We start from the raw sequence: 109,791 nt of genomic DNA, 5'->3' as shown, positions 1-109,791 counted from the left end.
TTGGGCTGCCTGTACCTGATAATTAAACTTGCCACGACGAAAATACCGTTTCTGATGGGATACCTATGAGTAGCATTGCTGATTTTGAATTTAACGCCTCGCCGCTGAGCGAAGGGGTGATCCTGGTGTCGCAGTCGGTGCGGCGCGATTTCCCGGCTGCCGACGTGGAGCGCAAGCTGCAACAGCTGGTAGACGAAGCGCGCGCGGTGGTGCCGGCCGATATCACTCAGGAGCAGCAACTGGATGCGCTCATCGAGCTGTTTTACAAGACCTGGGGCTTCGGCGGCGCCAGCGGCGTGTACCGCCTGTCGGACGCCATCTGGCTGGACAAGGTGCTGGAAGGGCGGCAGGGCACGCCGGTCTCGCTGGGCACCATTTTCCTGCACATCGCCAACGCGCTGGATCTGCCGCTGCTGCCGGTGATTTTCCCCACTCAGCTGATCCTGCGCGCCGACTGGCTGGACGAGGAGCTGTGGCTGATCAACCCGCTTAACGGCGAAACCCTGAGCGAACACCAGCTGGAAGTGTGGATCAAGGGCAACCTGGGGCTGGGCGCCGAGCTGGAAGACGACGACCTCGACGAGTCGGAAAACATCATGGTGGTGCGCAAGATGCTCGATACGCTGAAGGCCGCCCTGATGGAAGAAAAACAGCTGGAAATGGCGCTGCGCACCAGCGAAACGGTGCTGTGCTTCGATCCGGAAGATCCGTACGAGATCCGCGACCGCGGGCTGATTTACGCCCAGCTGGAGTGCAACCATATCGCGATTTCCGATCTCAACTATTTTGTCGAGCAGTGTCCTGAAGACCCGGTCAGCGAAGTGATCAAAGTGCAGATCCATTCGATTGAGCCGAAACAGGTGACGCTGCATTAATTCAATGACTCCGCGCAGTGTGCAAGGCGACGGTTACAACCTTAACAAAGGCGAAAGCATGAAACAGAAAGTGGTTAGCATTGGCGATATCGACGTAGCAAACGATCTGCCGTTTGTGCTGTTTGGCGGTATGAACGTGCTGGAATCGCGCGATCTGGCGATGAGCATCTGCGAACACTACGTCACCGTGACGCAAAAACTGGGCATTCCTTACGTATTCAAGGCCTCTTTCGACAAGGCCAACCGCTCTTCCATCCACTCGTACCGCGGTCCGGGCCTGGAAGAAGGGATGAAGATCTTCGAAGAGCTGAAAAAAACCTTCGGCGTGAAAATCATCACCGACGTGCATGAAGCGGCGCAGGCGCAGCCGGTTTCCGAAGTGGTTGACGTGATCCAGCTGCCGGCCTTCCTGGCGCGCCAGACCGATCTGGTGGAAGCGATGGCGAAAACCGGCGCGGTGATCAACGTCAAGAAGCCGCAGTTCGTCAGCCCGGGGCAGATGGGCAATATCGTCGACAAGTTCAAAGAGGGCGGCAACGACCAGGTGATCCTGTGCGATCGCGGCAGCAACTTTGGCTATGACAACCTGGTGGTCGACATGCTGGGCATCAACGTGATGAAAAACGTGACCGGCGGCCATCCGGTGATCTTCGACGTGACCCACGCGCTGCAGACCCGCGATCCGTTCGGCGCCGCGTCCGGTGGCCGTCGCGCTCAGGTGGCCGAGCTGGCGCGCGCCGGCATGGCGGTCGGCCTGGCCGGTCTGTTCCTCGAAGCGCACCCGGATCCGAACAACGCCAAGTGCGACGGCCCGTCCGCGCTGCCGCTGGACAAGCTGGAGCCGTTCCTGGCGCAGATGAAAGCCATCGACGACCTGGTGAAGAGCTTCCCGGAGCTGGATACCAGCAACTAAGCGCTCGTCACCATAAAAAAAGCCCGACTCGTCGGGCTTTTTTACGTTTAGGCACCGGTGGCCGCCAGCGCTTCCGGCAGCGTCGGGTAGAACTGCAGGCGGCCCTCGATCGGTTGTACCCGTGCGCGCGCCAAGGTTTTCAGCGGCTGGAACGGCACGTCGGTGATCACCAGCTTTTTGTCCGCCGGCAGCTCGTCGATAAAGCGCCGCAGGGCGCTCAGGCCGCCGGCGTCGAGCACCGGCACTGCATCCCACTGCAGCACGATCGTGCGGTAGCCTTCGCTGCGCGCCAGCAGTTCGGTAAAGATGCGCTCGGCGGCGGCGAAGAACAGCGGGCCGTTCACCCGCAGCACCAGGCGGCCGTGGTCGGCGCTCAGCTCACTCAGCTTTGTCATACGGGCGATACGGCGCATAAACAGCAGCGACGCCAGCACGATGCCCACGGTAATGGCGATCACCATGTCGAACAGCACCGTCAGCGACATGCACAGCAGCAGCACCAGAATGTCGTCCTTCGGCGCCCGGCGCAGCAGGTAAACCACCTTGTGCGCCTCGCTCATGTTCCAGGCGACCATCAGCAGCAGCGCCGCCATCGCCGCCAGCGGCAGGTAAGAGAGCCACGGCGCCAATACCAGCAGCGCCAGCAGCACCAGCAGCGCGTGGATGATGGCGGACACCGGCGAGGTGGCGCCGGCGCGCACGTTGGCCGCCGAACGGGCAATCGCGGCGGTGGCGGTAATGCCGCCGAAGAACGGCGCGATGATGTTGCCCGCGCCCTGGCCGATCAGTTCGCTGTTCGAGTTGTGCTTCTTGCCGGTCATGCCGTCGAGCACCACCGCGCACAGCAGTGATTCGATCGCGCCGAGCATCGCCATCGAAAACGCCGCCGGCAATAGGGCGGAAACGGTTTGCCAGCTCAGGGTGAACGGCTGCCCGCCGCCGCCCGGCAGATCCCAGGGCAGCAGCAACTGCGGCAGGATCGGCGGGATGCCCAGGCCGCTGCTGCCGTCGGCCAGCAGGTAGCTGAAGCGCGAGCCGATGGTCGCCACCGGGTGATCAAACAGCGCCAGCAGCCCCATCAGCGCGGTGCCCGCCAGCAGCGCCGGCAGGTGGCCAGGCACCCGCAGGCCGAGCTTGGGCCAGAAGATCAGGATCAGGAGCGTCACCGCGCCGATCAGGGTATCGCCGAAATCCAGCGTCGGCAGGGCCTGCAGCAGGGCGTGCAGCTTGCCGACGTAATTTTCCGGCGTGTGCGCCAGCTGCAGGCCGAAGAAGTCCTTGATCTGCATGGTGGCGATGGTGATGGCGATGCCGGAGGTAAAGCCGAGCGTCACCGGCAGCGGAATGTACTCGATCAGCCGGCCCAGGCGCGCCAGCCCCATCAGCAGCAGAAATACTCCGGAGATCAGCGTGGCGACCAGCAGGCCGGCCAGGCCGAACTGCTGCGAAACCGGATACAGGATCACCACGAAGGCGGCGGTGGGGCCGGAGACGCTGTAGCGCGAACCGCCGCTGACGGCGATGACGATGCCGGCGATGGCGGCGGTATACAGGCCGTACTGCGGCGGCACGCCGCTGGCGATCGCCAGCGCCATCGCCAGCGGGATGGCGATAATGCCGACCGTCATCCCGGCGATAGCGTCTTTCAGCAACCGCGCCAGGCTATAAGGTTCCCGCCAGCAGGCGTCTATCAGCGCGCTGAAGGGGCGAATTTTGTTTATTTCATGCGTTTTCATCTACGGTGCGTACCAAATCTTCAAAAGTGAAAGGAATGGCGGGCCCGATGAGGTCCGTCTTGTCACGTGACAGATACCATACGCCTTTTGTTCAGCGGATTACCAGACCTGTGTCAATTTGGCGCAGGAAATCGGAGAGTCGCCCTTTTGTTTGGCGCTAAATGCCGATAACAGATAAGTCAGCCGCAGATTCTGCGGCTGAAAAGGAAAGGAATAATCGAGGTTTTAACGGCTAGTGGAGTTCGGGCAGGGATAAGCCGAGAAAGTTCGCTAAAGTACTCACCAGCAGCTGATGGTCTTCTTTCTGCGGCGCGCCGGAAATGCTGATGCTGCCGACGCAGCCGAGGCCGGTCAGGGTGAGCGGGAAGGCGCCGCCGTGCACCGAATAGTCGCGCACGCTCAGCCCGTAGCGCTCTTCCAGCGACGTTTGCCGCTGCTGCAGGCGCAGGCCGATGGCGTAAGAGCTTTTGTGAAAATGGTTCACCAGATTACGCTTGCGCCGCACCCAGTCGGCAATGTCCGGCGTGGCGCCCGGCATGGCGTAATAAAACAGCGTTTGCCCGGCCAGTTGGATCTCGATGGCGATGCTCAGGCCGCGCCGCTCGGCGGCGGTTTTCAGCGCCGCGCCCAGTTCCCAGGCGGTGGCGGCGTCAAAATGGGTAAAGGCCAGCGTCGCTTCCTGTTCGCTGAGCGCCTGCAGTTCATCGTCGATATTCATGCGGTTCTCCCCCAATAACACAGGGCACAGAGTAGCCTGAAGCGTCTGGGGAGGGATAGAAGGCTTGGCGATAAGATAGAACCGCCCGGCCGCAGCCGGGGATGGGAGTGTGCGCCCCGGCGAGCGGGGCGCGTGGCCTCAGGCCGCCAGCGTGTGTTCGCGGAAGGCGTCCAGCAGCTCTTCGGTGAACGTCAGGCGTTTTTGGCGATCGGCCAGATCGAGCGTGAACTTCAGCTTGCTCGGGCCGTCCAGGCGGTAAACCTGCGGATTGCCCTGCAACAGGCCAATCAGATAACCGGGATCGACGCGGTTGTTGTCGCCGAACTCGATAAAGCCGCCGCGCTCGTTGCTCTCGATGCGTTTGATGCCCAGCTTCTGCGCATGCAGGCGCAGCGCCGCGCACTGCAACAGGTTGCGTGCCGCGTCCGGCAACTGACCGAAGCGGTCGATCAGCTCGACTTTCAGCTCATCCAGCTCGCCGTCGCTCTTCGCGCTGGCGATGCGCTTGTACAGCGACAGGCGGGTATTGACGTCGGGAATGAAATCTTCCGGCAGCAGCGCCGGCATGCGCAGTTCCACCTCGGTCTGGCTGCTGGTGAGATCTTCCAGCGACGGTTCGCGGCCATTTTTCAACGCATCGACGGCGCTTTCCAGCAGCTCCATGTAGAGCGAGAAGCCGACGGTGGTCATCTGGCCGCTCTGGTCTTCGCCCAGCAGCTCGCCGGCGCCGCGGATCTCCAGATCGTGGGTCGCCAGCGCGAAACCGGCGCCGAGATCTTCCAGCGATGCGATGGCTTCGAGCCGTTTATGGGCGTCGGTGCCCATGGCTTTCGGGTTCGGCGTCAGCAGATAGGCGTAAGCCTGGTGGTGCGAGCGCCCGACGCGGCCGCGCAGCTGGTGCAGCTGCGCCAGGCCGAAGCGATCGGCGCGCTCGATGATGATGGTGTTGGCGCTGGGAATATCGATGCCGGTTTCGATGATGGTGGTACACACCAGCACGTTGAAGCGCTGGTGGTGGAAATCGTTCATCACCCGCTCCAGATCGCGCTCGCGCATCTGGCCGTGGCCGATGGCGATGCGCGCTTCCGGCACCAGCTCCGCCAGGCGCTGCGCCGCTTTCTCGATGTTTTCCACGTCGTTGTAGAGGTAGTAAACCTGGCCGCCGCGCAGCACTTCGCGCAGGATCGCCTCGCGCACCACCAGGCTGTCGTATTCGCGCACGAAGGTCTTCACCGCCAAGCGGCGCGCCGGCGGGGTGGCGATGATCGACAGATCGCGCATGCCGCTCATCGCCATGTTCAGGGTGCGCGGGATCGGCGTGGCGGTCAGCGTCAGGATATCGACGTCGGCGCGCATCGCCTTGATGCGCTCCTTATGGCGCACGCCGAAGCGGTGCTCTTCATCGACGATCAGCAGCCCCAGGTCTTTCCAGCGCAGATCGCTCTGCAACAGCTTGTGGGTGCCGATGATGATATCCACCTTGCCTTCTGCCGCGTCGTCCAGCACCTGCTGCTGCTCTTTGGCGCTGCGGAAGCGCGACATCATCTCGATGCGGATCGGCCAGGTGGCGAAGCGATCGCGGAAGTTGTCGAAGTGTTGCTGCGCCAGCAGGGTGGTCGGCACCAGCACCGCCACCTGCTTGCCGTTTTCCACCGCCAGGAAGGCGGCGCGCATCGCCACTTCGGTTTTGCCGAAGCCGACGTCGCCGCACACCAGGCGATCCATCGCCAGCGGCTGACACATGTCGCTCAATACGGCATTGATCGCCTGTTCCTGATCCGGCGTGGTTTCGAACGGGAAGCTCTGGCAGAACAGCTGATACTGTTCGCGGTTGTGTTTGAAGGCGAAACCGGCCTTGGCGGCGCGCTGGGCGTAGATATCCAGCAGCTCCGCCGCCACGTCGCGCACCCGCTCGGCCGCTTTCTGCCGCGCGCGCGTCCAGGCGTCACCGCCCAGTTTGTGCAGCGGCGCGTTTTCGTCCGCGCCGCCGGCGTAGCGGCTGATCAGATGCAGCGAAGAAACCGGCACGTACAGCTTGTCCTCACCGGCGTAGGAGAGGATCAGGTATTCGGCCTTGATGCCGCCGGCCTCCAGCGTGGTCAGGCCGACGTAGCGGCCGACGCCGTGCTCCAGGTGCACCACCGGCTGGCCGGGATGCAGCTCCGCCAGGTTGCGGATCAGGGTATCGGTGTTGATGGTGCGCCGGTTGTCCTGCCGGCGGCGGCTGACGCGCTCGCCGAGCAGATCGCTTTCGCAGATCAGCACCCGCCGGCGCAGGCCGTCGAGGAAGCCGTGTTCCGCGGCGCCGACCATCATGTAACGGCCCGCCGTTTCCGTCTGATCGAGGCGTTGAATCAGCGCCGGCGCCAGCTTGATGCGGCCGAGCAGATCCTGCAGCGTTTCACGCCGCCCCTCGCTCTCGACGGAGAAAATTACGCTGCCGTCGAAGCCTTCGATAAAGCGCCGCAGGTTATCCAGCGGGGATTTATGCTGCGCCTGCACCGCCAGATCGGGCAGGGCATGGTAGTCCAGATTGGTATTGCCGGCCTTGGCCGGCAGCTCATCGGTTTTCAGCGCGATGCGCGGCCAGGCCTTCAGCTCGCCGAACAGCGCGTCGACGCGCAGCCACAGCGTATCCGGCGCCAGCAGCGGGCGCATCGGATCGACGCGGCGGCTTTCGTAACGCTGGTTGACGTCTTGCCAGAAGCGCTCGGCGGCGCCCTCCAGATCGCCGGTATTGACGATCAGCGTGTTGGCCGGCAGGTAGCTGAACAGCGACGGCAGCGGCTGGCTGAAGAACAGCGGCTGCCAGTATTCGATGCCGGCCGGCCAGGCGCTTTTGCTGACCTGCTGATAGATGTGTTCGGCGTCGCGGCGTACCTCAAACTGCTCGCGCCACTGGCTGCGGAACAGCTCGATGGCGTTCTTGTCGGTGGGGAACTCGTGGGCCGGCAACAGATTGATGGCCTCGACTTCGCTCAGCGTGCGCTGGGTATCGACGTCGAAGATGCGCAGGCTGTCGATTTCGTCATCGAAAAAGTCGATGCGGTAAGGCTCATCGCTGCCCATCGGGTAAAGATCGAGCAGCGCGCCGCGGGTGGCGAATTCGCCGTGCTCCATCACCTGATCGACGCTGCGATAGCCGGCCTGTTCCAGCTGCGCGCGCAGCTTGTCGCGCGACAGGCGCTGGCCTTTCTTCATCACCAGCGCGTGGCCGTGCAGGAACTCGTGCGGGCAGACGCGCTGCATCAGGGTATTGACCGGCAAAATGATCACGCCGCGCGCCATGGTCGGCAGATGATACAGGCTCGACAAACGATCCGAGATGATTTCCTGATGCGGCGAGAAGCTGTCATACGGCAGGGTTTCCCAGTCGGACAGCGTGGTCACCATCTGGTCGGTGAACTGCTGGATCTCGTCGCGCAGCCGCAGGGCGTTTTGCATGTCCGGCGCGATCAGCATCACCGGGCCAGGGTGGCGTTCGACGATCTCGGCGCACTCCACGGCGCAGGCCGCGCCGGTCAGTTGCCCCAGCTGGCGCAGATCGCCTGCGCGATCGGGCAGAGAATAACGAGGGGATGAGGAACGGTTACGGCTATCGGAAGTGCTCATTCAGGTATCTTTAATCAATGTGTTAGAGGGCGTTCCGGCACGGATAACCCAGCGCCTTTATGCTGTTTATAGTAGCCCAGCGGCCGGCAAACTGACACAGCAAAAAGCGCTGCTCATCGCTTTTTTGCCGATTATTTAACCGGTTGACGCCGTCGACTTTTTGCGGCAACGGGTCGATATTGCGCTCATCTGCCGCCGCCGTTCTCCTCTGCGCCACGCAATAAAAGGCCGTCGGGTGTTCCCTAAACGAGGGAGAGCCTTTATCATCCATGATCACTTTGCTTAAGCCACGGCTATCAAACGGATTTCATGTATCAACCTGTCGCGTTATTCATTGGCCTGCGCTACATGCGCGGGCGAGCCTCAGACCGCTTCGGGCGGTTTGTTTCCTGGCTTTCCACCATCGGCATTACGCTGGGGGTGATGGCGTTGGTCACCGTGCTGTCGGTGATGAACGGATTCGAAAAGGATCTGGAGAACAACATCCTCGGCCTGATGCCGCAGGCGTTGATCACCAGCCCGCAAGGATCGGTCAACCCGCAGCAGCTGCCGGCCTCCGAGGTGCAGAAGCTGCAGGGCGTCACGCGCGTTGCGCCGCTGACCACCGGTGACGTGGTGCTGCAAAGCGCCCGCAGCGTGGCGGTCGGGGTGATGCTCGGCGTCAATCCCGACGAGGCCGATCCGCTGACCCCGTATCTGGTCAACGTCAAGCAGCTGCAGTTGCAGCCGGGCCAATACAACATCATTATCGGCGAACAGCTGGCGGGGCAACTCGGCGTCAAGCGCGGCGATTCGCTGCGCGTGATGGTGCCGAGCGCCAGCCAGTTCACGCCGATGGGCCGCATTCCCAGCCAGCGCCTGTTCACCCTTATCGGCACCTTCCACGCCAACAGCGAGGTGGACGGCTATCAGCTGCTGGTCAACCAACAGGACGCTTCGCGCCTGATGCGCTACCCGGCCGGCAACATCACCGGCTGGCGCCTGTTCCTGCAGCAGCCGCTGGCGGTCGATACCCTCAGCCAACAGCCGTTGCCGGCGGGCACGGTCTGGAAAGACTGGCGCGATCGCAAGGGCGAGCTGTTCCAGGCGGTGCGCATGGAGAAGAATATGATGGGGCTGCTGCTCAGCCTGATCGTGGCGGTGGCGGCGTTTAACATCATTACCTCGCTCGGCCTGCTGGTGATGGAGAAGCAGGGCGAGGTCGCCATTCTGCAGACCCAGGGGCTGACCCGCCGCCAGATCATGTCGGTGTTTATGGTGCAGGGCGCCAGCGCCGGCATCATCGGCTCGCTGCTCGGCACGCTGCTCGGCGTGTTGCTGGCCACCAACCTGAATAACCTGATGCCGATCCTCGGTGCCCTGATCGACGGCGCTTCGCTGCCGGTGGCGGTCGATCCGCTGCAGGTGACGATCATCGCCGTGGTGGCGATGGCGGTTTCCCTGTTGTCCACGCTTTATCCTTCATGGCGCGCTGCCGCCGTACAACCCGCTGAGGCTTTACGTTATGAGTAACCATCTTTTGCTGCAGTGTGACAACCTGTGCAAGACCTATCAGGAAGGCAATCTGCACACCGACGTGCTGCGCAACGTCAGCTTTGCCATGCAGCAGGGCGAGATGATGGCGATCGTCGGCAGCTCGGGTTCCGGCAAGAGCACCCTGTTGCACCTGCTGGGCGGGCTGGACTCGCCGACCTCCGGCGAGGTGATCTTCAAGGGCGCATCGCTGAACGCCATGTCTTCGGCGGCCAAGGCCGAGCTGCGCAACCGCCAGCTCGGCTTCATCTATCAGTTCCACCATCTGCTGCCGGACTTCACCGCGCTGGAAAACGCCGCCATGCCGCTGCTGATCGGCGGCGCCAAGCCGGCGCAGGCGCAGGAGAAGGCGCGGGAGATGCTGGCGGCGGTCGGGCTGGAAAAACGCAGCAAACACCGCCCGTCCGAGCTCTCGGGCGGCGAGCGTCAGCGCGTGGCGATCGCGCGCGCGCTGGTCAACAACCCGGCGCTGGTGCTGGCGGACGAACCGACCGGCAATCTGGACAAACGCACCGCGGACAGCATCTTCGATCTGCTGGGCGAGCTGAACGTGCGTCAGGGCACCGCTTTTCTGGTGGTGACGCACGATCTGCAGCTGGCCAAGCGCCTGAGCCGCCAGCTGGAAATGGCCGACGGCCACCTGCAGGCGCAGCTGACCCTGATGGGGGCCGAGTAATGGCGGGAGCCTCACTGTCCTTCCTGACGGCCCTGCGTTTCAGCCGCGGCCGTAAACGCGGCGGCATGGTGTCGCTGATCTCGGTCATCTCCACCATCGGCATCGCGCTGGGGGTGGCGGTGTTGATCGTCGGCCTGAGCGCGATGAACGGCTTTGAGCGCGAGCTGAAAAATCGCATTCTGGCGGTGGTGCCGCACGGCGAGCTCGAGCCGGTCAATCAGCCGTTCAGCGGCTGGCCGTCGATTCTGCAGCGGGTGGAGAAGGTGCCGGGCATTGTGGCCGCCGCGCCGTACATCAACTTTACCGGCCTGATGGAGAACGGCGCGCAGCTGCGCGCGGTGGAAGTCAAAGGCGTGGATCCGCAGCAGGAGAGCCGGCTGAGCGCGCTGCCGCAGTATGTGCAGGGTGATGCCTGGGCCAACTTCAAGGCCGGCGAACAGCAGGTGATCCTCGGCAAGGGCGTGGCCGACGCGCTGGGCGTGAAGCAAGGCGCCTATGTGACGGTGATGATCCCCAACAGCGACCCGGAAATGAAGCTGCTGCAGCCGAAGCGCATCCGTCTGCACGTGACCGGCATTTTGCAGCTCAGCGGCCAGCTCGATCACAGCCTGGCGCTGGTGCCGCTGGCCGATGCGCAGCAGTATCTCGACATGGGTGACAGCGTCACGGGTATCGCCCTCAAGATGAACGACGTGTTCGCCGCCAACAAACTGGTGCGCGACGCCGGCGAAGTGACCAACGCCTACATTTACATCAAGAGCTGGATCGGCAAATACGGCTATATGTACCGCGATATCCAGATGATCCGCGCCATCATGTATCTGGCGATGGTGCTGGTGATCGGCGTGGCCTGCTTCAACATCGTGTCCACGCTGGTGATGGCGGTGAAAGACAAAAGCGCCGACATCGCGGTGCTGCGCACCCTGGGCGCCAAAGACGGCTTTATCCGCGCCATCTTCATCTGGTATGGGCTGCTGGCCGGGCTGCTGGGCAGCCTGAGCGGCGTGGTGATCGGGGTGATCGCCTCGCTGCAGCTGACCAACATTATCCGGGGCATCGAGAAACTGGTCGGCCACTCCTTCCTGTCGGGCGATATCTACTTCATCGACTTCCTGCCTTCCGAGCTGCACTGGCTGGACGTGCTGATCGTGCTGGCGACCGCCATCGTGCTGAGCCTGTTGGCCAGTTGGTATCCGGCGAGGCGCGCCAGCCGCATCGATCCGGCGCGGGTGCTCAGCGGACAATAAAACCCACGGGGAGGCAGCGATGCCGCCCCGTTTTTTTAGCCTGGGGATGGGTTATGTACTACGGTTTCGATATGGGCGGCACCAAGATTGAGCTGGGGGTATTCGACGACAACCTGCAGCGCATTTGGCAAAAACGGGTGCCGACGCCGCGTGAAGACTACCGGCAGCTGCTGGCCACGCTGGGCGATCTGACCCTCGAGGCGGATGCGTTCTGTGGCCGGCGCGGCAGCGTCGGCATCGGCATTCCGGGCCTGCCCAACGACGATGACGGCACGCTGTTTACCGCCAACGTGCCGGCGGCGATGGGGCGGCCGTTGCCGCGCGATCTGGCGGCGCTGATCGGGCGCGAGGTGCGCGTCGACAACGACGCCAACTGCTTTGCGCTGTCGGAGGCCTGGGACGACGAGTTTCGCCGCTACCCGACGGTGCTGGGCATCATCCTCGGCACCGGCGTTGGCGGCGGCCTGATCGTCGATGGCAAGACGGTGCCTGGGCGCAACTATATCGCCGGCGAGTTCGGCCATTTGCGCCTGCCGGTGGACGCGCTCGAGGTGCTGGGGCGTGATGTGCCTCGCGTCGCCTGCGGGTGCGGCCACCAGGGTTGCATTGAAAATTACATATCGGGCCGCGGTTTCGAATGGATGTACGCCCATTTCTATGGCCGGCACTTGCCCGCCACCGAGATCATTGCGCATTATCAGGCGGGTGAGGCGCAGGCGGTGGCTCACGTCGACCGCTTTATGGACGTGCTGGCGATCTGCCTGGGCAACCTGCTGACGGTGCTGGATCCGCACCTGGTGGTGATCGGCGGCGGGCTGTCGAACTTCGACGCCATTTACCAGGCGTTGCCGCAGCGGTTGCCGGCGCACCTGCTGCGGGTGGCCCGGCTGCCGCGCATCGAGAAGGCGCGCTATGGCGACGCCGGCGGCGTGCGCGGCGCAGCGTTCCTCAATTTGGTAAACAGGGAAAAGTAAGGAGAGAGTTAATGCACACTCGCCATCGGCTGTGTCAGTTTCGCAAGAGTAAGCATGTGCTGCATCAGCGCTTTCGTTCACGCATTTTTCACCGTGACACCATGGCGGCGGCCGAGCTGAAAAAGCCGTTTGTGGTGGTGTTGACCGGGGCCGGCATTTCGGCCGAGTCGGGCATTCGCACCTTCCGCGCCGCGGATGGGCTATGGGAAGAGCACCGGGTGGAGGACGTCGCCACGCCGGAAGGTTTTCAGCGCGATCCGGCGCTGGTGCAGGCGTTTTACAACGAACGCCGCCGCCAGCTGCAGACGGAGGAGATCGCCCCGAACGCCGCGCACCGCGCGCTGGCGGATCTGGAAGAGTGGCTGGGGGAAAACTTCCTGCTGGTCACGCAAAACATCGATAACCTGCATGAGCGCGCCGGCAGCAAGCGGGTGCTGCACATGCACGGCGAACTGCTGAAGGTGCGCTGCACCCAGTCGGGGCAGGTGTTCGAATGGCCCGGCGATCTCAGCGTTGACGACCGTTGCCACTGCTGCCAGTTCCCGGCGCCGCTGCGGCCGCACGTGGTATGGTTCGGCGAGATGCCGCTGGGCATGGACGACATTTACCAGGCGCTGAGCAAGGCCGATTTCTTCGTCGCCATCGGCACCTCCGGCCACGTCTACCCGGCGGCCGGCTTCGTGCATGAGGCGCGGCTGGGCGGCGCCTACGCCATGGAGCTGAACCTGGAGCCAAGCCAGGTGGAGAGCCAGTTCGACGAGAAGCACTATGGCCTGGCCAGCGAAGTGGTGCCGCGCTTTGTGCACAAGTTCCTGGTGGGCAAGGTGGCGCGGGCCGACAGGCCCTGAGAAAGGCATCAGGGCGCACTGCGCGCCCTGATGGGATGGCGGGGCGTATTAGCGCCCGGCTTTCAGCTTTTGGAAGTAGCTTTCATACAGCGTGCTGGCGTCGCCGACGTCGTTTTGCCACTCGCCGTGCTCAATCACCGCCTTGTCCGGGTAGAGTGACTTGTCGTTGGCGATCTCCGGCGACAGCAGTTTCTTCGCCGCCAGGTTCGGCGTCGGGTAACCGATGGTTTCCGCCACCTGCACCGCGATTTCCGGCCGCAGCAGGAAGTCTATCAGCTTCAGCGCCCCCTCGACGTTGCGCGCGTTGGCCGGAATGGCCAGGCTGTCCATCCAGAAGATCCCGCCTTCCTTCGGCCAGACGATCTCCAGCGGCGTGCCGGCCTGGCGCGCCACGAAGGCTGAACCGTTCCACACCATACCGACGTTGACTTCCCCTTCCATAAACGGGTTGCCCGGGTTGTCGGAGTTGAAGGCCAGCACGTTCGGCATCAATTTCTGCAGTTCGTGATAGGCGGCTTCGATCTCTTTCGGGTCGGTGGTGTTGCCGGAATAGCCCAGCTTGAGCAGCGCCATCTGGAACACTTCGCGCGCGTCGTCGGTCAGCAGCAGGCGGCCCTTGTACTGCGGCTGCCACAGATCGGCCCAGGCGGTAACGGTAGAGGGATCCTGCTCGTCGCTGTTGACGCCGATGGCGGTAGCGCCCCAGATGTAAGGAATGGAATAGTCGTTGTTGGGATCGAACGGCTTGTTCAGCAGGGTAGGATCGAGATCCTTGAAGTGGCTGAGCTTGCTCTTGTCGATTTTTTGCAGCATGCCTTCCTTGCTCATCTTGGCGATGAAGTACGTGGAAGGCACCACCAGATCGTACGCGCCGTCTTTGTAGGTCTTCAGCTTGGCGTACATGCTTTCGTTGGATTCATAGGTGGAATAAATCACCTTGATGCCGGTTTCCTTGGTGAACTGCTCCAGCAGCCCCGGCGGGACGTATTCAGTCCAGTTATAGAAATACAGTGTTTTGCCGTCAGAGGCGTTTGCAGAGCAGATACTCAGCGCCATCATCCCGGCTGCGAGCAGATGTGACCACTTTTTCATGCAGCGTATCCTTCAGCAGTAGTGAGCCGAACCCGTATGAGCCGCCGTTTTCGGCCGCGCCATACCCCAGAAAGGGGCCATTATAGGGGGCGGGGCGGGGTGGGTAAAGGCGGTTATCCCGCAGGCAAATCAAGGGGTTTGGCGGCTTAAAGCGCATCACAATTTGATTGTCTCGCGCTGGACAGGCGGTGAAGCGCGTGCGAAACAATAATTTTGGCGAATAAACGAGGGCGGCGATGAATTTCAAACAGGTCTTCAGCCAGGCGGAGCTCAGCAAGACGGATCTGACGATTTTGCACTGCATTCTCGATAATCCGGACGCCTGCATCGACGACGGCATCCGCGCGGTGTCCGCACGCTGCTACAGTTCCCCCTCGACGCTGGTGCGGCTGGCCAAAAAGCTGGGCTTTCGCGGCTATCTCGAACTGGTCTATTTCATCAAATTCAACCTGACGATGGCGCCGGCCTATCAGGCGGAGCGCGCTACGCCGGCGGCACCGCCGGCGCAGTTTCTCGATCTGCTCGACAGCGGCAAGATCCTGATCCACGGCAGCGGATTTTCGCAATTGGTGGCGCAGTATATGTACAACAAGTTTATGACGCTGGGCGTAGACAGTTACCTGTCGCTGTGGCCGGATTTCGACATTCTTGACCGTGAGACGCGCTTTCGCTTCGATATGGTGATCGTGATTTCAAAGTCGGGCAACAGCGGCTCGGCGCTGAGCTGGAGCGAGGCGGTGAAGCGTAACCGCATCCTGTTGGCGGCCTTCTGCGGCGACGGCGACAGCCCGCTGGCGCAGCAGGCCGACATGACCTTTCTGTTTGAGGACCGGCAAAAATACGATCACGATATCTACTATCCCAATCCGTTTTTCGGCCACTGTCTGTTGGGATTCGAGAATGTGATCACCGCCTGGTTTGAACGACGCGGCCGCTGACGGCCGCGCCGCATCGCTTAGCGCCAGTGCCCGGCATACTGACGGTGGGCCTGCAGGTACTCCTCCACCAGCGTTTTCGCCAGCGAGTAGGAGTTGACCAGCGGGTGCACCATCAGCGCCTTGATGGCCAACTGGCGGTTGCCGGTCAGGATCGCTGCCACAGCCAGCCGTTCGTACTCTTTCACCTGCGAAATCAGGTTCTTCTGGGTGTCGGGAATATCGCGCATTTTGACCGGCTGAATGCCGGCGCTGCTCAATTCGCAGCTGATTTCGATCACGTCTTCCGGGTGCAGAAAGTCGAGCGTGTCGCGGTTTTGCATCGATACCACCACGCGTTTTTGCCGGCCGCTGTTGACCGCCTCCAGAATATCGATCGCCACCCCGGCATAGCCGCCGCTGTCCGGCTGTTCGATAAACTGTTGCAGCGTCAGCATCTCACGCGTTTTCACCTTGCCCTGGCTGGACTCGCGCTGCATGTAGGAATTTTCGCGCTGCAGGTAATGGCTGAAGTAGACAGAGAAGGCGTGCTCCAACTGACGGGGGATGTCCAGCTCGCCCAACGCCGACAGCATTTGGCGGTTGATCGCCGCAATTTGTTCGCCGCGGGTCTCGCCGCCCTCGACGATGGCGGCGATCGCCTGCTCACGGTAGTAGTAATAGTAGAGATACTCGTTGAGCATCAGGTTGTCCGACAGCGCCACCAGCTCCGGCGAGAAGTATTTCATGCAGGTTTCGCGATACAGGCGCGGATCCGCCAGCAACCGTTCCGTGACCGGCTCGCCGTTGACGCGCGCATTGCGGAACCAGGAAAGGTGATTGAGGCCGAAGCAGTCGACGCTCAGCTGGTCTTCGCGGCAGTCCAGCAGTTCGGCCAGTTCGCGGATAAACTCGCTGGGGGCGTCGCAGATGCCGTAGACCCGGCGCTGGAAGCCGGATTTGATGATCGCCTCGGTCACCATGCCGGAAGGATTGGTGAAGTTGAACAACACCGCGTCCGGCGAGGAAAGCTGCTCGATCAGGCGGCAATAGTCGAGGATCGCCGGAATCGAACGCATCGCCATGGCGAAGCCGCCGGCGCCGGTGGTTTCTTGCCCTAGCAACTGGTGATTGAGCGCGATGCGCTCGTCATGGATGCGGCCTTCCTCGCCGCCGATGCGCAGGGTGGTGATGATGTAGTCGGCGCCTTGCAGCGCCTGGCGCGCATCGCTGCTGAGGCTGAAAGCAATGTCGCCGCGAATGCGCTGGAATACGCCCTGCGCGAGGGCGCCGTAGATCGCCAGATGGCGCTCATCGGTATCCATAAACACCACTTCGGTAATGCCGATGCGATGGGCGTTATAGGCGATGGATTTGGCGAGGAACGGGGAACGCACGCCGCCGCCGCCGAGAACGGTTAATTTCATTCGATATCTCCCATTAATAAAGCGTTAGAGTGCCGCTAAATATTTATCTACCTGATTTTTGACCTTGCCGACCGTGACGCCGTAAATCACCTGCACTTCACGGCGATTCTTCACCACGCCTTTGGCGCCGGTGCTTTTCAACGCGGCTTCATCCACCCGCTCCATATCCTTTAATTCCACCCGCAGCCGGGTGAAGCAGTTGTCGACGGAAATAATGTTTTCCTTGCCGCCCAGCGCGCGAATAATGATGCCGCTCGGCTCGTCCAGGGTATTTTTGCGGTTCCGGTAATCCTGTTTGGAATAGAGTTTGACGTCCTGATCATCTTCGCGGCCCGGCGTCTTCAGATTGAGCTTCAGCACCAGCGTTTTGAACACCAGGTAATACACCGCAAACTGCACCAGGCCGATGACCACATACAGCGGCCAGCGGGTGAGGGAGACCGGCAGCGGCAGGTTGTAGGCCAGGAACTCGACCAGCCCGCTGGCGCCCCAGGGGCGCACCTGGAACAGGTTGCAGGCCACCTGCGACAGCGCGGTCAACACGGCGTGGATCACCCACAGCAGCGGAGAGATAAACAGGAAGGTGAACTCTATCGGCTCGGTGATGCCGACCAGGATCGAGGTGGTGATGGCCGGGATCAGAATTGCCTTGGCCAGCATTTTCTTTTCCGGTTTGGCGGTGTGATAGAAAGCCAATGCCGCGCCCGACAGGCCGAAGATGGTCACCATCCCTTGCTGCGAGAAGCGCAGCGCTTCGTTCATCAGCGGCGAGATGCTCGGGTCGCGCATATAGGCCAGGAAAATCGCCTGCGAGCCGGAGACGGTCTGGCCGTCCTGCACGATCGAACCGCCGATGCTGGTGAGCTGGAACGGCGACCAGATAAAGTGGTGCAGCCCGGTGGGGATGAGGAATTTTTCGAAGAAGCCGTAGACGAAAACCCCGAGCGAACCGGAGCTTTTCATAAAGCCGGTCAGCGCGATCAGGCCCTGTGAGATGGCCGGCCACAGGTAGCTGAAGGCGACGGCGTACAGCATGATGATCGGCGTCATGGCGATCAGCACCAGTTTGGCGCCGCCGTAGACCGAGAACACGCCGTTGAGCTCGACGTTGCACAGGCGGTTGTGCACCCAGGCGATGGTGACGCCGAGGATAAGACCGAGAAAAATGCCCATATCCACCACGGTAAAGCCCAGCAGCTCAGTCTGCCCGGTGCCGTAATATTCGCCGTTGATCTTGGCCGCGACGTGGCCGCTGAGCTGCAGATAAGACGAATTGGCGCCGAGGAACATGATAAAGCACATCACCGCAACCAGCGCCGCTTCGCTTTTTTTGTCTTTGGCCAGGCCGTAGGTGATGCCGATGCAGAAAATCAGCCCGAGATTGCCGAATAACGGCCAGAAGGTATCGCCGATCATTTTACCGATAGAGAACACGGCGGAATGTTCATTGATGAGTGTGGCATTGGTGAGAATAGAACTGAGCGCCAGAATCAGACCGATCACCGGCAGGAAAAATATCGGCCCCATCATGGCTTTGGAGAAAAGCTGCAGCTTGCTTAAGATATTATCGATAATACCTTTCATGGCAGTTCCTTTTTATATTTTAATGGATGACGACGTTGCTGAATAAACTCCCTGGAAGCGAGAAAAAAATAAGGCACCTTGCCTGGGTTCAGTTATAGGGGGAAGTTTTCGCCGCTGCAATCGGCGGGGCGGAAATAGGCACCGATGGTCAGGGAGTGACAACCGGTGCCGGTTGTGAAGGGGATCACAACCGGGCGCCGCAGCGCCCGGCGGGGAGGATTATTCGGCCTTGGGCGCGCGATCGCGCATCACCCACTGGCTGGCGATCACCAGCACCAGCGACAGCAGCAGCAAAATGGTGGCCAGCGCGTTGACCTCCGGCGAGACGCCGACTTTCACCATCGAATAGATCTTCAGCGGCAAGATCTCGTAGCTCGGCCCGGTAACGAAGGAGGAGACGACCACGTCGTCCATCGACAGGGTGAAGCTCAGCAGCCAGCCGGCCGCCACCGCCGGCATCGCCAGCGGCAGGATGATCTTGCGCAGAATGGTGAACTCGCTTGCGCCGAGATCGCGCGCGGCCTCCAGCATCTTCACGTCGAAGCCTTTCAGGCGCGCGTAGACGGTCACCACCACGAACGGCAGGCAGAAGGTGATGTGCGAGAACAGCAGCGACCAGAAGCCGAGCGAAATGCCCAGCAGCATGAACAGCACCAGCAGCGAGATGGCCATCACGATGTCCGGCGACATCATCACCACGAACAGCATGCCGCCGACGAACGGCTTGCCGCGGAAGCGGTAGCGGTACAGCGCCACCGCGGTCAGCGAGCCGATCAGCGTGGCGAAGGTAGCGGAGAGCACCGCCATGGTCAGCGAGTGGCCGGCGGCCTGCAGCAGGCTGTCGTTATTCAGCAGCGTGCTGTACCACTGGGTGGTGGCTCCTTGCCAACTGATGCCGAAGCGCGAGGCGTTGAAGGAGTTGACGATCAGGATGACGATCGGGATATACAGATAGGCGTATACCAGCGCCATAAAGCCGCCGCGCAGCAGACGTCCGATCATGCCAGATCCTCCTTCTTGTTCAGCAGGCGGGCGGCCCGGTAATAGACCAGCAGCAACAGCCCCATCACCAGCGTCAGGCAGATGCTGGTGGCCGCGCCGAACGGCCAGTCGCGGATATTGAGGAACTGGCTTTTAATCACGTTGCCGATCAGCAGATTCTTGGCGCCGCCCATCAGATCGGCGACGAAGAACAGCCCCATCGCCGGCAGCACCACCAGCAGGCAGCCGGCGATAATGCCCGGCATGGTCAGCGGCACGATGATGCGGATAAAGGTCTGCAGCTTGCCGGCGCCGAGATCGCGCGCCGCCTCCAGGCAGGACTTATCGAGCTTTTCGATGCTGGAGTAGAGCGGCATCACCATAAACGGCAGCAGGATATACACCAGGCCGAGGATCACCGCTTCCGAGGTGTACATGATGCGCAGCGGCTTGTCGATGACGCCGATCCACAGCAGCGCGTCGTTGAGATAGCCGCGGGTGCTGAGAAACAGCTTCAGGCCGTAGATGCGGATCAGCGAATTGGTCCAGAAGGGCACGATCAGCAGAAACAGCAGCAGCGGCCGCACCTTCTGCGGCAACCGCGCCAGGATAAAGGCGAACGGATAGCCGATCGCCAGGCAGCACAGGGTGGCGATCAGCGCCATGTTCAGCGAGTGCAGCAGCACCTGTGCATACAACGGATCGAACAAGCGCCGATAGTTGTCCAGCGTGAACACCATCTGCACCAGATTGGCGTCGTCGCGGGTCAGGAAGCTGGTGGCGATGATCATCAGGTTCGGCATGAACACGAACAGCAGCAGCCAGGCGACGACGCCGACGATCACCACATTCTGGAAGACTTTACGCGATTTCTTCATCGGCCAGCACCACCTCCCAGCTTTCAACCCAGGTCACCGCCATCTTCTGATTGAGCGAGTGATCGACGTCCGGATCGTCTTCGTTGAAGAACTCGCTGACCATCACCGTTTTACCGCTCTCCAGCTCGACCACCGATTCCAGCGTCATGCCTTTGTAGTTGCGCTCGCGCACGTAGCCGATCAGCCCGTCGTGCTGCGCGCTGTCGTTCACTTCTTCCACCCGCAGGTCTTCCGGGCGCAGCAGCACCTTCAGCTTTTGGCCCGGCTCCACCGGCAGATCGGCGTAGATGTCGCACTCGCGGCCTTCGACGTTGGCGCGCACCCGCCGCGGATCGAGGCGCTGCAGAACCACCGCGTCGAAGATGTTGATCTCGCCGATAAAGCTGGCGACGAACAGGTTCTTCGGCTCTTCGTAGATCTCGCGCGGCGTGCCGTCCTGCTCGATGCGGCCTTCGCGCATCACCACGATGCGATCCGACATGGTCAGCGCTTCTTCCTGATCGTGGGTGACGAACACGAAGGTGATGCCCAGCTTGCGCTGCAGCGCCTTCAGCTCGTTCTGCATCTGTTTGCGCAGCTTATAGTCCAGCGCCGACAGCGATTCGTCCAGCAGCAGCACCTTCGGCTTGTTGACCACCGCGCGGGCGATGGCCACGCGCTGCTGTTGGCCGCCGGAGAGCTGGCCCGGCCGCCGCTGGGCGAAGATATCCAGCTGCACCATGCGCAGCGCCTCTTCGACGCGCGGCGTCAGTTCCGCCGCCGGCACCTTTTGCATGCGAAGGCCGAAGGCGACGTTGTCGAACACCGACATGTGCGGAAACAGCGCATAGCTCTGAAACACGGTGTTGACGTGGCGATGCTCGGCCGGAATGGCGGTGATGTCCTGGCCGTCGAGCACGATGCGGCCCAAATCGGCGTCTTCCAGACCGGCGATCAGGCGCAGCACCGTGGTTTTGCCACAGCCGGAGGGGCCGAGAATGGTGAGGAATTCGCCGTGGTTAATCGTCAGTTCGAGATCGGCAATGATGGTTTTGCCATCGAACGCTTTGCTCAGGGCATGCAGTTCAACAAGGGGTGCTCGAGAGGATGTCTCAGTCATTTATCGTATTACTCTATCCCGTGGGCTAATGCAGATAGAACCGCAACTGGAAAAGACTGCCGGAGCTTGCGGGATGCCCGCTGATCAAATGAAGCTCAAACCAGTTGCGCCAATGGAAATTTTTCGAGCGCGCATGATAGACGCTGAATGCCGGAATTGAAAGCCGATCCGGCCCAGATGCCGCGTTTTTCATCATGATAGCGACAAATGACCCTGTGATGACAGTGTTATTTCCCTCAGAAATCATCACAAAGATTAATGATATTGGCGAATTCTGGTTAAAAATGACCTGACGCAATATTTGATCCTGATCGGTTCCGCATAATGAAACGCGATATTCTGAGGGGCCGCTACCATGGACAAATTACTTGACCGCTTTTTCAACTACGTCTCTTTCGACACCCAGTCCAAAGCGAACGTAAAGCATGTGCCGAGCACCGACGGGCAGTTGAAGCTGGCGCGTGCGTTGCAGCAGGAAATGATCGCGCTCGGCTTCGAGCGGGTGTCGCTCAGCGAACACGGCTGCGTGATGGGCACCTGGCCGGGCAACGTCGCCTGGCCGGTGCCGGCGGTCGGTTTTATCGCCCATTTGGATACCTCGCCGGATTTCAGCGGCAAACACGTCAATCCGCAGATCGTCGAGAACTATCGCGGCGGCGACATCGCGCTCGGCATCGGCGATGAAGTGCTGTCGCCGGTGATGTTCCCGATCCTGCACCAGATGCTGGGGCAAACCCTGATCACCACCGACGGCAAAACGCTGCTGGGCGCCGACGACAAGGCCGGCATCGCCGAGATCCTCACCGCCATGGTGCGCCTGCGCGCGCGCAAAATCCCGCATGGCGACATCCGCGTAGCCTTCACCCCGGACGAGGAGGTAGGCAAGGGGGCGCAGCTGTTCGACGTGGCGGCCTTCAATGCCGAATGGGCTTATACCGTGGACGGCGGCGGGGTCGGCGAGCTGGAGTGCGAGAACTTCAACGCCGCCTCGGTGACGATCAAAATCCTCGGCAACAGCGTGCACCCCGGTAGCGCCAAGGGCGTGATGGTCAACGCGCTGTCGCTGGCCACCCGCATTCATCAGGCGCTGCCGGCGGACGAAGCGCCGGAGACAACCGAAGGCTACCAGGGCTTTTATCACCTCAGCAGCATCAAGGGCAGCGTAGAGCGCGCCGAAATGCACTATATCCTGCGCGACTTCGAGCGCGAAGGGTTCGAGGCGCGCAAGCGCAAGATGGTGGACATCGCCCGCGAGGTCGGCAAAGGCCTGCCGCGCGATTGCTATATCGAAGTGAGCATCGAAGACAACTATTACAACATGCGCGAACAGGTGGCGGAGCACCCGCACGTGATTGCGCTGGCGCAGCAGGCGATGCGCGACTGCGACATCGAACCGGTGATGAAGCCGATCCGCGGCGGCACCGATGGCGCGCAGCTGTCGTTCCGCGGCCTGCCGTGCCCGAACCTGTTCACCGGCGGCTACAACTACCACGGCAAGCACGAGTTCGTGACGCTGGAAGGCATGGAGCAAGCGGTGGCGGTGATCATGCGCATCGCGGCGCTGGCCGCCGAGCGGGCGCGGTAAACGCCTTCGTTCCCCGGCCGGCTTGCGCCGGCCCGCATTCCCTTTTCTGATACGCCCGGCGTGCTCAGCGCGCCCGCCGTTCTCTTATTGTTCCCTGCCTCATGGTTGTCCCCTTCACCATACAACCCGTGGTGAGGGAATCCCGTTATCCTCAGAGATAGAGTGCTGGTTATGCACACAGGCTTGCTGTGTGCTTAACCGGTTTTACAGCTTCGGTGCGGTGAGCCCAGTGGCCAGGGAATGCTGGGGGAATGAGCGCTGTTAACCGCCATCAAACAGGACGTAAGAGGGTAATAATCATGGCAGAAGAAAAGAAAAATGCTCAGGTGATTAACGGCGTTAACGGCGATATTGCCGAACTGAAATCGCTGTCTACGCTGCGCCAGCGTGTGGTCAGCGACGGTGAAATCGTCTCCAAATCGGCCAACGGTTTTCGGCTGGCGAATGGCAATACCGGCGTGATGCTGCGCAACGATGGACGCGATTTTTATGCGCTGACGACGCCGGTAGGGCAGGCGCTTAACGGGCAGTGGAATACCTTACGCCCGTTCTCATTCAATTTGGCTTCTGGCCGGGTTGCGATGCAAAACGGCGTGGACATTTCCGGTGGGGCGGTGGTGTCACACAACGCAGGTATCTCCACCTCGACCACCGGCCCGACCCCGCTTATCAATGGACAAATCTATAACTCCGCACCTTTAAAAAGTGATTTCACTAGCGGCAATGTCACCACAACCACCATGTTGGGATCCCGCGTCATTCCGGGGAAGGATAACTTCGGGTTAATTTCTTACCGCGACTGGCAGGGGAATTGGAACGAACTTCAGGTCAGAACTAACGCGGAACTTTCCGTCGGGCAATTGACCAAACGCAATTCTGACGGCTGGTTTTTTGCCAGCCCTCCTCAGAATGCAGATAGCAATAAAGAATCCCTTACCAAGGGATTGTACTTGCAAGCTCCGAATAACAAGCATGCCAATATTTATCACCATGACCATGTGAAATACAACGAACTCGTTATCAACGTGGGCAATGGCGGTCGGAATAGTTGGTTCGTTTTCAAAGAAGATGGCTATGCCGTTACCGGAGGTGGTTGGAACAGCAGCTCCGACGCCCGCATGAAAACGGACATCACCCAAATCGAAGGCGCATTGGACAAACTAGCCCGCATCGGCGGCTACACCTACCTCAAACAGGGCGTGCCTGAAGCCGGGGTGATCGCTCAGGAAGTGGAGAGCGTATTGCCGCAGGCGGTCACCCAAACCGAATTGAAGCTCAACGACGGCAGCGTGCTGAAGGATGCGCGGGGCATCAATATCAACGGCGTGGTGGCGTTGCTGGTTGAGGCGCTTAAGGAAGAGCGAGCGGCCCGAGAAGGGTTGGAATCGCGGTTGGCGGCGTTGGAAGCCAGGATTTCAACATCTCAAAATGTTTGAGCTGCGGCCAATTGACGATGTTTTCAACGGAGTAATTATTGCGGCTGAATAATGCAGTATTTGCTCCGCCTGCCTTGAGCAAGGAGAAAGATATGGGCGGATTTAACTATGGTGGTGGAAAAGGGGATGGGACTGACTGGAGTTCTGAAAAAGGAGATACTCCCGAACCCGGTGGCGGCTCCAATGGCAATGGCGGTCGAGACAGTGGCAACGACAACTCTCAGGCGGGTGCTTTCCAACGCCAGATGACCGCAGTGCTGAATGATCCAGCGATTAAAAGCATGCTGGCGGATTTGCAAAAGCGGGCTCTGCGCATTAGTCCATCGGCGAAAGTTGAGTTAGTCAGTGTAGATGCCCGCGGTCTGCTGAGTATAAGCCTTTCGGGTATGCGTCGAGAGCAGTCTCTCGCCGTAGAGATGGCTTTCCAGTCAGTGCGACCGCGAATCAAAGGGGATTTAATATCTTCATTTACCACCAGCGAGGGCACAGTAAATGAAAATACGCATTATTTAGGAAAGGTTGAAACCGGCTACCGACTCGGTGATTACGAGCGTGGACCCAGCGGTAACAATGGTGATGCCAATACGGTGGCGGAAAACAACGTTACGTTTAGTGCCTATTCCTCTGTTTTTCAAGGGAAGATACCACCGGGCTATTGGCTGAATAACAATAAAGTCATGACTGAGGTTGTGATTGAGTATGAGATTAACGGTGGGGGGAAAGGAGACAGTCGGACGGGGTACCGAAAAACCACAGTAGAAGTTCCTTCGCTTACCCGTGCTTACCAACAGTGGCAACAGATGCTTAAGGATGTCGCTGAGGAACAGCGGAAAGCAGAAGAAGCCCGCAAGGCCGAAGAAGCTCGTAAGGCCGAAGAGGCCGGCAAAGCCGAAGAAGCTCGCAAAGCTGAAGAAGCTCGCAAGGCTGAAGAAGCCCGCAAGGCTGAAGAGGCCCGCAAGGTGGAAGCCGCAAGAAAAGCGTTGTTCGCCAAAGCGGGGATTCTGGATGCACCGGCATACTCCCCGGAAAAGCTAAAAGCGGCCAATGCGGCACTGGCTGCCGCAGGCGCCATGGTGCTTAACCGCGCGCCCGCGATGCTGCAGACGTCGATGGTCGGGCAAGGTGTGATGACGACCACGAGCGAACTGGCTGGCTGGGCAGCGAGCGCGTCGTGGCGGGCGGCCTACGAAGTTGGCAGTATACGCGCCGGCACCGCAGTCGCCGCCGGATCGGTGCTGGGGGCTTTTGCCCTCGGCTTCTACCCGACGGAGGTCGGTGCAGGGAGCGATCGGGTGCCAGGGCGGGATGTCAATCTGTTTGCCCTCCAGGCGAGCCTGGCGGCGGCGGGCAGGGCGACCATCCAGCCCGGCATGACCTCGGTCGATTTGCCGGTGCGCGGATTTATCACCACTGACGATGACGGGAGACAGAGCGTCAACTTCGTCAGAACGGGCGTCGGCGGCGTATCGCCGAGCGTGCCGGTATTCAGACCCGTTCGCGATGAGCTGACGGGGCTGGACAAAATCACGCTGCCCGCAATGGCGGGGGTGCCGGCGAGGACGATACTGATTAACCCGGTGCCGACCGGGCCGGCAGCGCCGGCGCATACCGGTAACGGCTCACCGGGGCCCAAATCGCCAGTGCATACCGGCACCGGCATCAGGCAGGCGGACAGCATCGTGGTCACCACCTTCCCGGCGGATGTGGTGCAGGATCTGCAAGACTTTATCCTGTGGCAGCCGGATGCGACGGAGATTGGTGTAGAGGCCATCTATGTGATGGTGAGCAAGCCCTATGGTGAAACCAACGCCAGGGGCAAATACAGCGGTCGTGAATACAACACCAATAAAGCTGGAGGCCCCATCCAGAATCTGGATTGGAAAGGGGCCAGCATCGACCGTGCTGGCGTGGATAAGGTGAAGTTGCATACTGGGCGTTTTACAGAGTCGGACGCTAACAAAGTGATGATCGGCCGCCTGGAAAAGATCTTGAAGGGAGAACTGCCCCCCACCGATACTGACAGGCGATTTTATACACATGAGATCAGGGAATTGGAGCGTTATCGCAATTTGGGTATTAGAGATGGCTCTGTGCCAGATAATCAAGGGGAAGTGTGGAATAATACGCATACTGCGACGTTGGAAGATTATCAATTAGGCAACAGCGAGGCTTTGCTCTATACGCAGGAGGCTTTAGACGCTGCTGAACAACAAGAGTTGAGGATGCTAAAATGATTGATTTAGAACGCTTGGCAAAAGAAGAAAAAATTTCTGACGTCATTGCCTTTTTGGTGAGAAATGAGGATGGGTTTGGTTATCCCCAAATGGATCGATTCTTTAGTCGCCATAATTTCGCAGTAATTGGGAATGGTGAATTCAGGCGGGTGTTCGAACAGTTACGTCAGAATGGTGTTATTGAATGGGGCGACAAAATGCTTGTTAAAAAAGGCCCCAACTGGAAAGAGCCGAAATTCGTAACCGAGAAAAAATACGGTATCGAATAGCCGTGGTTATGGTCTGATTCGTGCATTTTTAACCCCCAGCAAACGAAATTTTGTTGGGGGTTTCCTTTTTTGGAAGGTGGGGGGCACCATAACGCGAGTCTTGTGCCGGGTGGCAAAAGTAGCGGTCCTCGCTCTTTTTGTCGCCTGGGCTAACGTGCGGATACTGTAGTTAAAACGGGACGCTTGCGATTATCATAATCGCTTGCCGCAACAAGGCGTTGCTCATAGTGTGGAAGCACATTCCCCACGCATAAGGACCGCATGATGAGCACCGAATACCGTATCGCCAGCCCGCATTTGGCGCAGTTCGTTCAGGCGATTTGGCGCCAGGCCGGCAGTACGGCGCGCGAAGCCGAGCTGGTGGCCGATCATCTGGTGCAGGCCAATCTGGCCGGGCACGACTCGCACGGCGTCGGCATGATCCCCAGCTACATGGCGTCGTTGGCGCAGGGGCAATTGCAGCTCAATCAGCACGCCGAAGTGGTGCGCGACGCCGGCGCGGTGCTGACGCTCGACGGTGCGCGCGGTTTCGGTCAGGTGGTGGCCAGCGAAGCAATGGCGCTGGGCATTGAACGCGCCGGTAAGCTGGGGCTGGCGGCGGTGGCGCTGCACAACGCGCACCATATCGGCCGCATCGGCCATTGGGCGGAGCAGTGCGCCCGCGCCGGTTTCATCTCGATTCACTTCGTCAACGTGGTGGGCGATCCGATGGTGGCGCCGTTCGGCGGCAGCGATCGCCGCTTCGGCACTAACCCGTTCTGCGCCATTTTCCCGCGGCCGGGCCGCACGCCGCTGCTGTTGGATTTTGCCACCAGCGGCATCGCCTTCGGCAAAACCCGGGTGGCCTATAACAAAGGGCTGTCGGTGGCGCCGGGCTATCTGATCGACGAACACGGGCAGCCCACCACCGAACCGAAGGTGATGCATGAAGCGCCGTTCGGTTCACTGCTGCCGTTCGGCTTGCACAAAGGCTATGCGCTGGCGGCGATGTGCGAGATCCTCGGCGGCGCGCTCTCCGGCGGCCGCACCACCCACGACGCTACGCTGAAAGCCGACAGCGACGCCATCTTCAACTGCATGACCACCCTGATCCTCGATCCTCAGGCCTTTGACGCGCCGCAAATGCAGGCCGAGGCCGAAGCGTTTATCGGCTGGGTGAAGGCTTCGCCGCCGAGCGGCGAACAGCCGATCGCCGTCCCGGGAGAGTGGGAAGAGGCCAACCGCGCGGCGCGGCTGGAGCAGGGCATACCGATAGACGCCAATACCTGGTGGCAGATTTGCGCGGCGGCGGAGCAGGCGGGCATGACGGCGGGGGAACTGGCGGATTACCGCGCGCAGGCGCGCCAGGCATAAAAAAGCCACCCGGCAGGGTGGCTTGTTTGCGTGACGGCAATCAGTCGTTAAAGTACCAATATCCGCTGTTGATCAGCGCGGTCAGCAGCGCCAGGAACGACGGGTCGTCCACCGCGTCGCCGAGCAGGGCGGCGTCGACGCTGAAGTGCTGGCAAAGGGCGTCTGCGGCCTGCAGCTGGTCGGTGTCGATCAGCTCGCCGTTGACGAAGCAGCGATCGCCGACGCGCAGCACGCGCAACCCGCCCAGGCGCTGCAGCGCTTCACCCTGCTGCAGCAGCTCGTAGATTTCCCCGGCCTGATACGGCGGCTCCGGCGGCGCCAGATCCAGCTCGTGGCGCGACTGGGAGATAAACTCGCCGAACCAGTGCTGGAAGTGTTCCGGCTGTTGCACCAGATCCAGCATCATCTGCCGTAAGGCGTCCACTTCCTGCGGCAGGATCTCCGCCGGGTGTTCGCGCAGTTTAACGTCCGGATCGCCGTAGCGTTTGCTGCCCAGCTCGCGCGCCAGCACGTAGTCGGCGAAGCCGCTCACCAGCTCGCGGCCGTTCGGCGCGCGGAAGCCCACCGAATAGTTGAGCGCGTTTTCCAGCGCGTAGCCTTCATGCGGGAAGCCCGGCGGAATGTAGAGAATGTCGCCCGGCTCCATCTCTTCGTCGATGATGGCGTCGAACGGCTCCACCTGCAGCAGATCCGGGTGCGGGCAGTGCTGTTTCAGCGGCGTTTTTTCCCCGACGCGCCAGCGGCGGCGGCCGGTGCCCTGAATGATGAACACGTCGTACTGATCGAGGTGCGGGCCGACGCCGCCGCCCGGTACCGAGAAGGAGATCATCAGGTCATCCATCCGCCAGTCCGGCAGCTGGCGGAACGGGCGCATCAGCGCCGCGGAAGGCTCATGCCAGTGGTCCACCGCCTGCACCAGCAGCGACCAGTTGTTTTCGCTCAGGTGATCGAAGCTCTCGAAGGGGCCGTGCGCGACCTGCCAACGGCCGTCCTGGTGGCTGACCAGGCGGCTGTCCACTTCGTTTTCCATCGCCAGCCCGGCCAGCTCATCCGGGGAGATCGGATCGATAAAGTTTTTGAAGCCGCGCTTCAGAATCACCGGACGCTTTTGCCAATAACGTTGCAAAAAATCGTTCCAGTCCAGGTCTAATTGATAATCCATGTTCTATTCCAGGAGAGAGGAGTGAGCCTGTGTGCGATTATAACGGAAGTTTGGCCCCGTGGATCGGGGCCGCAGCGGCATAATTTACTCGTTGTGGTGGGTGTTGTGCTGGCGGGCGAAGGTGACCTGCATGCGCGCGCCGCCGAGCGGGCTGTCGCTGATGACGATTTCGCCGTCGTACTGCTCGATGATCTCCGCCGCCACCGACAAACCCAGGCCCTGGCCGGGGCGCAGAGTATCCACCCGCTGGCCGCGCTGGAAGATCAGCTGGCGCTTGCTTTCCGGGATCCCCGGGCCGTCGTCGTCGATAACGATGGTGAGGTTTTTCTCGGAGTGCAGCGAGGTGATCTCCACGAACTCCAGGCAGTATTTGCAGGCGTTTTCCAACACGTTGCCCATCACTTCCATAAAGTCGTTTTTCTCGCCCATAAAGGTCACTTCCGGCGAGATGTCCAGCGTGATCACCACCCCTTTGCGCTGATAAACCTTATTCAGCGCCACCACCAGGCTGTCGAGCAGCGCCGGCACCGAATGGATCTCGCGCGTCAGCACCGTCTGGCCGGAGTTGATGCTGGCTCGGTGCAGGTAGTAACCGATTTGCTGCGAGATGCGCCCGATCTGATCCAGCATGATCGGCTCGGCTTCTTCGATGGTGGTCTGCTTGCCGCTGCGCAGTGAGCGCAGGGTGCTTTGCAGCACCGCCAGCGGCGTTTTCAGGCTGTGGGTCAAATCCGACAGGGTAGTGCGGTACTTGGTGTAGCGCTGGCGTTCGTTGCGCACCAGAATGTTCAGATTGCGCACCAGCCCGCGCAGCTCGCTGGGCGGGTTCTCATCCAGCTGATCGCGTTCGCCGTTCTCCAGCTCGCCCACCTGATTGACCAGCGCCTTGATCGGCCGCAGGCTCCAGTAGGCCGCCAGCCACAGCAGCGGCACCACCAGCAGCAGGTTGGCCAACAGCACGTAGCTGAACCACTCCCACACCACGTCAGATCGCTGCAGCTCCTGCGGAATGCTGTCGACCACCACGATGGTCAGCGCCGGCAGGCGAGGCGTGGCGGCATAGGTATTGACCGCCACCGAGTGGGTCAGCGCGTTCTGATCGGTATCGTCGTAATTCTTCAGCTGATCCTGCGCTTTGGGGTTGTCCCCCAGCACTTCGCTACTGACGCGGGTGTCGGTGTCGATTTCGTAAAAGCCGGACTCCTCCAGCCATTCCTTGTTGATCAGCTTCTCCAGCTCCGGCACCTTGCGCTGGCTCCACAGCAGGTTGCCTTTATCGTCGTAGATAAATACCAGCGTCGGGAAGTTGAGATCGATATCGGGGGGAATGGCGATGGTGAGCTTGTTGTCTTTCCACTGCGCCAGGCTGAAGAACAGGTTGCTCTCGCCGCGCAGCAGGCGGAAGGCGGTTTTGTCGAAGCTGACGATATAGCCGACGACCGCCACCAAACCGTAAGAGAGCGACAGCGCCAGGATCACCCCGGCGGTCGCCATCAGGAAGCGGGCACGCAGCGAAAACGGTTTTTTATTCTTGTTGAACATTATGTTCACTTCGCGTCAAAACGATAGCCCTGGCCACGTACCGTGGTGATCACTTCATGCGGGTATTCCGCCTGCACTTTTTTACGCAAGCGGCCCATCAGCACGTCGATGGTGTGGCTTTCGCGCAGCTCGGCGTCCGGGTAGAGCTGCAGCATCAACGAATCCTTGCTCACCACCTTGCCGGCGTTGCGGATCAGGGTTTCGATGATGGTGTATTCAAAGGCGGTCAGCTTGATTTGCCGATCGTTGACGCTCAGCTCGCGGCGCGACAGATCGATCTGGAACGGCGGCAGCACGATCACCTGCGAAGCCAGGCCGCTATTGCGGCGCATCAGCGCCTGCATGCGGGCGATCACTTCTTCCAGGTGGAACGGCTTGGTGACATAGTCGTCGGCGCCGGCTTCCAGCACCGCCACTTTGTCCTGCCAGCTTTCGCGGGCGGTCAGCACCAGGATCGGCAGCTTGGCCTGGTGCGCGCGCCAGCGGCGGATCAGGCTCAGGCCGTCTTCACCCGGCAGGCCGAGATCGACGATGGCGATATCCGGCGCGTGCTCCTGCAGGAAATAATCGGCTTCCTTGGCGTCTTCGGCCGCGTCGACCTGATGGCCCATCTCGCGCATCTGAACGGAAAGGTGGTGGCGCAGCAGACCATTATCTTCAACAACCAGTACTCGCATGGCGAACTCCTGTGACTATGCGGGTGAACGTCCTGTCACCCACGCGATAAAAAGGGAACACGCTCTGCGGCGTGTCAGGGGATAACGCGGCCACCTGAACCATGTTGACAAAAAGTGCTGAGGCTATGGTAGGTATAACCCGCCCGGCTCGCAAGAGAGCCGAAGCAATGTATTAAAATAAGCGTTATCAATTTGTTCGCCGACATTATCGACAAGTTCTGATAAACGTCGGATAAACAGCGGCGGGGCGACGTTAAACGCAACTTAAACGCGCCGGGCATTGCCCGCGGAAAGAACGTGTGAGCCGGGGCGCTTGATAAGCTTTAAAGGTACTAATAAGGTATTATTGAGGCATCGGCACATTTTCTCAGGAGCGACGGATGAAGCAGTTAACCCAGGCGGAACGCATAGCGGGCGCACTTTACGGACAGATGCTGGGCGACGCACTCGGCATGCCTTCCGAGCTGTGGCCGCGCGAGCGGGTTAAGCGCCACTTCGGCTGGATAGACGGCTTTCTCGACGGGCCGGCGGAGAACACCGCCGCCTGTTATTTCAAGGCCGGGCAATATACCGACGATACCGCGATGGCATTGGCGTTGGCCGATGCGCTGGTGGAGGCGCAAGGCGAGGTGGTGCCGGAGCTGATCGCCCGCAACGTGATCCGCTGGGTGGACGGTTTTGACGCTTTCAACAAGAACATTCTCGGCCCCAGTTCCAAACTGGCGCTGAGCGAGCAGAAAGCGGGCACACCGATCGCCGAGTTGGAAAACAACGGCATCACCAACGGTGCGGCGATGCGCATTTCGCCTTTGGGCTGCGTGCTGCCTTCCGCGCCGCTGGAGGACTTCTGCCGACAGGTGTGGCTGGCCTGCAGCCCGACGCACAAATCCGACATCGCCGTCGCCGGTGCGGTGGCGATCGCCTGGGCCGTGGCGCGGGCGGTGGAAGGGGCTGACTGGGCCTCCATTCGCCTGGCGTTGCCGGGGGTGGCGGAGTATGCCCAGCGCCGGCAGGAGACGACGTTCAGCCCTTCGCTGGCGGCGCGCATCGAACTGGCGTTTCAGGTGGTGGATGAAGCCATCGGCACCGAGCAGGCCTCCGAGCGGGTGTATCAGCTGATCGGGGCCGGGGTGAGCACTATCGAGTCGGTGCCCGCAGCACTGGCGATGGTGCAGCTGGCGCAAACCGACCCTACCCGGTGCGCCGTGCTGTGCGCCAACCTGGGCGGCGATACCGACACCATCGGCGCGATGGCCACCGCGATTTGCGGCGCGCTGCACGGCGCCGAGGCGATTGAGCCGGGGCTGCTGGCGGAGTTAAAACGGGTGAATCCGCTGGATATCGGGGCTTATGTTCAGGCGTTCGCGCGTTTTCGCCGCCGCCGGCAGGGCGAGTCGTAAGCCGCCGCGTGACGCAACGGGTCAGCTTTCGCTGGTAAATTCGTACATGTCGCTGCGGCAGAAGCTTTCACTGTATTCGATCGGCTTTTTTTGGTGGTCGAACAGCGTCTGGCGCACGATCAGCAGCGGCATCGGCTCCGAGAGCCGCAGCGCCTGACGGATATCGTCGTCGGCCATCGCGGCGCTGACCTGGCTGCGCAGCGATCCCATCTCCACCTTATTGCGCCGGAAGTAATCGTACAGCGAGATGCCGATCTCGTCGACGTTGGCAATCGCCGCCGCCACCACGTAGGACACCGCCACCGACATTGGCCGCCGATCGATCAGGTGAATGCGTTTGAGTTGGTAGATCGGCGTTCCGGCCGCCAGCTGGAGCTTTTCAGCCAGCTCAGCGCCGGCGGGTATCCGTTCGCGGCTGATCCACTGTGTATCCGGCCGGCGCCCTTGCTGTATCACCTCGCGCGAGAATCCTTTGACGTCCGCCAATGAATAGAACAGCTTCGGCTCGGGCCGCTGCGGTTGGATAAAGGTGCCGTAGCCGCGCGAACGGCCGATGATGCCGTCCTGCTCGAGGCAGGCCAGCGCCTTGCGCACCGTGATGCGCGAGATGCCGAGCCGTTCGGTGAACAGGCGCTCGCTGGGCAAAAAATCCCCCGCATTCAGCAACCCCTGCTCGATGGCCTGGCGCACCGAGGCGTTGAAGCGCAAATACAGCGGCATCGCGCCCGCGCTGGCCAGATCCTGCTGCAGTTTGTCCAGCAGACGCTGGTTGGTCTCCTTGCTCATAGCCGACGGAAGTCCTGTAGCCGCAATGCGATGGCTTATTTAAGGGGATTTCGCCGGGCAGCGCAACTGCCGCCGCCGCTGGGAGGAAATGAGGTAGAGTAGTGCGTCGGCCCCTGAGCCTGGAGAAACAAATACCCCATGAGTGATACCCCACGACACGCGGACGACGCGGCGATCCTGGCCGCCTTCGCGCAGCAGCGGCGGCAAGGTCTGACCCGGCGTTCGGCGCTGCATCAGGCCCTGCTACAACTAATCGCCGCCGGAGAACTGCCCTGGCGGACGCAGCTGCCGCCGAGCCGTGCGTTGGCGGCCCGGCTGACGGTGGCGCGCGACACGGTGGAACAGACCTACGCGCGGCTGGAAGCGGAGGGGTTCATCAGCCGAACGGTGGGGCGCGGCAGCTTTGTGCGTTATCGCTGCGACACGCTGCTCGGCCGTGAACTGCTGGCGACGGCGGCGGGGCAAGAGGCGCGGCTGGCGGAGCGCGAGCTGAGCGATCGCGGCCGGGCGCTGCTGGCGGTCAGCCATACGCCGCACACCAGCCGCCAGGCTTCGCTGACGCCTTCGCTGGCGGACCTGCGGGCGTTTCCCATCGAGCAATGGCTGCAGCAGGAAAAGCAGGCGCTAAGGCGGCACGGCGAGCGGCTGTTGGGGTATGCCGATCCGCAAGGGTTGCCGGAGCTGCGCGCGGAGATCGCGCGCTATCTGCAGCGGGAGCGGGGCGTGAAGGCGACGGCGGAACAGGTGATCGTGGTGACCAGCTCTCAGCAGGCGTTGGCGCTGTGTACCCAGGTGCTGTTCGATCCCGGCGATGCGGTGTTCGTCGAAGAGCCGGGTTACCAAGGGGCGAAAAAGCTGGTGCAGTCGGCGGGGCTGCAGGCGCGGCCGATCGGTATCGACGAGCAGGGGCTGGACGTCGGGCAGTTGATGCAGGCCTCGGGCGGCGGACGGGGTGTTTACATCACGCCGTCCCATCACTACCCGCTGGGGTATTCGCTGAGCCTCGAGCGGCGGCTGGCGCTGCTGCAGTGGGCGCAGCGGCAGCGGGCCTGGATCATCGAAGACGACTACGACGCCGAGTTCAACTATGACCGGCAAACCAAGGCGGCATTGCAGGGGCTGGACAGCGGCGGGCGCACGCTGTACATCGGCACCTTCAGCAAGACGCTGTTTCCGGGGCTGCGCATCGGTTTCATGATTGCGCCGCCGCAGCTGGTGCGGCCATTGGTCGCCGCCAGGCAGTTTCAGGACGGCTACACGTCGGCGCTGGCGCAGATGACGCTGTTCCACTTCCTGCACGAGGGCGGCTACGCCGAGCATCTGCGCAATATGCGCACGTTGTACAAGGCGCGGTTGAACGTGCTGTACGACGTGGTGCATCGTCACCTGGCGGCCTGGACGCGCCCGGCGTTGCCGCAGGGCGGGCTGCAGTTGGTGTGCCCGTTGGCGGATGCGGCGACGGAGCGGCGGCTGGTGGCGGCGGCCGCCGAACGGGGGATTCGGCTGTACGGCCTGGCGGACTTCTACACCGGCACGCCGCAGCGCGGGGCGCTGGTGCTCGGCTTCTCGGCCTATACGCCGGATGAGATAGTGCGCTTTATCGCGACGCTGGCGCAGGTGTTCAACGCGCTGCCGGTGGCAAGCGACGGCTAAAATTGGTCTGCTCTGCGTTTCGTATTGGTCCGTATTGTACCGTCGCCGCGCGGTGTATTCTGCCGCTATCCGGTTATTTCCCCAATGGAAATAACATCTTACTCCGTGAGGCGCTATGAACCCATACAACCCTGAAGTGACTATCCGCAGAATCAATGGCGACGACAAAGCGCAATGGCTGGCGCTGTGGCAGGGCTATCTCGATTTTTACCGCGCCGATGTGGCGTCGCAGGTGACCGATCGCACCTTCGAACGCCTGGGGCAGGATGAACAGGTGTACGGGCTGGTGGCGCAGGATGCCGATGGCCGGCTGCTGGGGCTGATGAACCTGGTGTTCCACCCGTCCACCTGGAGCGCGGTCGGCTATTGTTATATCGAGGATCTCTATGTGTCGCCGCAGGCGCGCGGCCACAAGGTGTCGGAAAAGCTGTTCGAACAGGCGTATCGCTTGGCAGAGATGCGCGGCAGCGATCGGGTCTACTGGATGACCCAGGAGTACAACGCGCCGGCGCGTTCGCTGTACGACAAAATCGGCAGAAGAAGCTCGTTTATCGTTTATTCCCGTTAATCGCAGGAGGGCGTTTATGGCAATGAATCGTTATGGTCAGCCGGTTGGCGAACCGATGCCGGATTGGCAGCCGGCTCGCCGCCCCGGCGGCGCGACGCTCGGCGGGCGTTTCTGCTCGCTGGCGCCGCTCGAGCCGCAGCGGGATTACGCCGCGCTGTTCGAGGCGTTTCAGCTGGCGCCGGACGGCCGCGACTGGACCTATCTGTCCATCGAACGGCCCGATACGCCGGCGGCGATGTTGCAGCATCTGGAGACGCTGCAGGCCAACCCGGCGCTGGTTAATCTGACGGTGTTCGACGCCGCCAGCGATGCGCCGGTGGGCACGGTGGCGCTGATGCGCATCGACGAAGCCAACGGGGTGCTGGAGATCGGCCACGTCAGCTGGTCGCCGTTGATGAAACAGCGCTCCAGCGCCACCGAAGCCATCGCGCTGCTGCTGCGCTATGCCTTCGACACGCTGGGCTACCGCCGCTGCGAGTGGAAGTGCGACAGCCATAACGCGCCGTCCCGCCAGGCCGCGCTGCGCTTTGGCTTTCGCTACGAGGGCAACTTCCGCTTCGCGGTGATCGTCAAGGGGCGCAGCCGGGATACCGACTGGTTCGCCATCACCGCCGACCGCTGGCCGACGGTGCGGCAGGCGCTGGCGCGCTGGCTGAGTGCGGACAACTTCGATGCGCAGGGGCGGCAGATAGCCCGGCTGCAGGTGCTGCGCGGCGAATAGCAAAGAAAAAGGCGGCCCGCAGGCCGCCTTGTCGTTGTCAGGCTAAAGCGCTTATTTCAGCTCGTCGACCATGGTGGTGGCGCGGCCGATGTAGTTGGCCGGGGTCATCGCCTTCAGACGGGTTTTCTCTTCTTCCGGCAGCGCCAGGCCATCGATGAACGCCTGCATGCCGGCGGCATCCACGCGCTTGCCGCGGGTCAGCTCTTTCAGCTTCTCGTAAGGCTTCTCGATGCCGTAGCGGCGCATCACGGTCTGGATCGGCTCGGCCAGCACTTCCCAGTTGTGATCCAGTTCGTCCAGCAGGTGCGCCTGGTTCACTTCCAACTTGCTGATGCCTTTCAGGGTGGCCTGATAGGCGATCAGCGCGTAGCCCAGGCCTACGCCCAGATTACGCAGCACGGTGGAGTCGGTCAGGTCGCGCTGCCAGCGGGACACCGGCAGTTTGCCCGCCAGGTGGCCCAGCACGGCGTTGGCCAGGCCCAGGTTGCCTTCGGAGTTTTCGAAGTCGATCGGGTTGACCTTGTGCGGCATGGTGGAAGAACCGATTTCGCCGGCGATAGTCTTCTGCTTGAAGTGGTTCAGGGCGATGTAGCCCCAGATGTCGCGGTCGAAGTCGATCAGAATGGTGTTGAAACGCGCTACGCAGTCGAACAGCTCGGCGATGTAGTCATGCGGCTCGATCTGGGTGGTGTACGGGTTCCAGGTGATGCCGAGCGAGGTCACGAACGCTTCGCTGAACTGATGCCAGTCCACTTCCGGGTAAGCGACGATGTGGGCGTTGTAGTTGCCGACCGCGCCGTTGATTTTACCCATGATCTCCACGCGCTCCAGCTGGCGGTACTGGCGCTCCATGCGGTAAGCCACGTTGGCGAACTCTTTGCCGACGGTCGACGGGGTCGCCGGCTGGCCGTGGGTGCGCGACAGCAGCGGAATATCGCGGTATTCCAGCGCCAGCCCTTTCAGCGCATCAATGATCTTGCGCCAGTAAGGCAGCACCACGTCCTGACGGGCGCTTTGCAGCATCAGCGCATGCGACAGGTTGTTGATGTCTTCGGAGGTGCAGGCGAAGTGGATGAACTCGGACACCGCGTGCAGCGCAGGCACCGCCGCCACTTTTTCCTTCAGGAAATACTCGACCGCTTTCACGTCGTGGTTGGTGGTGCGCTCGATGGTTTTGATGCGCTGAGCGTCTTCTTCATTGAATTCCGCGACGATTTTGTCGAGGAAAGCGTTTGCGTCGGCGTCAAAAGCGGGAACTTCCTTGATTTCTGCGCAGGCCGCCAGTTTTTGCAGCCAACGTACTTCAACCTGTACGCGGAATTTCAGCAGACCGTATTCGCTGAAAATGGGGCGCAGTGCGCTGACTTTATCACCGTAGCGTCCATCAACGGGGGAAACGGCGGTCAGTGAGGATAATTCCATCGGTAGCAACTCCTGGGATCGATTAACAATGAGCAACGATATTTTGCGCCTGTTTGAACAGACGATTACGGGAAAACATTAACTGCAGGCGGCTGCCGCCGACCTGTTGCCACAGCACGGCGGCGCGAATGCCGGCCAGCAGCGTGGCGCGAACCTTGGCCTGCACCTGCGGGTTCTGCAAGATAGCCGGCGAGCCGGTCACCTGGATGCGCGGCCCGAGCGGGCTGACCACGTCGACGTAAATGCCGGCCAGCGCGCTGATGATGGTGTCCGACTCAAGATCGAAGTGCGCCAGCTGGCGTTCGAGCTGGCTGAGGCGTTCACCGAGCGTGTTCATCGCCTGTTTGTTGGCGTTGAGCTTGCGCTCCAGCACCATCAGGCTGATGGTGTAGCGGGTCAGTTCCGCGCCCGGCCCTTTGTTGTTGGCGTTAAGCACGCCCATCAGGGTTTCGAGGCCGACCATCAAATTGCGTTCTTCACCGCCGAACACCGCCAGCGTGGAGGGCGGGTCCATCTGCAGCAGGCTTTTCAGCGAGGTCTGAAAGGCTTCGCGGTTGCATTGCCCTTCATGGGCCAGCTGCTGAACCAAACGCGCCGACTGGCTGATACCCGCCATGGCCAGCGTGATGTCATAATAATTCTTCGCCACGATTACTCCTGTAAACGCTGTGAACGGTACATGGCTTACTGCATAAGGTTGTGTGTATCGCAGGGGTAACGGCGGCGGCCGCGAACGGTAACGAACGGGCGTGGCTGTAACAACGATGACAACGAATGCCGCGGATCATGCCACAAAATCGAGGCTAAACCCAGCGTCTAATACGCCCGAGACGAGGCGGAGGCGCCGTACGGCGCAGAACTGCGCAGACAGGCGGCGAAAATCGCCGGCGCGAGCTTATTGTTACGGCGGCAAATAAAGTGCGGCGGCTGCATCTATACTGCCAACGTGAGCCCTCAAATAAAGATCTTCATATGCACGTAAAAAACAAGCAGCCGCTGCCGGCGGTAACGCTGGCGGCCATCGGCGTGGTGTACGGCGATATCGGCACCAGCCCGCTGTATACCCTGCGCGAATGCCTGACGGCGGAGGAGGGCATCACCATGACGCCGGCCTCAATCTACGGCTTTTTGTCGCTGATTTTCTGGCTGCTGACGCTGGTGGTGTCCATTAAATACATTTGTTTCGTGATGCGCGCCGACAACGACGGCGAGGGCGGGATCCTGACACTGATGTCGCTGGCGATCCGCAGGCTGGATGCGCGCTGGGTGCCGGCGGCGGTGCTGATCGGGCTGGTGGGCGGCAGCTTCTTTTACGGCGACGGGGTGATCACCCCGGCCATTTCGGTGCTTTCGGCCATCGAGGGGCTGCAGATTATCGCCCCCGAACTGGACAGCTTTATCGTGCCGCTGTCGCTGCTGGTGCTGACCGCGTTGTTCGCGATACAAAAGCGCGGCACCGGCAGCGTCGGTAAACTGTTCGCCCCGGCGATGGTTATCTGGTTCCTGACGCTCGCGCTGCTGGGCATCGGCGGCATTCTGCAGCACCCTGGCGTGCTGCGGGCGCTGAACCCTTACTGGGCGGTGAATTTCTTCCTCGAATACAAGACGGTGTCGTTTTTTGCGCTGGGCATGGTGGTGCTGTCGGTCACCGGCGCCGAAGCGCTGTACGCCGATATGGGCCACTTCGGTAAAAAGCCGATCCGTCTGGCGTGGTTTACGCTGGTGGCGCCGGCGCTGGTGCTGAACTACTTCGGCCAGGGGGCGCTGCTGCTGACCAATCCGGCGGCGATCAACAACCCGTTCTTCCTGCTGGCGCCGACCTGGGCGCTGATCCCGCTGCTGGTGATCGCCACGCTGGCGACGGTGATCGCCTCGCAGGCGGTAATCTCCGGCGTGTTCTCGCTGACGCGTCAGGCGGTGCGGCTGGGCTACCTGCCGCCGATGCGCATCATCTATACCTCCGATCAGGAGTCCGGGCAGATCTACATTCCGGTGGTGAACTGGTTGCTGTTCGCAGCGGTGCTGATCGTGATTATCAGTTTCAAACACTCCAGCAACCTGGCCTCGGCTTACGGCATCGTGGTGACCGGCACCATGCTGCTGTCGTCGATTTTGCTGAGCATCGTGGCGGTGAAAAACTGGGGCTGGCCGCGCGCGCTGGGCGGGCTGATGCTGGTTGTCATGCTGTGCATCGACGTACCGCTGTTCGGCGCCAACCTGATCAAACTGGCGACCGGCGGCTGGCTGCCGGTGGTGCTGGGGCTGATGATTCTGCTGATCATGCTGACCTGGAAGACCGAGCGTTCACGTCTGATCCGCCGGCTGCGCGACAACCAGGAGGGGCTGAGCGCGCTGATCGAGTCGCTGGAGGAGGCGCCGCCGAAGCGGGTGCCGGGCACCGCGGTGTTTATGGAGCGCACGCCGCACGCGGTGCCGCTGGTGCTGTTGCATAACCTGAAGCACAACAAGGTGCTGCATGAGCGCGTGGTGCTGCTGACCATCGTCACCACCGACATGCCGTACGTGCATAACGTGCAGCGGGTGGCGATCGAACAGCTGTCGGCGAGTTTCTGGCGGGTGGTGGCGAGCTACGGTTGGCGCGAGACGCCCAACGTCACGGACATCCTTTACCGCTGCGGGCTGGAGGGGATGAGCTTCACCATGAACGAGACCTCGTTCTTTATGTCGCGCGATACGCTGGTGCTGGGCAAGCGGCCCTGGTATTTGCGCGTGCGCGGCAAGGTGTTCCAGCTGTTGCAGCGCAATGCGCTGCGCGCGCCGGATCTGTTCGAAATCCCGCCGAATCGGGTGATCGAACTGGGGGCGCAGGTGGAATTTTGATTAAAAAAAACGCTGCGATAAACGCAGCGTTTTTCTTGGACGGCAGGCGAATTACGCCAGGCGCTGTTCGATGATGCCGCCGCCGAGGCAGATTTCGCCCTGGTAGAACACCGCCGACTGGCCGGGGGTGACGGCGGAGACCGGCTCGTCGAAACGCACTTCGATGCGTTCGCTGTCGAGCGGGGTCACGGTGCAAGGGATATCCTGCTGGCGATAGCGGGTCTTCACCGTGCAGCGGAACGGGCCGCTCAGCGGCAGGCGATCCACCCAGTGCAGCTGCTGCGCGATAAGGCCGGTAGACATCAGGCGCGGGTGATCGTGCCCCTGCGCGACCACCAGCACGTTGTTGGCCACGTCTTTATCGACCACGTACCACGGATCTTCGCTGCTGTCTTTCAGGCCGCCGATGCCCAGCCCTTTGCGCTGGCCCAGGGTGTGATACATCAGGCCCTGGTGCTCGCCGACGGTCTGGCCGTCAACGCTGACGATCGGGCCCGGCTGCGCCGGCAGGTAGCGGCCGAGGAAGTCGCGGAACTTGCGCTCGCCGATAAAGCAGATGCCGGTAGAATCTTTCTTCTTGGCGGTGACCAGATCCAGCTGCTCGGCGATGCGGCGCACCTCCGGCTTCTCCAGCTCGCCGACCGGGAATAGGCTTTGCGCCACCTGCTCGTGGCTCAGGGTGTAGAGGAAGTAGCTCTGATCTTTGTTGCCGTCGACGCCACGCAGCAGGCGGCTCTTGCCGTCCACGTCCTGGCGGCGCACGTAGTGGCCGGTGGCGATAAAATCGGCCCCCAGATCTTCGGCGGCGAACTCCAGGAAGGCTTTGAATTTGATCTCTTTATTGCACAGGATGTCCGGGTTCGGCGTGCGGCCGGCCTTGTACTCTTCCAGGAACAGCTCAAACACGTTGTCCCAGTATTCCGCCGCAAAGTTCACCGTGTGCAGTTCGATGCCCAGCTTGTCGCAGACCGCTTGCGCGTCGGCCAGATCGGTCGCGGCGGAGCAGTACTCTTCGTCGTCGTCTTCTTCCCAGTTCTTCATAAACAGCCCAGCGACCTGATAGCCCTGTTGCTGTAACAGATAGGCGGTAACGGAAGAGTCGACGCCGCCGGACATACCGACGATTACTTTTTTCTGGCTGTTGTCTGACATGGGGATCTCACGAACTTGAACACGAACCGTGCTGATAAAAACAAGCGCAGGATTTTACCACGTTGGCCGCGCCGGCGCACTGTTCATCTTGTGCTGCCCGGCGCCCTTAAAACGGCCAGGCGAAGCTGCCGACCAGCGACAGCGGGTAGCGCTCCGGCTGCTGGTAGCTGCGAATGCTCTCCGCCACCAGCGCGGAACGCAGGTTGGGCGCCTGCAGAATCTCGTCGGCGCTCAGCCACAGGCAGCGATCGATGTCGTTGTCGTGCGGCTCGGTCGGCAGCGGCTGTTCCAGCTCGATAACGAAGCAAAAACGCAGGAACGGCGTGCGATCCGGCGCGATCCACTGGTGCATGCGCAGGAACGCCTGCGGCGCGGCGCGGATGCCGGTCTCTTCCCACAGCTCGCGCTCGGCGGCCTGCACCAGCGTCTCGTCGGCCTCCAGGTGGCCGGCCGGCTGGTTCCACAGCGCTTTGCCGTTGATGGTCTCTTCGACCACTAAAAATTTGCCGGCGGCGTGCACCACGCAGGCCACGGTGACGTGCGGTTTGAACATGCGCTCTCCTTACAGCGGTTTGTCGATGCGCCGATAGATGTCGTCCAGCTCGGCGATGCGGGTGCGATAGCTTTTGAGCAGGCAGGCGGTATCGCCGCCGCACCGCTGGCGTTTTGCCAGCCAGTCCTGCTGGCTGTCCTGCATCGCGCCGCGCGCGCCCATGGCGAACAGGCCGCGCAGGAATTGGTATTTTGTGGCCATTTGCACGTCCAGATCGTTCAGCGTGCGGTCGGCGCAGATGGCGCGTTCATCTCTGCCTGCCGCCTTGGCGCAGTCGAAGCTGGCGGCCTGGGCGGCGAGCGGGGCCGCCAGAGCGGCGAGCAGCAGCGCGATCGGCGTGTATTTCATGGCGCCTCCATCAGTTATCGGTCTACAGGGAATCGATGGTTTTCCATTCACCAGGTTGCAGTGAACCCAGCGAAAGATTACCCATACTGTAGCGAATCAGGCGCAGGGTAGGGAACCCGATATGCGCCGTCATGCGACGCACCTGGCGGTTTCGCCCTTCATACAGGGTGATTTTCAGCCAGCAAGTGGGGATGGATTTACGTTCGCGGATCGGCGGGTTGCGTGGCCACAGCCACTGCGGCTCGGCCACCAACTCTACCCCGGCGGGCAGCGTGGGGCCGTCTTTCAGCGTGACGCCGCTGCGCAGCGGCGCCAGATCGCTCTCCTGCGGCGCGCCCTCGACCTGCACATAATAGATTTTGCCGGTGCGCTTGCCCGGCTGGGTGAGCTGCGCCTGCAACTGGCCGTCGTTGGTCAGCACCAGCAGCCCTTCGCTGTCGCGATCCAGACGCCCGGCGGCGTAAACGTCGGGGAAGGGGATGTACTCTTTCAGCGTGGCGCGGCCGGCTTCGTCGGTGAACTGCGGCAGCACGTCGAAGGGCTTGTTGAATAACACAATTCGGCGCGGCCCCTTCGGCGCGGCGGGTTTAGCGGCATTCGGCTTGCTGAATCGTTTAACTTTGTGATTTCTAACAGAGAATTTTTTCATAACGGTTGAGATTACGGATGATAAGCGCATTATAACCGAATCCGTTTCGGATTGGCGCGGACCGAATATTCAAGTAGTATCTACACGCATCTTACAAAGCATTAACAAAATTGCGCTTGAAGGAGAGGTTGATGGAAAGCAAAGTAGTTGTTCCGGCAGAAGGTAAAAAAATCACGGTTGACGCCCAGGGTAAACTGGTTGTTCCTCATAACCCGATCATCCCGTTCATCGAAGGCGACGGCATCGGCGTTGACGTGACTCCTGCCATGATCCACGTGGTTGATGCGGCCGTTAAAAAGGCTTACCACGGCGAACGTAAAATCTCCTGGATGGAAATCTACACCGGCGAAAAATCTACCCACGTTTACGGTAAAGACGTGTGGCTGCCGGACGAAACTCTGGACCTGATCCGCGACTACCGCGTCGCCATCAAAGGCCCCCTGACCACCCCGGTCGGCGGCGGCATCCGTTCTCTGAACGTGGCCCTGCGCCAGCAGCTGGACCTGTATGTGTGCCTGCGCCCGGTGCGTTACTACCAGGGCACCCCAAGCCCGGTGAAACAGCCTGAGTTGACCGACATGGTGATCTTCCGTGAAAACGCCGAAGACATCTACGCCGGCATCGAGTGGAAAGCCGGCTCCGCCGAAGCGGACAAAGTGATCAAATTCCTGCGCGACGAAATGGGCGTGAAGAAAATCCGCTTCCCAGAGCAGTGCGGTATCGGCGTGAAGCCATGCTCCGAAGAAGGGACCAAGCGTCTGGTGCGTGCGGCGATCGAATACGCCATCACCAACGACCGCGACTCTGTGACCCTGGTTCACAAAGGCAACATCATGAAGTTCACCGAAGGTGCCTTCAAGGATTGGGGCTATGAGCTGGCGCGCGAAGAATTCGGCGGCGAGCTGATTGACGGCGGCCCATGGCTGAAAATCAAGAACCCGAACACCGGCAAAGAGATCGTAGTTAAAGACGTGATCGCCGACGCCTTCCTGCAGCAGATCCTGCTGCGCCCGGCGGAATACGACGTGATCGCCTGTATGAACCTGAACGGTGACTACATCTCCGACGCCCTGGCGGCCCAGGTCGGCGGCATCGGCATCGCACCGGGCGCCAACATCGGCTCCGACTGCGCGCTGTTCGAAGCGACTCACGGCACCGCGCCGAAGTACGCCGGCCAGGACAAAGTGAACCCAGGCTCCATCATCCTGTCCGCAGAGATGATGCTGCGCCACATGGGCTGGTTCGAAGCGGCTGACCTGATTGTTAAGGGCATGGAAGGCGCCATCGCCGCCAAGACCGTGACCTACGACTTCGAACGCCTGATGGAAGGCGCTAAGCTGCTGAAATGTTCAGAGTTTGGCGACGCTATCGTAGAGCACATGTAAGTGTGTTTGGCGCTTGAATGAGAGCGGGAGCCTTAGGGCTCCCGTTTTTTTATTGTTCAAATGGGCATGGGATATCAAGTATTGGCCGATTCGCGCACCACCAGCACCGGGCAATTGGCGTGGCGCACGACGGCGGTGGCATTGGAGCCGAGGAGGTAAGTGATCGCAGAAGGGCGGTTGGACCCCATCACAATAATCTCTGCGTTAAGCGCATCAGCGAGTTCCAGGATCTGATCTTTAGGATCGCCGACGGCCACATGCGTGGTCACTCTATCTTCAGGCACGCTGAATTCTTTTGCCGCTTTCGCCAACCCTTCGGTCGCTACCGCAATGATTTCGTCTTTGGTTTCTATCGCCGCGGTGGCGGCAAAGCCGAAAGCGGCGTAGGTGGCGCGTGACGGGATCACCGCCAGGAAATGGACGTGGGAGTCTTCGAGCCTGGCGAGCGCGTTGACATGTGGGATGACCTGCTGCGTTAATTCCGGCTCGGTAATATCGACTGGAACCAAGATAGTTTTATACATACTCCCTCCTTATCATTATCAAATAACTCCACTTCTTGGATTATAGCTGTTCGACGCAGGGAAAGGAGAGATCCGTATGGCAAACCCGGTAACGTTGGCGCTGAAATGTCAGGTGTTCGACGTTATCGTTAAATGCAGGCAAATACGCCGGGTTTTAGAGTAGAAAGGGAGCCATTGGCTCCCTTGGTGTTAGCTGGCTGAGATTATCGGAACCTTAATGAGGGATCTCTGAAACCTCTTTGACTTCCGTCTTGTTGATTTGCTGTTTAACGCCATTGGCGTCGGTATAACCGAGCAACCCGGCAGAAGTTTCTTTCGGCTTGCCGTCACTGATGAGCGTTCGACCGTCGTGGGTATGGATGGCGTAGCTGGTGCGTGTGCAGCCTGACAGTGCGGCGATGGCAACCAGGGCGATCGCGGGAAGAACAAGCGTTTTTTTCATTTGAAGCTCCTTTTAGTTATCCAACTCACTCATGTTTGCAATCTGGTCTCGATTGATCTGTTCCGTTTTGCCCGTTTCAGCGTTTCGATAGGAGACTAACCCGGTATCTGTATCGACCTGAGGTTTGCCGTCGGTGACAATGGTCTTGCCATCCGTTGTTTTGATCGCCTGATTGGAAGCGCAGCCCGCAATGAACATCACCGTAGTTGCAGCAAGAAGTGCGGCAAAGAGTCGTTTGCTTTTCATACCTACCATCCTGGTTACTTAAACGAATTTAATATCAGGAAAATAAGTATAGGCAGATTTTCCAGATTGCCAGGGTTGAAAGTGCTTATGGTGGGATAAAAAAGTAAGAATAACTTAATTTATTGATGGGGTGATTACCCATTCGGGAGATGTCGATAGGTCAGGTGGCTCAGGCGTACGGCCCGGTGAGGGGGTTAGGGTTTCATATCATCATCTACTCACGATTTTCCGCGTGCCAGTGCGTGATGTCATTGGTGGTTTGGCGTTAATTCTGTATAAGTATTCACCGGGGATCTTTTCGAATACAACGTTGATTCGGCTGATAATCATCCATAAGGAAAGGGATATGAAAATAACGCATTCAGGCTATAGCACCGGCGCCGCCACATTATTGGCGGCGATGCTCGCTCTGACATTAACAGGGTGTGCCAAGAGCACTGGCCCCAGCCAAAACGATCCGGCGAATAAAGGGGTCGATGATCTTTTCGCCAACCTTGGTGAACCAAAGACGCCTGTGCCGGGAAAAGAGAAAGAACAGTATTTTGCCCAGTTGCAGGCCGCGATTCAAAGCCATTTGAAAGATGCCGAAGCCTACTCAGGCAGAAGTTGTACATTGCGCATCAAGCTGGCGCCGGATGGTCTGCTGATCAGCGTTCGGGCTGAACAAGGGGAGCCGCAACTTTGCCAGGCCGCGATAAAGGCAATCGTCAATGCGCGTTTGCCTAAGCCGCCAACGGCCGCGGTTTACGAAGCGGTCAACAACGGCACGTTGGAGTTTCGGCCGATATGAAAGTAAAGGGCGGCAACTGCGATGCCAGATAATTAGACCAAAAGTCGCAGGCCGTACTTTCATGCGGCCTGTGAGTATTGGGTTGTGCAATATTTCGTATAGCGTTTCCTAATGTTGAATCCAGTCTTCACGGCATATGTTGCCAATACCTACCGATACATCATTGCGCTCACGCGCTCGCTTCGATCTTTAAAACCGTTGCTGCGCATCGTGACCACGTAATAGCGGTAGTGGTGTTTCTGCGCGTACTCGCGCACCAGCTCTTCGGCAAACAGGCCGCTGAAGGTGACGGTGGTGACGAACGTCAGCCCCTTCACTTCGTAGGTGCTGATCTCTTGCGGGGTGCCAATATACGGCGGCGGGAACACGGTTTTGTGGAACTGGCAGCCCGCCAGCAGCAGGGTAAACAACAGGGCGGCGGAGATTTGCGGGATTCTCATCGGGAAATGTTTTCCTTCCTTGGCGTGTTTTTAGTAACTCTATAATAGGATTACAAAATTTGGCGGGGATGTAAAAATTATCCCGCTTCGGTTGCCGTTTCGTTGAAGCGGCACCGCCGTCATCCATACGAATGAGGGGTTAAATATGCTTGTGCGCCTTGCTGCTGAAACCGATGCCGCAGCCCTGATCGCCCTGGACAGCGTTGCTCAGAATGCGCCGCAGCGTGCGGCGCAAATCCGCGCCTGGTGCGCACAGAGTGTCTGCTATCTTGCCGAAGAACGGGGCATGGCGATGGGCTACGGTGTGCTGCACTATCACTTCTTCGGCTGCGGCTTTGTCGAGATGCTGATGGTTGGCGAGCGCTATCGCCGCCGGGGCGTCGGGCAGGCGCTGATTGCGGCGTTGAAGTCCCACTGTCGGCACCCGAAGCTGTTCACCTCCACCAATCGCTCCAACCTGCCGATGCAGCGACTGCTGCTGAACGCCGGCTTTGTCGCCAGCGGCCAGATTGACAATCTCGATGACGGCGATCCGGAGCAGGTCTTTTTTATCCCGGCGCGCTAATACAGCCGGACATCGACCGCCTGCTGTTGCAGCCAGGTGCTGACGTAGCCATAAGCGGCATAGAAGGCCAGCAGCGCGAAGAGCAGCACGGAAAGCGAGGCCAAAAACTTGACGTCGCCGTGCTTTGACAGCTGATAAGCGCAATAGAGAAAGGCCATCAGGCACAGCAGAGTGAAGGCGATAGCCAGCGTGGCGTAAAAAATAAGCATAACGAAACCCGTTCTTCCTTGTAAGCGCGGCAAGGATACCACAGACAAAAAAGGGCCCAATTGGGCCCCTGCGTGATTCGCTGCGAGAGGATTACTCCGCCGCGTCGGGATGGTTCTTGCCTTCCTCGATGAATTCTTCGTCGATCTCTTCGATGTTCTCCTCGCTGTCGCGGCCGGACAGGATGTTCCAGCAGGCGATGAACAGCGCGGCGATCAAAGGGCCGATGACGAAGCCGTTGATGCCGTAGATCTCCATGCCGCCCAGGGTGGAGATCAGGATCAGGTAGTCCGGCATTTTGGTGTCTTTGCCCACCAGCAGCGGGCGCAGGATGTTGTCCACCAGGCCGATCACCACCACGAAGAACACCACCAGGAAAATGGCTTTCCATAGCATGCCGGTGGCGAAGAAGTAGATCACCGCCGGCACCCAGATGATGGCGGAGCCCACGGCCGGGATGATCGACAGGAACGCCATCAGCGCGCCCCACAGCAGGCTGCCGTCGATGCCGGTAAAGTAAAATGCCAGCCCGCCGAGCGCACCTTGCACCACGGCGACCACCACCGTGCCCTTGACGGTGGCGCGGGAGACGGCGGCGAACTTCACGAACAGGTGGTGCTTCACGTGCTGGGAGAGCGGCAGCGCTTCGAGCGCCAGGTTTACCAGATAGGGGCCGTCTTTCAGCAGGAAGAACAGCAGGTAGAGCATCACGCCGAAGCCGACGACGAAGTTGAAGGTGCCCTTGCCGATCAGGAAGACGCTGCCCGCCAGATATTGCCCGCCCTTGAGCGCCACCTCGGAAAGCTGCTTTTGTATCTCGGCGGCGCTGTTGAGGTTATGTTCCGCCAGGAAGCGCTGCGCCCAACCGGGCAGGTGGCGCATAAAGTCCGCCAGCATGGTCGGCAACTGGCTGTTGTTGGTCTGCAGCTTGGTGTAGATCACGTTGAATTCCATCGCCAGCGACGAGGCGATGATCGCCAACGGCGTGAACACGATCAGGCAGATCAGCGCCACCGTCAGCAGCGACACCACGCCGTTGCGTTCGCCGACGTACTGCTTCAGTTTCTTTTTTACCGGATGGAAAATCACCGCCAGAATGACCGCCCACAGCACCGAGGAGTAGTAAGGCCCCAGCACGTCGAGAAAGGCGGCGGTAACGATGAACAGGATCAGAATAAAGAATCCCTTGGAAATGCCTTTAGACATCATAGTCGTCCCTCAAAAGATGAATTTTCAGCATAGATGAACTGAATGAAAACAACACTATCATCACCTTTACTTAACCGGTAGGGGATTTTTAGTGGCGTATTCCATAGGGTTATTAAGGGCAAGGCGGGCGCCCCAGGGTGAACAGGCGGCGGCGTGAGAAAAGAAAGAGGGCTAAATAATTAACAAAATTTATCGATTGTGTTTCATTTTGTGAGCCGCGCTTGCCGCCTGCGCCAGGCTTTCCTAGTGTTGATGAGGGCGGCCGTTCGCCCGATACCACGAAGGAGTATGCAAATGACTGAACACAAACGACTCGGCGTCATCGAGAAGGCGCTACTGATCGCCTTTGCTGGCCTGCTGGTGTATTTCGCGGCCACCGGCGCCTTGTCATTGTCAGGTCTCGATCATCATTGGCCTTATCCTTCGCGATAGGCAGGCACCTGCACCAGGGAAAATTCAGCACCGCTTATAACAAACAGAACCACCTTTCTGCTTATCACCCCGCCTTATGCCGCCGGCTGAGAAAAGCCAGCGCCAACAGCGCCCCTGACACGGCCGCCGCCAGCACCAGCCAGGCCGGGGCCGCCCAACCGGCCGCGGCCACGATGGCGCTCAGCGCAACCGGGCCGATCACCTGGCCGAGATAGTTCCCCTGCATCACCAGCCCCAGGCTCAGCGGCAGCAGCGTCGGTTCCGGCGTCGCCGCCGGCGTGGCGGCCAGAATGGTGGCGGGCAGCATGCCGGCGATGGCGCAGAACAGGAAACACAGCGGGATCAGCAGGGCGTTGGGCGTTATCGGCAAGAAAATGCCGATGCCGAAGACGCCGATGATCAGGCTGGTGGCCGCGAGCAGGCTACCGGCGCGCAGACCGCGCGACAGCAAGAGCCCGGCGGCGAGGTTGCCGATGATGTTCGCCGCCACCGCCGCCGCGCTGATACCGCCGGCGGCCGCCAGCGTCAGGCCTATGCGCTGCATCAGGAAAATCGGCAGGAAGGTCATCACCGAGAAAAATTGCAGGTTGTAGGTGGCGAACATCAGCGCCAGCAACAGCGGTCGGCGCGCCCGCAGCAGGGCGCCCAGCGCTTGCCGCAGCGGCAAGGACGGCGCGTGCGCCTCGGCGGTGCGGCGGGACGTGGTCAGCGGCAGCAGCAGGGCGGCCAGCAGCGTCAGCGCCGCACCGGCCTGCCAACTCTGCTGCCAGCCGGCGAGATGGGGGCCGAAAAACAGCGAAATGGCGATGCCCGCCGGCATGAAGGTGCTCCAGATGCCGAACACCAGGCTGCGCTGCGCCGGGGCGACGATGCGGTTCAGCACCGCCGGCGAGGCGACCACCACGATCACGAAGCCGAGGCCTTCGACAAAGCGGCTGACGATCAACCCGCTGAAGTCGTGCAGTGCGGCGCCGGTAAAGCTGGCGGCGCTGATGATCAGCAGCCCGAGCGCCAGCAGCCGCCGGTCGCCCCAGCGGCGCACCAGCAGCCCGGCGGCGATGCCGCCGAACACCCCGACGAAGGGAAAGGCCGAAATAACCCAGCTCAGCGCTTCGAGCGAACGGCCGAACTCGGCCTCCAGCGCCGGCAGCGCGATGGTGGCCTTGCCCACGTGCAGCGCCGCGGCGATGCCGGCGAACAGCACGTTGATGACGGCTAGCCAGGGCGTGGCAGCGGGGAGAACGCGGTCGATGGCGTCCGGTTTAATCGCGGTCATAACACTCTCCAGTGGCGGTAACGCCATCACTATGTGCTCTTGCAACGGCTGAGGTCGTTCAAATGCTGCGCTATCACGTGGGGAAATTATTCATTTCGAGCTTTATTGAGCGCCTTCGTTGTTTGGTTCGCCAGCGTGCCGCCCGGCGTGGACGCTGATCCCCCTGCAGCGGTTTACTGTTCCGGCACGCAGCAGGCGTGTTGAATTCATTTTATAAGGAGCAGTGTATGTCAGAGATGATGAACGAGAGTGGGGCGCCGGCCATTGAATGGAGCTATGGCGGCCGGGGTGATGATATCAGCAGCAGCCTGAGCCTCGACACGGTTGAGGAGCAGCCGCAGGGTTTCTTGATGACGGTCGATCGGCCGGTGCAGATCTTTAAAGACGCGCTGTCGCCGATGATGGCCTTTGTCACGCTGCTGCGCCCGCTGTACGCCAAAACGAGCGAGGGTTTCCAGTACGTGCCGGTTTCCAACCCCTGGACCGACGTGCAGCGCCTGCCGGCCAGCGCGGGCTATCTGGGCGTGCAGGTCAACGCCGGGCTGTTCTTCCACGGCGCCAAGCCGACGCACTATAAAGATCGCGACGGCCAGATGAAACCGATCGACGGCGGCACGCTTTTGCAGCACATCACCGTGCTGCATCAGGTGGCGCAGCCGCTCGGCCCGGGTGAAGGCGCCGTCTGAGCCGGCAGCGTTATCACAGGGGCCGGACGCGGCCCCTTATCGCGCCTTGAAACCGTGCGCCGGTTGGGTAAAACTGGCTGCCTATTCAAGGAGAAGAGTATGTACAGCGACAACGAGAAAAAATTTTATATCATCCTCAACCGCAATCACGAACCGGCCACGCTGTTTAACGCTTCCTGCCATCTGACGGCGGGCATCACCGATCTGATCGAGCAGCGCGAGTTTCACCACTATCCGAGCAGCCTCGACGGCGTCAGCGCCAACATGAGCCACTATCCGATAGTGATCCTGCAAGCCAAGAACAGCAGCCAGCTCAGCAACCTGATCCTCAAATGCAAGGAAGAGGGCGTGCTGTCCAACTTCTTCACCACCACCATGCTGTCGCACTCCGCCGAACAGCAGATCGCCGACACCGCCAACACCCCTTACGAACAGCTGGATTTCGTGGCGGTGGCGCTCTACGGCGACGCCGAACAGCTTAAGCCGTTGACCAAGAAGTTCTCCGTCTACCGCTGAAAACGCGGCATCTCAGACGCTGGCGCCGTCGTAGCTGTGGATCTGCAACGCATCCAGCGCGACGTCAGGCACGCAGCGCAGGTTGACGGCGCACATCGCGGCGCCGTCCGGCGCGGTGCCGTAGGCGAAGGGCTGAGCGCCGCAGACTCGGCAGAACTGATGGCGGATCTTGTGCTGATTGAAGGTGTAGGCGCTGAGCTGGTCCTGGCCGCTGTTGAGCGTGAAAGCGCTGATGGGGAAGAACGACAGCAGCAGCCCTTTGCGGCGGCAGATCGAACAGTTGCAGCTGAGGGCCTCGGTGGGCAGTTCGGCGTCCACGGAGAAAGTGACGGCGCCGCAGTGGCAGCTTCCCTGGAATGGCATGACGATGGTCCTGTAGCAGGGGGCGTGTTTGCCCAGTATAGTGCAATTTATCGTCACTCGGCCGCGCAGGGCCTGGTTTCCTTAGAAAACGCGCGGTTTTCTGGTAGCTTAGAGGTTAACGTCATCAAAAGGAGAGCGCGATGTTAGAACATTACTATCCGGCCAATATGGGCGCCAAACCGGTCACGGACGAACAGCATAAACGGCTGGTGGCGGTGCAGGCGGCGCTGGAGCTGATCAAGGCCACGTTGTCGGATACCAACGACGGCAACGGCGTGGACTTCCAACTGAAGGCGGCGGAGAAGCACATCGGCCCGATGGCCGACGCCATTCAGGAAGCCCTGAAGTAACGGTTCGCCGTCGTCTCAACCGCCCGCCCGGGCGGTTTTTTTTGCGCCGATTACTGCGTTTTTTTTAGTGGCGTATTGCCTTTTGCCCGGCTGGTGCCGTGAGCGGCGCGATCCTACTCTAGCGATCCGAGTCCTCATCAGGATCATGCTTATGTTCCGCTTCTGCCTCTTTTCTTTCTTGTTGCCGCGGTGCCGGCGCCTCACCCAGCTTGCCGGCGCCGCGCTGTTTCTCAGCGGCGTCATGCAGGCGCAGGCCACGCAGCGCATCGACTTCTCGCCGGATGCCGCCGGCGCCTACCCTGAAGGCATCGCCTGGAATGCGCGCGCCGGCGCGTTCCTGGTGTCGTCCCTGCGTGGCGGGCAGCTCGGCCTGGTCTACCCGGATGGCCGCTATCGGCGCTTTTCCACCGGCAGTGGGCTTATCACCACCTCCGGCATGCTGGTGGACGCCGAGCGCAACCGGGTGCTGGTGTGCAACGAAGACGTGGGGGTCTCCCTCAACTCTGCGCCCGGTACGCGCAATCGCGTGGCGCAGGTGCTGGAGTTCAATCTCGATACCGGCGCGCTGCAGCAGACGTACGATCTTTCATCGTTAAGCCGTGGGCCGACGCTGGCCAACGATCTGGCGCTCGACGCGCAGGGCAATATCTACGTGACCGACAGCTTCCAGCCGCAGATTTACAAGATTGACCGGGCAACGCGCCAGGTGTCGATTCTGGTGCGCTCGGCGCGTTTGATGCCGGCCGACGCTCCCGCCGCTGCGCAGGGCACGCAGCCTTATCTCAACGGCATCGTGTATCACCCGGATGGCTATCTGATTGCGGCGGACTACACCCGCGGGCTGTTGTGGAAGGTGACGCTGGATAACGCGCCTGCAATAAGTGAAATCAGGCTGCCGCAGCGGCTGAAAGGGCCGGACGGGCTGCGGCTCAAAAACGCCCATGAATTGGTGATCGTACAGTCTTTTCCGGGGAGAAAAGGGGGCATGTCCGGCAACGTAACGCTGCTCGCCTCGAACGACGGTTGGGCCAGCGCGCATCTCGCGGCGGTCGCCACACCGCCGGGATTGGATGGGCCGACCGGCGCCGCGCTGCGCGATGGCGAAGTGTGGGTGGTCAACTCCCGTTACCCCCGTTTGTTTGCCGACGTCGCTCAGGCGGAGAGCGTCAGGACATTCAGCATCGTCAAGGTGGCGTTAAAGCGGAGGCCCGCCGATCGGCGACGGTTGCCAACATTGCCGGAATAGGATTAAATGCCGCACTGACTGTATAAATAAACAGGTGCGCTGCGATGAGTCTGATGTTGAAGGGTGAAAAGATTGACCGTAACCGCTTTACCGGCGAGAAGATTGAAAACGGCAGCTTTATGCTGTGTGATTTTTCGGGCGCCGATCTGACCGGCACCGAGTTTATCGGCTGCCAGTTTTACGATCGCGACAGCCGACAGGGCGGCAATTTCAGCCGCGCGATACTCAAAGACGCCAGCTTCAGAAGCTGCGATTTGTCGATGGCCGACTTCCGCCACGCCAGCGCCCTGGGGCTGGAGATCCGCGAATGCCGCGCGCAGGGCGCCGATTTTCGCGGCGCCAGTTTTATGAACATGATCACCAGCCGCATCGGGTTTTGCAGCGCCTATATCACCAAAAGCAACCTGAGCTACGCCAACTTCGCCAAGGTGGTGCTGGAGAAATGCGAGCTGTGGGAAAACCGCTGGCACGGCGCACAGGTGCTCGGCGCCAGCTTCAGCGGCTCCGATCTGTCCGGCGGCGAGTTCTCCGGATTCGACTGGCGCGCCGCCGACGTCACCCAGTGCGATTTGAGCAACGCGGAACTGGGCGAATTGGATTTACGCACCACCGATCTGCAGGGCGTCAAAATGGACAGCCACCAGGCCGCGCAGCTGCTGGAGCGGCTGGGGATCGCAATCGTTGGTTGAGGGGGATGGTTAAGGCGATGGTTGGGCAAATAAGCGATTGAAGGTTTTATCCGCATCTACGGGAATGCGGCGTTGCATTACCGGGATAGTGAAGCGCGGATCCTGTGAGAGGAGGCGAGCTTGTTCGTTGAGCGGCACGACGGCGATTGCCAGGTTGTCGTTGGCCTGCATGACGCCTTCCTGTTCGAGCAGGGCGAACACGGGCGCGTTGTGCGCAGTACCCAACGAGCAAGCCGAAATCCAATAGTGCCCGTCTTGGGCAAATTTGCACTGTGCCGTTTGCAGGCTAATTGCGCTGATCTGTTTGGCGATCAAGGCATTCGCGTTTTCCACATAGCTTGGCAGTGCTGGCTGGCAGCCTGCCAAACTGAGTGTCAGCGCAGCTAGCGTCAGTGTTCTTTTGCCAATCATAGCCATCCTTGAGGTCATTTCCTGCGAATATAAATAATTATCGTAGCAACGATAATGTACTCGTGTCGAGAACAGATTGATTTATTAAGTTTTTATGGCTTTTTCATGACGATTAAGCGGTTTTCTCTGTTTTTATAGCAGAGAGCGGTTTCGCGTGAAGGGAAGAACATAACGCGGAAGCGGCGGCTATTTGCGCTTTCATAGTCAGCCCCGGTGCTGTGAGCTTTGGCGATCAGCGCTGCGAGTCTAGCTGTTCGTTGTGTTTCACTCCGCCCCTAGCGACAGGCGTCAGCGGCCTTTTGCGATAATAAATTTATGAGCCATATGAATATAATTTAAAATATATCTTGCTTAAATAACTCAGCCGTGTGTAAATAGCGTCATCGGTTTGTAGTACAGACCTTATGAAAGCAGTTTTAGTAAAGCAGTTCTCAGTATTAGCGATATCCCTCAGATACCTCTTCTTCCGCGAATTTTCTTCTCTAGTGCCCCATAAGTTTCCAATAAAAACAGACCTCTATCGCCCTGTGGCGTCGCAAAAATATAAAGGAAATATCTCTATGTCTACTAAAATGACAGGTTTGGTAAAATGGTTTGATGCAGGTAAAGGCTTTGGCTTTATCACCCCGGCAGACGGCAGCAAAGACGTGTTCGTTCATTTCTCTGCTATCCAGAGCAACGATTTCAAAACGCTGGACGAAGGCCAACAGGTTGAGTTCACTATCGAAAATGGCATGAAGGGCCCTTCTGCCGGCAACGTGGTCGCGTTATAATTTTCGGCCGAGGTCCGATTTCTTACGACAGCGATGAGGGTTTAAGCCTGAGCAGTTAAGAAATAACGTCCTCAGCCTGAATAAACTCCGGGTTTGCCCGGAGTCTTTACCAATACGTCATTAGCTCAGCAGGAAGAGCGGCAACGAAATTATCCGTTGGCGGACTGGGGTTCGATTCCTCGATGACGTTCCAATAATTAATTATTATTGGCAACAGAAAAACAGATTGCCGCAGAATTAATAACGCCGCGTTTCAGTCTATTTTTCTGTTGTGAAAAAGTCGCGCTTAGGCTGCGTAATGTTGGAGTGTTGGATGGACGCTTACGCCATAACATGACAGCCGGGAAAGTCACCGGCACGCGATTAATAGCCCCGGCCTTGGCCGGGGCTTTTTATGCCCGCGATCTTAACGCTGCGAGTCCAGCAGTTCGTTGTTTTTCACCACGTCCTGCGCCTTGAGGTAGCTCTCGATCAGCAACTGATAGGCCGGGAAGATTTTGGTGTAGACCTCGGCCCACTGCTGAGCGTCGGCGCGGTTCCAACTGCCCTGCAGCTCGGAGGCCACGCCGGCAGTGTCGATCGGCACCACGCCGGCCTGCACCACGCGCGCCAGGGTGATTTCCTGCGCCATTTTCGAGTAGGTGCCGGAGGCGTCGATCACCGCGAACACTTTATAGCCTTCGGCCACCGCGCTGATGGACGGGAAGGCCATGCAGACGCTGGTGATGGTGCCGGCGATGATCAGCGTCTTGCGGCCGGTGGCTTTGACCGCCGCCACGAAGTCCGGGTTGTCCCAGGCGTTGATTTCCCCTTTGCGGGCGACGTATTGCGCGTGCGGCGCATTCTGATGGATTTCCGGGATCAGCGGGCCGTTCGGGCCCTGCGGCACTGAAGCGGTGGTGATCACCGGCAGTTTGCTGAGGGTGGCGATGCTGGCCAGGGCAGCGGCGCGGGCGCGCAGTTCGGTCATCGGCATGTCGGCGACGGTCTGGAACAGGCCGCTCTGGTGGTCGATCAGGAGCATGACCGCGTCATTGGCATCAATAACAGGACGCTGGCCGTTGAAGTTGGCTGGAGTGCTCATGGTTTTTTCCTTCTCTTGTCGTGAGGTCAATGGGTATCTGCTTTGATTGATAAGGCTGAAACTCAGCGCTTGTCTACAGTGTAGGGAGGGGAGAAAAATCCGGTAGACCGCAAAGGCGGGATGCATCGTTCCACAGATGGAACGATTGCGAGACAGGCGAGCGAACCCGCGCTGGGCTAAACTTAAGATGCATGAGAAACATGCGGCAAGGAGCGCCATCCTGTTTACGGAGTTGACGAGGAGGGCCGCCATCATGGCTTATCGGCATATCGTTGTCGCCACGGATCTCAGCGAAGACGCCGAGTTCCTGCTGGGCAAGGGCGCCAGGCTGGCCGCCGCGCTCAATGCCCAACTTTCCCTGATCTATATCGACATTCATCGCGCCGGTTATTACGTCGATCTGGGCGTGGGCGATTATAACTACACCGATCGCACCTTTTCAGAGCGGGTGAAGAATATGCTCAATGCGATCAAAGGGCAGTCGTCGTATCCGGTTGAAGAGGTGATCGTCAGCCGCGGCGCGTTGACGGAGGAACTGAACCGGGTGGCGAAGGAGAAAGGGTTCGATCTGGTGATCTTCGGCCACCATCACGATGTCTGGAGCCGACTGGTCTCTTCGGCGCGTCAGGCGATCAACGAGCTGAACGTCGATTTGCTGGTGATCCCCATCGAGAAAAAATAGTCGCGGCCGCCTGCGGGCGGCTGCCGTTTTTCATTCACATCGCTTATCTCTGAGCGGCCATAACCGCCTATCCGCAATAGTCCCGCTGGCTGATAATCCGCCAGGAAAATAGTGACAGGCCGGGATTTTATTCTATCCATCAATATGTTGGCCAAAATCCGATAAAGGTTAACCCAGCGCATTGAAATCACTGACATACCTCCTTTTGGTTAATAAACCGCACATTTTGACTGGCACTCAGGGGAGGGGCGTCTTATCCTCGGGGTAATGAGATTTGTATGACTTATATAAATACGTTCACATGGAGGAGGTCTCATGCGTTTTGACAATAAAGTCGTGGTTATCACCGGTGCGGGCAATGGCATGGGGGAAGCGGCGGCGCGGCGGTTCTCCGCCGAGGGCGCCATCGTGGTGCTGGCCGACTGGGCTAAAGAGGCGGTAGACAAGGTTGCCGCTTCGCTGCCGAAGGGCCGGGCGATGGCGGTGCATATCGACGTGTCCGATCACGTCGCGGTTGAAAAAATGATGAACGAGGTGGCGGAAAAACTGGGCCGCATCGACGTTCTGCTGAACAACGCCGGCGTACACGTGGCGGGCAGCGTGCTGGAAACCAGCGTCGATGACTGGCGGCGCATCGCCGGGGTCGATATCGACGGCGTGGTGTTCTGCTCCAAATTCGCTTTGCCGCATCTGCTGAAGACCAAGGGCTGCATCGTCAATACCGCGTCGGTGTCCGGCCTGGGCGGCGACTGGGGCGCGGCCTATTACTGCGCGGCGAAAGGCGCGGTGGTCAACCTGACGCGCGCCATGGCGCTGGATCACGGCGGTGACGGCGTGCGTATCAACTCGGTCTGCCCGAGCCTGGTGAAAACCAACATGACCAACGGTTGGCCGCAGGAAATCCGCGACAAGTTCAATGAGCGCATCGCGCTGGGGCGTGCGGCGGAGCCGGAAGAAGTGGCGGCGGTGATGGCGTTTCTGGCCAGCGACGACGCCAGCTTTATCAATGGCGCCAACATTCCGGTCGATGGCGGGGCGACCGCCTCGGACGGCCAACCGAAGATCGTTTAAGCGTTAACGCACAGGCCCGGCCAGGATGACCGGGCCTGCTGTTTTAGACGCCGATACGGTCGCGCAGCGTGTAGTAGGCCGCGCCGATGGCGGTGAACGGGATCTGCAGATTGCGCCCGCCGAAGAACGGCAGGTGCGGCAGCTTGGCGAAGGCGTCGAAGCGTTCGGCGTCGCCGCGCATCAACTCGGCGATCAGCTTGCCCGCCAGATGGGTGCAGGTCACGCCGTGGCCGCTGTAGCCCTGCATGTAGTAGACGTTATTCTCCAGCCGGCCGAACTGCGGCATGCGCGACAGCGTCAGCAGGAAGTTGCCGGTCCAGCGATAGTCGATACGCACCCCTTTCAGCTGCGGGAAGGTCTTCAGCAATTTTGGCCGTATCAGGTTGTCGATGTCGTCCGGATCGCGCGCGCCGTACACCACGCCGCCGCCGTACAGCAGGCGATGATCGGCGGTGATGCGGTAGTAATCCAGCAGGTAGTTACAGTCTTCCACGCAGTAGTTCTGCGGGATCAGCGCCTGCGCGATCTCCGGCGCCAGCGGCTCGGTGGTCACCACCTGAGTGCCGCACGGCATGCTGCGCTTGGCCAGCCGCGGCTCCAGCTTGTCGCCCAGATAGGCGTTGCCGGCAACGATGACGAAACGCGCCTTCACCTGGCCGTTGGCGGTGCTGATCAGCGCCGGTTCGCCGTGGCGGATGTTCGTCACCGCCGATTGCTCGAAGATGCGCCCGCCCTGCAGGCGGATCGCCTCGGCCTCGCCCAGCGCCAGGTTGAGCGGATGGATGTGGCCGCCGCTGTGATCGAGCAGCGCGCCGACGTAGCGATCGCTGGCGACTTCCTGACGCACCCGATCCGCATCGAGCAGCTCGAGCTGGGTATTGCCGTAGCGTTCCCAGTTGCGTTTTTGCTCGATCAGCGCATGGAACTGCTTGTTGTTCAGCGCGGCGAAGATGCCGCCGGGGCGGTAGTCGCAGTCGATGGCGTAGCGGCTGATGCGGCTGCGGATGATCTCCGCGCCTTCAAACATCATGCTGCCGAGCAGGCGGGCACTTTCCGCGCCGTAGCGCTCTTCAATCACATCGATGTCGCGGCTGTAGGAGTTGACCAACTGGCCGCCGTTGCGGCCGCTGGCGCCGAAACCGATGCGCGCCGCTTCCAGCACCACCACGTTATAGCCGGCTTCCACCAGGAACAGCGCGGAGGAGAGGCCGGTATAGCCGCCGCCAATCACGCAGACGTCGCACTCGATCGATTCGTTCAGTTGCGGATAGGGCTGATGTGCGTTGGCCGTGGCCGCATAGTAGCTTTTTACGTGTTCAGTCATGAGATAAGCCCTTATTCCAGCGAGATCCAGGTGGTTTTCAATTCGGTGAACTTGTCCAGCGCGTGCAGCGATTTGTCGCGGCCGTTGCCGCTCTGCTTGTAGCCGCCGAACGGCACGGTCATGTCGCCGTCGTTGTAGTTGTTGACGAATACCGTGCCGGCTTTCAGCTGGCGCGCCATGCGGTGCGCGCGGGCCAAATCGCGGGTCCAGACCGCGGCGCCGAGGCCGTAGTCGCTGTCGTTGGCCAGCTGCAGCGCCTGTTGCTCGTCGTCGAAGGTAGTCACCGCCAGCACCGGGCCGAAGATTTCATCGCGCGCCACGCTCATGGCGTTGTTCACCTGGGTGAGGATGGTCGGCCCCAGATAACCGGCGTGGTCGCCCTGCGGATGGTCGCGCCCGTCGAGGAACAGCGCGGCGCCCTGGCTCAGCCCTTGATCGATATAGCCGGCCACTTTCTCGCAGTGGCCGCTGTCGATCAGCGTGCCCATCACCGTGTCGGGATCGAGCGGATCGCCAGGAGCGAAGGCCGCCGCGTGTTTGCGCAGCGCCTGCAGGAATTCCTGCTGAATGCTCGCTTCGACCAGCAGGCGAGTGCCGGCGATGCACACCTGCCCCTGATTATAGAAGATGCCGGCGGCGGCGCTGCGGGCGGCCTGATCCAGATCCGGGCAGTCGGCGAAGACGATATTGGCGCTCTTGCCGCCGGCCTCCAGCCAGACGCGTTTCATGTTCGATTCGCCGGCGTAGATCATCAGCTGCTTCGCCACCGGCGTGGAGCCGGTAAAGGTGAGGGCGTCGACGTCGCGGTGCAGCGCCAGCGCCTTGCCGGCGTCGTGGCCATAGCCGGGCACCACGTTCAGCACGCCGTCCGGCAGCCCGGCCTGCTGCGCCAGTTTGCCGAGCAGGATGGCGCTGAGCGGCGATTTTTCGGAGGGTTTGAGCACCACGCTGTTGCCGGCGGCCAGCGCCGGGCCGAGCTTCCAGCAGGCCAGCAGCAGCGGGAAGTTCCAGGGCACGATGGCGCCGACCACGCCGATCGGCTCGCGCTCGATCAGCGCCAGCGCCTCGCGGCCGGTGGGGGCGATTTCGCCGTAGACCTTATCGATCGCTTCGGCGTACCAGCGGATGCAGCGAATGGCGCCCGGCACGTCGTCGCGCAGGCTGTGGCGAATCGGTTTGCCGGTGTCCAGCGTTTCCAGCAGCGCCAGCTCTTCGTGATGCTGCTCCATCAGATCGGCGAAGCGCAGCAGCGTGGCTTTGCGCTGCGCCGGGGCGGCCTGCGCCCAGTCGCCGCGTTCAAAGACGGCGCGCGCCGCGCTGACCGCCCGATCGATGTCGGCGGCTTCGCCGCGCGCAACCTGCGCCAGCTCACGGCACCCGGCGGGATCTTCCACGGCGAAAAATTTCCCCGCGGCGGCCGGCTGGTAGCGGCCGTCGATAAACAGCCGGTGCTCAATCTTCAGGGTCTGCGCCCGTTGTTGCCAATACTGCAAATGGTGAAAGTTCATGCCTGGCTCCGTTGATCAGAATGTCGTCGGCGTATGGGCGCTGATAATCCGGCAAATGCGCGCCGACGTGTTGCTGAAACTGTGGGGGATGCCGGTATTGATGGCGTAGCTCTGCCCGGCCAGCAGGTGATAGCTCTGGCCGTTGACCTGCAGCACCACTTCGCCCTCCAGCAGCGTGCCGATCTCTTCCCCCTGATGTTTGATGCGCTCGCCGGTGGTGGTGCCCGGTTCGTAGGTCTCGATCATCATCGCCAGCGTGCGGTTCGGGTCGCCGTTGTGGATCAGCTTCATCGAAACGCCCTGGCTGCCGATTTCGATCAGATCGTCACTGCCGATCACGATCTGCGGCTCCGCCGGTTTTTCCGGCTCGGCGAAAAACGCCGACAGCGACAGACCGTATACCGTCAGCAGCTTTTGCAGCGTACTGATGGCCGGGCTGACCTTATCTTGTTCGATAGTGCTGATGGCGCTGTGGGTTAACCCAGACAGTTCGGCGACCCGGCGCTGCGACAACCCTAATTGTTGACGGATCTGCGACAGACGTTTTCCCGGTGCCAAGCTGACGTCGCTCATGGGCGTTTTTCCTTTTGATAGTTCCGACAGGCGGTGATGAAACCATCAAACAACAGGCGCGACAGGGCGTACTCGTCGCTGTTCCACTCCGGGTGCCACTGCACGCCGAGCGCGAAGGGCTGATCGCGCACGCTGATCGCCTCCACCAGCCCGTCGGCGGCGTGCGCCTCGATGCGCACGCTCGCGCCCAGGGTTTTGGCACCCTGGCCGTGCAGCGAGTTCACCCAGAATCTGTTGCAATCCGGTATCAGTTGCGAAAGCAGCCCCCCTTCCTGAACGGTGACCTCGTGGGCGGGGGCGTATTGCTGTTCCAGCGACAGGTCGTGGTCTTCACGATGCTCCAGCAGCTCGGGCAATTCGTACAGGCGGCGGTGCAGGGTGCCTTGGGTGGCGACCACCATCTCCTGCATGCCGCGGCAAATGGCGAAAAGGGGAATGCGCCTGTCGAACGCCTGGCGGATCAGCGCCAGGCTCAACGCGTCTCGGCCAGGATCGGCGTCAGGCTCATCGCCGTTTTCACCATAAAGGTGCGGCTGCACATTACTGGGGCTGCCCGGCAGCAAAATGCCGTCGAGGCGCGGCAGCAGTTCCGCCAGCATTTCCGGCTCCGCCAGCGCGTGCGGCAGGGCGATCGGCAGGCCGCCGGCGGCGATAACGGCATTCAGGTACTTTTCTTGCAAGGTCTGTGTGAGGTGCCCGTTTAACCTATACCTGCACATGACGACGCCGATGACTGGTCTGTTAAATATATTGTCCATGCTATCCCCTTGGTACGTTCGAAATTATGAACGATAAGCATCTCCACCGCCGATTTCGTTCAATATTCTATAAATCTAGCAGTCGATTGGGCAATATTCAAACCAAAAGTAACACTTGCAAAACAAATTTGTTTCATCTATGTTTCATTTGTGGGCATTATATTGAACAATGCGGTCAATAAACATCGACGACAGCAAAACACAAACGGCGGGTGAACCATGCAGACCAACATCGTAGAAGTGGAAAACTTTGTTCAGCACAGTGAAGAGAGACGAAGTAGCGCGTTCCAGCGCGAAGTGAAGAAGTATCTGGAACGTTATCCGTTAACCCAACATGTCGACGTACTGTTGACCGATCTGAACGGCAGCTTCCGCGGCAAACGCATCCCGGTCGGCGGCCTGAACAAACTTGAGAAGGGCTGTTACTTCCCAGCGTCGGTTTTTGCGATGGATATTCTCGGCAACGTCGTAGAAGAGGCCGGGTTGGGGCAGGAACTGGGCGAGCCGGATCACGTGTGCGTGCCGGTGCCGGGCACGCTGACGCCGTCGGCGGCGGACCCGCAATATATCGCGCAGGTGCTGCTCACCATGCTGGATGAAGATGGCACTCCCTTTGACGTTGAACCGCGCAATGTGCTGAACCGAGTGTGGCAGCGTTTGCGTCAGCGCGGGCTTTCCCCCGTGGTAGCGGTAGAGTTGGAGTTCTATCTCATCGATCGTCAACGCGACGCGGAGGGCTATCTGCAGCCGCCGTGCGCGCCGGGCACGCAAGAGCGCAACACCCAAAGCCAGGTGTATTCCGTCGATAACCTCAACCATTTCGCCGACGTGCTGAGCGAGATCGACGAACTGGCGCGTTTGCAGGGCATTCCGGCGGACGGCGCGGTGGCGGAGGCGTCGCCGGGGCAGTTCGAGGTCAACCTGCACCATACCGACGACGTGCTGCAGGCCTGCGATCACGCGCTGGCGCTGAAGCGGCTGGTGCGCATGGTGGCCGAGAACCACAACATGCAGGCGACCTTTATGGCCAAGCCGTATGAGGAACACGCCGGCAGCGGCATGCACGTGCACATCAGCATGCTGAACGCGCAGGGCGACAATGTGTTCGCCGACGACGACGGCGAAGATTCGGCGCTGCTGAAACAGGCGCTGGCGGGCATGATCGCCTTGATGCCGTCTTCGATGGCGCTGCTGGCGCCGAACGTCAACGCCTACCGCCGCTTCCAGCCCGGCATGTATGTGCCGACCCAGGCCTCTTGGGGGCATAACAACCGCACCGTGGCGCTGCGCATTCCCTGCGGCGATCGCGACAACCACCGCGTGGAGTACCGCGTGGCGGGCGCCGACGCCAACCCTTATCTGGTGATGGCGGCCATTCTGGCCGGCATCGTCTACGGGCTGGAAACCGCGCTGCCGCTGCCTGAACCGGTGACCGGCAACGGGCTGGAGCAGGACGGGCTGCCGTTCCCGATCCGCCAGAGCGACGCGCTGTACGAGTTCGAACATCAGCCGGTGCTCAATGCATTGCTGGGCGAACGTTTCAGCCACGTCTATCTGGCCTGCAAAACCGATGAGCTGGTGCAGTTCGAGCGCCTGATCACCGAAACCGAAATCGAGTGGATGCTGAAAAACGCCTGATCCCGCTCACCCTGCGACTACCGCGCGCGTCCGGCGCATTTCATCGGCTCTCCTGTGGCCGGTGAGGCTGCGCGCTGCGGTACTGAATTTCTTCTATCACGGCGTACAGGACGCCGACGAGGAAATAACCATGACTCAGTCATTCCCATGCGCAGACGTTTGCCTGTGCCGCAGTGCCTACGGGCCGGTCGCCGGCCGCCCGACAGTGACCCCAACCCGTTTTACCCGCCGCCTGAGCAGCAGTTTCCCCGCGGCCTCTCTGAATGACGTTGCACGGTTGACAGCAGAGGACCAAGAGGGGAAATGCCATGACGATTAAAGCCACCGACGGCGGCCCGGCGGGCAAACCGCAGCTGCGCAAATCCCTCAAGCTGTGGCAGGTGGTGATGATGGGCCTGGCCTATCTGACGCCGATGACGGTGTTCGATACCTTCGGCATCGTCTCCGGCCTCACCGACGGCCATGTGCCGACCTCCTATCTGCTGGCGCTGGCCGGCGTGCTGTTCACCGCCATCAGCTACGGCAAACTGGTGCGCCAGTTTCCTACCGCCGGCTCCGCCTACACCTATGCGCAGAAGGCGATCAACCCGCACGTCGGTTTTCTGGTGGGGTGGTCATCGCTGCTCGATTATCTCTTCCTGCCGATGATCAACACGCTACTGGCGAAGATTTACCTGACCGCGCTGTTCCCGGAAGTGCCGCCCTGGGTGTGGGTGGTGGGCTTCGTTATCCTGATTACCGCCATCAACCTGAAAAGCGTCAATCTGGTGGCCAACTTCAATACCCTGTTCGTGCTGGCGCAGGTGGCGATCATTCTGGTGTTCATCTACCTGGTGGTGCGCGGCCTGCACAACGGCGAGGGGATGGGCACGGTGTGGAGCCTGCGGCCGTTCCTCAGTGAGAATGCGCACCTGCTGCCGATCATTACCGGCGCCACTATCCTGTGCTTCTCGTTCCTCGGCTTTGACGCGGTCACCACGCTGTGCGAAGAGACGCCCGACGCCGCCAAGGTGATCCCGCGCGCCATCTTCCTGACCGCGCTGTACGGCGGGGTGATCTTTATCAGCGTGTCGTTCTTCATCCAGCTGTTTTTCCCGACCATTCAGCGTTTCCACCAGCCCGATGCCGCGCTGCCGGAGATCGCACTGTACGTCGGCGGCAAGCTGTTCCAGTCGATCTTCCTGTGCGTGACCTTTATCAACACGCTGGCCTCCGGCCTGGCGTCGCACGCCAGCGTGTCGCGCCTGCTGTACGTGATGGGGCGTGACAACGTGTTCCCGGAGAAATTCTTCGGCTACATCCACCCTAAATGGCGCACGCCGGCGCTGAACGTGCTGATGGTCGGGCTGGTGGCGCTGTCGGCGCTGTCGTTCGATCTGGTGACCGCCACGGCGCTGATCAACTTTGGCGCGCTGGTGGCCTTTACCTTCGTCAACCTGTCGGTGATCAGCCACTTCTTCATTCGCGAAGGGCGCAACAAAAGCTGGAAGGATCGCTTCAACTTTCTGTTCCTGCCGCTGGTGGGGGCGCTGACGGTGGGGGTGCTGTGGCTGAACCTGGAGAAGAGCTCGCTGACCATGGGGCTGATCTGGGCGACGCTGGGCTTCGGCTATTTGGCCTGGCTGACCCGGCGTTTTCGCCAGCCGCCGCCGCAGCTCGAGCGGCAGCCGCAGCAATAAAATCACAGGCGGGAATTTCCCGCCTTTCTTTTTGGCGCGTGCGGCAGTAGAGTGAAAAACCTGATAAAAAATAACCCATTGGATCCGCATTATGCCCGCTTTGCCCTCGCGTACCCGCGCCACGCTGTTCGGTTTATTGGCCATTGTGCTGTGGAGCAGCGTCGTCGGCCTGATTCGCAGCGTCAGCGAAGGGCTGGGGCCGATCGGCGGCGCGGCGATGATCTACAGCGTCAGCGCGGTGTTTCTGCTGGTGGCGCTCGGCGTGCCGAAATGGCGCAGCTTTCCGCGGCCTTATCTCATCGTCGGCAGCCTGCTGTTCGTCAGCTACGAGATCTGCCTGTCGCTGTCGCTCGGCTACGCCAATACCCGCCTGCAGGCGATAGAAGTGGGCATGATCAACTACCTGTGGCCCTGTTTCACCGTGCTGATGGCGCTGGCGCTCAACGGCCAACAGGCGAAATGGTGGCTGCTGCCGGGGCTGCTGCTGTCGCTGTTCGGCATCGGCTGGATCATGAGCGGCGAGGGCGGCTGGTCACCGGCGCAGATGCTGGCCAACGTGCGCAGCAATCCGCTCAGCTACGGGCTGGCGTTCAGCGGCGCGGTGATCTGGGCGCTGTACTGCAACCTGACCAAGAAGATCGCCCAGGGCAGCAACGGCGTGGTGCTGTTCATTGTGCTGACCGCGCTGGCGCTGTGGCTTAAATATGCCTTCAGCGCGGAAAGCGGCATGCAGTTCAGCGCCGGCGTGACTGTGACGCTGCTGTGCGCCGGGGTGGCGATGGGGGCGGGGTATGCCGCCTGGAACGTCGGCATTCTGCACGGCAACATGACGCTGCTGGCGACCGTCTCTTATTTTACCCCGGTCCTGTCGGCAGTGTTCGCCGCGCTGGTGTTGCACACCTCGCTGACCGTCAATTTCTGGCAGGGCGTGGCGATGGTCACTCTCGGCTCGCTGATCTGTTGGCGGGCAACCCGTGGAAATTAACGGAAATTATCCGCCGTCGGCGCAATGTTGAACTAGAATTTAACTAGCCATGTTGCCTGAAGGAACGACGACGATGAGAAGCGACATTCAATTTATTCAACAACCCGAAATCGACGTGCATCACTACGAGCGCGGCGATACCGTGCGCCTGACCACGGCGAATCTGCGGCATGAATATCAGCTCGACGTTTATATTTTGCGCCGCGACGACAAGCTGATTTACGGCTCGGTCGTCGCGGCGGCGCCCAAGACCGATATCCCGGTCGCCAGCTGGGAGGTGAAAAACGGCGAAGAGGTGGCGTTCCGCCAGGAAAACATCGCCAAGGCGGTGCCGGCGGTGAACTGATTTCGCTTTGCGTATTTTTTACTGATTTTGATGAAGGCCGACGTTTATACGTCGGCTTTTTCTTTGCCGCGGCTCAATGGTGGGCAGGTGACGCCCTGATGACAGTTGGCTCAAAAACTGCGCTAAAAATCGATGTGCATGACAAAAATCACAGCGAATGTGAATTTGCATGAAACATAATTTGACAAATGTGAACGCAATCGATTACCTATTCGCGAAATGCGTAACTGGATCACAGATTCTTACAGTCAGTGGTTTCTATAATGCGCGCGTCATCCGAGTTTCTGTGTGAAGACAACGCCAGGTGTCGGCAGACTCATTGTCATCTTTTCTAAACGGGCAGGAAATGGCCCTTTAAGCATGTGGTAATAAAATGAAAAAAATAGCTCTCGCAGCAGGTGTACTGCTCGCAGCGTCTTACAGTGCATCATCAATGGCTGATAGCAAAGACAGTCAATATGTCTCCGACTGGTGGCACCAGAGCGTCAACGTGGTGGGCAGCTACCACACCCGCTTCGGGCCGCAGCTGAATAACGACGTGTATCTCGAATACGAAGCCTTCGCTAAGAAAGACTGGTTCGATTTCTACGGTTACGTTGACGTGCCGAAGTTCTTCGGCGTGGGCAATACCCCGGATCGCGGCATCTGGGACAAAGGTTCCCCGCTGTTTATGGAGATTGAACCGCGCTTCTCCATCGACAAGCTGACCGGCACCGATCTGAGCTTCGGTCCGTTCAAAGAGTGGTACTTCGCCAACAACTACATCTATGATCTGGGCCACAACGCCGACGGCCGTCAGAACACCTGGTACATGGGTCTGGGCACCGATATCGACACCGGCCTGCCGATGAGCCTGTCGATGAACATCTATGCCAAATACCAGTGGGAAAACTACCAGGCCGCCAACGAGAACAGCTGGGACGGTTACCGCTTCAAGGTGAAATACTTCGTGCCGCTGACCCAGGTGTGGGGCGGCAACCTGAGCTACATCGGCTTCACCAACTTCGACTTCGGTTCCGATCTGGGCAAGGACAGCCATTGGGTTGACGGCACCGGCAAACAGGTGCGCACCAGCAACTCGATCGCCTCCAGCCATATTTTGGCGCTGAACTACGATCACTGGCACTATTCTTTCGTGGCGCGTTACTTCCATAACGGCGGCCAGTGGCAGGATGGCGCGGATATCGGCACCCCGCAGGGCCCAATCAAGTCTACCGGCTGGGGTTATTACCTCGTGGTCGGCTATAACTTCTGATTTTCCGTGTTATCAGAAACAGAAAACCCCGCCTGGCGGGGTTTTTTTTGTCATCACTGGGCTTGTTCAACCGGGAGATGCTTCACCGGCATAAACAGCCTGCCTTTGATCACGTGACATTCATTATTTATCCAACTAATGATTTGTTCACGGCTGACGCCTTCCGACTGCGCGTAACGATGAAGATCGCCGTTAAAGTGCCGAGTGATGTATTCCATGAGGGTCATTTGCACGTCTTTTGCTCCTGAACGCCCACCCGTTGCCAGCCTGGCCACCGCGGGAGGTTGAGGTTTCTCAGACAGCGAATGTAAATTATTGGCAACCAAATCTCAACATAAAGCACCAGATTGGGGCGACAGCGGCGGGAAAAAGAATCCCGCACGGAGAGGCGGGAAGTGTTCGCTATTATCATTATGGATGATAAGAATAAGATTTGAGGTGCGACGAAAAAGAGCACGCTAACTCTTTTTTGTTACCCTCCCACGCTAGCGTAAGGCTTATTTTTCTTCAAGAAAAATCTGAGGTAAGTTTCGGAATTCTCGAGGCGTGTTGTGTTGAAACAAGCTATTGGCGCGACTGCCGTCAAACTGCACTTGTTATCTCGGAGTTTTCCTTATACTTCGTCCGGAAAAGACCCGCTATAGTCAACAGAGTCCCCCACGCAGGAATACACAACATGAACAAACGTCGTACGACCCTCACGGTGTTGGCGCTGATCGCGTCGCTGGGGTTGTCATCCGCCCCGGCCCTGGCTGACAAAGGCGGCAACGGTAATGGCCATGGCAACAGCGGCAATCACGGTAATAGCGGTAACCATGGCAACAACGGCAACAAAGGCAATAAAGATAAAGGCGGTTATAGAAACGACGATAATCTGGTTTCCGTCAGCCTCTCGCGCGACCGCGCCCGTTCGCTGGCGCGCAACTACGGCCTGACCGGCTACAGCTCGCTGCCACCGGGCATCGCCAAGAATCTGGCGCGCGGTAAACCGCTGCCGCCGGGCATCGCCAAAAAAGTGGTGCCTTACTCGATGCTGCGTGATCTGCCGCAGTACCCGGGTTATGAGTGGCGTATCGCCGGCGACGATCTGGTGCTGGTCGCACTCAGCACCGCGATTGTGGCTTCCGTCATCAACGGCGTGTTCGACTAAGGTTTGTCGAGCGTTATCGGGCCTCGCTGCGGCGGGGCCTTTTTATTTGCCAGCGCGGGGCGGACGTGGTGAACTTTGGGCCTTACGTTTCACTGCATCATAAGGGAGGCGCCATGTTCAGGGCGTTATTGATAGCCTGCTGTTTGACCAGTTTTCCCGCGTTGGCAGAGGGCGCAGCCGCTATCGGCGAGCTGGTGAACCAACGGCTGTCGTTGATGAAGGACGTCGCCGGTTACAAGGCGCAGCGGCATTTGCCGATCGAAGACCTGGCGCAGGAGGCGAAGGTGTTGGCCAGCGCGCAGGCGGAGGCGGGGCGTTTGGGGTTGGAGCCGGCGTCGGTGCGGCCTTTTATCGCCGCGCAGATGGACGCTGCCAAGGCGATTCAGTACCGCTATCGCGCCGACTGGCTGGCGAGCCCGGAACCCGGCTGGCAGCCGCGGCCGTTGGCGCAGGTGCGCCCGCAGATCGCACAGCTGAGCAGCCAGATATTGCAACGGCTGGCGGAGCGGCTGCGCGCCGGCCCGCTCGGCGAGGCGGATCGGGCGGCGTTTATGGCGTCAGTGGATCAGGTGAATCTCAGCGCCGCCGACAAACGGCGGCTGGCGGATGCGCTGCTGGCGGTCAAAACCGGCAGCGCACGCTGAGCGTCAGTCGCGGCCGACGGTGCTGCGGCGGAAGGTCAGCATCCGGCTGCGGTTGGCGATGAGATCCACGTTGTAACCGCGGAAATAGAGGCAAAAGCGTTTTAACCACGGGCCGTCCTGGCACTCCACCAGCATGCGGCCCTGGCCGAGCGGGCTGAGCGTCCCGGTCTGCGCCGCCGGGCCGACGCCGATATGCACCCGATCGCCGCGAATTTCAAAGGCGGTGCGATAGTGCGGGTGATACCACAGTCCCTGCACATGCTTCAGGCAGTCGCCGTTGGCCGTGACCGGCAGAAAACGGCGCGCCACATGCCCGACTTCACCCTCGACCGCTTCGCCGGTCCACTTCAATTTGATTGGCATATGGGCGGACAGCGACACCGCGTACCCGTCCTCGCCCTGATACAGCGGTTCACCGCTGCCCAGATAGGCCAGGTTGCCGTCTTTGACCTCCAGCCAGTGCGGTTCCGCCGGCGTGGCGTAAAGGCCGTCGGGGATCGCCATGCTGCGCTGCGGCAGTGGTTCACCCAGCAGCGCCGCCATCACCTGCAAAGCCATACCGAAACTGTCGCAGTCTTCGCGGTTGGCCACCAGCGCGACGCCGGCCTGGCGATCGGGCGCCAGCAGGAAATAGGTTTTGTAACCGGCGTGGGAGCCGCCGTGGCCGAGCAAGCGCCGGCGGCCCAGCGGGGTTTGCGCCAGCCCCAGGCCATAGGCGCTGAGCTGGCCCTGATTGAGGTGGCGCGGTGCGCCGAGTTGCGCCAGCACGCCCTGGCCGGGGCCTTCGTCGGCCAGCAGCGTCTGCAGCCAGCGGGTGAGGGCGTTGAGGCTGCCGGTCAGGCTGCCGGAAGCGGAAAGGTGCAGGCCGGCGCTGGCGTGTTGCCAGCCCTGCGGCGCTCGCCAGTAACCCGGCACCAACCCCGGCACCACGTCGAACCAGCTTTCCGGCGCCCGCATCTGCACCTGCAGCGGCCGGGCGATGTGCTGTTGCACCAGTTGGTCGAAATCATACCCTTTGCTGCGCAGCGCGGCCTCCAGCAGCCGATAGCCGGTATTGCTGTAGGCGATCTCGCTGCCGGCTTCGTAGTTCAATCTTTCCAACCCCTCGACAAACTGCATCACCGGCTGCGCCTCGCTGACGGCGTGCAGCGAGATGCCGAGCAGGCCGAGCGTTTCGCGCACGTCGGGCAGGCCGCCGGTCATGTCCAGCGCCTGGCCGACGGTGACGTCCGCCAGCGCAGGCTGCAGGGCGGGCAGCAGTTCGCCCAGGCGCTGTTCGAGCCGAATGGCGCTGCCGGTGGCGTTCAGCGCCAGCGCGGCAAAGATGTGCTTGGTCACTGAGGCGTAGCGCACCACGCTGTCGGCGGTGAAGGGGGTATTCTGCGCCAGATCGGCCAGGCCGGCGCAGGCGGTGGCGCGGAGTTGTTCGGCGTCAAACAGGGTGATGGCGCCGCCGGGTTCGCCATGCCGTTGCCAGCCGGCCAGCAATTGTTCGGCAACGGCGCCGGCAGCGCGCCAGTTTAACGGTGTTACAGACATAGGGCCTCCAGAGTGATGGTTCGAAACGGGCCAGCTCGGCCACACGCCGCCCGGCGCTGACGAGGAGCGCGGGCTTTTCGGCTGATTGTGGCGCAGTGCGTTTTTCGTCGGCCGCTGTTTTGTGCGCTGTTTAGACCAGTCGGTGGGGAATCACGCGAAACTTTGATATGGCGCGCAGAACGCGGCTGACGATGCGGTTAAAGGCAGGGGGAGAGACAGGCGCCCGGCGGCGCCTGCAAAGGGGATCAGTTGAGTCTGGCGGCGCCGTCCAACAGGCCTTCAATCATCTGCTTGAGCAGGCGCTGCAGCGAGGCAGCGCGCTGCGGTTCGAACGCGTAAGGATACTGTTCGGACATGTAGTTCACCTGCGCCAGCTCAAGCTGGATCGCATGCTGTTGCTGCTGCGGCTGGCCGTAGGCGCGGGTGATGTAACCGCCTTTGAAGCGGCCGTTCAGCACGTGGGTGTACTGCTGTTGCTGCTCGCAGCAGGCGACCAGCCGATCGCTCAGCGCCTGGGCGCAGCTTTCGCCGCCGTTGGTGCCGAGATTGAGATCCGGCAGCTTGCCCTCGAACAGCCGCGGGATCACCGAGGCGATGGAGTGCGCGTCGAACAGCAGCGCATAGCCGTGCCGCGCTTTGAGGCGCGCCAGTTCGTCTTGCAGTTGCTGATGATAAGGTTGCCAAATTTGCTGCAGATAGCCGGCGCGCTCTGCGTCCGTCGGCGCTTTGCCCGGCAGGAAGCTTGGGCGGCCGTCGAACAGCACGTCGGGATACAGACCGGTGGTGGCGGTGGTGTACAGCGGCTTGTCGTCCGCCGGGCGGTTCAGATCGATGACGAAGCGCGAATAGTTGCCGACCAGCACGCTGGCGCCCATCGCCCGGGCGAACTCGTACAGCTGTGGTATGTGCCAGTCGGTATCGGGCAGCGGGCGGGCGTCGTCGGTCAGCCCGGCTTCGACCGCCGGCGTCAGTTGCGTGCCGGCGTGCGGGATGCTGATCAGCAGCGGCAGGCTGCCGGTCTGGAAGCTAAAAGGATCGCGAATGGTCATTGACGTACTTCTCCTCGGAAAATCACCGTACAGGGCAGCTGACCGCCCAACCAATAAGCCAGTTCCGCCGGCCGCGACAGCGGCCAGTGAACGAAGTCCGCCACCTTGCCGGTTTCCAGCGTGCCGTGGCTGTGTTGCAGCCCCAGCGCTTTGGCGGCGTGGGTGGTGACGCCCGCCAACGCTTCTTCCGGCGTCAGGCGGAACAGCGTGCAGGCCATGTTGATCATCAGGCGCAGCGACAGCGCCGGCGAGGTGCCGGGGTTGGCGTCGCTGGCGATCGCCATCGCCACCTGGTGCTTGCGGAACAGCTCCACCGGCGGGCACTGGGTTTCGCGCAGCAGGTAATAGGCGCCGGGCAGCAGCACCGCCACGGTGCCGGCATCGCCCATGGCGCGGGCATCTTGTTCGGTGGCGTATTCGAGATGGTCGGCGGATAGCGCGTGATGGCGTGCCGCCAGCGTGCTGCCGCCGAGGGCGGAGAGCTGCTCGGCGTGCAGCTTGACCGGCAAACCGGCGGCTTCGGCGGCGGCGAAGACCCGCTCCACCTGCGCCGGCGAGAACGCCAGATGTTCGCAGAAGGCGTCAACCGCATCTGCCAGGCCGGCTGCCGCCGCCTGCGGGATGATGGTGTCGCAGACCAGATTGATGTAGTCGTCGGCGCGGTTGGCGTATTCCGGCGGCAGCGCATGGGCCGCCAGACAGGTGGTTTTCACCTCGACCGGCAACAGCTCGCCCAACTTGCGCGCCACCCGCAGCATCTTCAGTTCGCTTTCCGGGCTGAGGCCGTAACCGGATTTGATCTCCACGCAGGTGACGCCTTCCGCCAGCAGCGGCCGCAGGCGGAACAGCGCCTGCTCCAGCAGCAGCGCTTCGTCGGCCGCGCGGGTGGCTTTCACCGTGGAAATGATGCCGCCGCCCTGCGCGGCGATCTCGGCGTAGCTCACGCCGTTCAGCCGCTGTTCGAACTCGCCGCTGCGATTGCCGCCGAACACCAGGTGCGTGTGGCAGTCAACAAAACCGGGGGTGATGATTCCGCCGTCGAATTTCACCGTTTCGTCCGCGATCAGGCCGGACGGCAGCGCCGCATGTTCGCCAATCCAGACGATCTTGCCGTCGCGCACGGCGATCGCGCCGTCGGTCAGGGTGTGATACTTGCCGTCGCGCATGGTGACGATATCGGCGCCGTGCCACAGGCTGTCACAGTGAATCTCAGACGTCATTGCTTTCCTCCGCCGGAGCCGCAGCTCCCACATGGTTGTATATACAATTAAAAACAACCTAACGCATTCATCGGGATGTCACAAGAGGCGGGCGAAATTTTGTTATCAGGATGTGATCGATAGCGGAGATGCGGGCGCAGGGCGCGCCCGCCGGGGATCAGACTTCGCTGGTGAAGCGGCCGAACAGTTGATAACGGCTGCCGGGGTACAGCAGCCGGGCCGAGGTCACCACGGTTTTGCCGGACCAGGTGCGGCGATGGATCAGCAGGCCGGGTTCGTGGTCCTCCAGCTGCAGCAGCTCGCGCTCGCGCCGGGTGGGGATCACCGCTTCGACGATGTGTTCGCCGGCGGTCAGCGGCGCGGCCTGCGTCAGGTAGGTGTAAGGCGTAACGCGATCGAAATCCTGCTTCAGGTAGTCCGGCGCCACCAGCGGGTTGACGCAGCGGTCTTCCACCTGCACCGGCACGTCGTTTTCGTAATGCACGATCTGCGAGTAGAACAGCCGTTGGCCGGGTTGAATGCCCAGCGCCGTCGCTTCTTCCTCGCTGGCCGCACGGGCCTTCAGCTCGAGGATTTTGCTGCTGTGGCGATGACCGCGCGCGGCGATCTCATCGGCGATGTTGTGCACTTCCAGCAGCGCGGTATGCGCCTTGGCTTCGGCGACGAAGGTGCCGACGCCCTGCATGCGGATCAAAAAGCCTTCGCTGGTCAGCTCGCGCAGCGCGCGGTTGATGGTCATGCGGCTGACGCCCAGTTCCGCCACCAGTTCACTTTCGGAGGGCACGCGCTGGTGCGGTTGCCAATGCCCCGCACGGATTTGATTCACGATCGCCTGTTTGACCCGTTGGTAGATCGGGGCGGGGGCATCGCTCATTGCAGCCGCCAGTTGTAACACGGTCTGTTGTTCAGCCACGACGTTAACCTCGTCAAATAAAAAAATAATAACACCAGTTTACTGTTGATGTCGGCGTATGTATATGTATATACAACTAGTGGCCGTCGCGCCAGAAACTTGCCGGCGGCCGCCAAAAATTCCCGAAGGCGCGCCATCGCCGCGCCTCATTCGCCGTTACACCAACAGTGGAATACTGCCATGCCTGCTTATTTTGCCCCACGCGCTTTGCTCCCTGAGGGCTGGGCGCATAACGTCCGGCTGGACGTCGATGCGCAAGGTTATCTGACTCAAGTTACCGCCGACGCTGAGCCGCAAGGCTGCACCCGGCTGCACGGCGACGCGGTGCCGGGCATGCCGAACCTGCACTCCCACGCTTTCCAGCGCGCGATGGCCGGGCTGGCGGAAGTGGCGGGCAACCCGCAGGACAGCTTCTGGACCTGGCGCGATCTGATGTACCGCCTGGTGCAGCGCCTGACGCCGGAGCAGGTGGAGGTAGTCGCCCGTCAACTGTATATCGAAATGCTCAAGGGCGGATACACCCAGGTGGCCGAATTCCATTATCTGCATCACGACGCCGACGGCAAGCCTTACGCCGATCGCGGTGAGATGACCGGCCGCCTCAGCGAGGCCGCGCATCAGGCTGGCATCGGCATGACGATGCTGCCGGTGCTGTACAGCTACGCCGGTTTCGGCGCGCAGCCGGCGCAGCCGGGGCAGAAACGTTTTATCCAGGATACCGAAAGCTATCTGCACCAGCAGCAGGTGATTGCCCGCCAGCTGGTGGATCGTCCGTTGCAGAATCAGGGGTTGTGCTTCCATTCGCTGCGTGCGGTGGAGCTGGGCCAGATGCAGCAGATTTTGGCCGCGTCGGATCGCACTTTGCCGGTGCATATTCACATCGCCGAGCAGCAAAAAGAGGTGAACGACTGCCTGGCGTGGAGCGGGCAGCGCCCGGTGGCCTGGCTGTATGACCAGTTGCCGGTCGATCAGCGTTGGTGCCTGGTGCATGCCACCCATCTGGATCGCGACGAGCTGGAAGCGCTGGCGCGCAGCCGCGCGGTGGCCGGGCTGTGCCTGACCACCGAAGCCAACCTCGGCGACGGCATCTTCCCCGGCGACGCTTACCTGCAGCAGCAGGGGCGCTGGGGCATCGGTTCCGACAGCCACGTTTCGCTCAACGTGGTGGAAGAGCTGCGCTGGTTTGAATACGGCCAGCGGCTGCGCGATCAGCGCCGCAACCGTCTGACGACGCCGGAACAGTCGGCGGTGGGCGATGTGCTGTACCTGCAGGCGCTGCAGGGCGGCGCGCAGGCGTGCGGCGCGCCGATCGGCCGGTTGCAGAGCGGCTATCGCGCCGACTGGCTGGTGCTGGACGGCGACGATCCGTATCTGGCGGCGGCGCCGGACGCCTCGATCCTCAACCGCTGGCTGTTCGCCGGCGGTAAAGAGCAAATTCGCGACGTGTTCGTCGGCGGCCGGCAGGTGATCGAGCAGGGGCGACACGCGCTGCAGCAGCAGAGCGGCGCCGAGTTCCTGCAGGTGCTGAAAACCTTTCAGCAGGAGGCGTAATGAGCCTGACCCGTTTTAACTTCGCCGCGCTGCCGGTCAGCCCGTGGCGCAACGGCGGTGGGGAAACCCGTGAAATCGTCAGCTGGCCGCCGGGCGCGCAGGATTTTGACTGGCGCGCCAGCATCGCCACCATCGCACAGGACGGGCCGTTTTCCGCCTTTGCAGGCATCGACCGCTCGATCACTTTGCTGGAGGGCGACGGCGTGCGGCTGTTCAGCGCCGGGCATATCGACCATCAATTGGCGCGCGTCGGGGAGCCGTTCGCGTTCTCCGGCGACGTGGCGCTGGAAGCGACGCTGCTGGGCGGCGCCAGTCAGGATTTCAACATCATGACGCGCCGCGGCCGGCAGGCGGCCGAGGTGCGGCGCAGCACGGCGCCCGTCACCTTGCCACCCAACCGGGCGGGCGTGCTGTATGTGCTGAATGGGGTCTGGTCGCTGCCGGGGGGCGGCGACCTGCGGGCGCGCGAGGGCGTCTGGTGGACGGCGGCGGCGGGCGGTGAAGTGGCGCCGCTGACGGCCGACGGCGCTCTTCTGTGGGCGAACATCACAGCCTGCTAACGCAGAGTAGAGTCCTGCGCCCGGTTATGGGATTATTCACTTTTCCCCATTAATCATAAAGAAGGGCGCATGGCTTCGCTGAAAGACGTCGCAAAACTTGCCGGAGTCTCGTTGATGACGGTGTCCCGCGCCATCAATGAACCCGGCAAGCTGCGGCCGGAAACCTACCGCCGCGTCAAACAGGCTATCGACCAGTTGGACTACGTGCCGGATCTGTCGGCGCGGCGTATTCGCGGTGACGGAAATCGCGTGCAGACGCTCGGGGTGCTGGCGCTGGACACCGCCACGACCCCGTTCTCGGTGGAAATGATCCTGTCGATCGAGAAAACCGCGCGTGAACGCGGCTGGAACAGCTTCGTCGTCAACCTGTTTGCCGACGACAACGCCGAACAGACCGTCGATCTGCTGCTGGCGCATCGTCCGGATGGGGTGATCTTCACCACGATGGGGCTGCGCGAGGTGACATTGCCGGCCAAACTGCTGGACAAAAAGCTGGTGCTGGCCAACTGCGTCAGCCCGGCGCATTCGATCGCCAGCTACATTCCTGATGACGAGCAAGGGCAGTATGAGGCCACGCGCACGCTGCTCGCCAAAGGCTATCGCGCGCCACTGTGCATTCATTTACCGGCGGATACGCTGGCGGCGGGCCTGCGCCGCCGCGGTCTGGAACGCGCCTGGCGCGAAGCGGGGCGCGATGTTGAACAGCTGCGGCAGTATCATCTCGATCTGAGCGGCGGCGATCAAAGCTATCGCGACTGCGTCGCGCTGCTGGAGCGGCATTTCTCTGCAGGACGGCGCGATTGCGATGTCGTGGTGTGCGGAAACGATCGGATAGCCTTTCTGGTGTATCAGGTATTGCTGGCGCAAGGATGGCGGATACCGCAACAGGTGGCGGTGCTGGGTTACGACAATATGGTCGGCACCGGCGAGCTGTTCCTGCCGGCATTGACGACGGTGCAGCTGCCGCATTACGAGCTGGGCCGCCTTGCGGCGCTGCATGTGATTGAGCAGCGGGAGCAGCGTGAGACGGTGAAAGTGCCTTGCCCGCTATTGGCGCGTGGTTCGTTATAAGCGCACCGGGTGCGTCGCTGCGCGCCCGGTGCTCATTCCCATTATCCCCAGATGCTTGCCAGCCGCCATCCCGTGATGGGCTCGAACTGTGCCCGGCCGCCTTCGGCGAACAGGCTGAGGTGGCGCTCGCCCGCCGTCGGGTAGATGCGGCTGGTCAGGCAGGCCTGGCCCTGATTGACGAAGATCTCCAGCGATGAGCGGTCAATGAAGATCCGTAGTGACAGGGTGTCACCTTCCGGCAGCGGCACGCTGCGGCAGGTGCACAGGGCGGGGTTGTCATGAAAACGTTCCAGCACCAGCCGGTGCGCCTGATTGTCGACGAACAGGCGCGCCGCATTCCCGATGGCCAGCCCGTAACGCTCGGCGTCGTTGTCGGCCGGTCTCAACGTCAGGGTGAGTTCCTGCACGTCGTCCGCCAGCGGCAGATGCTGATTGGTCAGCGTCTGTGCCAAAAAGGTGTGCGATTCTCGGCGCAGCGCCGCCAGTTCACGCGCCGGGTTCATGCGGACGCTGCCGTCGGCAGCCAGCGTCAGCTCGCGCGGCAGGGTGAGGGCGCCGGCCCAACGGTGCACTTTGCTGGGCATCGGGGATTCCCACATATCCATCCAGGCAAACAGCAACCGACGGCCGTCGGCGGCGGTGAAGGTCTGCGGCGCATAGAAATCGTGGCCGGCATCCAGCTCGCAGAAGGGTTGGGTCACCCTGAAGTCGCTGTCCGGCCGCCAGTGGCCGAGCAGATAGCCGCTCTGGAAGCGATTGCGGTAGCGGTAGCCCTGTGCCGCCAGCCCCTGCGGCGAGAACAGCAACAGGTGCTGTTCCCCCAGCGGGAAGAAATCCGGGCATTCCCACATATACCCTTGATGCGCCGCCAGCGCGCCGGCCAGCACCCGATCGAAGCGCCAGGCGCGCAGGTCTGCAGAACGGTACAGGCGCACCTGGCCGAGACCGTTTTCTTTGGCGCCGACCACCAGCCACCATTCGCCGTTCTCGCGCCAGACTTTCGGATCGCGGAAATGCTGAATGCCGTCCGGCGGGGCCAGCACCGGCCCATGTTTAACGAAGCGTATGCCATCTTCGCTGGTGGCCAGACATTGCACTTCCCGCACCTGGCTGTCGTCGCCGGGCTCGCCCAGCCACACGTGGCCGGTGTAAATCAGCGTCAGCACGCCGTTGTCATCCACGGCGCAGCCGGAAAAACAACCGTCTTTGTCATAGGGCGCATCGGGCGCCAGGGCGATGGGCTGGTGCTGCCAGCGGATCAGATCGCGGCTGGTCGCGTGCCCCCAGTGCATGGGCCCCCAGTGTTCGCTGTAGGGGTGATGCTGGAAGAAGGCATGATAGACGCCGTCAATACAGATCAGGCCGTTGGGATCGTTGATCCAGCCGGCGGGCGGCGCGAGATGGAACTGCGGGTAGTATTCGTCTCGGCGCTCTGCGCGCAGGGCCTCGACCGCATGGTCGGCTTGAGCTAAGGCAGTGTTCATTGGATAGACTCGCTTGATTTAATGGCGGATTGAAAGGGGGTTGCGCCGGCGGAACGTTCGCCGCGCAGCAGGAAACAGGAAACAAGCGTCGTGGCGGCGACCGCGCACCCCATCAGCAGATAGGTGTCGGCAAAGCCGATGCGGTCATAACCGTAGCCCGCCAGCGGCGACAGGAAGCTGGCCATCACCTGGGTGATGAACTGAAAGCCCACCAGGTAAAGCGTTGAGGAGAGGCGGCTGTCGAAGCGGCTGGCGATGTATTTGAAGATAGCGATCAGCAGGATCGGCAACTCTACGGCGTGCAGCAGTTTCATGGCGGAGATCATCAATGCGCCGCTGACCAAGCCGGAGCCGAACATGCGCAGCGCCATCACGCCACCGGCCAGCAACAGCCCCTGTTTGGCGCCGATGCGGTTCACCAGCAGCGGCGCCAGGAACATACCGCCGGCTTCGAGGAAGACCTGCAGCGAGTTGAGGAAGCCGTACATCTCGTTGCCCTGTTCGCGTGAAGCGAACTGCGAAGCGAAGTAGACCGAAAATTGCTGATCGAAAACGTTGTACACGCTGATACCGAGCACAAACACCACCAGCGCCCAGAAGCCCGGCATACGCAGCAGCGCCAGCGCATCCTGCAGCCGCAGATTTTCCGGTTTGCCGAACGCCAGGCCTGCCATGGCGTTCGGCTTCAGCTCGCGCACCTGGCTGAGCAGCAACAGGAATACCACGGCGGCGGCGGAGGCCAGCCAGAAATTGATGTTCGGATCGATATTGAAGATAAAACCGGCCAAAAAGGTGGCGCTGGCCCAGCCGAGCGATCCCCACATGCGGGCGCGGCCGAATTCGAAACCGCTGATGCGGCTGACTCGCTCGGTATAAGATTCCAGCGCGCCGATGCCGGCGAAGAAGGTGGCGCCGATAAATACCCCGCCGACCAGCGCGCCGAGCGGCAGGCTGCTGGCCAGCAGCGGGGCGTAAACGTAGATAAAGAACGGGCCGGTCAGCAGCAGCATCACGCCGAGAAACTGCAGCAGGTGCTTGCGCAGCCCAAGTTTGTCCTGAATAAACCCGTACAGCGGCTGGGCGCACAGCGCCACCAACGAGATAGCGGAGAAGATCAGGCCGGTCTCGGCGCCTTTCAGGCCGATCTTCTGATTCAGCCACAGCGAGATCAGCGAAAAGCTGGCAGACCAGGTGAAGAAAAAGAAGAACAGCAGGCCGCTGAGCAGCACGTAATATTTTTTAGTTTCGCGGTTCATGGGTAGGGCCCCGGTGAGTGAAGTTAGCTCTATTGTTAACGTTAACTCGTAAAGGGATGAAGCCAGCAGATGTCACGCATGCGATGTTAATCACAAAAGTTAACGTTAACATTTATGCCTTGTGATCGAGGTCACGGGTTGATAAGGGGGCGATGCGCCCCCCGGAGGATTAACGTTCGTTCAGCGAGCGCAGATGGTCGTCGCGGCGCAGCGTCATCAGCGCAAACAGGCTGACCACCGAGGTGGCGACCACGTAGTAGGCGGGAATGTCGATATTACCGGTCTGTTTGATCAGGCCGGTGATAATCAGCCCGGCCGAACCGGAAAACACCGCATTGGACAGCGAGTAAGCCAGCCCCAAGCCGGTATAGCGCACCCGGGTCGGGAACATCTCCGCCAGCATCGCCGGGCCGGGGCCGGCCAGCAGGCCGACCACTGCGCCGGCGATCATGACCGCCAGCCCTTTGGCCCACAGTGAACTCTGCGCATCCTGCAACAGGTGCAGCAGCGGGAAGGTGAACAGGATCACCGCCGCCACCGCCGTCAGCATCACCGTTTTACGCCCCAGTTTGTCGCTGATGATGCCCGCCGGCAGAATGGTCAGGGCGAAGCCGACGTTGGCCAGCACCGTCGCCACCAGCGCCTGCTGGAAGGTGGCGTGCAATGAGGTTTGCAAATAGGAAGGCATCACCACCAGGAAGGTATAGCCGGCGGCCGACCAGCCCATCATGCGGCCGATGCCGATCAAAATGGTTTTCACCACGCCGCCCAGCTTCGCTTCCGGCGGCGCGGCGGCGTGTTCCGCATGTTGCTGCGCCTGGGTGAACGTGGGCGTTTCCTCGAGCTTTAGCCGCAGCCACAGCGCCACGGCGCCCAGCGGCAGCGCCAGCAGGAACGGAATGCGCCAGCCCCAGTCATGCAGCTGCTGCACGCTGAGCAGCGCGGCCAACAGCGCCACCAGCCCGGCCCCGGCCAGCAGGCCGAGCGCGACGGTCAGCGATTGCCAGGCGCCGAACAGCCCGCGCTTGCCCTTCGGGGCGAACTCGGTCATCAGCGACACGGCGCCGCCGAATTCACCGCCGGCGAACAGCCCCTGAAACATGCGCAGCAGCGTCAGCAGCAGCGGGGCGGCGACGCCGATCGAGGCATAGGTCGGCATGACGCCGATCAGCGCGGTGGCCAGCGTCATCAGCAGCAGAACCGCAATCAGCGTTGGGCGACGGCCGATGCGATCGCCGATGCGGCCGAATATCACCGCGCCGATCGGCCGACAGAAAAACGCCAGCGCGAAGGCGGCGTAGGTGAGGATCAGGCTGGTGATTTCATTTTCACCCTGCAGCGTGAAAAAATTGGCGGCGATAACGGTGGCCAGGAACCCGTACACCCCGAACTCATACCATTCGATAAAGTTGCCGACCGAGCCGGCCAGCAACGCCTGACGCGAGCGGCGCGCGTCGAGAGTCTGTTGATTCATCCCCGTTCCCATACTTTTGAATTATTGTTCGTCAGTTCTAAATTTATACGACAAAACAATCAATTGATTTCAGCGGGAACTGTGAGGCGCTCAGCGCATGCTGTCGATACGCCACCATTCGGGGCAAACATCGGCGAACGCAGTGGATGGCGGAAGAGTGAAAACAAAAAAGGGCCGACGAATCGGCCCTTGAGCGGGGGAATGCCGTTACCGTTTTGGCCCGGCGCTCACCAATTTTTCACCCGCCGGGGTGACGGTATATTTGGCGAAGTTATCGATAAAGCGCTGCGCCAAATCCTGCGCTTTCTCCTGCCACAGCGACTCGTCGGCGTAGGTTTTGCGCGGATCGAGGATCGACGGATCGACGCCCGGCAGCGCGGTCGGCACCTCCAGCCCGAAGATCGGCAGCGTGAACGTCTCGGCCTGCTCAATGTCGCCATTCAGAATGGCGTCGATAATGCCGCGCGTATCCTTGATCGAAATACGTTTGCCGCTGCCGTTCCAGCCGGTGTTGACCAGGTAAGCCTGGGCGCCGGCGGCCTCCATGCGTTTCACCAGCACTTCGGCGTACTGCGTCGGGTGCAGCGTCAGGAACGCGGCGCCGAAGCAGGCGGAGAAGGTTGGCGTCGGCGCGGTGATGCCGCGCTCGGTGCCGGCCAGCTTGGCGGTGAAGCCGGACAGGAAATGGTACTGGGTCTGCTCCGGCGTCAGGCGCGATACCGGCGGCAGTACGCCGAAGGCGTCAGCGGTCAGGAAGATGATCTTGCGCGCATGGCCGGCTTTGGACACCGGTTTGACGATGTTCTCGATGTGATAAATCGGATAGGAAACGCGGGTGTTCTCGGTCTTGCTGGCGTCGTCGAAGTCGATGCTGCCGTCGGCCAGCACGGTGACGTTTTCCAGCAGCGCATCGCGGCGGATCGCCTGATAGATTTCCGGCTCCGCCTGCGGCGACAGCTTGATGGTCTTGGCGTAGCAGCCGCCTTCGAAGTTGAACACGCCGTCGTCGTCCCAGCCGTGCTCGTCATCGCCGATCAGCTGGCGCTTCGGATCGGTGGAGAGGGTGGTTTTGCCTGTGCCGGATAGGCCGAAGAACACCGCCACGTCGCCTTGCTCGCCGACGTTGGCCGAGCAGTGCATCGAGGCGATGCCCTTCAGCGGCAGCAGGTAGTTCATGATCGAGAACAGGCCTTTCTTCATCTCGCCGCCGTACCAGGTGCCGCCGATCAGCTGCATGCGTTCCGTCAGGTTGAAGGCGACGAAGTTCTCCGAATGCAGCCCTTGCTGCTGCCAGTCCGGGTTGGTGCATTTGGCGCCGTTCAGCACCACGAAGTCCGGCTCGAAGTCCGCCAGTTCGGCGTCGCTCGGGCGAATAAACATGTTTTTCACGAAGTGCGCCTGCCAGGCCACCTCGGTGATGAAGCGCACTTTCAGGCGCGTGTCGGCGTTGGCGCCGCAGAACGCGTCCACCACGAACAAACGCTTGCCGGAGAGCTGGTTGCCCACCAGCGTTTTCAGATGCTGCCAGACCTCCGGAGAGAGCGGCTGGTTGTCGTTCTTGCCGGTGCCGTTGTCCGACCACCAGACGGTATCGCGCGTGGTGTCGTCGCGCACGATGTATTTGTCCTTCGGCGAACGGCCGGTGAACTCACCGGTCGCGACGTTGACCGCACCGAGTTGGGTGAGGGTGCCGCGTTCCAGCGGCGGCAGGTCGGCGCGGGTCTCTTCGGCGAACAGCAATTCATAGCTGGGGTTATAGACGATGTCGGCGGCCTGATGGATGCCGTAGCGAGCGAGGGTTTGTGGGGTAACAGCGCGTGAAGACATATTCTACTTCCTTATGAGTCATATTATGCCTCTTTCCCGTGCGGTGCCGCGCGCAGGATTAAGGTTCGGATCAAGCTGACCGGATTCAGCTAATGCGTTTCCGGTTCTTTATTAATAAAACAGGGAGATTTTTCGCCCTCCTATAGCATAGCAGCGAATTTAAGCCTGCTTACTTTAATTACAAAATGCTGACGATAATTAATTAAAATCAACCTTGGCGGAGGGTCACAATATTGAATTTCGCCGGCGTAATTTAGTTTTGCATTTTTATTTTTTATCATATCGTCAGGGCTGTCCACTGTTTTATTTCTTATTAGAAAAAGCGAAATCCACAATAGGATTTTTCGTAATCATTTGTTTTTGCTTGGCTATGGCAGGACTGTTGCGCCAGGTGAATCTAACCGTACTGTACGCTTGTCAGCAGGGTGAATAATGAAACAGATAAATGCAGAACTGGCCTGTGATAAAAATGCGGCATCGTCCGAATCCTCAGGATTAATTAATCAACTTCGTCAAATAGATATCGGTGCGGTACCGATCGCGTTGTTTATCACGATTTGCGCGATCGTGGCGATTTCCGCCTACGCCAACTTCCTGCCGAAGAATATGATCGGCGGCCTGGCGGTGATAATGACGCTGGGCTTTGCGCTGGCGCAGTTGGGAAAAAGCATTCCCGTGCTGCGCGATATCGGTGGGCCGGCCATTCTGTGTTTGATGGTGCCGTCGGTGTTGGTCTATTTCAATGTCTTCCAGCCAAACGTCATGGGCACCGTCCATTTGCTGATGAAAGACGCCAACCTGCTCTATTTCGTCATCGCCAGTCTGGTGGTCGGCAGCATTCTCGGCATGAACCGGGTGATCCTGATTCAGGGGATGATTCGCATGTTTGTGCCCTTGGTGGTCGGTACGGTGACGGCGGTGATCACCGGGCTGCTGGTGGGCAAGCTGTTCGGCTTTACCTTTTATCACACCTTCTTCTTCATCATCGTGCCGATCATCGGCGGCGGCATTGGCGAGGGGATTTTACCGCTGTCGCTGGCCTATTCGGCGATCCTGGGCTCGACGCCGGACGTCTACGTCGCGCAGCTGGCGCCGGCGGCGGTGCTGGGCAACATCTTCGCCATCGTGACCGCCGGGGTGCTGGCGCGCATCGGCATGCAGCGCAAGGCGCTGAGCGGCGACGGCATGCTGATCCGCTCGGCGCAGGAGAACGCGATGTTCGCCATCAAAGAGCAAAGCGGCAACGTCGATTTCCAACTGATGGGCGGCGGGCTGCTGGTGATCTGCGCCTTCTTTATCGTCGGCGGCCTGTTTGAACACATCGTGCATATTCCCGGCCCGGTGCTGATGATCCTGTTCGCGGTGCTGTGCAAATACTGCCGGGTGATCCCGGCCTCGATGGAGACCGGCGCGCACAGTTTCTACAAGTTCGTCTCCACCGCGCTGGTGTGGCCGCTGATGATCGGTCTGGGCATGCTGTACGTGCCGCTGGAAAGCGTGGTGGCGGTGTTCTCGGTCGGTTATGTGGTGGTCTGCGGTTCGGTGGTGCTGTCGATGGGGCTGGTCAGTTTCCTGATTGCGCCTTACCTGAAGATGTTCCCGGTGGAAGCGGCGATCGTCACCTGTTGCCACAGCGGCCTGGGCGGCACCGGTGACGTGGCGATCCTGTCGGCATCGAACCGCATGGGGCTAATGCCGTTCGCCCAAATCGCCACGCGCATCGGCGGCGCTTCCACGGTCATTGGCGCGACGCTGCTGCTCGGTTGGTTAGTCTGAGTCCAGAATTTCTTATGGATAGCCGGGGTTGGATTGCCCCGGTTTTTTATTTCGAGGACAGCCGCACCCACAGCGTGATGAGCTATTTCAGCGAAAGCAACATCGGGCAGGACTTTAAAGGCGCGTACTCATCCGGGCCATTGCTCAACGACATCACGGCGATCCCGCATTTCTACGGCGCCAACATGCACACCCGCATCGGCGATACGATCTACGGTTTCAATTCCAATACCGATCGCGACTTCCTCACCGCCACCGGCGGATTGGATCCGCGACTTCGTGCGCGGTGAAGACAAGATCGATCTGACGCTGTTCAACACCGGCAGCGATTTCCTGGTGAAAGTGGTGGGGCAGCCGCTGGATGCGGGTGATTTCGTGTTGGCGTAATGCAGGCAACAAAAATAGGGCATTTTGGGCAAAAACCCGACAATTCCTATTAATTCCGTCATATTAGCGTGACATAGTAGCGCGCAGAAGGCCGGGCTTGCATACCTCGGGCTTCTGTCGGATCGCCAACCTTTTCGGTTGGCGATTCATTTTCCGCCTTTCAGCATATTGATGGCGGCGCCGAGCAGGATGCGCCGTTCGATATCGTTGCTGTCCGCCAGCTGCCGCGCCAGATGTTTTTCCAGCGTTTCCACCGACAGCGCTTCGCCGCGATGGCGCAGCTGCATCACGCCGTCGCCGATCAGGCGTGCGACCTCATCCCATACGGGTTTAATCTCCTGTTCCGAGAACGTCATGGCCTACCTCGGTTGGTTGATTTTTGCCCAATGTAGCAGCTGAACTGCGGCTTCGCTACCGGCTGCCTAAAACAGGAAGCATAAAAAACAAGCCATCAGTATTTCTTCTGGTTTTTACGCTCAATACTTGCGGTGTCGAAAAGCAGGAGAAAACATCATGAACTGGGTCGAAACCTTAGCGGAGTACTACCGCCTGAGCCGCACGGGTGAAACGCAGCATTGGCTGTGTCGCCGCTGGTTGCCGCAGGGAGAGGCGCGCTTGGCCTATTTGCGGGAGTTGCTGGAGCCGACCGCGCCGCGGCGGCGGTGAGCAGGGCGCCGGCGTTTGGCCGGCGTCGTTTCGCGGGATTAACCGAAGGCTATCGCCGCCCAACGCAACAGCAGCAACGCCAGGCAGATCAGCAGCAGCACCACCACCATTTTACTGAGCTTGGCGCCCATGCGTTTTGTTGCCACGTTGTTTCCCCTTTAGCTGAAATACCATCCACCGGCGAGGATGATGAGGAAAAGCGTCACTAACGCGACGCCGTTGAGTAAATCGCTGAAGGTATCGTCAGCATCGATGTCATTTTGCCGCATGTTGCCGCCTGGCGGTCGCCATTGGGTGAATAATGTTCACAGTATGCGCCCGACAGCGCGACAGGCACAGCGAAGAACGGTAAAAACGCGTAAAGGCGGCGGTGGCGGAACGCGCAGTCGCGCTTGCGACGGATGCAGACGGCCGGCAATACGTTGTACTATCCTGTCTGCATTGATGCATTTTTCCTAAAGGTATAATCATGGCGACGGCAATTCCACAGAAATACGAGCACCTTGAGCGCTGGGCGTTCGGCGATACCGAGCAGCAGGCCGATGAAGTGGTGCAATTGATCCTCAATGGCACCAAAACGGCCACCTGTTCCAACCTCGACGGCGAGGGGATCCCGCAGGCCGGCGATCGGTTCCTGGTGGTGGACGGCAAGGGTGAGCCGGTCTGCGCGGTCGAGCTGACCGCGGTGGAAATGAAAACTTACGATCAGGTCGATGAAGCGCACGCCTTTGCCGAAGGCGAGGGCGATCGCTCGCTGGCGCACTGGCGCAAAGAGCTGCAGCGCTTCTTCGAAGAGTACGATCTGTTCTCGCCGGACATGACGCTGGTGCTGATGAATTTCAAAGTCGTCGACAAATTCTAATCTTATGCGCGCCGTTCCTTACGAGTGCCAGTGGGCCAGCCCGGAGCTGGCCGCCGATCTGATCGCCGGCCGCGCGACGCTGGCGCAAGACGAAAATTGGGCGCGCAGCGGCGCCCGCGATCGAGCGGAGTACGTCGAGTGGGCCAATCACGTGTGCGGCATGGCCTGTCTGAAAATGGTGCTGGGCCACCGCGACGGCGAAGCGCCGCCGCTGCTGGAGCTGGCGCGGCGCAGCCTGCCTTACGGCGCCTATGTGCGCGAAGGGGAGCGGATAAAGGGGCTGATTTACGCGCCGTTCGTCGAGTTCGTACGCGAGCAGTTCGCGCTGCAAGCGGAGGTGAAGGTGGGGCTGGAGGCCGCTGACGTGCCGGCGCTGCTTCAAGAATGCCGCTACTTTATCGCCTCGGTACACCCTTCCATTCGCCGGCCGGAGAGCATTCCGCCGCAGCGGGGCGGGCATCTGGTGCTGATCACCGCCGCCGATGCGCAAAGCGTGACCTTCCACAATCCTTCGGGCGACAGCCCGGCGACGCGCGAGCGGGTGCACCTGCCGCTCAGCCGCTTCACCCCTTTCTTTGCCGGCCGCGGCATCGCCATCACATAAAAAAACGCGCTGTTTCCGATGAAAACAGCGCGTCGTCAGCAGTGCTGATGCATTTTCATGCCAGCCGCATCACCCAGGCGTCCGCCTGCCGATCGTAGTGCTGCTTGTACAGCAGTGACTGTTTGCCGTCGAGGATCGCCGGAATGCTGGTGTGTTCATCCCAGCCGTCCAGCTGCATGCACAGATCCGGATCGGACTTGCAGGGAATGCTCAGGGTGCCGGCGCGGTCGGCGCCGGCGTGAAGATGCGCGTCATCGACCTCGAAGCTGCCAATTTTTACGACGGTTTTGCTCATGGGAACTCCTTGCTCAATGGTGTGGTAGGAGGTTAGACCAGTTCGGCCATCGGTAACAGCATAGCCAAGTGAGCAAAAAATGCCACATAAAAATTACATTTTGGAAACAATTTCCACGACGGCAAAGCACCGCGCCTAGTATTCCACCACAAAACTGAGATTGTCTTGATAGCTGCCGACCGCCACTTCCGTCTGCGCCGCATTGACCGCCGCCTTATACGGGATGCTTTGCGCCAGCCCGGTGCCGGCGCCGCTCTGTTTGTTGGTGCTATCCCAAACGGTCGTCGTATTGGGCAAGTAAATCTGATACTGCATGAAATTGCTGGTGCCGCTTTTCATACGCCGCCAACCGGAGACCGGGTTATTGCCGTTGGTGAAATAGGTGTTGTATCCCTCGGTTTTGGTGCAGGTCAGGGTGATGCTCTGATTGACAGGATTGAACTGCCCGACCAATGCCATGCTGCCGAAGTTGACGTTGGGCGCGGTGCCGATCAGGCAGTCTTTGGTGATGGCGACGCTGACGCTGACCGTGCTGGCCTTGTTGACGCCGTCCCACCAAACGCACAGGCCGAGCACGCCGAGGCCGCAGATATGGTAGTTCCAGATCAGGTTGATGGTGTCGGTATAGGTGCCCGAACGCACGTTGGCGCCGGCGGTGGTTTTGATATACAGCGGAAAGTTGACGTTGGAGGAGATCAGGATCAGCGACAATAGATTCAGTGAACTGTAGTCAATGGTCTGCCCGATGCTGTAGGGATATTGATAGTTGGCGTCGGGATAGATCAGGTAGGCGATTTTATCGCCGGAACCGTCGGTGTTGGCGACCGCCATGCCGTTGGTGGTCGACGCAACCTTGACCGTGACGGTGTTCTGCGACAGCAGCGATAGCCCGAGGCCGGTGCAGTTGAGGCCGGCGGTGCCCTGGGCGTTGATCTGCCCGTTGTAGACCACGAAAGAGCTGCTTCCCGGTAAGGTGACGGTGCCGTTGGTGGTGGCGCAATCGGCGAATGCGCGCTGACAGAACAGCAGCGAGAGGGTTAACAATAAGAAGGCTTTCAATCCCCGAAACATAGTGACTCTCCGTCGTTGAATTAGCGGCAGACAACCGGGCCGACGCGCTGGATGCCCTTAGGCTTCGCCAGGCTGAATTCCGCCTGACACGGCGGGCCGCCGTCGGCCGGGATCACGCTCAGCCGATTGTGTTGTTGCACCGGGTCGATATAGGTCATGCCATCCCAACCGACATAGCTTTGCTGATTGCCGCCAACCACCGCCACCTGGCTGCCGTTGGCCAACGGTTTGCCTTGCTCGTCAACCAGTTCGACGTCGGCGGCGGAGATGGGTTGGATGGGGAACTCAACCAGAAAACCGCTGTGATCGCGAATGGCGACGGTTTTCTCCACCGTCGGCAGCGCGACGTCGGCGGGCAGGCTGAGCGGATCAATCTGGAATTTCGCATGGTAGTAAGAGGTGACGGTCGGCACCAGTAAATAGCCCTGGGCGTCGGTCTTGCCGATCGGTTGGTTCTCATAGCTCACCGGAATGTCGGCGTATCCTTGCGTGGACACCAGCGCAAAGGCATCGTTGATGGTGTTGGTGGCGTACACGCCGCCGTTCATCGCCACCAGCGAACCGCTGATTTCTCCCCAGTGGTTGGTTTCATCGCGGGTGCCGTATACGCCCGCTCGGGCTTCGAGTCTGCGGGTGCGCCAGGTCAGATCGGCCTGGCGGTAATCGCCGCCGCTCGGGTTATTGGCGTAGGCCAGATTCCAGCCGAAACCGCCATTGGTCGGCGCGGCGCGGCTGTAGCTGACGCGTTCGCTCCAGCGGTTGTTGTTGTCGCGCGCGGCGCTGAAGCTGGCCGTGCCCCAGCTGTCGAACGGAATGGAGAGCTGCAGCTGGGCGCTGTAACCGCTGCTGCCGATTTCCCGGTTCAGCGAGGCGTACAGGCTGCTGTTGCGCCAAAGCGATACGCTGTAGGACAGGTTCACCAGGCGGGTTCGCTGAGCGATGGCGTCGCGGACGTCAAAATAACCGGCGCCGAGGCTGCCGAGCCGGCCCAGGCTGACGCTGCCGGTCAACTGATCGGTGCGACGGCTCAGGCGGTAGTCGCTTTTATACACGGAAATGTCGCCAAAATCGGCGCTGCGCAGGATGCGTTGGGCGTTGAGGCTGAAACGTTGGTTGCTGTAGGTGTAACCAAAGCTGCTCTGATCGCCGTGGTTGCCGGTGTAGCGATAGACGGGCTGGGGATCCGGCTGTTGCAACGGCCTGCCGGTCAGCGGATCGTAATAGGTGGGGGATTGTATCGCCCGTCCGCCGTTAAACGCTTCATCGCCGGCCTGGCTGACGCTGTAGGACGCGTTGAGAACCCCCCATTGCCCGACGCGAAGGTCGGCGCCGGCGCCGCCAACCGCCAACTCGGCTGCGCCTTCGGCGCGTCCCTCCAGGGTTAACCAATCAGTGACGCCGTAACGTAAGCTGGCGCTGCCGACCCATTGCCCGTAATCGGCAGAACTCAACCCGTAGTTGCGCCGCAGCAAACCGGTGGAAATGCTGAAATCGCTCATGCCGGTCTGCAGCAGGTTGCTGGCCACGTAGAACGGCACCGTGGTGCTGACCTGGCGGCCGAGGGCGTCGGTGGTGACGACGGTGGCCTGACCCGCGCCGTTAATGTAGGGCACGCTGTTGAGGGTGAACGGCCCGGGATTGATGTCGGTGGTGCTGTTTTTATAGCTGTTGATGTATAAATCGACGCTGCTGGGCAATGCCGCCTGGCCGGAAAACTGCGGCAGCGGGTAGGTGATAAGATCCGGGCGCACCGCGAAATTGCGCGCCAATTGCAAGCCGCCGATGCGCACGGCGCTGCTCCAGGGGAGCGAGCCGGTGGTAAGGTCACCGGCGATCACATTCAGCATCCGCTGGTCGTCGTTGAAACGCCAGTAGCTGTCGTATCGAATATAGCGCCCGCCATCGTCGTTCGGCCCGCCGTTAAACCCGCTGCGGTAGATGCCGGTGTTGGCGATGACGCCGAACCCGTCGAACAGCCGCTGTTCGCTCCACGCCGACAGGTAGCCCGGCCGGCCATTGCCGTTGCTTTGGTTGGCATAGATATCGTAGTTGAACAGCAAACCCAGACTGCTTTGCGCCGGCAAGCGCTGCAACGGTGAATGGGCGCCGATGGTTTGCTGCGGCAACCAGTCGTTGGGCACGTTGATCAGCAACTGCTGGCTCTCGCCGCTGTAGCTGACATCCACCTTCTCCAGCCGATCGACGGCGATCTCTTTCGCCTGCTTATCCGCTACCGGCAGCCCGGCGTCGAGCAGTTGCTGGGGCGTCATGTAGTAATGGCCGCCGCGGTAGTTGACCGGCACGACGTTGCCGGTTTGGCGCCCGTTGACGACCGGCTCCAGATACAGCGTGGTGTCCGGCATGCTGACGGCGCTGGGCGGCGGCGGCAGATCGTCGCCGAGCGCAAACGGCAGCCAGCCGCCGGCCGCCATGCTCAGCATGGCAAACGCCAGCGGCTTAAGGCTGAAACGCCGCGTCGATAGCCTCCCTGTCGGCTGCACCTGGGCCTCAATAAGACGGAATGGCTACGGGCTGTTTGTTGTCATTGACCGTGGCCATCAGTTTGCCGCTGCTGAAACCGCCGGCGGGCGGCAAGGCGAAGCGCATTTGCGAACCGGGCAGCACGTATCCCATCAGGCCGGGATTCAGGCTGCGGCCTTGCAGCGTCACTTTCGACATGCGGGCATGCACTGCGCCTTGATTTCGCACCTCCAGCCAGCGTTCGCTGCTTTGCTGCTGTAGACGATAGCTGAGCTGAGGTTGGCTGGCGGTCGCGTAATCGCGCGGTTTTTCGCTGTCCTGTTTGGTCCAAATGCCCTTGCCGCTGACGAACAGCGGCACCGAGTAGCGCATCTGGAATTTCAGCCCCATCTCCGCACCGCCGGGGGCGGCGCCCGACGATTGTTCTTTCACCGGCACTTCATCGACCAAAATGCGGTAGGCGCGCTCCTGTCCCGCCGCCGGGGCCGACTGTTTGATCAGGCGTATCAGCTGGCGTTTGCCTGGCGCGATCGACGCCACCGGCGGGCTGGCGATCACGTCGCTTTGGTTGCTGTAATCGTCTTTGCCGGCGGTTTGCCGCCAACCCAACACGCGAATTTGCATATAGACCGGTTTGCTGTCGCGATTTTCCAGCCACAGCGCGGTGGCCTGTTGTTGATCTTCAATCACCGGATCGATCGGCCAAATGAGAATGGAGGCCGCGGCCAGGGCGTGCTGCTGGCTTGCCAGGAGCAGGGCTGCCGTTAACGGCAGGCGGAAGGGTATGCGCATAACTCATCCTTATTGCAAAAAAACTTAATAAGTGACCGTCAACAAGACCGTATCGCTGTAAACGCCACTGGTGGGCAGGGTACTGGTCGAAAACAGACGGGCGTAAACCTTGATTTCTTGCGTGCTGCCGGTGGCGGCGACGGTCTGCGCCGCACCGCCGTTGGCGCCATCCCCCCAAAGGGTGGCGTAGTTGCTGTCTTGATAAAGTTGATACAGCAGCGTTTCCGACGTGGCGGCGTTTTGTAATTTTCTGCCGCCGGCGATGGATCCGGTCACATGATTGCCGACGCCGAGGGCCAGCGTAACGCTCAGCCCCGGGTTGCAGCGAAACAGCACCGAACCGGCGCCGCTGCTGGAGACGACGCTGACCGCGTTGCTCAGCGAGGACAGCTGGCCGAAGTTCAGGGTGCCGAAGGTGGTCACGTCGCTGACGCCGCTGCCTAATACGCAGCCTTTTACCACGGTTGCATTGACGGTGAACGGCTGGCTTTTGGTCAAGTCGTTGACGCCGGTATCGCTTTGAGCCGGGGAAAGCGGCAGGCAGAACAGCAAACCGCAAATGGAAGCGCGCATCGTCATTACCAATTGATCGTGACCTGTACCGTGTCGGTGTAGCTGCCTGTCGGGGGCGTGGACTGCGCCGGAATCATGCCATAGACCGGCAGCCAGTTGTCCGAACCGTTGGCGGTTTGTGACACGCCCGTCAGATTGTCCCAAATGGTGCTGTGGGCGGCGTTGGTGTACAGGTTGTAATTCACCCGTTGGCCGGCCGCGCTTTGCAGGTAGCGGGCAGCGGTATTGCCGCTTTGCCCGCCGCCAAGCAGAACGCTGTAGCTGGTGCCGTTGGTGCATTTCACCCGAATGGCGCCGGCGTTTTGCTGCCCGGCGACGCTGGTGGCGGTGCTGAGAAAATACAGCGTGCCGAAATTCAGCGTGCCGAAGCTGACGTTGCCGCCTGAGCTGCTGCCGGCTTCACAGGCGCTGAGCAAGGTCGCGCTGACGCCGAGGGTCGCCGTTTTACTGTCGGCCTGCGCCAACAGGCTGCACGCCCATAATCCTCCGCAGCAAAGTGCGAGCCGCACCGTTACCAGGTAACCGTCATCGTGACGGTGTCGTTATAGGTGTCCGCCGCTGGGGTAGAACCGGCCGCCGGCACGCGGCCATACACGATCAGCGGAACGGCGGCGCCGGTGCCGGTGCCGGTCAGCGCGTTGGCGCCGCTGCCCCAGGCGGTGGTGCGCGCGGCATCCTGGTAAAGGTTATAGCTGATGAATGCGCCTGCCGTGCTGGCCATGCGGCGTTGGGTGCCTGACGTGACGTGGAGCCCGTTGTCCAGCGCCACCGTGTAGTCTGTGCCGGTGGTGCAGGTCAATGACAGCGTACCGGCCCCCCCTGCGCCGGTGGCGCTGGCGTCGATGATGTTGGCCAGTGAAGAGTAAGTGCCGAAGCTGATGGAGCCGAAGTCGTTGACGGAACCGCTGCTGTTGCCGCCACCCACGACGCAACCGGCGCCGATGGTCAGCGTCACGCCTAGCGTGCCTTGAATGGTGCCTGCTGCGTTAGCCGCGCCGTTGGCGCACAGCAGGGTTGCTACCGAGGTCAATGCCATCAGAGTTTTTTTCATCTTATATTCCTTGCCGTATGAGAGAAAGCCCGCAAAGACGCCACCCAGAGGTGGGTTGAACGTATTCATTTAGCTGCACTTTAATTAATAGAATAAGAATCGGGAATTGTCTTGATGAAAGCGAGAAACTTTTTATTCCCATCCCCCGGCTGACGGGGCTTACAGGTGAGGTATACCGATAAATTGAAATGATTAGAATAATAACGAACGGTGATGGGAATATTATTAGCGTTATTTTATCGCCGGGGCGTTTAATTCCCCGGCGCGGTATCGTTTACAGGTGGAAATCCAGCGCGCCGTCGCGCACCAGCTCGCGCGGCAGGTTGTTCTTGATACGGCTGCCGATGCGCTTGGCGATGCCCAGCGGCTGCCCCTGGTAGGTGACGATGCATTCATCGCCCGCCGGCGGCAGTTCCGGGTAGAGATCGCGGCCGTGATACCACTCCTGCGCCAGCGCGGCGTCCAGCTCGAAATGCGCTTTGCCGCCGGTGCCGGCCAGCGCGATCGCCGCCTCGTGCTGCCAGCGGAAACCTTTAGGGAAACGCTCCGCCAGTTTGAGGCCGATGCGCGAGAAGCGAACCTTGCCGAACAGCGGTTCCAGCTCGGCCGGGAACAACCAGATCTCTTTGTCGCGCTCCCACAGCCGGCCGTCATCGCCCCAGGTTAAGCCGGATGCGGCGGCGGCTTGGGCGACCTGCGCCGCTTCTTTGCCGGACAGCGGGCTGAACGGGAATTTACCGACTTTGTAGGTCGGCTTCGGCAACGGCGCCACGGCGCGCCGTTTGCGCAGGCGGGCGACGAAAAAGCCTTCGCTGTCGTAAATCTGCGGGAAGACGTGCAGGAAACCTTCGGCGGTCAGCGCCTTGTTGGCGCCGGGGAACAGCTCGCCCAGCGGCTCGATGCTGACCGCGTCGCCGTAGGTGTCCAGCAGCCAGCGCACCACCTGCTGATTTTCCTGCGCATTGAGCGTGCAGGTGGAGTAAACCATCACGCCGCCCGGCGCCAGCGCATGAAACGCGCTGTCGATCAGTTCGCGTTGGGTGGCGGCGATCTCGGCCACGCTCTGTGGCGACCAGTTGCTCATGGCGTCCGGATCCTTGCGCACCACGCCTTCGCCGGAGCAGGGGGCGTCGAGCAGAATGGCGTCGAAGCTCTCCGGCAGCGCGGCGCCGAACACCCGGCCGTCGAAGTGGGTCAGCGCGGTGTTCTTCACGCCGCAGCGGCTGATATTGGCGTGCAGCACTTTCACCCGGCTGGCGGAGTATTCGTTGGCGACGATCCCGCCCTGATTGCCCATCAGCGCGGCGATCTGGGTGGTTTTGGATCCCGGCGCCGCCGCCACGTCCAGCACCCGAGTCGGCGCCGCGCCGCCCGCGAACAGCGCGCTGACCGGCAGCATCGAACTGGCTTCCTGAATGTAGAACAGGCCGCTCAGGTGTTCGGCGGCGCTGCCCAGGCGCAGCTCTTCATCGTCGCGCTCGATCCAGAACCCTTCCGCGCACCAGGGAATGGGCTCCAGTCGCCAGTCGTAATCCTGCACCAGCGCCAGGAAGTCGGCGACGCTGATTTTCAGCGTATTGACGCGCAGGCTGCGGCGCAGCGGGCGCTGGCAAGCGGCGATAAAATCGTCCATCGCCAGCTCGGCGGGCATGATGGCGCGGGTGGCATCAAGGAAAGCGGGGGGCAGAAAAACGGCGGTGGATTTGGCCACGGGCGAACTCTCAGGGTGCAATAAAGATAAGGGCGAGAGTTTATCACAAAGCGGAAAAAAACAGGGCCTGGCATCGCCGGGCCCTGAGGAAAATGCGAAATTTAATCGCGCGGAATGGCGGTGCCCCAGGTTTTCCAGTCCTTAGGCTCTTCCGGATTCAGCAGGAAGTGTTTGTTCGGCGTGGCTTTCGGCGCCAGCGGAATGGTCGGCGGCGTGGCGAAGGCGATACCGCCGCGGATGAACTGCTGGAAGGTGCCGCTCTTGATCACGCCGCCGGTCAGGCCGAACTGCAGGTTGTAACCCGAAGCCAGCCAGAACACGCTGTTGTTGCGCACCAGATGCTGATATTTCTTGCTGATGCGCAGCGCGACGTGCACCCGATCGGACATGGCGCCAAGGTAGAAGCCGGTGATGGTACCGACCTCTACGCCGCGGAACAGCACCGGCGTGCCGATCTGCAGCGAGCCGGTTTCGGCGGCGTCGAGCACTACGCTCAGGCCGTCGAGATAGCGTGAGTCGGTGATGCTGGCCTGCTGCAGCTCGAAGGTGCGCAGCTCGCGGCCGCGCCCCGGCTCCACGTTGATATAAGGCTGGAGCAGGGTATCGAGATTGCTGACGCCGGCGGCGGAGATCTCCGGCGAAACGATCGAGAAGCGGCTGCCCAGGCGCGCGAAAGTGTGCACATATTCCGGATACAGCACCGCTTTGGCCAACACTTCGTTGCGCTCCGGCGCCAGCTGCAGCGACTCCACCTGGCCGACGTCGATACCGAGGTAGCGCAGCGGCATGCCCGCCGACAGCTTGCTGGCGTCGTAGGTTCGCAGCATGATTTGGCTGCCCACCGCGCGGGCGGCGGTTTCGCTGGCGTACAGCACGCGGTTGGCGCCCTTGTTGAGCGTCACGCCCTGCAGGTTGTCGAAGCTGATGGCGCCTTTCAGCGCGCGGTTAAGCGGCGAAGCCTGCACCGTCAGCCCGCTGCCGTTGAGCTGCACCTTGGCGCCGCCTTCGGCCCAAAAGATGCTTTCGCGGGTCAGCAGCTTGCGGTATTCCGGGCTGATGTAGACGTCCACCTCAAACTCGTTGGCCTTCGGCCGAACGTTGACGATCTCGCCCACCTGGAATTTGCGGTACAGCACCACCGAACCGGCCTGCACATCCGGCAGGCTGGTGGCGCTGAGGGTCAGGGTGGTGGAAGGGGCGTTGCCGACGATGCCTTCCTCGGCTTTTTCGCTGTTGGCGTACAGCGGGTATTGGCCGCCCGGTTCCCCCTTGCTGCCGGGAATAATGCGCACGCCGCCGTCCACCCATTCTTGGGCGCTGGCGCCGAGCACTTCCATGCCGTCGATGCCCAGCTTGACGTCGAGCCGGCTGTTGACCACGAATTTGCTGTCTTTGTGCAGCAGGCCGCGATACTGCGCGTCGATGGCGGCGGTGAACACCACGCCGCCGGCGGTCAGGGTGCGGCTCAGGATCTGGCCGACTTTCACGCCGTGCACCACCAGCGGTTGCCCGACGTCGATGCCGTAGCTTTGCGGCGCATTCAGCGTGACGATCAGCACGCCAGGCTGCTGCAACAGCGTTTCGCTGCTGTCCAGCACGTTGAAGCGCTGCTGCGGCTCACCTTCGCCCGGCACCAGCTCCAGCGTGGTGCCGGTCAGCAGTTGGCTGAGCTTGGCGTCGTTGAGGCTGATGCGCGGGCTGCGCATCACGATGCGGGTGCCGCTGCGCATCAGATCGACCACCGAAGGATCGATGGTCAGTTCACCGACCACTTTGCTGTCCTGTTGCAACGTCAGCTTGGTCAGGGTGCCGACCTGCAGCCCCTGGTACATCAGCGGCGTGCGGTTTTCACTCAGGCTGTTGCCGCTCGGCAGATCCAGCAGGATATTGACGCCGCGCTGGCTGTGGGCCAGATCCGGATACAGGGTATAGCTCTGATCGCCCTTGGCCTGCTGGCCATCGGCCGGCGAATCGAAGGCGATGGCGCCGTTGACCAGCGCCGCCAGGCTCTCCATTTGCACCGTCGCGCCGGACAGGCTGAAATCGCCCTTGAAACCGGAGACATTCCAGAAGCGGCTGTTGCTCTTCACCAGGTTGGCGAAACGGCGGTCGATCAGTACGTCGATGGTCACGCCCTTGTTACCTTCGCTGATGGTGTAGTCATACACCTTGCCGACCGGGATTTTACGGTAGTAGACCAGCGAGCCGCTGTTGAGCGAGCCGAGATCGTCGGCGTGCAGGTGGATCATCAGCTCGCCGGTGTTCAGGCGGTATTTCGGCTGGGTATCGAGCGCGGTGAAGTGAGTTTGCTCCTTGCCGCTGCCGGGCATCATGCCGATATAGTTGCCGCCGACCAGCGCATCGAGCCCGGAGACCCCGGCCAGCGAGGCTTTGGGCGTCACCAGCCAGAACTGAGTGCCTTCGCGCAGCGAGTCTTCCAGATCGCTTTTGATGCTGGCCTCCACCACGATGCTGCGCAAATCTTTGCTCAGGCTGATTTTCTGCACCGTGCCGACCTCTACGCCCTGATAGCGTACCGGCGTGCGGCCGGCGACGATGCCCGCCGCCGATTGGAAATCGATGGTGACGGTGGTGCCGCGCTCCTGGAAATTGTTATAGACCAGCCACCCGGCGATCAGCAGGGCGATGAACGGCAGTAACCAGAACGGTGAAATGCGGCGCTTGTTCTTGACCCGCGCTTCAGTCGGTGTAGTCGGCGTTTCCTGTTGCATGTGCATCCCAAATCAATCGGCTATCCAGCCACTCAACGGCAAGAATAGTCAAAATGACCGCCGAGCCAAAGTAAAACGCGGCCGGTCCCATAGTAAAAGATAACAGCTGGTCGCGGTTTACCAGCGACATCATCAAGGCGATAACGAACAGATCGAGCATCGACCAGCGGCCGATCCAGGCGACCAGACGCAGCAGACGAATGCGCGTCTTCAGGCTGTGCGAGGTTTTGAAGTGAATGCTGAACAACAGCGTGATCAGCACGATCACTTTGGTAAAGGGCACCAGCACGCTGGCGATGAACACAATGGCGGCGATCGGCACGTTGCCGGAGGTGGCCAGCGAGACCACGCCGGAGAATATGGTGTCTTCGAGGCGCACGCCGTTGGCGTAAATGATGGAAATCGGCAGCAGGTTGGCCGGTATCAACAGGATCATCGCCGCGATCAGCGCCGCCCAGGTTTTCTGCAGGCTGTAAGGCTGGCGGTGGCACATCGGCACGTGGCAGCGCGGGCAGCGGCCGCGCGCGTCGGGGTAGCCGGTATAGTGGCAGGACAGGCAAATGTGCAGCGCCGCCGGCGGGCCTTTCGGCTGTTCCTGCGGATAGTAACGCTCCCACAGCTGCTCCAGGTTGGCGTGGATCAGCGTCAGGATGCTGAGCAGGGTGAGCGACAGGTAGGCGATCAGCGCGCTGCCCGCCTGGATGTCGGCGTAATCCTGCACCTTGATCGCCGCCACCGCCATGCCGATCAGATAGATGTCCAGCATCACCCACTCTTTGAGCCGCTCCAGCATCAGCAGCACCGGCCGCAGGTTCATGCCGAGCGCGTGGCCGAAGCGCAGGTACAGCAACGACAGCGCCAGCGTCAGCGGGGCGCCGATGGTGCAGAACGCCACCATGCTGGCGGTAAGCGGGTCGCCCTGACGGCTCATCTGCCAGATGCCTTCCAGCAAACTGGCATCGATGCGCGTGCCGAGCAGGCGGATGCTGATCAGCGGTTCGGTGAAGGCGAACGGCATCAGCAGCAGCATGGCGATCGCCATGGCGGTCAGGCGCGTCATCGACCAGTCGCGGCCGTTCACCATCTTGGCGTTGCAGCGCGGGCAATAGGCGGCCTGGTTGCCGCTGAGCGGCGGCAGCACGAACAGCAGATCGCACTCGCAGCAGCGCTGGTGGCGCCCTTTGGAAAGGGGGGCGGTGATCGCGTGTATTTTCATCTTTGACAAGTCGCTGCCCTTGAGCCCGCCGGAACTGTCAGCGTAGCTGAAAAATAAACCGGCCGCGTCACTGGCGATCGGGCGCCGGACGGTAAAACGAGGTAAACCGGGATTCTGAGCGGCAAACATACCCCGAGCGACAGGGTTTTGTGAAGCAACAGATGATTAACCTTGTGGCTATACGCATTTAATGCTTATTTTATAGGGCCTAAGCTTTGGGCTTCTGGCCATCTTCACTGTTTCAATGGTTATCACATGACAAAAGAACAATTCTACGCGGAATTAAAACGTGACCTGAGCGCGTTGCTCGGCGGGGAAACCAACTTTATCGCGGCGTTGTCCAACGCCAGCGCGTTGCTCAACGAGCGTCTGGATGACGTGAACTGGGTCGGTTTCTATCTGATGGATGGCGGCCAGCTGGTGCTGGGGCCGTTCCAGGGCAAGATCGCCTGCGTGCGTATTCCGGTGGGCAAGGGCGTGTGCGGCACGGCGGTGGCGGAAAATCGCGTGCAGCGCGTCGGCGACGTACATGCGTTCCCGGGCCATATCGCCTGCGATGCGGCCAGCAACGCGGAAATCGTGCTGCCGCTGGCGGTTGGCGGCCGAGCGATCGGCGTTTTGGATATCGACAGCACGGTTTATCAACGCTTCGACGAACAGGACGAAGCGGGCCTGAAAGCCGTGGTGGCGGGGCTTTGTGAGCAACTGGAACAGTGCGACAGTGCGAAATACGTGACTGTGGCGGCAAGTTGATCGACGGTTAACGTGGCAATTACCGATGGCGTCATTATAATGACGCCTGTTCATGCCTGTGGCTTGTTGGCAATACCGTTGTAATCAGGAAATTTCATGGAAAATCAACCTAAGTTGAACTCTAGTAAAGAAGTCATTGCTTTTCTTGCCGAGCGTTTTCCGCTCTGCTTTAGCGCCGAAGGCGAAGCTCGTCCGCTGAAAATCGGTATTTTTCAGGATTTGGTAGAGCGCGTGCAGGGGGAAGAGAATCTCAGCAAAACGCAATTGCGTTCTGCCCTGCGCCTGTACACCTCAAGCTGGCGTTACCTGTACGGCGTCAAAGTCGGCGCGCAGCGCGTCGATCTGGACGGCAATCCGTGCGGTGAACTGGAGCAGCAGCATGTCGATCATGCTCGCCAGCAGCTTGAAGAAGCCAAAGCGCGCGTTCAGGCACAGCGTGCCGAACAAAACGCCAAAAAACGTGAAGCCGCCGGTGAATCCGCCGATGCCGCGCCACGCCGTCCGCGCCCAGCCGGTAAAAAGCCCGCTGCACGTCGCGAAGGCGGAGCCGCGCCGGAGAACCGCAAGCCGCGCCCACAAACTCGCCCACAGCCAGCTCGTCAACCTCGTGCAGCAAAAGAGGAAAACCAGCCGCGTTATGCGCCAGTCACGGATATCTCTAAACTGCAAATTGGCCAGGAAATCAAAGTCAGAGCAGGCAAGAGCGCGATGGATGCTACCGTACTCGAAATCGCTAAAGATGGCGTACGTGTGCAGCTCTCTTCCGGTCTGGCGATGATTGTGCGCGCAGAACACTTGCAGTTCTGATACGGAGGCCAACCCAGGCATGAACAAATTCGTCAGATTAACAGCGATTGCAGGGCTGCTGTGGGCGGGTGTCAGTTACGGCGCGGAAACAGCCAACATCCGCATCGGCCAACTGCCTCAACTGCAACAGGAACCTCAGCACGCTACGGTGAGTGAGCGCGTCACCTCGCGCTTCACTCGCTCTCATTACCGCCAGTTCGCCCTCGACGCGGAGTTTTCAGGCAAGATCTTCGATCGCTACCTGAACATGCTGGACTACAGCCATAACGTGTTGCTGGCCTCCGACGTGGCGCAGTTCGCCGGCAAACGCAATCAGGTGGGCGAAGAGCTGAAAACCGGCAAGCTGGACACCTTCTACGCGCTGTTCAATCTGGCGCAGAAACGCCGCTTTGAGCGTTACACCTATGCGTTGTCGTTGCTGGACAAGCCGATGAACTTTACCGGCAACGGCACTATCGATCTCGACCGCAGCAAAGCGCCGTGGCCGAAAGACAAGGCAGAGCTGGATAGCCTGTGGGATGCGAAAGTCACCTATGACGAGCTGAATCTCAAGCTGACCGGCAAGACCGACAAAGAAATCCGCGACACGCTGACCAAGCGCTATCAGTTCGCCATCAAGCGCCTGACGCAAAGCAACAGCGAGGACGTCTTCCAGCTGGCGATGAATGCCTTTGCGCATGAAATCGACCCGCACACCAACTATCTGTCTCCGCGCAACACCGAGCAGTTCAACACCGAAATGAGCCTGTCGCTGGAAGGCATCGGCGCGGTGCTGCAGATGGATGACGACTACACCCTGATCAACTCGATGGTGCCGGGCGGCCCGGCGGCGAAGAGCAAGGCGATCACCGTGGGCGATCGTATCGTCGGCGTCGGCCAGGCCGGCAAACCGATGGTGGACGTGATCGGCTGGCGCCTGGACGACGTGGTGTCGTTGATCAAAGGGCCGAAAGGCAGCAAGGTGCGCCTGGAGATCCTGCCGGCCGGCAAGGGCACCAAAACCCGCGTGGTCACCCTGACCCGCGAGCGCATCCGCCTGGAAGACCGCGCGGTGAAAATGACCATCAAGACCGTCGGCAAAGAGAAGGTGGCGGTGTTCGACATCCCCGGTTTCTACGTCGGTCTGACCGATGACGTGAAAGTGCAGCTGCAGAAGATGGCCAAGCAGAACGTCAAGAGCGTGATCATCGATCTGCGCACCAACGGCGGCGGCGCGCTGACCGAAGCGGTGTCGCTGTCCGGCCTGTTCATTCCGAGCGGCCCGGTGGTGCAGGTGCGCGACAACAACGGCAAAGTGCGTGAAGACGCCGACACCGACGGCGTGACCTACTACAAAGGCCCGCTGGTGGTGCTGGTCGATCGCTTCAGCGCCTCCGCCTCCGAGATCTTCGCGGCGGCGATGCAGGATTACGGCCGTGCGCTGATCGTCGGCGAGCCGACCTTCGGTAAAGGCACCGTGCAGCAGTACCGTTCGCTGAACCGCATCTACGATCAGATGCTGCGCCCTGAGTGGCCGGCGCTGGGGTCGGTACAGTACACCATTCAGAAGTTCTACCGCGTCAACGGCGGCAGCACCCAGCGCAAAGGGGTGACCCCGGACATTCTGATGCCGACCGGCGTCGATCCGGCGGAAACCGGCGAAGCGTTTGAAGACAACGCCATGCCGTGGGACAGCATCAATGCGGCGACCTACAGCAAGACCGGCGATATGGCGCCGTTCGAGCCGGAGCTGCTGAAAGATCACCAGCAGCGCATCGCGCAGAATCCGGAGTTCCAGTACATCGCGCAGGATATCGCGCATTACAAGGCGCTGAAGGATAAACGCAACATCGTGTCCCTCAATCTGGCGGTGCGCGAGAAAGAGAACCACGACGACGATGCGACCCGTCTGAAACGCATCAACGAGCGCCTGGAACGTGCGGGCAAGAAGCCGCTGAAATCGCTCGACGATCTGCCGAAGGATTACCAGGAACCGGATCCGTACCTGGATGAAACCGTGCATATCGCGCTGGAGCTGGCTCATCTGGAAAAAGATCGGCCCGCTCAGCAGCCAACGCCGGCCAAATAAGGCCGCGTCCGGCAGGATGAAAAACGCACCCTCGGGTGCGTTTTTTTATAGTGACGCGAAAGCCTGCTTCCCTGCCGGGGGAATGGGGGCGGGCTTATGCGTCGCCTGACAAATTTATGGCAAAAAACCCCTCCGCCTTGCGCAACAATCGTTTACAATTTGCCAAATCCCGGTCGCGCGCCGTTTTTGTAAAGTTTCGTATTTTTAGTAGGTTAATGACGCGCGACTCTTGAAACTGTGACGAATGCCCATACGATCTAGGGTATCTTCGACAGCGTTTTGTTAACATTTATGAGGAAGTAAACATTTTATGATGCGTATAGCTCTGTTCCTGCTCACCAACCTGGCGGTGATGTTGGTTTTCGGGCTGGTGCTCAGCCTGACAGGAATCCAATCCAGTAGCGTTCAGGGCCTGATGATCATGGCCGGTCTGTTCGGCTTCGGCGGCGCTTTCGTGTCGTTGCTGATGTCCAAGTGGATGGCGCTGCGCTCCGTCGGCGGGGAAGTGATTGAACAACCGCGTAACGAAACCGAAAACTGGCTGCTGGAAACGGTGCGCCGTCAGTCGCAGCAGGCGGGCATCGCCATGCCGCAGGTCGCTATCTACCACGCGCCGGACATCAACGCCTTCGCCACCGGCGCGCGCCGTGACGCTTCGCTGGTCGCCGTCAGCACCGGCCTGCTGCAGAGCATGAGCCGCGATGAAGCGGAAGCGGTCATCGCGCACGAAATCAGCCACGTCGCCAACGGCGATATGGTGACCATGACCCTGATTCAGGGCATCGTGAACACCTTCGTCATCTTCATTTCGCGCCTGATCGCGCAGGTTGCCGCCGGCTTCCTGGGCAACCGCGACGGTGAAGGGGAAGGCAACGGCAACCCGATGATTTATTTCGCGGTGTCGATGGTGCTGGAACTGGTGTTCGGCATCCTGGCAAGCATCATCACCATGTGGTTCTCGCGTCACCGCGAGTTCTACGCCGACGCCGGCTCCGCCAAGCTGGTGGGCCGCGAGAAGATGATCGCCGCCTTGCAGCGCCTGAAAACCAGCTACGAGCCGCAGGAAGCGGGCAGCATGATGGCGTTCTGCATCAACGGCAAATCCAAGTCGTTCAGCGAGCTGTTCATGTCGCACCCGCCGCTCGACAAGCGCATCGAAGCGCTGCGTTCCGGCCAGTACCTGAAGTAATCGGCTGAATGAAAGGAAAAACCCCGGCTCGCCGGGGTTTTTTTACGGCATGACGAAATCGCTTTTTCAGGAGGAGGATGCTGATTCAAGCGTCAGATTTCGCGATTTGAATACGGCCTTTACGCCTCTCGCGGTACGCTAGCCGCTGCAGGCTACCATGCCTGACGCCTTCGCTTGCTTGGTTTGGGAAGCTCATGCTATATGCTTTGGCACCATAACGTCTGTCCCTGAGGCCCTATGAAAATCAACGCTCTTCCCTTGCTCGGCTGTGATGAGGCGCTGGCGCGCCTTACCATATTGGCGGGCGGCGTCGCCGATGCGTCTGCGGAGTTGTTAAATCGGAATGGTTACGATTCTGAACAGCCAGCTATACGCTGGCATTCAGGCGACCTGCACCTCCCATCGTTTTTCCCAGACGAGAACGACAGGCACGATTACGATTATCTGGTCGTAGAAGGAGATTTGATCGTAGAGGGGTGCATGGCGGTGTCACCCCAGCGGGAGGATGGCGGCATCATTGTGCTGGGGCGGCTGCAGTCGGATACGCTGATTTGTTTGGGCGAGCTGCTCGTGCGTGACGATGCCCGCATACGCCATGCCTATTGCAGCTCTGGAAACGACGGCACGTTTGTGGTGGGGGGAAATCTGGCCGTGCTCACCCTGGTAGAAACGGGGGAATTTATCCATGTACATGGCGATCTCGACGCGCGATGTCTCGCCTCATTGCAGAACTTCGTTCAGGTTGACGGAGAGATGCGCTGCGGCTGTCGAATCGACAGCGCGCAGTCCGCTGAACCGATCACGCGCATGTTCGCTTCAGACCTGCTGAAGGCCTTTGAGGGGGAGGATAACGACGGCCAACACATTGTTGGCTGGTATCCGGATGACGATGCCTATTTAGCGTGTTTGCAACAAGGCCGCAGCCCTTTGAGGAGCGGCGACTGACGCCAAGCGTATCACACCTGGCGCGGCGTGATTCAGGCCGGCCGCATTGCTGGAACCGCCGGCTTTAGAATCGATGGGGTTTCGGCTGTTGCTATGGCCGCTATTTCACCTCGCGGCTTGGCTGCGCCGTTTGCGCCGTCGATTGGGTGATGCGCAGGCTGCTGACCGCCGCCGCCAGAGTGGCGAACACGCCGGCCAGGACCAGCGATGCGTGGGTGCCGGAGGTGGGGAACAGGTTGAACATCAGCGCCACCAGCGCGGCCCCCGAGGTTTGCCCCAGCAGGCGAGCGGTGCCCAGCATGCCGCTGGCGCCGCCGCTGCGGTTACGCGGCGCGGCGGAGATGATGGTGTGATTGTTGGGCGACTGGAACAGGCCGAAACCGGCGCCGCACAGCACCATGCGCCAGATGATGTCCCCATTCGACGGGTCCGCGGGCAGCAGCGCCAGCGAGAACAGCCCGAGCGCGAACACCGCCAGCCCAATGCAGCCCAGCAGGCCGGCGTGCACGCGCTCCACCAGCCGGCCGGCGATCGGCGCCATGACGACGATCGCCAGCGGCCACGGCGTCAGCAGCAGCCCGGTCGCCACCTCGTCGCGGCCCAATGCGCTTTGCAGGAAGAACGGCAGCGACACCATCGCCAGCATCTGCGCGGCAAACGAGCAGATTGAGGTGCCCATCGACAGGGCGAAGATCGGGATGCGCAGCAGGTCGACCGGCAGCAGCGGAAATTCCTGGCGCAGCTGGCGGCGCACGAACACCGCGCCAATCGCCAGCAGCGCGGCGATCTCGCTGAAGATCAGCGTCAGGCTCTGGCCCTGGGCGAAGCCGCTGATGGCGGTGATCAGCAGGCCAAAAGTCAATGCGTTCAGCACGGCGCTGGTGGGATCGAAACGGCGGTTATCGCTTTTTTGGCCGTTGGCCGGCAGGAACTTCATGCCCAGCAGCAGCGCGACGAGGCCGATCGGCAGGTTGATGGCGAACAGCCACTGCCAGGACGCGACCGACAGGATCGCCGCCGCCACCGTTGGCCCGGCCGCCGAGGAGCAGGCGACGATCAGCGAGTTGATGCCCATGCCACGGCCGAGAAAACGCTGCGGATAGATGATGCGGATCAGCGCGGTGTTGACGCTCATGATGGCGGCGGCGCCAAAGCCTTGCAGCACGCGGGCGATGGTCAGCGTAAGCAGCGAGTCGGACAGGGCGCAGAACAGCGAGGTGATGCTGAACACCAGCAGCCCGGCCTGATAGATGCGGCGATAACCGATCAGATCGCCGAGCGACGCCAGCGACAGCAGAGAGACGGTGATCGCCAGCTGATAGGCGTTAACCACCCAAATGGAGCTGGCCGGGCTGGCGTTGAGATCGCGCGCGATGGTGGGCAGCGCCACGTTGGCTATCGCGCCGTCGAGCACGGATACGGTAATGCCGAGGGCGATGGCGAGGATCGCCCCATAACGTTGCGGGACGGGGAGGCCGTCGGAACAAGGACGCATGTTGGTCTCAGCGGTATTTATTCAGGGGAGTATTATCATGCTAATCATATTCGCCCGTGATTGCATGCCCCTTGTCCGCTGAATTGTAAACGGCGGTGAGCGGGCCGGCGGTTATCCATTTGGCTTCAATCGTTTAGCGTTCAACTGCGTTGCGCGTCGCGATCTGTTCCGATTATACTGAAACCCTTGTTTAAATTTCCTGAAACAGAACCGTTAAGTAGGGTATTCGCCATGGCTAACGCAGATTCAGACAAGCAACCGGATGCCGTCTCATCCGTAATGAAAGTGTTCGGTATTTTGCAGGCGCTCGGCGATGAGCGCGAGATTGGCATTACTGAACTGTCCCAGCGGGTGATGATGTCCAAAAGCACCGTCTACCGTTTTCTGCAGACCATGAAAGCGCTGGGCTACGTTTCGCAGGAAGGCGAGACGGAAAAATATGCGCTGACGCTCAAGCTGTTCGAGCTGGGCGCCAAATCGTTGCAGAACGTCGATCTGATCCGCAGCGCCGACGTACAGATGCGCGAACTGTCGAACCGCACCCGCGAAACCATCCACCTTGGCGCCCTGGACGAGGACGGTATCGTCTATATCCACAAGATCGACGCGATGTACAACCTGCGCATGTATTCGCGCATCGGTCGCCGCAACCCGTTGCACAGCACCGCCATCGGTAAAGTGCTGCTGGCCTGGCGCGAGTGGGATGAGGTGGCGCAGATCCTGTCGCAGATTGAATTTACCCGCAGCACCGAGCATACCCTGACCAGCGCCGCCGAACTGCTGCCGGTGCTGGAGCGGGTGCGTGAGCAGGGATACGGCGAAGATGCCGAAGAGCAGGAAGTGGGGATCCGTTGTATCGCGGTGCCGGTATTCGATCGGTTTGGGGTGGCGATCGCCGGGTTGAGCCTCTCTTTCCCGACGCTGCGCTTTTCCGAAGCGGCGCGGGAGGAGTATGTGGCGCTGTTGCACGTCGCCGCCCGGCGCATCAGTGAACAGCAGGGCTATCACGACTATCCGTTCTGACCCTTCGCTTCCATGAACAAGGCGCTGCCATGGCAGCGCCTTGTGGCTATTTCACGCCCGGCGTCAGCCGCTGCGAAATCCGTTCCAGCACTAACATCAGCAACAGCGTGGCCGCCACCAGGATCATGGTCAGCGTCGCGCCGTTGGCGATGCTGCCGCGATCGGTCAGGCTGAAGATAGTGACCGGCAGCGTCGCCCAGCTCGGCGGGTAGATCATCATAGTCGCGCCCAGCTCTCCCATCGACAGCGACAGGCTGAGGGCGAAGGCGGAGATCATATAGGGGGCGATCATCGGCAGGGTGACGTGGCGCAGGCGGAACAGCGGCGAAGCGCCCAGGCTGGCGGCGACGTTCTCGTAGTCGCCAGGCAGCCGGGCCAGCCCGGCCATCACGTTGCCGAAGGTGAAGGCGGAAATCAGCACGAAGTGGGCGACGGGCACGATCAGGAAGGTGCCGTTCATCTGCAGCGGCCCCTGGCTGAACGCCACCAGCACCCCGAGACCGATCGACACCGAAGGCACCGCGCTGGGAATGAAGAACAGCGTGCTCAGCAGGCGCTGGCCGCGCCCCTGATGGTGGCGCAGCGCCAACGCCGCCCAGGTGCCGCACAGCAGCGCGAACAGGCTGGCGCTGAAACCGATAGCCA

At 60.9% G+C, this 109,791-nt stretch carries 110 protein-coding genes and 2 pseudogenes (2 of these 112 cut by a window edge); 53 read left to right on the top strand and 59 right to left on the bottom strand.

What is annotated here, in order from left to right; translation table 11 throughout:
* The 3 genes in view from ACF8MC_RS05870 to kdsA are tightly spaced (at most 58 nt apart) and all read left to right on the top strand, a layout consistent with a single transcriptional unit that may run on beyond the window.
* Positions 1-69 carry the end of a SirB2 family protein gene (locus tag ACF8MC_RS05870; RefSeq protein WP_170310367.1) on the top strand. It extends 333 nt beyond the left edge of the window, so 69 of the gene's 402 nt are visible here — the last part of the coding sequence; the start codon falls outside the window, past its left edge; the stop codon is at positions 67-69.
* The gene (gene sirB1, locus ACF8MC_RS05865) at positions 66-875 is read left to right on the top strand and encodes an invasion regulator SirB1 (RefSeq protein WP_033653850.1); all 810 of its coding nucleotides are present in this window, start codon (positions 66-68) and stop codon (positions 873-875) included. The genes ACF8MC_RS05870 and sirB1 overlap by 4 nt, the downstream gene beginning before the upstream one ends.
* Before the next feature lie 58 nt (positions 876-933).
* On the top strand, positions 934-1,788 hold the full coding sequence (gene kdsA / locus ACF8MC_RS05860) for a 3-deoxy-8-phosphooctulonate synthase (RefSeq protein ID WP_004941087.1): 855 nt from the start codon (positions 934-936) through the stop codon (positions 1,786-1,788).
* 47 nt (positions 1,789-1,835) lie between these two features.
* On the opposite strand, the gene dauA is transcribed toward kdsA, so the two are convergent.
* The 4 genes from dauA to ACF8MC_RS05840 form a co-directional block, all read right to left on the bottom strand.
* Positions 1,836-3,524 carry a C4-dicarboxylic acid transporter DauA gene (gene dauA, locus ACF8MC_RS05855; RefSeq protein WP_164105084.1) on the bottom strand — a complete coding sequence of 563 codons (1,689 nt, stop codon included), beginning with the start codon at positions 3,522-3,524 and terminating at the stop codon, positions 1,836-1,838.
* 232 nt (positions 3,525-3,756) lie between these two features.
* Positions 3,757-4,242 carry a heme-degrading domain-containing protein gene (locus tag ACF8MC_RS05850; RefSeq protein ID WP_033646386.1) on the bottom strand — a complete coding sequence of 162 codons (486 nt, stop codon included), beginning with the start codon at positions 4,240-4,242 and terminating at the stop codon, positions 3,757-3,759.
* A 138-nt stretch (positions 4,243-4,380) separates the two neighbouring features.
* On the bottom strand, positions 4,381-7,854 hold the full coding sequence (gene mfd / locus ACF8MC_RS05845) for a transcription-repair coupling factor (protein WP_164105085.1): 3,474 nt from the start codon (positions 7,852-7,854) through the stop codon (positions 4,381-4,383).
* 22 nt (positions 7,855-7,876) lie between these two features.
* Positions 7,877-8,125: a hypothetical protein gene (locus tag ACF8MC_RS05840; RefSeq protein WP_060418453.1), complete on the bottom strand. Its 249-nt coding sequence runs from the start codon at positions 8,123-8,125 to the stop codon at positions 7,877-7,879.
* A 38-nt stretch (positions 8,126-8,163) separates the two neighbouring features.
* On the opposite strand from ACF8MC_RS05840, the gene lolC reads away from it, so the two are divergent.
* From lolC to cobB, 5 genes are read left to right on the top strand one after another with little or no spacing between them, the layout of a single operon-like run.
* Positions 8,164-9,366: a lipoprotein-releasing ABC transporter permease subunit LolC gene (gene lolC / locus ACF8MC_RS05835; RefSeq protein ID WP_048321472.1), complete on the top strand. Its 1,203-nt coding sequence runs from the start codon at positions 8,164-8,166 to the stop codon at positions 9,364-9,366.
* On the top strand, positions 9,359-10,063 hold the full coding sequence (lolD, locus tag ACF8MC_RS05830; protein ID WP_033638178.1) for a lipoprotein-releasing ABC transporter ATP-binding protein LolD: 705 nt from the start codon (positions 9,359-9,361) through the stop codon (positions 10,061-10,063). The genes lolC and lolD overlap by 8 nt, the downstream gene beginning before the upstream one ends.
* Positions 10,063-11,310, top strand: coding sequence for a lipoprotein-releasing ABC transporter permease subunit LolE (gene lolE, locus ACF8MC_RS05825; RefSeq protein WP_033646382.1), 1,248 nt, complete (start codon positions 10,063-10,065; stop codon positions 11,308-11,310). Before lolD ends, lolE begins: the two co-directional genes overlap by 1 nt.
* Positions 11,311-11,363: 53 nt before the next feature.
* Entirely contained in the window at positions 11,364-12,284 is a 921-nt protein-coding gene (gene nagK / locus ACF8MC_RS05820; protein ID WP_041034741.1) for an N-acetylglucosamine kinase, read from the top strand.
* Between the two features lie 11 nt (positions 12,285-12,295).
* Positions 12,296-13,132, top strand: a complete 837-nt coding sequence (gene cobB, locus ACF8MC_RS05815) for a Sir2 family NAD+-dependent deacetylase (protein ID WP_033638183.1) — start codon at positions 12,296-12,298, stop codon at positions 13,130-13,132.
* A gap of 48 nt (positions 13,133-13,180) precedes the next feature.
* Here cobB and potD read toward each other — a convergent pair whose 3' ends face one another.
* A complete protein-coding gene (gene potD, locus ACF8MC_RS05810) occupies positions 13,181-14,224 on the bottom strand; it encodes a spermidine/putrescine ABC transporter substrate-binding protein PotD (RefSeq protein WP_033638184.1) in 1,044 nt (347 codons plus the stop codon).
* Positions 14,154-14,471, bottom strand: a complete 318-nt coding sequence (locus ACF8MC_RS05805) for a hypothetical protein (RefSeq protein ID WP_152903597.1) — start codon at positions 14,469-14,471, stop codon at positions 14,154-14,156. Before ACF8MC_RS05805 ends, potD begins: the two co-directional genes overlap by 71 nt.
* Here ACF8MC_RS05805 and ACF8MC_RS05800 point away from each other — a divergent pair.
* Entirely contained in the window at positions 14,461-15,162 is a 702-nt protein-coding gene (locus ACF8MC_RS05800) for a MurR/RpiR family transcriptional regulator (protein ID WP_033638186.1), read from the top strand. The genes ACF8MC_RS05805 and ACF8MC_RS05800 overlap by 11 nt on opposite strands.
* Positions 15,163-15,179: 17 nt before the next feature.
* Here the strand turns inward: ACF8MC_RS05800 and ACF8MC_RS05795 are convergent, their stop codons facing one another.
* From ACF8MC_RS05795 to ACF8MC_RS05770, 6 genes are all read right to left on the bottom strand, one after another.
* On the bottom strand, positions 15,180-16,565 hold the full coding sequence (locus tag ACF8MC_RS05795; protein WP_033646380.1) for a glycoside hydrolase: 1,386 nt from the start codon (positions 16,563-16,565) through the stop codon (positions 15,180-15,182).
* 24 nt (positions 16,566-16,589) lie between these two features.
* A complete protein-coding gene (locus ACF8MC_RS05790; RefSeq protein ID WP_164105086.1) occupies positions 16,590-18,149 on the bottom strand; it encodes a PTS transporter subunit EIIC in 1,560 nt (519 codons plus the stop codon).
* Between the two features lie 219 nt (positions 18,150-18,368).
* Positions 18,369-19,151, bottom strand: a complete 783-nt coding sequence (gene potC, locus ACF8MC_RS05785) for a spermidine/putrescine ABC transporter permease PotC (protein WP_033638190.1) — start codon at positions 19,149-19,151, stop codon at positions 18,369-18,371.
* Complete coding sequence (potB, locus tag ACF8MC_RS05780) at positions 19,148-20,008, bottom strand: spermidine/putrescine ABC transporter permease PotB (RefSeq protein ID WP_033646379.1); 861 nt, start codon at positions 20,006-20,008, stop codon at positions 19,148-19,150. The genes potC and potB overlap by 4 nt, the downstream gene beginning before the upstream one ends.
* Complete coding sequence (gene potA, locus ACF8MC_RS05775) at positions 19,992-21,107, bottom strand: spermidine/putrescine ABC transporter ATP-binding protein PotA (protein WP_164105087.1); 1,116 nt, start codon at positions 21,105-21,107, stop codon at positions 19,992-19,994. The genes potB and potA overlap by 17 nt, the downstream gene beginning before the upstream one ends.
* Positions 21,108-21,132: 25 nt before the next feature.
* Positions 21,133-21,405 carry a hypothetical protein gene (locus ACF8MC_RS05770; RefSeq protein ID WP_101456414.1) on the bottom strand — a complete coding sequence of 91 codons (273 nt, stop codon included), beginning with the start codon at positions 21,403-21,405 and terminating at the stop codon, positions 21,133-21,135.
* A gap of 57 nt (positions 21,406-21,462) precedes the next feature.
* On the opposite strand from ACF8MC_RS05770, the gene pepT reads away from it, so the two are divergent.
* From pepT to ACF8MC_RS05745, 5 genes are all read left to right on the top strand, one after another.
* Complete coding sequence (pepT, locus tag ACF8MC_RS05765; RefSeq protein ID WP_033640614.1) at positions 21,463-22,692, top strand: peptidase T; 1,230 nt, start codon at positions 21,463-21,465, stop codon at positions 22,690-22,692.
* A gap of 299 nt (positions 22,693-22,991) precedes the next feature.
* Entirely contained in the window at positions 22,992-24,128 is a 1,137-nt protein-coding gene (locus ACF8MC_RS05760) for a tail fiber domain-containing protein (protein WP_164105088.1), read from the top strand.
* A gap of 92 nt (positions 24,129-24,220) precedes the next feature.
* Positions 24,221-26,362 carry an S-type pyocin domain-containing protein gene (locus ACF8MC_RS05755; protein ID WP_239506348.1) on the top strand — a complete coding sequence of 714 codons (2,142 nt, stop codon included), beginning with the start codon at positions 24,221-24,223 and terminating at the stop codon, positions 26,360-26,362.
* Positions 26,359-26,631, top strand: a complete 273-nt coding sequence (locus tag ACF8MC_RS05750) for a hypothetical protein (protein WP_033638197.1) — start codon at positions 26,359-26,361, stop codon at positions 26,629-26,631. Before ACF8MC_RS05755 ends, ACF8MC_RS05750 begins: the two co-directional genes overlap by 4 nt.
* A 264-nt stretch (positions 26,632-26,895) precedes the next feature.
* Positions 26,896-27,984, top strand: a complete 1,089-nt coding sequence (locus ACF8MC_RS05745) for a malate/lactate/ureidoglycolate dehydrogenase (RefSeq protein WP_164096223.1) — start codon at positions 26,896-26,898, stop codon at positions 27,982-27,984.
* A gap of 40 nt (positions 27,985-28,024) precedes the next feature.
* On the opposite strand, the gene ACF8MC_RS05740 is transcribed toward ACF8MC_RS05745, so the two are convergent.
* From ACF8MC_RS05740 to phoP, 3 genes are all read right to left on the bottom strand, one after another.
* Positions 28,025-29,146: a cupin domain-containing protein gene (locus ACF8MC_RS05740; RefSeq protein ID WP_049235123.1), complete on the bottom strand. Its 1,122-nt coding sequence runs from the start codon at positions 29,144-29,146 to the stop codon at positions 28,025-28,027.
* A gap of 84 nt (positions 29,147-29,230) precedes the next feature.
* Positions 29,231-30,688 carry a two-component system sensor histidine kinase PhoQ gene (phoQ, locus tag ACF8MC_RS05735; RefSeq protein WP_353038862.1) on the bottom strand — a complete coding sequence of 486 codons (1,458 nt, stop codon included), beginning with the start codon at positions 30,686-30,688 and terminating at the stop codon, positions 29,231-29,233.
* A gap of 5 nt (positions 30,689-30,693) precedes the next feature.
* The gene (gene phoP / locus ACF8MC_RS05730; protein ID WP_033638204.1) at positions 30,694-31,365 is read right to left on the bottom strand and encodes a two-component system response regulator PhoP; all 672 of its coding nucleotides are present in this window, start codon (positions 31,363-31,365) and stop codon (positions 30,694-30,696) included.
* Positions 31,366-31,745: 380 nt separating this feature from the next.
* Between phoP and ACF8MC_RS05725 the strand changes: the two genes are divergently transcribed.
* Entirely contained in the window at positions 31,746-32,765 is a 1,020-nt protein-coding gene (locus ACF8MC_RS05725) for an ADP-ribosylglycohydrolase family protein (protein WP_060417649.1), read from the top strand.
* A 21-nt stretch (positions 32,766-32,786) separates the two neighbouring features.
* On the opposite strand, the gene ACF8MC_RS05720 is transcribed toward ACF8MC_RS05725, so the two are convergent.
* The gene (locus tag ACF8MC_RS05720; protein ID WP_039566493.1) at positions 32,787-33,551 is read right to left on the bottom strand and encodes a GntR family transcriptional regulator; all 765 of its coding nucleotides are present in this window, start codon (positions 33,549-33,551) and stop codon (positions 32,787-32,789) included.
* A 138-nt stretch (positions 33,552-33,689) separates the two neighbouring features.
* Between ACF8MC_RS05720 and ACF8MC_RS05715 the strand changes: the two genes are divergently transcribed.
* The 3 genes from ACF8MC_RS05715 to ACF8MC_RS05705 all read left to right on the top strand — a co-directional run bounded on the left by ACF8MC_RS05715 (position 33,690) and on the right by ACF8MC_RS05705 (position 36,493).
* Positions 33,690-35,204, top strand: a complete 1,515-nt coding sequence (locus ACF8MC_RS05715) for a PLP-dependent aminotransferase family protein (RefSeq protein WP_060457414.1) — start codon at positions 33,690-33,692, stop codon at positions 35,202-35,204.
* Between the two features lie 115 nt (positions 35,205-35,319).
* On the top strand, positions 35,320-35,772 hold the full coding sequence (locus ACF8MC_RS05710; RefSeq protein WP_164105089.1) for a GNAT family N-acetyltransferase: 453 nt from the start codon (positions 35,320-35,322) through the stop codon (positions 35,770-35,772).
* Between the two features lie 16 nt (positions 35,773-35,788).
* Complete coding sequence (locus tag ACF8MC_RS05705) at positions 35,789-36,493, top strand: GNAT family N-acetyltransferase (RefSeq protein ID WP_033646373.1); 705 nt, start codon at positions 35,789-35,791, stop codon at positions 36,491-36,493.
* A gap of 51 nt (positions 36,494-36,544) precedes the next feature.
* Here the strand turns inward: ACF8MC_RS05705 and purB are convergent, their stop codons facing one another.
* Complete coding sequence (gene purB, locus ACF8MC_RS05700) at positions 36,545-37,915, bottom strand: adenylosuccinate lyase (protein ID WP_033638215.1); 1,371 nt, start codon at positions 37,913-37,915, stop codon at positions 36,545-36,547.
* A 22-nt stretch (positions 37,916-37,937) separates the two neighbouring features.
* The gene (gene hflD / locus ACF8MC_RS05695; RefSeq protein ID WP_033638217.1) at positions 37,938-38,564 is read right to left on the bottom strand and encodes a high frequency lysogenization protein HflD; all 627 of its coding nucleotides are present in this window, start codon (positions 38,562-38,564) and stop codon (positions 37,938-37,940) included.
* 323 nt (positions 38,565-38,887) lie between these two features.
* Between hflD and kup the strand changes: the two genes are divergently transcribed.
* Positions 38,888-40,756 carry a low affinity potassium transporter Kup gene (gene kup, locus ACF8MC_RS05690; protein WP_033646371.1) on the top strand — a complete coding sequence of 623 codons (1,869 nt, stop codon included), beginning with the start codon at positions 38,888-38,890 and terminating at the stop codon, positions 40,754-40,756.
* A 51-nt stretch (positions 40,757-40,807) separates the two neighbouring features.
* Here the strand turns inward: kup and mnmA are convergent, their stop codons facing one another.
* The 4 genes from mnmA to rluE form a co-directional block, all read right to left on the bottom strand.
* Positions 40,808-41,908: a tRNA 2-thiouridine(34) synthase MnmA gene (gene mnmA / locus ACF8MC_RS05685; RefSeq protein WP_041034760.1), complete on the bottom strand. Its 1,101-nt coding sequence runs from the start codon at positions 41,906-41,908 to the stop codon at positions 40,808-40,810.
* 106 nt (positions 41,909-42,014) lie between these two features.
* Positions 42,015-42,461 (bottom strand): NUDIX hydrolase, encoded by a 447-nt coding sequence (locus ACF8MC_RS05680; protein ID WP_164105090.1) that lies wholly within the window; start codon positions 42,459-42,461, stop codon positions 42,015-42,017.
* Between the two features lie 9 nt (positions 42,462-42,470).
* Positions 42,471-42,809 (bottom strand): lysozyme inhibitor LprI family protein, encoded by a 339-nt coding sequence (locus tag ACF8MC_RS05675; protein ID WP_164105091.1) that lies wholly within the window; start codon positions 42,807-42,809, stop codon positions 42,471-42,473.
* A 22-nt stretch (positions 42,810-42,831) separates the two neighbouring features.
* Positions 42,832-43,458 carry a 23S rRNA pseudouridine(2457) synthase RluE gene (rluE, locus tag ACF8MC_RS05670; protein WP_041034765.1) on the bottom strand — a complete coding sequence of 209 codons (627 nt, stop codon included), beginning with the start codon at positions 43,456-43,458 and terminating at the stop codon, positions 42,832-42,834.
* Positions 43,459-43,589: 131 nt separating this feature from the next.
* Between rluE and icd the strand changes: the two genes are divergently transcribed.
* Positions 43,590-44,843 (top strand): NADP-dependent isocitrate dehydrogenase, encoded by a 1,254-nt coding sequence (gene icd, locus ACF8MC_RS05665; protein ID WP_033638224.1) that lies wholly within the window; start codon positions 43,590-43,592, stop codon positions 44,841-44,843.
* Positions 44,844-44,917: 74 nt separating this feature from the next.
* On the opposite strand, the gene uspF is transcribed toward icd, so the two are convergent.
* The 3 genes from uspF to ACF8MC_RS05650 form a co-directional block, all read right to left on the bottom strand.
* A complete protein-coding gene (gene uspF, locus ACF8MC_RS05660) occupies positions 44,918-45,367 on the bottom strand; it encodes a universal stress protein UspF (protein ID WP_033638225.1) in 450 nt (149 codons plus the stop codon).
* A gap of 214 nt (positions 45,368-45,581) precedes the next feature.
* The gene (locus ACF8MC_RS05655) at positions 45,582-45,809 is read right to left on the bottom strand and encodes a YgdI/YgdR family lipoprotein (protein WP_033638226.1); all 228 of its coding nucleotides are present in this window, start codon (positions 45,807-45,809) and stop codon (positions 45,582-45,584) included.
* A gap of 12 nt (positions 45,810-45,821) precedes the next feature.
* A complete protein-coding gene (locus ACF8MC_RS05650) occupies positions 45,822-46,055 on the bottom strand; it encodes a YgdI/YgdR family lipoprotein (RefSeq protein ID WP_033638227.1) in 234 nt (77 codons plus the stop codon).
* A gap of 346 nt (positions 46,056-46,401) precedes the next feature.
* On the opposite strand from ACF8MC_RS05650, the gene tolA reads away from it, so the two are divergent.
* On the top strand, positions 46,402-46,845 hold the full coding sequence (gene tolA, locus ACF8MC_RS05645; protein WP_033638229.1) for a cell envelope integrity protein TolA: 444 nt from the start codon (positions 46,402-46,404) through the stop codon (positions 46,843-46,845).
* A 149-nt stretch (positions 46,846-46,994) separates the two neighbouring features.
* Here tolA and ACF8MC_RS05640 read toward each other — a convergent pair whose 3' ends face one another.
* Positions 46,995-47,285: a hypothetical protein gene (locus ACF8MC_RS05640; RefSeq protein WP_033638230.1), complete on the bottom strand. Its 291-nt coding sequence runs from the start codon at positions 47,283-47,285 to the stop codon at positions 46,995-46,997.
* A gap of 145 nt (positions 47,286-47,430) precedes the next feature.
* On the opposite strand from ACF8MC_RS05640, the gene ACF8MC_RS05635 reads away from it, so the two are divergent.
* Complete coding sequence (locus ACF8MC_RS05635; RefSeq protein WP_164105092.1) at positions 47,431-47,850, top strand: GNAT family N-acetyltransferase; 420 nt, start codon at positions 47,431-47,433, stop codon at positions 47,848-47,850.
* Here the strand turns inward: ACF8MC_RS05635 and ACF8MC_RS05630 are convergent.
* Together ACF8MC_RS05630 and ACF8MC_RS05625 are read right to left on the bottom strand one after the other, a co-directional pair.
* Complete coding sequence (locus ACF8MC_RS05630) at positions 47,847-48,059, bottom strand: hypothetical protein (RefSeq protein WP_033638232.1); 213 nt, start codon at positions 48,057-48,059, stop codon at positions 47,847-47,849. The genes ACF8MC_RS05635 and ACF8MC_RS05630 overlap by 4 nt on opposite strands.
* Before the next feature lie 91 nt (positions 48,060-48,150).
* A complete protein-coding gene (locus ACF8MC_RS05625; RefSeq protein WP_033638233.1) occupies positions 48,151-49,266 on the bottom strand; it encodes an AI-2E family transporter in 1,116 nt (371 codons plus the stop codon).
* 294 nt (positions 49,267-49,560) lie between these two features.
* On the opposite strand from ACF8MC_RS05625, the gene ACF8MC_RS05620 reads away from it, so the two are divergent.
* Positions 49,561-49,698: a hypothetical protein gene (locus ACF8MC_RS05620; protein ID WP_172904836.1), complete on the top strand. Its 138-nt coding sequence runs from the start codon at positions 49,561-49,563 to the stop codon at positions 49,696-49,698.
* A gap of 64 nt (positions 49,699-49,762) precedes the next feature.
* Here the strand turns inward: ACF8MC_RS05620 and ACF8MC_RS05615 are convergent, their stop codons facing one another.
* Positions 49,763-50,974, bottom strand: a complete 1,212-nt coding sequence (locus tag ACF8MC_RS05615) for a CynX/NimT family MFS transporter (RefSeq protein ID WP_060452876.1) — start codon at positions 50,972-50,974, stop codon at positions 49,763-49,765.
* Between the two features lie 227 nt (positions 50,975-51,201).
* Between ACF8MC_RS05615 and ACF8MC_RS05610 the strand changes: the two genes are divergently transcribed.
* Entirely contained in the window at positions 51,202-51,660 is a 459-nt protein-coding gene (locus tag ACF8MC_RS05610) for a hypothetical protein (protein ID WP_033638235.1), read from the top strand.
* 99 nt (positions 51,661-51,759) lie between these two features.
* Positions 51,760-52,176: a DUF2000 domain-containing protein gene (locus tag ACF8MC_RS05605; protein ID WP_033638236.1), complete on the top strand. Its 417-nt coding sequence runs from the start codon at positions 51,760-51,762 to the stop codon at positions 52,174-52,176.
* Positions 52,177-52,188: 12 nt separating this feature from the next.
* Here ACF8MC_RS05605 and ACF8MC_RS05600 read toward each other — a convergent pair whose 3' ends face one another.
* Positions 52,189-52,539 (bottom strand): GFA family protein, encoded by a 351-nt coding sequence (locus ACF8MC_RS05600; RefSeq protein WP_033653875.1) that lies wholly within the window; start codon positions 52,537-52,539, stop codon positions 52,189-52,191.
* Positions 52,540-52,679: 140 nt separating this feature from the next.
* Between ACF8MC_RS05600 and ACF8MC_RS05595 the strand changes: the two genes are divergently transcribed.
* The 3 genes from ACF8MC_RS05595 to ACF8MC_RS05585 all read left to right on the top strand — a co-directional run bounded on the left by ACF8MC_RS05595 (position 52,680) and on the right by ACF8MC_RS05585 (position 54,824).
* Complete coding sequence (locus tag ACF8MC_RS05595; RefSeq protein WP_025160266.1) at positions 52,680-52,889, top strand: hypothetical protein; 210 nt, start codon at positions 52,680-52,682, stop codon at positions 52,887-52,889.
* Between the two features lie 151 nt (positions 52,890-53,040).
* Positions 53,041-54,135: an SMP-30/gluconolactonase/LRE family protein gene (locus tag ACF8MC_RS05590; protein ID WP_239506349.1), complete on the top strand. Its 1,095-nt coding sequence runs from the start codon at positions 53,041-53,043 to the stop codon at positions 54,133-54,135.
* A 44-nt stretch (positions 54,136-54,179) separates the two neighbouring features.
* On the top strand, positions 54,180-54,824 hold the full coding sequence (locus tag ACF8MC_RS05585; protein ID WP_039566481.1) for a Qnr family pentapeptide repeat protein: 645 nt from the start codon (positions 54,180-54,182) through the stop codon (positions 54,822-54,824).
* Between the two features lie 9 nt (positions 54,825-54,833).
* Here ACF8MC_RS05585 and ACF8MC_RS05580 read toward each other — a convergent pair whose 3' ends face one another.
* Complete coding sequence (locus ACF8MC_RS05580; RefSeq protein ID WP_033638756.1) at positions 54,834-55,235, bottom strand: hypothetical protein; 402 nt, start codon at positions 55,233-55,235, stop codon at positions 54,834-54,836.
* Positions 55,236-55,795: 560 nt separating this feature from the next.
* Between ACF8MC_RS05580 and cspA the strand changes: the two genes are divergently transcribed.
* On the top strand, positions 55,796-56,008 hold the full coding sequence (gene cspA, locus ACF8MC_RS05575; RefSeq protein ID WP_033638238.1) for an RNA chaperone/antiterminator CspA: 213 nt from the start codon (positions 55,796-55,798) through the stop codon (positions 56,006-56,008).
* Positions 56,009-56,122: 114 nt separating this feature from the next.
* Positions 56,123-56,201 (top strand): annotated as a pseudogene (locus ACF8MC_RS05570).
* 213 nt (positions 56,202-56,414) lie between these two features.
* Here ACF8MC_RS05570 and ACF8MC_RS05565 read toward each other — a convergent pair.
* Complete coding sequence (locus ACF8MC_RS05565; RefSeq protein ID WP_016928046.1) at positions 56,415-57,092, bottom strand: isochorismatase family protein; 678 nt, start codon at positions 57,090-57,092, stop codon at positions 56,415-56,417.
* Positions 57,093-57,345: 253 nt separating this feature from the next.
* Between ACF8MC_RS05565 and ACF8MC_RS05560 the strand changes: the two genes are divergently transcribed.
* Both ACF8MC_RS05560 and ACF8MC_RS05555 read left to right on the top strand, forming a co-directional pair.
* The gene (locus ACF8MC_RS05560; RefSeq protein WP_033638240.1) at positions 57,346-57,774 is read left to right on the top strand and encodes a universal stress protein; all 429 of its coding nucleotides are present in this window, start codon (positions 57,346-57,348) and stop codon (positions 57,772-57,774) included.
* A gap of 315 nt (positions 57,775-58,089) precedes the next feature.
* Positions 58,090-58,845 carry an SDR family NAD(P)-dependent oxidoreductase gene (locus ACF8MC_RS05555; protein ID WP_025302549.1) on the top strand — a complete coding sequence of 252 codons (756 nt, stop codon included), beginning with the start codon at positions 58,090-58,092 and terminating at the stop codon, positions 58,843-58,845.
* A gap of 43 nt (positions 58,846-58,888) precedes the next feature.
* Here ACF8MC_RS05555 and ACF8MC_RS05550 read toward each other — a convergent pair whose 3' ends face one another.
* The 4 genes from ACF8MC_RS05550 to puuD are packed head-to-tail and all read right to left on the bottom strand — an operon-like array spanning position 58,889 to position 63,008.
* Positions 58,889-60,169: an FAD-binding oxidoreductase gene (locus tag ACF8MC_RS05550; protein ID WP_025302550.1), complete on the bottom strand. Its 1,281-nt coding sequence runs from the start codon at positions 60,167-60,169 to the stop codon at positions 58,889-58,891.
* A gap of 11 nt (positions 60,170-60,180) precedes the next feature.
* Entirely contained in the window at positions 60,181-61,677 is a 1,497-nt protein-coding gene (puuC, locus tag ACF8MC_RS05545) for an aldehyde dehydrogenase PuuC (RefSeq protein ID WP_164105094.1), read from the bottom strand.
* Between the two features lie 15 nt (positions 61,678-61,692).
* A complete protein-coding gene (puuR, locus tag ACF8MC_RS05540) occupies positions 61,693-62,250 on the bottom strand; it encodes an HTH-type transcriptional regulator PuuR (protein WP_033638246.1) in 558 nt (185 codons plus the stop codon).
* The gene (gene puuD, locus ACF8MC_RS05535; RefSeq protein WP_164105095.1) at positions 62,247-63,008 is read right to left on the bottom strand and encodes a gamma-glutamyl-gamma-aminobutyrate hydrolase; all 762 of its coding nucleotides are present in this window, start codon (positions 63,006-63,008) and stop codon (positions 62,247-62,249) included. Before puuD ends, puuR begins: the two co-directional genes overlap by 4 nt.
* A 219-nt stretch (positions 63,009-63,227) precedes the next feature.
* Here puuD and ACF8MC_RS05530 point away from each other — a divergent pair, with 219 nt between their 5' ends.
* The 5 genes from ACF8MC_RS05530 to ACF8MC_RS05510 all read left to right on the top strand — a co-directional run bounded on the left by ACF8MC_RS05530 (position 63,228) and on the right by ACF8MC_RS05510 (position 68,911).
* A complete protein-coding gene (locus tag ACF8MC_RS05530) occupies positions 63,228-64,646 on the top strand; it encodes a glutamine synthetase family protein (protein WP_033638248.1) in 1,419 nt (472 codons plus the stop codon).
* Positions 64,647-64,954: 308 nt separating this feature from the next.
* On the top strand, positions 64,955-66,325 hold the full coding sequence (locus ACF8MC_RS05525) for an APC family permease (protein ID WP_033646354.1): 1,371 nt from the start codon (positions 64,955-64,957) through the stop codon (positions 66,323-66,325).
* Positions 66,326-66,416: 91 nt separating this feature from the next.
* Positions 66,417-67,310 carry an aromatic amino acid DMT transporter YddG gene (yddG, locus tag ACF8MC_RS05520; RefSeq protein WP_043147310.1) on the top strand — a complete coding sequence of 298 codons (894 nt, stop codon included), beginning with the start codon at positions 66,417-66,419 and terminating at the stop codon, positions 67,308-67,310.
* Positions 67,311-67,383: 73 nt separating this feature from the next.
* Positions 67,384-67,656: a hypothetical protein gene (locus ACF8MC_RS05515; protein WP_004941292.1), complete on the top strand. Its 273-nt coding sequence runs from the start codon at positions 67,384-67,386 to the stop codon at positions 67,654-67,656.
* A gap of 373 nt (positions 67,657-68,029) precedes the next feature.
* Positions 68,030-68,911, top strand: a complete 882-nt coding sequence (locus ACF8MC_RS05510; RefSeq protein ID WP_004941293.1) for a nucleoside-specific channel-forming protein Tsx — start codon at positions 68,030-68,032, stop codon at positions 68,909-68,911.
* Between the two features lie 53 nt (positions 68,912-68,964).
* On the opposite strand, the gene ACF8MC_RS05505 is transcribed toward ACF8MC_RS05510, so the two are convergent.
* A complete protein-coding gene (locus ACF8MC_RS05505; RefSeq protein ID WP_025160261.1) occupies positions 68,965-69,144 on the bottom strand; it encodes a hypothetical protein in 180 nt (59 codons plus the stop codon).
* A gap of 443 nt (positions 69,145-69,587) precedes the next feature.
* On the opposite strand from ACF8MC_RS05505, the gene ACF8MC_RS05500 reads away from it, so the two are divergent.
* Both ACF8MC_RS05500 and ACF8MC_RS05495 read left to right on the top strand, forming a co-directional pair.
* Positions 69,588-70,061 (top strand): anti-virulence regulator CigR family protein, encoded by a 474-nt coding sequence (locus ACF8MC_RS05500; RefSeq protein WP_164105096.1) that lies wholly within the window; start codon positions 69,588-69,590, stop codon positions 70,059-70,061.
* Positions 70,062-70,174: 113 nt separating this feature from the next.
* Positions 70,175-70,705, top strand: coding sequence for a chorismate mutase (locus ACF8MC_RS05495; RefSeq protein ID WP_033653884.1), 531 nt, complete (start codon positions 70,175-70,177; stop codon positions 70,703-70,705).
* 3 nt (positions 70,706-70,708) lie between these two features.
* On the opposite strand, the gene ACF8MC_RS05490 is transcribed toward ACF8MC_RS05495, so the two are convergent.
* The 4 genes from ACF8MC_RS05490 to hutC all read right to left on the bottom strand — a co-directional run bounded on the left by ACF8MC_RS05490 (position 70,709) and on the right by hutC (position 75,426).
* On the bottom strand, positions 70,709-72,244 hold the full coding sequence (locus ACF8MC_RS05490) for a serine hydrolase (protein WP_164105097.1): 1,536 nt from the start codon (positions 72,242-72,244) through the stop codon (positions 70,709-70,711).
* Between the two features lie 245 nt (positions 72,245-72,489).
* Entirely contained in the window at positions 72,490-73,293 is an 804-nt protein-coding gene (gene hutG / locus ACF8MC_RS05485; protein WP_033646348.1) for an N-formylglutamate deformylase, read from the bottom strand.
* Positions 73,290-74,513, bottom strand: a complete 1,224-nt coding sequence (gene hutI / locus ACF8MC_RS05480; RefSeq protein WP_033646347.1) for an imidazolonepropionase — start codon at positions 74,511-74,513, stop codon at positions 73,290-73,292. Before hutI ends, hutG begins: the two co-directional genes overlap by 4 nt.
* A 157-nt stretch (positions 74,514-74,670) precedes the next feature.
* A complete protein-coding gene (gene hutC, locus ACF8MC_RS05475; RefSeq protein WP_033646346.1) occupies positions 74,671-75,426 on the bottom strand; it encodes a histidine utilization repressor in 756 nt (251 codons plus the stop codon).
* A gap of 180 nt (positions 75,427-75,606) precedes the next feature.
* Here hutC and ACF8MC_RS05470 point away from each other — a divergent pair, with 180 nt between their 5' ends.
* From ACF8MC_RS05470 to ACF8MC_RS05460, 3 genes are all read left to right on the top strand, one after another.
* Positions 75,607-76,977: a formimidoylglutamate deiminase gene (locus ACF8MC_RS05470; RefSeq protein WP_164105098.1), complete on the top strand. Its 1,371-nt coding sequence runs from the start codon at positions 75,607-75,609 to the stop codon at positions 76,975-76,977.
* A complete protein-coding gene (locus ACF8MC_RS05465) occupies positions 76,977-77,537 on the top strand; it encodes a HutD family protein (protein WP_060427698.1) in 561 nt (186 codons plus the stop codon). Before ACF8MC_RS05470 ends, ACF8MC_RS05465 begins: the two co-directional genes overlap by 1 nt.
* 69 nt (positions 77,538-77,606) lie before the next feature.
* Positions 77,607-78,608, top strand: a complete 1,002-nt coding sequence (locus ACF8MC_RS05460) for a LacI family DNA-binding transcriptional regulator (RefSeq protein ID WP_164105099.1) — start codon at positions 77,607-77,609, stop codon at positions 78,606-78,608.
* 41 nt (positions 78,609-78,649) lie between these two features.
* Here ACF8MC_RS05460 and ACF8MC_RS05455 read toward each other — a convergent pair whose 3' ends face one another.
* From ACF8MC_RS05455 to pckA, 4 genes are all read right to left on the bottom strand, one after another.
* On the bottom strand, positions 78,650-80,092 hold the full coding sequence (locus ACF8MC_RS05455) for a glycoside hydrolase family 32 protein (protein ID WP_041034809.1): 1,443 nt from the start codon (positions 80,090-80,092) through the stop codon (positions 78,650-78,652).
* Complete coding sequence (locus ACF8MC_RS05450) at positions 80,089-81,348, bottom strand: MFS transporter (protein WP_049211479.1); 1,260 nt, start codon at positions 81,346-81,348, stop codon at positions 80,089-80,091. Before ACF8MC_RS05450 ends, ACF8MC_RS05455 begins: the two co-directional genes overlap by 4 nt.
* A gap of 169 nt (positions 81,349-81,517) precedes the next feature.
* On the bottom strand, positions 81,518-82,822 hold the full coding sequence (locus ACF8MC_RS05445) for an MFS transporter (protein WP_049233856.1): 1,305 nt from the start codon (positions 82,820-82,822) through the stop codon (positions 81,518-81,520).
* A 207-nt stretch (positions 82,823-83,029) separates the two neighbouring features.
* Positions 83,030-84,649, bottom strand: a complete 1,620-nt coding sequence (pckA, locus tag ACF8MC_RS05440) for a phosphoenolpyruvate carboxykinase (ATP) (RefSeq protein ID WP_060420771.1) — start codon at positions 84,647-84,649, stop codon at positions 83,030-83,032.
* Positions 84,650-85,081: 432 nt separating this feature from the next.
* Here pckA and ACF8MC_RS05435 point away from each other — a divergent pair, with 432 nt between their 5' ends.
* Positions 85,082-86,425: a 2-hydroxycarboxylate transporter family protein gene (locus ACF8MC_RS05435; protein ID WP_033638272.1), complete on the top strand. Its 1,344-nt coding sequence runs from the start codon at positions 85,082-85,084 to the stop codon at positions 86,423-86,425.
* 47 nt (positions 86,426-86,472) lie between these two features.
* Positions 86,473-86,682 (top strand): annotated as a pseudogene (locus ACF8MC_RS05430) (M10 family metallopeptidase C-terminal domain-containing protein); the annotation flags it as partial.
* Between the two features lie 276 nt (positions 86,683-86,958).
* Here the strand turns inward: ACF8MC_RS05430 and ACF8MC_RS05425 are convergent.
* A complete protein-coding gene (locus ACF8MC_RS05425; protein ID WP_004931526.1) occupies positions 86,959-87,168 on the bottom strand; it encodes a hypothetical protein in 210 nt (69 codons plus the stop codon).
* Positions 87,169-87,325: 157 nt separating this feature from the next.
* Here ACF8MC_RS05425 and ACF8MC_RS05420 point away from each other — a divergent pair, with 157 nt between their 5' ends.
* The gene (locus ACF8MC_RS05420; protein ID WP_164070495.1) at positions 87,326-87,478 is read left to right on the top strand and encodes a hypothetical protein; all 153 of its coding nucleotides are present in this window, start codon (positions 87,326-87,328) and stop codon (positions 87,476-87,478) included.
* 38 nt (positions 87,479-87,516) lie between these two features.
* Here the strand turns inward: ACF8MC_RS05420 and yniD are convergent, their stop codons facing one another.
* On the bottom strand, positions 87,517-87,609 hold the full coding sequence (gene yniD, locus ACF8MC_RS05415) for a small membrane protein YniD (protein ID WP_223307179.1): 93 nt from the start codon (positions 87,607-87,609) through the stop codon (positions 87,517-87,519).
* 338 nt (positions 87,610-87,947) lie between these two features.
* Between yniD and ACF8MC_RS05410 the strand changes: the two genes are divergently transcribed.
* A complete protein-coding gene (locus ACF8MC_RS05410) occupies positions 87,948-88,340 on the top strand; it encodes an ASCH domain-containing protein (protein WP_033638276.1) in 393 nt (130 codons plus the stop codon).
* A 4-nt stretch (positions 88,341-88,344) separates the two neighbouring features.
* Positions 88,345-88,944, top strand: coding sequence for a hypothetical protein (locus tag ACF8MC_RS05405; RefSeq protein WP_164105100.1), 600 nt, complete (start codon positions 88,345-88,347; stop codon positions 88,942-88,944).
* Positions 88,945-88,999: 55 nt separating this feature from the next.
* Here the strand turns inward: ACF8MC_RS05405 and ACF8MC_RS05400 are convergent, their stop codons facing one another.
* From ACF8MC_RS05400 to yebS, 10 genes are all read right to left on the bottom strand, one after another.
* On the bottom strand, positions 89,000-89,239 hold the full coding sequence (locus ACF8MC_RS05400) for a DUF1480 family protein (protein WP_004931517.1): 240 nt from the start codon (positions 89,237-89,239) through the stop codon (positions 89,000-89,002).
* Positions 89,240-89,374: 135 nt separating this feature from the next.
* Complete coding sequence (locus ACF8MC_RS05395; RefSeq protein ID WP_049234232.1) at positions 89,375-90,310, bottom strand: spore coat protein U domain-containing protein; 936 nt, start codon at positions 90,308-90,310, stop codon at positions 89,375-89,377.
* Between the two features lie 20 nt (positions 90,311-90,330).
* Positions 90,331-92,751 (bottom strand): fimbria/pilus outer membrane usher protein, encoded by a 2,421-nt coding sequence (locus ACF8MC_RS05390; protein WP_204350884.1) that lies wholly within the window; start codon positions 92,749-92,751, stop codon positions 90,331-90,333.
* A 67-nt stretch (positions 92,752-92,818) separates the two neighbouring features.
* Positions 92,819-93,583, bottom strand: a complete 765-nt coding sequence (locus ACF8MC_RS05385; protein WP_033653896.1) for a molecular chaperone — start codon at positions 93,581-93,583, stop codon at positions 92,819-92,821.
* A gap of 24 nt (positions 93,584-93,607) precedes the next feature.
* The gene (locus tag ACF8MC_RS05380; protein ID WP_033646335.1) at positions 93,608-94,162 is read right to left on the bottom strand and encodes a spore coat U domain-containing protein; all 555 of its coding nucleotides are present in this window, start codon (positions 94,160-94,162) and stop codon (positions 93,608-93,610) included.
* Complete coding sequence (locus tag ACF8MC_RS05375; protein WP_071998115.1) at positions 94,162-94,665, bottom strand: spore coat U domain-containing protein; 504 nt, start codon at positions 94,663-94,665, stop codon at positions 94,162-94,164. The genes ACF8MC_RS05380 and ACF8MC_RS05375 overlap by 1 nt, the downstream gene beginning before the upstream one ends.
* A gap of 2 nt (positions 94,666-94,667) precedes the next feature.
* Positions 94,668-95,207: a spore coat U domain-containing protein gene (locus ACF8MC_RS05370; protein ID WP_033638282.1), complete on the bottom strand. Its 540-nt coding sequence runs from the start codon at positions 95,205-95,207 to the stop codon at positions 94,668-94,670.
* Between the two features lie 274 nt (positions 95,208-95,481).
* Complete coding sequence (gene rsmF, locus ACF8MC_RS05365; protein WP_033653899.1) at positions 95,482-96,918, bottom strand: 16S rRNA (cytosine(1407)-C(5))-methyltransferase RsmF; 1,437 nt, start codon at positions 96,916-96,918, stop codon at positions 95,482-95,484.
* Between the two features lie 101 nt (positions 96,919-97,019).
* Positions 97,020-99,650, bottom strand: coding sequence for a PqiB family protein (locus ACF8MC_RS05360; protein WP_164105101.1), 2,631 nt, complete (start codon positions 99,648-99,650; stop codon positions 97,020-97,022).
* Positions 99,619-100,866, bottom strand: a complete 1,248-nt coding sequence (gene yebS, locus ACF8MC_RS05355) for a membrane integrity lipid transport subunit YebS (RefSeq protein WP_164105102.1) — start codon at positions 100,864-100,866, stop codon at positions 99,619-99,621. The genes ACF8MC_RS05360 and yebS overlap by 32 nt, the downstream gene beginning before the upstream one ends.
* Before the next feature lie 255 nt (positions 100,867-101,121).
* Between yebS and ACF8MC_RS05350 the strand changes: the two genes are divergently transcribed.
* The 5 genes from ACF8MC_RS05350 (at position 101,122) to ACF8MC_RS05330 (ending at position 106,628) form a co-directional block, all read left to right on the top strand.
* Positions 101,122-101,619: a GAF domain-containing protein gene (locus ACF8MC_RS05350; RefSeq protein WP_033638286.1), complete on the top strand. Its 498-nt coding sequence runs from the start codon at positions 101,122-101,124 to the stop codon at positions 101,617-101,619.
* Positions 101,620-101,715: 96 nt separating this feature from the next.
* On the top strand, positions 101,716-102,426 hold the full coding sequence (proQ, locus tag ACF8MC_RS05345; RefSeq protein ID WP_033638287.1) for an RNA chaperone ProQ: 711 nt from the start codon (positions 101,716-101,718) through the stop codon (positions 102,424-102,426).
* A 19-nt stretch (positions 102,427-102,445) separates the two neighbouring features.
* Positions 102,446-104,494, top strand: a complete 2,049-nt coding sequence (prc, locus tag ACF8MC_RS05340; protein WP_033638289.1) for a carboxy terminal-processing peptidase — start codon at positions 102,446-102,448, stop codon at positions 104,492-104,494.
* Between the two features lie 310 nt (positions 104,495-104,804).
* Complete coding sequence (gene htpX / locus ACF8MC_RS05335) at positions 104,805-105,683, top strand: protease HtpX (RefSeq protein ID WP_033638291.1); 879 nt, start codon at positions 104,805-104,807, stop codon at positions 105,681-105,683.
* Positions 105,684-105,920: 237 nt separating this feature from the next.
* Positions 105,921-106,628 (top strand): hypothetical protein, encoded by a 708-nt coding sequence (locus tag ACF8MC_RS05330; protein WP_164105103.1) that lies wholly within the window; start codon positions 105,921-105,923, stop codon positions 106,626-106,628.
* 100 nt (positions 106,629-106,728) lie between these two features.
* Here the strand turns inward: ACF8MC_RS05330 and ACF8MC_RS05325 are convergent, their stop codons facing one another.
* Positions 106,729-108,123, bottom strand: coding sequence for an MFS transporter (locus tag ACF8MC_RS05325; protein ID WP_033646331.1), 1,395 nt, complete (start codon positions 108,121-108,123; stop codon positions 106,729-106,731).
* A gap of 231 nt (positions 108,124-108,354) precedes the next feature.
* On the opposite strand from ACF8MC_RS05325, the gene kdgR reads away from it, so the two are divergent.
* Positions 108,355-109,146: a DNA-binding transcriptional regulator KdgR gene (gene kdgR, locus ACF8MC_RS05320; RefSeq protein ID WP_049212641.1), complete on the top strand. Its 792-nt coding sequence runs from the start codon at positions 108,355-108,357 to the stop codon at positions 109,144-109,146.
* A gap of 46 nt (positions 109,147-109,192) precedes the next feature.
* On the opposite strand, the gene ACF8MC_RS05315 is transcribed toward kdgR, so the two are convergent.
* On the bottom strand, positions 109,193-109,791 hold the 3' portion of the coding sequence (locus ACF8MC_RS05315) for an ABC transporter permease (RefSeq protein WP_049212642.1). It continues 205 nt past the right edge of the window; the window shows 599 of its 804 coding nt (coding positions 206-804); the start codon falls outside the window, past its right edge — the gene reads right to left on this strand; its stop codon occupies positions 109,193-109,195.

This window comes from Serratia sp. LACPHL-BACT-2024-00286 (assembly GCF_043109535.1).
GTDB classification, from domain to species: Bacteria; Pseudomonadota; Gammaproteobacteria; order Enterobacterales; family Enterobacteriaceae; genus Serratia; species Serratia sarumanii.
Note: the sequence above shows the minus strand (reverse complement) of the source record. Positions and strands in the feature narration are given on the sequence as shown.

What these genes read in the sequence shown, in the direction of transcription:
- sirB1 (WP_033653850.1), top strand. Translation starts at nt 66, where the DNA reads ATGAGTAGCATTGCTGATTTTGAATTTAACGCCTCGCCGCTGAGCGAA.
- kdsA (WP_004941087.1), top strand. Translation starts at nt 934, where the DNA reads ATGAAACAGAAAGTGGTTAGCATTGGCGATATCGACGTAGCAAACGAT.
- dauA (WP_164105084.1), bottom strand. Translation starts at nt 3,524, where the DNA reads ATGAAAACGCATGAAATAAACAAAATTCGCCCCTTCAGCGCGCTGATA.
- ACF8MC_RS05850 (WP_033646386.1), bottom strand. Translation starts at nt 4,242, where the DNA reads ATGAATATCGACGATGAACTGCAGGCGCTCAGCGAACAGGAAGCGACG.
- mfd (WP_164105085.1), bottom strand. Translation starts at nt 7,854, where the DNA reads ATGAGCACTTCCGATAGCCGTAACCGTTCCTCATCCCCTCGTTATTCT.
- ACF8MC_RS05840 (WP_060418453.1), bottom strand. Translation starts at nt 8,125, where the DNA reads ATGGATGATAAAGGCTCTCCCTCGTTTAGGGAACACCCGACGGCCTTT.
- lolC (WP_048321472.1), top strand. Translation starts at nt 8,164, where the DNA reads ATGTATCAACCTGTCGCGTTATTCATTGGCCTGCGCTACATGCGCGGG.
- lolD (WP_033638178.1), top strand. Translation starts at nt 9,359, where the DNA reads ATGAGTAACCATCTTTTGCTGCAGTGTGACAACCTGTGCAAGACCTAT.
- lolE (WP_033646382.1), top strand. Translation starts at nt 10,063, where the DNA reads ATGGCGGGAGCCTCACTGTCCTTCCTGACGGCCCTGCGTTTCAGCCGC.
- nagK (WP_041034741.1), top strand. Translation starts at nt 11,364, where the DNA reads ATGTACTACGGTTTCGATATGGGCGGCACCAAGATTGAGCTGGGGGTA.
- cobB (WP_033638183.1), top strand. Translation starts at nt 12,296, where the DNA reads ATGCACACTCGCCATCGGCTGTGTCAGTTTCGCAAGAGTAAGCATGTG.
- potD (WP_033638184.1), bottom strand. Translation starts at nt 14,224, where the DNA reads ATGAAAAAGTGGTCACATCTGCTCGCAGCCGGGATGATGGCGCTGAGT.
- ACF8MC_RS05800 (WP_033638186.1), top strand. Translation starts at nt 14,461, where the DNA reads ATGAATTTCAAACAGGTCTTCAGCCAGGCGGAGCTCAGCAAGACGGAT.
- ACF8MC_RS05795 (WP_033646380.1), bottom strand. Translation starts at nt 16,565, where the DNA reads ATGAAATTAACCGTTCTCGGCGGCGGCGGCGTGCGTTCCCCGTTCCTC.
- ACF8MC_RS05790 (WP_164105086.1), bottom strand. Translation starts at nt 18,149, where the DNA reads ATGAAAGGTATTATCGATAATATCTTAAGCAAGCTGCAGCTTTTCTCC.
- potC (WP_033638190.1), bottom strand. Translation starts at nt 19,151, where the DNA reads ATGATCGGACGTCTGCTGCGCGGCGGCTTTATGGCGCTGGTATACGCC.
- potB (WP_033646379.1), bottom strand. Translation starts at nt 20,008, where the DNA reads ATGAAGAAATCGCGTAAAGTCTTCCAGAATGTGGTGATCGTCGGCGTC.
- potA (WP_164105087.1), bottom strand. Translation starts at nt 21,107, where the DNA reads ATGACTGAGACATCCTCTCGAGCACCCCTTGTTGAACTGCATGCCCTG.
- pepT (WP_033640614.1), top strand. Translation starts at nt 21,463, where the DNA reads ATGGACAAATTACTTGACCGCTTTTTCAACTACGTCTCTTTCGACACC.
- ACF8MC_RS05760 (WP_164105088.1), top strand. Translation starts at nt 22,992, where the DNA reads ATGGCAGAAGAAAAGAAAAATGCTCAGGTGATTAACGGCGTTAACGGC.
- ACF8MC_RS05755 (WP_239506348.1), top strand. Translation starts at nt 24,221, where the DNA reads ATGGGCGGATTTAACTATGGTGGTGGAAAAGGGGATGGGACTGACTGG.
- ACF8MC_RS05750 (WP_033638197.1), top strand. Translation starts at nt 26,359, where the DNA reads ATGATTGATTTAGAACGCTTGGCAAAAGAAGAAAAAATTTCTGACGTC.
- ACF8MC_RS05745 (WP_164096223.1), top strand. Translation starts at nt 26,896, where the DNA reads ATGAGCACCGAATACCGTATCGCCAGCCCGCATTTGGCGCAGTTCGTT.
- ACF8MC_RS05740 (WP_049235123.1), bottom strand. Translation starts at nt 29,146, where the DNA reads ATGGATTATCAATTAGACCTGGACTGGAACGATTTTTTGCAACGTTAT.
- phoQ (WP_353038862.1), bottom strand. Translation starts at nt 30,688, where the DNA reads ATGTTCAACAAGAATAAAAAACCGTTTTCGCTGCGTGCCCGCTTCCTG.
- phoP (WP_033638204.1), bottom strand. Translation starts at nt 31,365, where the DNA reads ATGCGAGTACTGGTTGTTGAAGATAATGGTCTGCTGCGCCACCACCTT.
- ACF8MC_RS05725 (WP_060417649.1), top strand. Translation starts at nt 31,746, where the DNA reads ATGAAGCAGTTAACCCAGGCGGAACGCATAGCGGGCGCACTTTACGGA.
- ACF8MC_RS05720 (WP_039566493.1), bottom strand. Translation starts at nt 33,551, where the DNA reads ATGAGCAAGGAGACCAACCAGCGTCTGCTGGACAAACTGCAGCAGGAT.
- ACF8MC_RS05715 (WP_060457414.1), top strand. Translation starts at nt 33,690, where the DNA reads ATGAGTGATACCCCACGACACGCGGACGACGCGGCGATCCTGGCCGCC.
- ACF8MC_RS05710 (WP_164105089.1), top strand. Translation starts at nt 35,320, where the DNA reads ATGAACCCATACAACCCTGAAGTGACTATCCGCAGAATCAATGGCGAC.
- ACF8MC_RS05705 (WP_033646373.1), top strand. Translation starts at nt 35,789, where the DNA reads ATGGCAATGAATCGTTATGGTCAGCCGGTTGGCGAACCGATGCCGGAT.
- purB (WP_033638215.1), bottom strand. Translation starts at nt 37,915, where the DNA reads ATGGAATTATCCTCACTGACCGCCGTTTCCCCCGTTGATGGACGCTAC.
- kup (WP_033646371.1), top strand. Translation starts at nt 38,888, where the DNA reads ATGCACGTAAAAAACAAGCAGCCGCTGCCGGCGGTAACGCTGGCGGCC.
- mnmA (WP_041034760.1), bottom strand. Translation starts at nt 41,908, where the DNA reads ATGTCAGACAACAGCCAGAAAAAAGTAATCGTCGGTATGTCCGGCGGC.
- ACF8MC_RS05680 (WP_164105090.1), bottom strand. Translation starts at nt 42,461, where the DNA reads ATGTTCAAACCGCACGTCACCGTGGCCTGCGTGGTGCACGCCGCCGGC.
- ACF8MC_RS05675 (WP_164105091.1), bottom strand. Translation starts at nt 42,809, where the DNA reads ATGAAATACACGCCGATCGCGCTGCTGCTCGCCGCTCTGGCGGCCCCG.
- rluE (WP_041034765.1), bottom strand. Translation starts at nt 43,458, where the DNA reads ATGAAAAAATTCTCTGTTAGAAATCACAAAGTTAAACGATTCAGCAAG.
- icd (WP_033638224.1), top strand. Translation starts at nt 43,590, where the DNA reads ATGGAAAGCAAAGTAGTTGTTCCGGCAGAAGGTAAAAAAATCACGGTT.
- uspF (WP_033638225.1), bottom strand. Translation starts at nt 45,367, where the DNA reads ATGTATAAAACTATCTTGGTTCCAGTCGATATTACCGAGCCGGAATTA.
- ACF8MC_RS05655 (WP_033638226.1), bottom strand. Translation starts at nt 45,809, where the DNA reads ATGAAAAAAACGCTTGTTCTTCCCGCGATCGCCCTGGTTGCCATCGCC.
- ACF8MC_RS05650 (WP_033638227.1), bottom strand. Translation starts at nt 46,055, where the DNA reads ATGAAAAGCAAACGACTCTTTGCCGCACTTCTTGCTGCAACTACGGTG.
- tolA (WP_033638229.1), top strand. Translation starts at nt 46,402, where the DNA reads ATGAAAATAACGCATTCAGGCTATAGCACCGGCGCCGCCACATTATTG.
- ACF8MC_RS05640 (WP_033638230.1), bottom strand. Translation starts at nt 47,285, where the DNA reads ATGAGAATCCCGCAAATCTCCGCCGCCCTGTTGTTTACCCTGCTGCTG.
- ACF8MC_RS05635 (WP_164105092.1), top strand. Translation starts at nt 47,431, where the DNA reads ATGCTTGTGCGCCTTGCTGCTGAAACCGATGCCGCAGCCCTGATCGCC.
- ACF8MC_RS05630 (WP_033638232.1), bottom strand. Translation starts at nt 48,059, where the DNA reads ATGCTTATTTTTTACGCCACGCTGGCTATCGCCTTCACTCTGCTGTGC.
- ACF8MC_RS05625 (WP_033638233.1), bottom strand. Translation starts at nt 49,266, where the DNA reads ATGATGTCTAAAGGCATTTCCAAGGGATTCTTTATTCTGATCCTGTTC.
- ACF8MC_RS05620 (WP_172904836.1), top strand. Translation starts at nt 49,561, where the DNA reads ATGACTGAACACAAACGACTCGGCGTCATCGAGAAGGCGCTACTGATC.
- ACF8MC_RS05615 (WP_060452876.1), bottom strand. Translation starts at nt 50,974, where the DNA reads ATGACCGCGATTAAACCGGACGCCATCGACCGCGTTCTCCCCGCTGCC.
- ACF8MC_RS05610 (WP_033638235.1), top strand. Translation starts at nt 51,202, where the DNA reads ATGTCAGAGATGATGAACGAGAGTGGGGCGCCGGCCATTGAATGGAGC.
- ACF8MC_RS05605 (WP_033638236.1), top strand. Translation starts at nt 51,760, where the DNA reads ATGTACAGCGACAACGAGAAAAAATTTTATATCATCCTCAACCGCAAT.
- ACF8MC_RS05600 (WP_033653875.1), bottom strand. Translation starts at nt 52,539, where the DNA reads ATGCCATTCCAGGGAAGCTGCCACTGCGGCGCCGTCACTTTCTCCGTG.
- ACF8MC_RS05595 (WP_025160266.1), top strand. Translation starts at nt 52,680, where the DNA reads ATGTTAGAACATTACTATCCGGCCAATATGGGCGCCAAACCGGTCACG.
- ACF8MC_RS05590 (WP_239506349.1), top strand. Translation starts at nt 53,041, where the DNA reads ATGTTCCGCTTCTGCCTCTTTTCTTTCTTGTTGCCGCGGTGCCGGCGC.
- ACF8MC_RS05585 (WP_039566481.1), top strand. Translation starts at nt 54,180, where the DNA reads ATGAGTCTGATGTTGAAGGGTGAAAAGATTGACCGTAACCGCTTTACC.
- ACF8MC_RS05580 (WP_033638756.1), bottom strand. Translation starts at nt 55,235, where the DNA reads ATGATTGGCAAAAGAACACTGACGCTAGCTGCGCTGACACTCAGTTTG.
- cspA (WP_033638238.1), top strand. Translation starts at nt 55,796, where the DNA reads ATGTCTACTAAAATGACAGGTTTGGTAAAATGGTTTGATGCAGGTAAA.
- ACF8MC_RS05565 (WP_016928046.1), bottom strand. Translation starts at nt 57,092, where the DNA reads ATGAGCACTCCAGCCAACTTCAACGGCCAGCGTCCTGTTATTGATGCC.
- ACF8MC_RS05560 (WP_033638240.1), top strand. Translation starts at nt 57,346, where the DNA reads ATGGCTTATCGGCATATCGTTGTCGCCACGGATCTCAGCGAAGACGCC.
- ACF8MC_RS05555 (WP_025302549.1), top strand. Translation starts at nt 58,090, where the DNA reads ATGCGTTTTGACAATAAAGTCGTGGTTATCACCGGTGCGGGCAATGGC.
- ACF8MC_RS05550 (WP_025302550.1), bottom strand. Translation starts at nt 60,169, where the DNA reads ATGACTGAACACGTAAAAAGCTACTATGCGGCCACGGCCAACGCACAT.
- puuC (WP_164105094.1), bottom strand. Translation starts at nt 61,677, where the DNA reads ATGAACTTTCACCATTTGCAGTATTGGCAACAACGGGCGCAGACCCTG.
- puuR (WP_033638246.1), bottom strand. Translation starts at nt 62,250, where the DNA reads ATGAGCGACGTCAGCTTGGCACCGGGAAAACGTCTGTCGCAGATCCGT.
- puuD (WP_164105095.1), bottom strand. Translation starts at nt 63,008, where the DNA reads ATGGACAATATATTTAACAGACCAGTCATCGGCGTCGTCATGTGCAGG.
- ACF8MC_RS05530 (WP_033638248.1), top strand. Translation starts at nt 63,228, where the DNA reads ATGCAGACCAACATCGTAGAAGTGGAAAACTTTGTTCAGCACAGTGAA.
- ACF8MC_RS05525 (WP_033646354.1), top strand. Translation starts at nt 64,955, where the DNA reads ATGACGATTAAAGCCACCGACGGCGGCCCGGCGGGCAAACCGCAGCTG.
- yddG (WP_043147310.1), top strand. Translation starts at nt 66,417, where the DNA reads ATGCCCGCTTTGCCCTCGCGTACCCGCGCCACGCTGTTCGGTTTATTG.
- ACF8MC_RS05515 (WP_004941292.1), top strand. Translation starts at nt 67,384, where the DNA reads ATGAGAAGCGACATTCAATTTATTCAACAACCCGAAATCGACGTGCAT.
- ACF8MC_RS05510 (WP_004941293.1), top strand. Translation starts at nt 68,030, where the DNA reads ATGAAAAAAATAGCTCTCGCAGCAGGTGTACTGCTCGCAGCGTCTTAC.
- ACF8MC_RS05500 (WP_164105096.1), top strand. Translation starts at nt 69,588, where the DNA reads ATGAACAAACGTCGTACGACCCTCACGGTGTTGGCGCTGATCGCGTCG.
- ACF8MC_RS05495 (WP_033653884.1), top strand. Translation starts at nt 70,175, where the DNA reads ATGTTCAGGGCGTTATTGATAGCCTGCTGTTTGACCAGTTTTCCCGCG.
- ACF8MC_RS05490 (WP_164105097.1), bottom strand. Translation starts at nt 72,244, where the DNA reads ATGTCTGTAACACCGTTAAACTGGCGCGCTGCCGGCGCCGTTGCCGAA.
- hutG (WP_033646348.1), bottom strand. Translation starts at nt 73,293, where the DNA reads ATGACCATTCGCGATCCTTTTAGCTTCCAGACCGGCAGCCTGCCGCTG.
- hutI (WP_033646347.1), bottom strand. Translation starts at nt 74,513, where the DNA reads ATGACGTCTGAGATTCACTGTGACAGCCTGTGGCACGGCGCCGATATC.
- ACF8MC_RS05470 (WP_164105098.1), top strand. Translation starts at nt 75,607, where the DNA reads ATGCCTGCTTATTTTGCCCCACGCGCTTTGCTCCCTGAGGGCTGGGCG.
- ACF8MC_RS05465 (WP_060427698.1), top strand. Translation starts at nt 76,977, where the DNA reads ATGAGCCTGACCCGTTTTAACTTCGCCGCGCTGCCGGTCAGCCCGTGG.
- ACF8MC_RS05460 (WP_164105099.1), top strand. Translation starts at nt 77,607, where the DNA reads ATGGCTTCGCTGAAAGACGTCGCAAAACTTGCCGGAGTCTCGTTGATG.
- ACF8MC_RS05455 (WP_041034809.1), bottom strand. Translation starts at nt 80,092, where the DNA reads ATGAACACTGCCTTAGCTCAAGCCGACCATGCGGTCGAGGCCCTGCGC.
- ACF8MC_RS05450 (WP_049211479.1), bottom strand. Translation starts at nt 81,348, where the DNA reads ATGAACCGCGAAACTAAAAAATATTACGTGCTGCTCAGCGGCCTGCTG.
- ACF8MC_RS05445 (WP_049233856.1), bottom strand. Translation starts at nt 82,822, where the DNA reads ATGAATCAACAGACTCTCGACGCGCGCCGCTCGCGTCAGGCGTTGCTG.
- pckA (WP_060420771.1), bottom strand. Translation starts at nt 84,649, where the DNA reads ATGTCTTCACGCGCTGTTACCCCACAAACCCTCGCTCGCTACGGCATC.
- ACF8MC_RS05435 (WP_033638272.1), top strand. Translation starts at nt 85,082, where the DNA reads ATGAAACAGATAAATGCAGAACTGGCCTGTGATAAAAATGCGGCATCG.
- ACF8MC_RS05425 (WP_004931526.1), bottom strand. Translation starts at nt 87,168, where the DNA reads ATGACGTTCTCGGAACAGGAGATTAAACCCGTATGGGATGAGGTCGCA.
- ACF8MC_RS05420 (WP_164070495.1), top strand. Translation starts at nt 87,326, where the DNA reads ATGAACTGGGTCGAAACCTTAGCGGAGTACTACCGCCTGAGCCGCACG.
- yniD (WP_223307179.1), bottom strand. Translation starts at nt 87,609, where the DNA reads ATGGGCGCCAAGCTCAGTAAAATGGTGGTGGTGCTGCTGCTGATCTGC.
- ACF8MC_RS05410 (WP_033638276.1), top strand. Translation starts at nt 87,948, where the DNA reads ATGGCGACGGCAATTCCACAGAAATACGAGCACCTTGAGCGCTGGGCG.
- ACF8MC_RS05405 (WP_164105100.1), top strand. Translation starts at nt 88,345, where the DNA reads ATGCGCGCCGTTCCTTACGAGTGCCAGTGGGCCAGCCCGGAGCTGGCC.
- ACF8MC_RS05400 (WP_004931517.1), bottom strand. Translation starts at nt 89,239, where the DNA reads ATGAGCAAAACCGTCGTAAAAATTGGCAGCTTCGAGGTCGATGACGCG.
- ACF8MC_RS05395 (WP_049234232.1), bottom strand. Translation starts at nt 90,310, where the DNA reads ATGTTTCGGGGATTGAAAGCCTTCTTATTGTTAACCCTCTCGCTGCTG.
- ACF8MC_RS05390 (WP_204350884.1), bottom strand. Translation starts at nt 92,751, where the DNA reads ATGCTGAGCATGGCGGCCGGCGGCTGGCTGCCGTTTGCGCTCGGCGAC.
- ACF8MC_RS05385 (WP_033653896.1), bottom strand. Translation starts at nt 93,583, where the DNA reads ATGCGCATACCCTTCCGCCTGCCGTTAACGGCAGCCCTGCTCCTGGCA.
- ACF8MC_RS05380 (WP_033646335.1), bottom strand. Translation starts at nt 94,162, where the DNA reads ATGACGATGCGCGCTTCCATTTGCGGTTTGCTGTTCTGCCTGCCGCTT.
- ACF8MC_RS05370 (WP_033638282.1), bottom strand. Translation starts at nt 95,207, where the DNA reads ATGAAAAAAACTCTGATGGCATTGACCTCGGTAGCAACCCTGCTGTGC.
- ACF8MC_RS05360 (WP_164105101.1), bottom strand. Translation starts at nt 99,650, where the DNA reads ATGCAACAGGAAACGCCGACTACACCGACTGAAGCGCGGGTCAAGAAC.
- yebS (WP_164105102.1), bottom strand. Translation starts at nt 100,866, where the DNA reads ATGAAAATACACGCGATCACCGCCCCCCTTTCCAAAGGGCGCCACCAG.
- ACF8MC_RS05350 (WP_033638286.1), top strand. Translation starts at nt 101,122, where the DNA reads ATGACAAAAGAACAATTCTACGCGGAATTAAAACGTGACCTGAGCGCG.
- proQ (WP_033638287.1), top strand. Translation starts at nt 101,716, where the DNA reads ATGGAAAATCAACCTAAGTTGAACTCTAGTAAAGAAGTCATTGCTTTT.
- prc (WP_033638289.1), top strand. Translation starts at nt 102,446, where the DNA reads ATGAACAAATTCGTCAGATTAACAGCGATTGCAGGGCTGCTGTGGGCG.
- htpX (WP_033638291.1), top strand. Translation starts at nt 104,805, where the DNA reads ATGATGCGTATAGCTCTGTTCCTGCTCACCAACCTGGCGGTGATGTTG.
- ACF8MC_RS05330 (WP_164105103.1), top strand. Translation starts at nt 105,921, where the DNA reads ATGAAAATCAACGCTCTTCCCTTGCTCGGCTGTGATGAGGCGCTGGCG.
- ACF8MC_RS05325 (WP_033646331.1), bottom strand. Translation starts at nt 108,123, where the DNA reads ATGCGTCCTTGTTCCGACGGCCTCCCCGTCCCGCAACGTTATGGGGCG.
- kdgR (WP_049212641.1), top strand. Translation starts at nt 108,355, where the DNA reads ATGGCTAACGCAGATTCAGACAAGCAACCGGATGCCGTCTCATCCGTA.